Raw genomic sequence first — 113,850 nt, 5'->3', positions numbered from 1 at the left:
TTGCGTCGACGCTTCTGGCCGGCAGCCCTCCTACTCGTGGGCTTCTTGCTGCTGCTGTTCATCTACAAGGCGCGAATGTCGATCGCCGCAGCCAGCGGGGCGGTGTTGATCGGCGCGGCGCTCAGCCTAAGCCGTTGGCGATGGGCTGCGGTGTTGTCGCTGCTCCTTGCGGCCGCATTGGCGACGCCGAGCGCGCTCATGTACTTGGGCAGCGCGGATTTCGCTGCGCGGCTCGGAGGGTCCCTCACGGCCCGGCAGGCTGAAGCTAAGGCGGCGATCGATTTCCTCAACGCCGAACCCTGGCGATGGGTGACGGGCGTGGGCAACCTCACGCGCGTTGGCGACATCGGAATGGCCGAAATCCTTCAGACGACCTACTTCTTCGTCGTCGACCTCGGCTGGCTGGGCGTCATATTTGAGTTTGGCCTCGTCGGCGCCCTCATGATCGCCGCCCTCTGCATCGTAGTTCTGAGGCTCTGCGCACTGTTGCAGGCTTCCGAGCACGCCTTTGACCGCGCGCTGCTCGACTATGTCGTCTACATCCTACTGACGTCCTGGATCTATCCCGTCGTTTATGCGCCGGGCGAACTCACCGTCTGCGGCGCTATGGCAATGTACCTCATCGCCCTGCGAAGCCAGACGGCCACCGAAGCGACGCCAGCCGCGCCGCAGCGTCGCGAGCGCTGAGGCTGCCACGCCATCCGACGCGGCGGCCTGGAGGCCGAAAGGCGCCGGAACCTCAGGCGGTCTTGAGGCCCGCGCGCCGAAGCTGCGCCAGGCGTCGAACCGCCAAGTCCCGGTCGAACGTGAGGGCAAGCTGAGCAAACACTAGCAGTAGGAACCCGACGCCGAGCCAGGCTTGCGGCGCGCCCAAAGCAAGCAGGGCGCCGGCGAGCGCCCCGAACATCAGCGACCCGCCACAAACCATGGCGACGATCGTCGAGACCCTGAACCCTGCGTCCAGCAAGAGGTGGTGGAGATGATCGCGATCGCCGCGAAAGGGGTTGGCTCCGTTTGCGGCCCGCCGGAGCATGACCACCACGCTGTCCGCCAGCGCAGGTGCGAGGCAGAAGGGCACGAGGAGGAGGCTCACGGGATGGGCGGGACTGTGCGTCAGATTGAGCGCCGCCCAAGCCAGCAGCAGGCCAAGGAACTCGCTCCCGGAGTTGCCGAGGTACACCTGCGCCTGCTTCATCCAAGGCGAGCGGAGGTTCCACATCAGGAAGCCGGACACGGCGCCAAGCGGCGGCCCCAGCACAAGGACGAGCGCGGCATTCCCCTTCGCGGCGGCTGCGATCATGAACATCAGCAGCGCCCCGGCGCCGAGGCCGCCTGCCAGACCGTCAACCCCATCGGTCATGTTGACGGCGTTGATCAGCGCCACCACGCCGAGCAGGGTTAGAGGGAAGGCGAACGGTCCAAGGGGGGTGTCGGGGAGGTTGAAGATGGGTCCGACGCTCGTCACGGTCAGTTGATCGCCGACAATCATCAGGGCTGCAGCCACGGCTTGGACGGGGAATCGCAGCTTCCACGACAGGTCGAGCTTGTCGTCCAACATGCCTGCGGCGAGCAACAAGGCTGCGCCCATCGTCAGCCCTAGCGCCGATTGGCCGAGCGCCAGCGAGACAGAAGCCGCCGCCGCCGCGATCGCGAGGCCGCCGACAACCGGCACCGGCCGTCCATGTCGCTTGCGGGCTCCGTCGGGCCGGTCCACCAATCCGAGCACCCGCGCGGCAGGTATGAAGGCAATCATCAACAGAATGGTGAAAATAAAGGCGGGCGTTACGGATGTTGCTGTTCCGAGCAGTGTCACCCGTTCCGTGATCATACGCCCACTCCCCCTAGACCTCAGCGCTATGGCCAAGCCTGGATATGGCGTCTCGTAGTGAATGGTTGCTTCCGAGGCAACTACAGTTCGATGCCTTGACGCTCAAAATGAGTAAGGCGAAGCCGTGCAGCCAGAACCGGCTCCTGCGCTCAGGGGATACGTAGGTCAGAAGTCGCCTCAGAGAGAGAGGCGTCGCTGCCTGCGCTCTACGCCTGCGGTCTTGCCGACCCGATCGGCGCGGTATCTGCCAGTCTGCGCGGGAGGCCGAGCTCGCCTCAAGGTCCGGCATTGCGATGAACGACCCCGAGAGGTTGACCGGCGCCCTTGGGGCGACGTCAGCGCCGCACTCAGCAAGCGCGGGCAGGGGCGTAGGACGCCGTCAGCCCCGCCGGCGCATCGTCGCAGGATCACAGAAGCGGCGTCGCTGCGGATTGGGGGCCTCTTGGAGAGGCGCGCGCCATCCGGACTATAGTAGGCGCGCAAGACCGTACGTCGGCTGCGGCGCCACGGACCTGAGGGTGACGCCAGCGCGCTGGTACGGGCGTCAGCCGACGTCGCGCACTCTTTCGACCTCGTCAGCCGAGCCAAGCACGACAGCTGTCCGCGCATGCAGGCTCGGCGGGACACGCTCCAGCAGCGGCCGCACCCCGTCGGTGGCCCGACCTCCGGCGCGCTCCACAAGCAGCGCCATCGGGTGGGCTTCATAGAGCATGCGTAGCTTCCCTGGCCGATCCGGCTCTCGGGCGTCCCAGGGGTACAAGAAGACGCCGCCACGCATCAGGATGCGATGGACATCAGCCACCATCGACCCCACCCATCGCATGTTGAAGTCCTTCCCGCGGGGGCCGTCGCGGCCAGCGAGGCAGTCCTCGATGTAACTGATGACAGGGGCTCGCCAATGCCGCCGATTGGAGAGGTTGATGGCGAACTCCTTCGTGCCGACGGGAACCGCAAGCGCCGGATGCGTGAGAACCCAGGCGCCGTCCTCATCGAGGCTGAACGCCATCACCCGTGCGTCGAAGCTCATGACAAGCATCGACTGCGGGCCGTAGACCGCATACCCTGCGGCCAGCTGCGCCCGCCCGTCTCCGAGGAAATCTTCTGGATGCGCCGGCCGGCCGTCTGGCGCTGGCCGCAGCGAAAAGATGGTGCCGACGGAGACGTTGACGTCGACATTGCTTGAGCCGTCGAGAGGATCAAATGCGACGAGACAACCGCCCGTGCGGTCGGTGCAGACGGCGTCCGCCTGCTCCTCCGAGGCGAGCGCCGCGACAGCCGAGCATTCCATCAGACGGGCGGTGAGAAGCTCATCAGTTAAGACGTCTAGCGCCTTCTGGTCCTCCTGTTGCACGTTGACGACGCCCGCGGCTCCCAACTGGCCCGCCACTGCCGCGCTGCGCACAAGGCGGCTGATCTCCGCGCAGGCATCGGCGAGAACGGCCAACACGTCACGCACGGCGGGATGGTCGACCTGGTCCTGCAGGATCGCTTCTAGCCGGATCGGCATGATTTTCTCCCATCAGATGGCCTCGCCGGCTGGTGGAGCGGCGCCTTGCGCGGTGTAGGAACGGCCCCGGCCAACCGGCGAGCCTCTTTGCCGCACGCGCGCGTCGCTGTATCGGGCAGTCTCACCTCTCTGTTCAAGCTATTCTCGCGTCCATGAACCCTGCTTCAAGCGATCTTGTCATTGCGCGTCTTCGGGAGGCCTTCGGGCGGCAGTTCGACGACGCCGGCGTCGCGCTGATCGAGGCCAATCTGCGAGCCATACTGGGGGAGCTCAACGCGGATGACGCCGGACTTCTTGAGATGATCGCCTACGATTTTGCGCGCGCCGCCGAGCGGTTGCCGCCCGGCGCCACGCCTTCGGAAATCGCCCGCCTGGCGGATGAGATCGCCACTCGTCGCGATTGACCCTCGCCCGCTTCGAGACGCGGCCACGCTGGTTCTCGTTCAAAGCCCTCGTTATGCATTAGGTCCAGACACGGAAGGATCGGCGGGATGAAGACGGTCATTCTGGCCGGTGGCCTTGGCAGCCGGATCTCGGAAGAAAGCCATCTCAAACCGAAACCGATGATCGAGATCGGCGGCCGGCCGATCTTGTGGCACATCATGAAGCTCTACTCGGCGGCCGGTTTCAACGACTTCGTCGTGTGCCTTGGCTACAAGGGCTATGTGATCAAAGAGTACTTCGCCAACTACGTGCTCCACAGCGCCGACCTGACGGTCGACCTCGACAGAGGATCGATCGAGTACCACGCGACCAACCACGAGCCGTGGCGGGTCACCCTGGTGGAGACGGGCGCGGAGACCATGACCGGCGGACGCCTGAAGCGGGTGGCGAAATATCTCGATCCCGGCGAGCCGTTCTTCTTCACCTACGGCGACGGCGTGTCCGATGTGGACCCGCGCGCCCTGGCCGATTTCCACCGCAGCCATGGCAAGGCGGCCACCATCACGGCGGTCGCGCCGCCTGGCCGATACGGGGCGCTCGAACTGTCCGAGGGCCGGGTCCAGCGGTTCACCGAGAAGCCGCCGGGCGACAACGGGCTCATCAACGGCGGCTTCTTCGTGCTGCAGCCGGAGGTGATCGATCGTATCGACGGGGACGCCACCTCCTGGGAGGCGGCGCCCCTCGAAGGCCTCGCGAGAGACGGCGAACTGATGGCCTACCGGCACGATGGCTTCTGGGCGGCGATGGACACCCTGCGCGACAAGAACCACCTCGAGGCCCTCTGGGCGTCTGGGGAGGCGCCGTGGCGGCGGTGAATTCCGACTTCTGGGCCGGCAAGCGGGTCCTGCTCACCGGCCATACCGGCTTCAAGGGCGCCTGGGCTTCGATCTGGCTGGCCCGGATGGGCGCTCAGGTCACGGGTCTCGCCCTGCCGCCGGACCAATCCCCCAGCCTGTTCCAATTGGCCGGCGTCCACGAACTGATCGAGTCGCGCTTCGTCGACCTGAGGAACCCTCACGCGGTGTCGGCGGCGGTCAGCGGCCGCACCTTCGACCTCGTGCTCCACATGGCCGCCCAGGCCATCGTGCGCACCTCGATCGAGGATCCGGTCGGCGCGTTCTCGGCCAATGTGATGGGCACGGCTCACCTGCTGCAGGCGCTGCGGGATCAGCCCGAGCTGAAGGCCGTCCTGGTGGTCACCTCGGACAAGGTCTACGCCAATGCAGAGACCGGACGCGCCTTCCAGGAAGCGGACCCGCTGGGCGGCAAGGACCCCTATTCGGCGTCCAAGGCGGCGACGGAGATCGTGGTCCAGAGCTTCGCCCGGACCTACTTCGACGCCTGGGGCGTGCCTGTGGGCACTGCCCGCGGCGGCAACGTCATCGGCGGCGGCGACTACTCTCGCGACCGCCTGACGGCCGACATCGTTCGGGCGGCCCAGGCGGGCGAGGCCGTCGTGCTGCGCCACCCTGAGGCCACGCGACCCTGGCAGCACGTGCTCGATTGCCTGGCGGGATACTTCCGACACCTCGAGTCCCTGGCCAGCGATCCCGAGACCCCGCGTGCGCTCAACTTCGGCCCGCGTCCCGGCGGCCCGTCGGTGAGCGTGGGCGAACTCGCGACGCTCGGCGTCGAGGCGCTGGGCGGGCAGCCGTGGCGGCACGAACGGGACCCGAACTCGATCGAGGCGAAGTCGCTGGCCATCGACGCCACCCTGGCGCGCGAGGCGCTTGGCTTCGAAAGCCGGCTGGAGGCGCCAGAGGCGGTGACGCTCACCATGGAGTGGTACCGGCGCCAGGGCGAAGGGATCGCCGCCCGCGCCTTGTGCGAGGAGCAGATCGCGGCCTACGAAGGCCGGCCGTCATCTGAGCGCGATCTCGTGTTGGCTGTCGACTAGCTCAGGCGAAGTGCTGCGGCTATGCTGAGCGGCATGAAGGAGATCGTTGATGTTCCAGGCGCCTCAGGGGCGCTCTATCGGTTCCGCCGGGCGGAATTGCCGGCTCTTCCGGCAATCGCAGGCAATCTCGTTGTTGTGAGGCGGCGAAGGAGCGGCATCGAACTCTTGGCCTGTTCGCCGGCTCCGAGCCTTGCGGACGCTTGCGACCTTGTCAGGTCGACGTTAGCAGCCCACAGAGGCGCTGCGGTCTACGTCCGTCTCAACGTTGCAAGAGCCGTCCGCGAAGCTGAGCATGCGGACATCATCGCCGCAGCCGCCAGCCTTCCCAAAGGAGGCGATCCCTCAGCCACCGTTGCGGATGCTGCCATGGCGCAGGCGGACCTGTCGTCCGAGGCGGGCGTCTAAAGACCCACCGCGCACGGCGCGTTGGCTCCCCGGAACGCAGGGGCTGGTGCACACATCTAGAAGGCTTTCCAACGGCCGACGCGGGCGGCAGGCGGCAGGAGGGGACGGTACCCACGGCGTCGACGCCGCTCGTGCGTTGCGGCTGCGGAGCGTTTCTCGGTCCTTGACGCGTTGCCGAAGCGGGGAGCGCGTTGCGTGAGTTCGACGCCAACAGCGTCAACGCGCGCGTCCAGCTGGAGACGGCTGGCGGCTTTCGGCGTCGCGGCAGTCGAGCGCGCCCGTCCACAGCGGCCATTTCGCGCGGGGATGCAGCAGCGCTAGAGATCACACGTTGAAGCGCCGCAGGCCGCTCCCATCGCACCTCAGTAGTCAACGGCCCGCCACCGACCGGTCTGCTGACCTGCTTAACCCTGTCCAGTGGTCCGAGCTGTCGGCGAGAGCGCGAAAGCCTTAGACGGTTGCAGAGCTAACTCCAGGCAGTTTCGCCCCGCTGGCTCCTCGCTAAAGTCCTTCGGCGGCGCACCATCAAATGATCATTGAACGGGCGCCTTACGCTCACGCCGCGGCTCTTCCGTTCAATAGCGCGGGTAACCAAGTCGCTCGTGCAAGTCATTCAGTCCAAGGCGAATGAAGCGTCGTCTCACCTCATCGCTCCACCACGGGGAGATGCAGGTGGTCTCGCCGGAATAGGTTTTTGTGACCCGTCCAATCACTCCGCGCAGGCGTGCGTGCGCCGCCTCTGCGCTGAGACCACACGCGTGGCCAAGAAGCGCGCTGACCGCTGCGATGCTTGGCGCCAGCGGAGCCGCCAAAAGGTCTTCGAAGGGAACAACCGCGTGAACATCCTCGATCCACGTGCACATCGGCGCATATTCCTGTTCAAATAGCCGCTCTCCCTCGTCCTCGAGGAAAGCCAGCGCCTGCGCAGGAGAGGCAGCCATGCTGCGCCACGCGGCGTCTGCCGCCCCTCGCTCTGTCGCGACGAGAAAGCGCAGGTGCGACAGAGTAGCGTGGGCGAGGTCGCGCTTGAGGAAGAGGCGGGTGAGTTCTTGCAGCGCCTGTCGGCCCCAAGGCTCGGGTTTGATGTGGCCAACCGCAAACTGTCCAGGACCAACTAGGCCCGCAGAGGTGCAGACCGGTAGGTAGCACTCGCGCCCTTCTCCGCGTCGTTTCGCGGCTAGCGACAGTCCTCGATAGTCCGACAACGTGAAGTTCGACAGGTGCAGCTCGGTGTCCACCCATCCAAGAGATTCAAGCCAGGCGGCCATGAGATAGGTGCCCGCCTTGGGAATCGACACAACCATCACCGGGCCGCCCCGTCCGCGCTCACGCGCCCCTCGGAGTATGCCTTCGGCATCTGGATAGAGTTGCAGGCTCCCGCCGCCGAGGGGCAATGAGAGTCGTGATTGCGTTGCCGCGGAGGCGTGATCAGGCGGAATGGAATCAGTGGGCACTAAGCTGATGTTGCGCGTTGCGACGCAACCTAGCAATGCTGCCGGATTGGGCTATCCGGGCGTGCAACTCGCGTCGCCTGTGATCACGGAGTGAACCGCCTCGATGACGGCAGGAGCCCTGTTTGGCGCGGCGCAGATCGACTGCGAACTCTCAGCCGGCTCAAGAAGCCTTCGGGCCGGCCCCGGCCGGTCGATCGCCGATCCCGCGGCTTCCATCATAGCAGGCTTGTCAGCAACTCGCCCATAAACCACCCAATCGTGGTGACCACGATGATGGTCATGACATCGAGGATGATGTGCCCTGTTTCGTAAGCGGTGCTTTTCCACCGTAGGTCGACGGCTTGACGGTCAGGCGGCGGCCTGAGCGGCCTTCCAGTTCCAGGGCGTGAGGTCGTCGAGGCGGCTGTTGAGGTGGCCGTTCACCAGTCGGGTGAGGACGTCCTCGAGATAGGCCGCGGGGTTCACGCCGTGGAGTTTGCAGCACTCGATGAGGGTGGCCAGGATCGCCCAGTGCTCCGCGCCTTCGTCGGATCCGGCGAAGAGCGCATTTTTCCGGTTGAGAGCGATGGGGCGCATCGTGCGTTCGACCGGATTGGTGTCGAGCTCGATGCGGCCGTCGTCGAGGAAGAGGGTCAGGCCGTCCCAGTGCGTCTGGATGTAGCGGATCGCCTCGGCGGTCTGTGAGCGCCCTGGCAGCCGCGTCAGCTGCTCCTCGAGCCAGGATTTCAGCGCCGCGATGAGCGGCGCGCTCCGCTGCCGCCGCACCTGTCGCCGCGCTTCGGCGGATTGGCCGCGGATCTCGGCTTCGACGGCGTAGAGCTGGCCGATACGGGCCAGGAGTTCGCCGGCGACCGGTGCAGATCCGCCCTTGGTCAGGTCGAAGGCTTTACGGCGGGCGTGCGACCAGCAGTGCGCCAGGGCCACGTCGTTGCGACGCGTCGCCAGGGTCTTGTAGGCGGTGTAGCCGTCGGTCTGCAGCACCCCGGAGAAGTCCTTCAGGAGCGTGATCGCGTGATCGGCGCCGCGGCCCGGGGCGTAGGTGTAGACGACGGCTGGAGGATCGGTTCCGGCCCAGCCGCGATCGTCCCGGGCGATTGCCCAGAAGTAACCGCTCTTGGTGCGTCCACGTCCTGGATCGAGCACCGGCGCCTTGGTCTCGTCGACGAAGAGTCGGGGAGGCGCTCAGCAAGGTCTGGCGCATGTGCGCCCAGATCGGCTTCAGCTCGGCCGCCGCGTAGCCGGTCCAGAAGGCCAGAGTGGAGCGGTCGAGGCTGATCCCCTGGCGGGCGAAGCCCTGCGCTTGGCGGTAAAGCGGGACATGGTCGGCGTACTTGTCGACCACCACCTGCGTCACCAGCCGCTCGGTCGGCAGGCCGCCTTCGATCAGCCGTGCAGGCGCCGGGGCCTGGACGATCGGCCCCTCGCAGGATCGGCAGGCGTATTTCGGCCGGCGGGTGACGATCACCTGGTACTGCGCCGGGACGACGTCGAGCCGCTTGGAGACGTCCTCGCCGATCACGTGCAGCTCTCCGCCGCAGCACGAGCAAGCCCGCGTCTCCGGCTCGATGGTCACGTCGATCTGCGGCAGATGATCGGGCAGCGAGGGCCGGCGGTCCCGGCGCTGGCGCGTGCGATGCGCCTTCAGCTCCGGATCGGACCGCTCTTCTTCCTGTTCGATTTCGGCCAGGCCTTGGACCAGGTCCTCGAAGGCCAGCTGCAGCTGATCCTTGTCCAGCTGCTCCGAGCGCTTGCCGAACTGCAGCCGGCGGAGCTTGGCGATAATGAGCGCGTAGCGCTCATTCTGCGCCTCGAGCTGGGCGACCTGCGCTAAGAGTTGAGCGTGCTCGTTCTCGACGGCGGCAAGCTGGGCCTGCCCGGCCCGGATCTGCTCGATCTCGGCCTCCGCGGCCGCCGCCCGAGCCCGCGCCGCCAGGATCATGGCGCGTAGCGTCTCCACATCGTCGGGAAGATCGGCGGCGCCCAAATCCATAGGCGGAGTGAAGCACAAGATCGGCGGTTTGAGGCGCCCCCGCGGAGCGGCTGATTCAATCCGCCGCAGCTAGCGGATCGCCTTTGGCGCCGCCCGTCTGGGCGGGTGAATCCGCGTCCAATCGAGCCCGTCGAGCAGCGCCGCCAGCTGCGACGAAGACAGGCGCATCACCCCGTCGCTGATCGGCGGCCATTTGAACGCCCCCTCGTCGAGCGCCTTCCACAGCATCACCAGGCCCGAGCCGTCCCAGGCGATGATCTTCACCCGGTCCGCGCGCTTGGCCCGGAACACCAGGACCACGCCGGCGGCGAACGGATCCTGACCCAAGCTCTCCTTGGCGAGGGCCGCCAGGCTCTCAGCCCCGCGGCGGAAATCCACCGGTTTCGTCGCCACCAGCACCCGGGCCCCGGATCCGATGCCGATCAACGTCCGCCCGCCCGCAACGCCATCACGATCGCGGCCGCCATCTGCCGATCCGCGTCGGGCCAAATCCGCACCGACGCGCCGCCCAGCTGGAGCTCGATCAAGCCCGCGGTGGGCGCACGCGGCGCCTCATCGGCGCCCGCCACTTCAATCTGCGCGAACGTCATGCCCGCGCTCGCCTCCCGGGCTTCTCGCCGCCAGTTGAACAACTGAGACTTCGACACGCCATGCCGGGCGGCCGCTTCGCCCACCGTCGTGGCGTAGCTGTCCTCGACAACCTGCGCCTTCTGCTCAGCGCTCCATCGCCGCCGACGCGCTGTCCCCGTGAAGACCTCGATCCGATGCGCCGGAGGCATCATCAGCACATCATCACCCGACATCATCAGCTCTCTTAAGCCCGCGGCCGCGACCGATGGGCCAAGCTCAGGGATCAATCCGTCGAGGGAAAGGTGGGGAAGAAGCCGCGCTTACCCTGTTTCGTCGCTCATGCTCAGAATCTCAGTCAAATGACCAAAATCAAGGTGCGTACGCGAACAAGTCGCACAATGATCATCGAAATGACGCGCGCGTGCAACCGGGCGGGCCCCGAGGTTTCACTTCAGAGTCTTCATACGTCCGTGGACCGACGCGTTGACGGCGTCCAAGGGCAGCAGCCCCCGATGCGCTGGGTGGCGAGCGCGCGCGCGTCGGCGCAGGCCACCCGCCGTTCGGGACGGCCTGAGCCAGGTTGGCACGGAGATGTGCTGGATTGGATCCGACGCCTGCAGAGCGAGCGACCTGAAGAGCGACTCACGCAGGCCCGATTAGCCCACTGGTTATGCGACCTGTGGCATCAGCGGCCATTCGAAGGGGGGGCCTGTTGAGCCGCCCGATTTCATGTACCTGATCAAGACGCTGCTTCCGCGGTGGAAAAAGCTGGGGCGGCTTGACCTGCGTGCGAGCGAAGGCGATGTCGCAGCAAACACAAATCCACCCAGTGAGGTCTCGTCTTGACCTTACTGCTGTCTGGATGTCTGCCACTGCAGAGGCAAGCATTGTGAATGCTGGGCCAACCACCACGCCGCCGCAGGCTATACGATCTCAGAGTGGCCGACGCAGCGTTGGGGACCGCGCCGGCCAGGTCGGGCGGGATGGCTGGGTGTCGCCCGACGGCGCGCTATGCCTAAACTTTGCCTGAGACGCCACCGTCTAGCGGTTGCGCATCTCTACCGAGGCGAGCTACCACGTTGTCGGCGCGCGTCAACGACGCCGTTGATTGCTCTGCCTCATCGTCATTCTCAGCGGCGACTCGCGAGCCAGCTGGTGAGATATTCGTGTGTCCTGCGCGCGAGGCCTGCCGGCCCGAAGAAGTAGAATTCGCTTCCCCAAAGCGTGCGCCGCTCTCGCCAGCTGATCGCGCCTGTGTCTTCAGACATCAACACAGCCCGAACCTTGGCGCTGTGCGCCCTAGGTACGAAGGATACGTAGGTCGCCATCGACATGGCCGCCGATACTCCTGCTCCTCGTCGGGACTGAAAGGCGATTCCCGGGGCTCGGCTAGGTGTTCAGTCGAGGCCGAGTGGATGGAATCTTGCCCAAAGCGACCTGGCTCCTCAACCTTTCCCTTGCGAATGGCTTCGGGCGTCAGGCTCAGCGGGGCCTTCACCCGCTTGGCGAGGTTGTGGACGTCCCCGAAGGCGGCGAGGTGATCCTCAAGCTGTCGCGGGTTTTGGCGGTGTTCGACGCCCAGTCGTGGCACGCTCGGTCGACAGGATGGCGCGTCTCAGACGGACGTCGGGCCGTCTGCCCACACGTGACTGCGCCGAACCCGCTCCAGAATTCGGATTGAACGCCACTCAGCCAAAGGCCGGGCGACCCGGAATAAGCTTAGGGCCAAGATGCCACGCAGCTAGGCTACGTGGGTGCTGGATCCCCCCATGAAGTTCCCATGCGCACCTTGCGCTTCACCAGTACTTCCAATTGGCGGCCAGCTGCCGCGCACTCGGCACGTAACCCACGCGACGGTAGAGCTCTGCAAGATTGCCGAAACGGCGTCGGATTGTCGCTGGCGATGGAACGCTTACTGACCTGTCAATTAGCTTCATGGTCAAGTATCCTTCCTGCGCCAAGAGACGACTGATAAGATCGAGGATCTGGTCATCCGTGTAGAGCCCGCGTCCATAAGGCTGCGTTTGTGGGTCAAGGCGGCTGTTCAGTCTGCGGAGCCGGGGTTCCGCTTGCACCCCTAGGCGCTGCTTCAACCCTTGCATGCCATTGAAACGTCTGCGGTAGGTGTGCGAGGCCCATCGACCGTGGCGCTCCAGGAGGCGCCCGGTGAGTGCGCCGTGATCGGCCGCAATGCGTCGGGCATCGGCAAGCAGAGCCTCGTCGGAAATGTCCCTGGGATTGTTGCGAGCTCGCTTCCTTTGGGCGGCGGCGAAGACGCGCTGCGACACGATCGCCGGCGCAGCGTTTCGCGCTACCGTCCATAACGAATTCTTGCCGCCGACCACTTCTCACCGCGGCTGTTGACAATGCCTTCGGAGTTCAATCTCCTCGCAATGGCTGCATCGCCAGTCTTCGAGCGCGAGTACATAGCAAAAACGCGCTGAACGGTTCGAACCTCGTGCTCGGGTCCGAGCACCAGATGAGTATGGACGCCTTGGCGCTTCTTCCAAACCAGGGGGTCTCCGCCCTGCGAAGGCAGCCCTTTCGCGTCCAGTACCTCGCGTCGGTACCCGAACGGTGGGGATCCTCCCGGCCACAGGCCTCGAGCCTGTATGCTGCGGCGAGCGAGCGTAACTTTCAGGGAGAGGTCGCGGCTGTACTCAGCGGCCATCGCTCGCTTTATCTGCTTCATAAGCGTCGCGGCGGGGCTGCCGTCGTTCTCGAACGGCTCCGCGCAATAGCGAACATTCACCCCGGCCTCTGCGCACATGAACTCGTAATGTGCCGCCTGATCCGGGTTCTGGAAGCGCCCCCCACCGACTGACGTCATAAACGAGTATCGTCGTGAACTCTGCGTCGCCGGACACGACATCCGCCAGCAACGCTTGTAAACCCGGCCGGTTACGGACGTTGAGCCCGCTGACGCCTTCGTCACTGTACGTCCTGACAATCTTCAGTCCATGTTTTGAAGCGTATGATGCGTTTGTCGCACGCTGAAAACTTAGCGAGAGATCCTGGCGCTCTGTCGACATACGAAGATACTGCGCAGCTTGCTGGCGTGGATGGGGATCTTGCGCCATCATACTAGTGACCCCTTGGTCAGCGGAACCAGCTTAGCACCGAGCAGCTTGCAAGCACGATCTCCGTTCTTCTCCATAACACGTGCGAATGCCGCCGCGCCTTAGCAATGACGTCTGTTATCCGCTCCCGATGCGCGGCAGAGCGGCATCTTATTGTCATCGCGACTTGGCGGCAGAGCGCTCTTCGATCCTGACCGCAGAGACGAATCCGACCTCCGGAGCCGTCAAAGCGGCAGTGGCTTCAGAAGCTCCATAGGGTCAACGTCGAAGTAGGCGGCAAACCGCTCGACCACGGAAAGTGTTGGATTGCGTTGACCCCGCTCGAGCTGACCCACGTAAGTGGGGGCAAGGCCAACCGCGTCCGCCAAAACCTCCTGCGTGATGCCGCGCGACTGCCGCATCCGGCGAAGGTTCTGTGCCAAGGATTGCGCCAGCCGCATATGATGAACCGGCTGCAAGCCTTGACAAAAGACCAGTCACGATAGTGACTATTGGCGCTATCGCGCCCGGATGTCGCGGCGTCGGACGCGATACGTCGTCTGCAGCACACTTCGATGCGCTCTCGCTGAGCGAAGATCCACGACGCGTGGCGCGATGCGGCAAGGCTGGAAGGGCTCAGCCAGAGCCATGGAGGTGAGTAGATGAGGATTGGCCACTCTTCCGGCGACCTTGCTAGGTGGCCGCCGTGCAAGCATCTTTTGGTGCATGCGTATCGCCCAACCTTGAGCATTTCGTTCGCGCCTTAAGGTTTGCGAAACGCGGTTTCGCGGCTCAGTCGCCGCAACATCTCTAAAGTTTTCATGCTAGCACCGCCGATGTTGTCAGCACGGGGTCATGGGAGCTGGCTGGTCGAGGAGCACTGTGACATGTCCACAAACCCCCTAGCCGGCGCCAGTAAGGCCCTCGGCGGTCAGGCGCGCTGGGCTCGATGGACCCGCCGGTGCGTGCCGCCGAGCGTCCACATGGCCGAAGCTTGGCAAGCGCACGGCTGCCCATGGGTTTGAGCGCCGCTCATGGGGAACTGCCTGCTAGCCCGGAAGGAGATGACGCTCCGGCCGTGCGTTCCTCCAGCCTTTTGCCTGCGGCCCAATATCTGCGCATGTCGACCGAGCATCAACGTTACTCGATGCAGAACCAAGTTGCTGCGATTGCGGCCTACGCTCAAGCACGGGGCTTTCAGATCGTGGGAACGTATCAGGACCCGGGTCGAAGCGGCCTCACGCTCTCAGGTCGTCCAGGGTTGCAGCGACTACTGGCCGATGTCGTAGCGCCTGACCGCCCGTTCGAGGCGATCCTAGTGCTCGACGTGAGCCGCTGGGGGCGCTTCCAGGACGCAGATCAGGCGGCGCATTATGAGTTCATCTGCCGAGCTGCTGGGGTTGCAGTTCATTACTGCGCCGAGCCATTCGATAATGACGGCGCCTTGTCCTCCATGATCATCAAACACCTCAAGCGGCTTATGGCCGCCGAATATAGCCGCGAACTATCTAGTAGGGTTGTCCGAGCGCAACTCCAGCAGGCTCAGCTCGGCTTCAAGCAGGGCGGAGGTCGCGCTTACGGCGTCCGACGCGTCCTCGTCGACGAGACTGGCAAGGTTAGGCTGGAACTCGAAGACGGCCAACGGAAGGCGATGGCGCGAGAGCGGGTGGTGCTTGTGCGGGGTCCTCCGCACGAGGTTCGGACGATCCAGCGGATTTTCCATCTCTACGTTCGTGAACGTCGGACAATCGGTGCCATCGCCGAGCTCCTGAACAGTGAAGCAATCCCATCTAACCAAGGTCAACCCTGGACCTACTGGCGAGTCCGCTGCGTTCTTGCCTCTGAGTTCGCCCTTGGCAACTACGTGTTCAACCGCGCCAGCCGACGCCTTCAGGGACGACAGGTGCAGAACCCGCCTGCCAGCTGGGTGCGAGTGCGGGTGATGCCGCCGATCGTAAGCGAATCACTTTTTGCGGCCGCTGCGGCGCGGATGGCGGCGGGTCGACCGCAGTTGTTCTCCGATGGCGAGATGCTGAAGCGCCTGGCGCGGCTATACAAGCAACACGGTTACCTCTCGACCGCCCTGATCGACGCTTGTTCCTACACGCCCGCTGCGGTGACCTATCGTCTCCGATTTGGCAGCCTGAGCGGCGCATACGACAAACTCGGTTTCGTGCGCAGCATACGCTGGCGTGCGACGGGTCTAAAACCGGCAACCGACGAAGAGATGTTGGAGATCCTGAGATCGCTACACCGGCGTCACGGAAAGGTGACGAGTGGTGTGATCAAGGGAGACCCGACCAGCCCGTCGGTCGAAACTTTCCAGGATCGCTTTGGCTCTTTGACCAGGGCGTACCATCAAGCTGGGATTCCAACGCGGCGGGCTCCAAAGCCGCGGGTTCAAGTGCCCGGGGCTCCGGGAGGAGAAGGGGAGCGCCAGAAATGAGCTTCCACCATTCGTCGTGTCGATGACTCCAAAGCCCGCGACTGCGGCCCTGTGGCAGCTGACTCATAATCCGCAAACGTCGCCGAAACCCTTGCACCTTCGGCCGCAAACTCTGCGAACGAGATTCGCAGCAGGTTTGGAGTCACGGCTGCTGCAGTACTGCCGTTGGCGCTCTTGAGGACATAGCCGGGGTCGCCAGCCTCAAGCTTAACGTCTCGCAGTCCGGTAGGCCGATCGTCCGACGCATCACGTGTGCGTGGCCGAGCGGCGCTTCCGGTGCGCCACGATGGTCGTCGCGCCACCGGCACGAATTCATGGCGCGCCTTTTTGGGGTCGCGGCTGGCGGCGCGGTGCTGCGACCGTGGCTGCGGTGTCGGCGTAGACGTGTTGGCCGGAGGAGGGGCCGGCGCGCGCCGGAGGCGAGCCAATACAACGTTCGCGCGTTTTCGCCTCGGAGGCGTGCGATGCGTGGCGCTTGGAAAGCCTGGTTGGTCTGCCTCTCCTGCTCCCTTGTCGGCGTCACCGGACTGGTGCTGGCGGTGGAGGCCTTCGTTACCGGAGACGTGGAGCGGCTCGGCATCGTGCGCGCACCCGGAGCCGCGCTCATCCCCTACTGGATCTTCGTGCTCGGGGGCGCCCTCGTCGCCCTGGTCCTTTCAATCGCCGGCGTCGTCGGCCTTTGGAACCTGCTCCTGCCGGTGTCGCGCGATCCCAGGCTTAACGACGACAACAGAGGGACGCGCTCGTCAGACAGTCAGACGAGCAGTTGCGCGAAGGACTAGCGTTGTGCCCCAGGGTGTGTCGCGAAGCGAAGTCGCGGCCGCGAGCGGACCTTCTAAAGGTCCGCTACCGACACGTGACCTCTCCGCCACGGTCGGAAGGGCGTTTGAAGTGGAGGCTCGGCGCGTCCGCTCATTGGGCCGGTGCCGCAGTTGGGCGTGCATGTTCCAAGAGCAAAGCGAGGAACGCGTCCTGGTGTGTCTCCGTGAAATGGGTTGCCGCTGCCTGGCACGCGGCGGCGAACACCTTCTTCGGCGCTGTCACGCTTCTCCTGAGAGTCGCCCTTAAGCAGGCGGCAGGTAGGCGTTGTCGCGCCGCTCGGCGGGCGTCAGCTGCTTCCACCGCTCTAGCTCCAGCTGGCGCAGCTCCCAGTCGGGGATCGTGGGGATCAGCAGTGCGCCGCCGTTCGGCATCCGGTAGGTGTCCACCCTCAGGCCGCCACGTGTTTGGCGGCTATGCAGAAGTTCGGCCTGTGACATGGCTCGCTCGTGTTTGGATAGCCGATTAACCGCCTGACGGACCGGCCGTTCCGTGGGCTGTCAATTGAGACCGCCGTCCAACGACTATACGTGGGACCTTCCCCGGTGTGGGAACAGACCCGTTGCGGCCAAAGAGGGGTCGCCTAGGCGACAGACAGGTTTCGCCCATGTGGTCTTAGTCCCGAAGGCGAGGGCGATCATCATGCAGTTCGGGGCCAACGGCCTGCTTCGGGTGTTGGCCATCGGCGAGGCTGCGCCGCTGCTCGCCCGCGCGGAGCCGGTGCGGCTGCAAACTGGGCAGGCGCTGCTGCAGCCGGGGGAACGTCCCAGCCATGTGATCTTCCCGTTGGTTGGCCTGGTCGCCCAGACGGTCGCGTCGGCGGAGGGGCGTGTCGCCGGCGTTTCGCTGATAGGCGCCGAGGGCGGCGTGGGCATCGTCGAGGCCGCCGGACGCGCGCCGGTGTTCAGCACCTTCCGGGTGCAGGCGCCCGGCGCGGGCCTTCGCCTGGCGGCCGAGCTCCTCGTCGAAGCCCTTGAGGTCGAGGCCCGCGCGCGCGCCGCGTTCCAGCGCTACGCCGCGATCCGAAGCGCCGAACACGAGAACTGGATTGCCTGCGCCGCCTTCGCCTCGGCCGAGGCGCGGTTGGCCATGCTCCTGCTGTTGGCCCGCGAGCGGGGCGGCGACGGGCGGGTCGTGCCGCTCACGCAGGAGTTCTTGGCGGAGATGCTGGGCATGCAGCGGACGACGGTCACTCAGGCGGCGAGCCAGTTTGCGTCCCGTGGGGTGATCAGGACCCTACGGGGCCGGGTCGAACTCCTGGATGTCGACGCGCTGAGAGAGGCGGCGGCCGTCTGCCTGCGGGACCTCGAGGCGTTCCGCCGCAAGCTTGAGGCGCTTCCGATCTGAGGCTGGGGCCACGCTCAGGCGGCAGCGCAGGCCTCCTGCAGGCGGCGAGGATGAATCGGCTTGGGAATCACCTTGGCGGCCGGTCGGCCGCGCACCATGTCGGGGTTGGCGGTGACGAAGACCGCCGGGATTTCGCCGAGCTCGCGATGGATGGCGTCCACGGCTTCCACCCCGGTCCCGCCGATGATCCTGATGTCGGCTGTGATCAGCGCAGGCCGCCGCGCCCGCGCGGCCGCCAGCGCCGCCGGCGGGCTGTCGGCCCAGTCGAACGAACTGTAGCCGATCTCGCGCAGCAAGTGCTCGATCTCAAGTGCGATTAGCGCCTCGTCCTCGATGATCAGCGCGTGCGCGGGATTTGCTGCCGACCCCATGAACACCCTCTAGCCGCTCCGACTGTCCGGGATCGGAGCACTCCTCCTGATGCTAGGCTTCGCTTAGGGCGTCAACGGTCGCCGCGCCTTCGCGAGGCGCGCCGATCGGTCGCGGTTTCTGACCCGGAGCGCCGGCCTCTGTCTCGCACACCTGAACCCGCAAGCTCAGCTCAGCGGGGCTTCGCCTCGATCATGTCGCGGATGCGCGTCGCTATGGCTTCGATGGCGAAAGGCTTGGTGATCATCTGCATCCCGGGCTCCAGGAAGCCGTTCGCGATGGTCGCGTTCTCGGCATAGCCGGTCATGAACAGCACCTTCAGTTCCGGCCGAAGTTCGCGGGCCGCGTCTGCGAGCTGTCGGCCGTTCAGGCCCGGTAGGCCCACGTCCGTGACCAGCAGGTCGATCCGCATGTCCGACTGGACGAGCTTAAGCCCGGCGGGGCCGTCCGCGGCTTCCACCGCGCGGTAGCCGAGCTCCTCCAGCACATCGACGATCAGGTCGCGCACCGCGGTCTCGTCTTCAACGACGAGGACGACCTCGCCGTGCTCGGAACGGTGTTCTTCCCGTAGACCTCCGACTTCCAGGTCCGCTTCCTCGCCTTCGCCGTAGTAGCGGGGCAGGTAGAGCTTCACGGTCGTGCCCTTCTCGAGCTCGGAATAGATCTTCACATAGCCTTCGGACTGACGGGCGAAGCCATAGATCATCGAAAGGCCAAGGCCGGTGCCCTGACCGATCGGCTTGGTGGTGAAGAACGGCTCGAAGGCCTTGGCGACAACATCGGCGGGCATCCCCGCGCCGGTGTCGGTCACGCAGATGCAGACATACTGCCCCGGCCGCACCTCCCGGCTGCGGGCCGCGTAGGCGTTGTCCAGGTGGGCGTTGCAGGTCTCGATGGTGATCGTCCCGCCCGTCGGCATGGCGTCCCGGCCATTGATGGCCAGGTTGAGGATGGCGTTCTCCAGTTGGTGGGGATCGCACTTGGTCAGCCACAGGCCGCCGGCGGTCACGATGTCCAGCCGAACGGTTTCGCCGAGAGAGCGCCGCAGCAGCTCCTCCATGCCGGTGACGAGCCTGTTGGCGTTGACCGGCTGGGGGTCCAGCGGCTGCCGGCGCGAGAAGGCCAGCAGCCGGTGCGTCAGGGCTGCGGCGCGGTTCGCCGACGACATGGCCGATGTCGCATAGCGCTCCACCTTGTCGAGCTGACCCTGGCTGATCCGCCGCTGCAGCATGTCGAGCGAGCCGATGACGCCGGTGAGCAGATTGTTGAAGTCATGGGCGATGCCGCCGGTGAGCTGGCCGACGGCTTCCATCTTCTGGGCCTGCCGCAGTTGGTCCTGGGCTGCGTCGAGTTCCGCCTGCTTTTCCTTGTCGGCCGTCACGTCCCGGCCGCTGGCGTAGATGAGATCGCCTTCCGGCGCCGCCACCCATGAGATCCAGCGGTACGAGCCGTCCCAGTGACGGTAGCGGTTCTCGTAGACCGGCAGATCCTCCGCGGAGGCAGTCGCCAGGGCGTCCTCGCTCGACGGGTGGTCGTCGGGATGGATGAAGTCGAGATAGCTTCGGCCGACCAGATCCTCGGAGCGCCAGCCGAGGATGGCGTTCCATGCGGGGTTCACGGCGCGGAACACGCCGTCGATGCCGACCACCAGGAGCAGGTCACGGGAGTTGTTCCAGGTCCGGTCGCGCTCGGCGATGGCCTGCTCGACCCTCGCCTCCAGGGTCTGGTTGAGGTCCCGCAGGCGCGCCTCGGCCTCGCGGCGCTCCGTGATGTCCGTGTGGACGCCGACCCACTCCTGCACGAGGCCTTCATCGCTGAGAAGCGGCACCGCTCGGATCGAGAAGGTGCGGTAGGCCCCGTCGGCGCAGCGGACGCGATGCTCGAAGACGAATGTGCGTCGCTCCTGGACGGCGGCGTTCCATGCCGTGACGGTGGGCTCGGCGTCCTCAGGGTGCACCGCCTTGGCCCAGCCGTAGCCCTGGTAGTCTTCGAGACTCTGCCCCGTGAGCGCCGCCCAGGCCGGCTGCTCGCCCTCCATCTGCCCCAGGGCGTTGTTGGTCCAGAGCACGCCCTGCACGGCGTCGATCGCCGCGCGGAAGCGGGCGTTGCTCCGGCGGACCTGTTCCTCCGCCTCCCGGCGCTCCTGGATGTCGATCACCGAGCCCACATAGCCTAGGAACTCGCGGTTCTCGCCGAAGCGGGGCGACGCGGCATCGATCGCCCAGTGGTAGGTCCCGTCCGCGCGGCGGAGACGATATTCGATCCGGAACGGCGCCTGTGCGGCGTTGGCCGAAACGAAGGCCTGTTCGGCCAGCGCCCTGTCGTCAGGATGTGTGGCGTCGAGCCAGCCGAAGCCTTCAGCCTCCGCCTGCGTCTGGCCGGTGAATTCGTACCAGCCCCGGTTCAGGTAGGTGCAGTAGCCGTTCGGATCGGTCACCCACATCATGACCGGCGCATGGTCGGCCATGTTGCGGAAGCGGGCTTCGCTCTCCCCGAGCGCCAGCTGATCCGTGGCCCGTTCGGTCATGTCGCGCGAGACCGACAGCAGGAAGTGCGGGTTGCCGTCGGCGTCCGGCACGGCCGAGACCTGGACATCCCACCATTTGGGCGTCCCCTTGGCGGTCGGGCAGAAGCCGTAGAAGCGGCCCAGGCGGCCCGCACGCGCCTCGGCGACCGCCCGACGCACCTCCGGCCGCAGGTCGTTCGGCCAGAGTTCGGCCCAAGGCTGGCCGACCAACCTGCCGAAGTCCTCGATCTGCATGAGGCAGAGGCCGGGACCGTTCATGGCGGTCAGGCGACCTTCCAGGTCCAAGGTCTTCACGCAATCGGCGCTGCTTTCGAACAGAGCCCTGGCGAACACCTCGCTCGCCCGCAAACGCTCGTTGATCTCGTGGCGCGCGGTCTCGTCGCGAAGGATCTTCAGGAAGCCGGAGGAGCCGTCCCGCAGGGGCATCATCAGGCCGTTCGCCCAGAAGCGTGACCCGTCCTTCCGGACGTGCCAGCGCCGGTCTTCGGCGCGGCCCAGATCGCCCGCCATCAGCATTTCGGCCTGTGGCGCGCCGCGTTCCCGGTCCTCGGGGGGTGAAGATGTCCGCCCCGTCGCGCCCAACCATCTCCGCCGACGACCAGCCCAGGAGGTTCTCCGCGCCCGGATTCCAGCTGGTGACGACGCCGTCCACATCGAGCGTGAGAATGGCGAAGTCCGTCGCGCTCTCGACAATGGTGCGGTGGAGAAGCTCGCTGCCCTTCAGGCGCGCGATCTCAGCCTGCAGCGCGGCGATGCGCTCAGCTTCGCCGCCGCCGGGCGGCGCGCTTCCGTTACTTCCTTCAGCCAAGCTGAGCCCCTCAGGTGTCGAGCTATATAGCGATGCAACTACGGCAACGCCGAACCCTTTCCTTAGGGTCGGACCCGTTCGCCAAGAAGGGGATTTCGCCGGCGACACTTGTGTCGCCTGCGCCGGGCTCCTAAGTCGGCGCCCCGCTGTGGACGCGCAATGTTCGACGACCTGGAAACTGACGCGCTGACCGAACTCGTCAACATCGCCGTGAGCGGCGCCGCAACGCGGTTGGGCGGGATGGTCGGTAGTTTGGTCGAGCTGAGCGTTCCGGCGATCTCGGTCGCGAGCAGCGCTGAGGCCCGCGAGACGCTGGTCCGGCTCGGATTGCACGAGCTCGTCGCTGTGCGCCAAGTGTTCGATGGCGCCGTCGCGGGCGAAACCCTGCTTGTCTTCCCGGACGCCTCACTGCCCGGCCTCCTACGGGCCGTCATCGGTGAGGACGTAAGCGCCGACGCGCGCGAAGCGCTCGCTGACGACGCCTTGAAGGAAATCGGCAACGTTGTGTTGATGGGGTTCCTGAGCACCATCGGCAACATGCTGCGGCGCGACTTCGACGTCGGGCTGCCGCAAACCGTGGAGGGGGCGCCGTCCGACCTCTTTGCTGCGGCTGATGGCGCGGTGCTGTTGATCTACATGAACTTCAGCATCGCAGGCGTCCACGTGCGCGGCTACTTCGCCATGGTCCTGGGGCTATCCAGTCTTGCGGCCCTCAGGTTGGTGGTCCGCGAGTTCCTTGTGCGGACGGGGGGCAGTAGCGCCGCCAGCCTGAAAGGCAGGTGTAATCGACCAAGCGCTGCGCAGGGCAGGCGAGGCGCCAGGCTAATGGGCGCGGTGAGTTGGCGGTCCGAGGTCGTTCAGAGCCGCCGCGTAGCCGTCACACCGTCGGAACAGGGACGAAAGCCCTATGTCGGGCCTCACCTTGACAGCCTCTTGCAGGTCCTCTCAGAACGCGCCGTGCATCGCCGGCGGCTCCTTACACTCACGAGGCATCAGACCCTGGCCGGCGTGACCCTGCTGGTCGGGGTCTTGGCGACGCTGTTGGTCGCCGGCCAGCTCTGGCAGGCGGGCCGAGCGAAGGACGACGCCCGTTTCGAGGCCGAGGTCGATCTCGCCATCGCCCGGCTGGCGGATCGGATCGAGACCCACATCGCGCTGCTTCGCGGCGGGGTCGGCCTTTTCGCCGGCAGCGACGAGGTGACGGCGCGGGACTTTGCCGATTACGCCGCGCAGCTGGGCCTCGGCAGCCGGTATGCGGGCGTCCTGGGGATCGGCTATTCGGAAGTCGCGACCGGTGAGGCCGAGCGGCGCGCGCTGGAGCGCCAGATGCGTGGCGAGGGGCTTACCGATTTCAAGGTGTGGCCGGCGGGGCCTCGCCCCATCTACCACAGCATCGTCTTCTTGAGCCCGCTCAACGATCGCAATCGCGCCGCGCTCGGCTATGACATGTTCACCGAGCCCACGCGCCGCGCGGCCATGGCGAAGGCCCGCGACAGCGGTCAGGCGGCAGCCTCCGGGCGGGTCCTGCTGGTGCAGGAGATCGAAGCCCGGAAGCAACCCGGCTTCCTGATCTACCTGCCGGTCTATGCCGAAGGCGTGGTCCCGGCCTCGCCATCGGAGCGCGCCCGGCGCCTGCGCGGTTTCGTCTATAGCCCCCTTCGAACGCACGATCTGCTGGGCGCCGTCTTCCCGTCGACCGCAGACCGCCTGGTCGACGTGGCGATCTACGACGGTGTCGTCCGGCAAGCCGATCTGCTCTACGCCACGGCCCTCGAGCCTGGCCGCGCCACGCGGCAAACCGTGCGCTCGCTCGACGTCGGCGGGCGGACCTGGGCGGTCGTGGTGCAGGCCCGGCCGGGCTTCGCCAGCAGTTCGGCTGCGCCCTGGGCCGCCGGCGCGGGCCTCCTGTTGACGCTGGTCCTCGCCGGCGCGTCCTTTGCCCAGGGGCGCTCGGCGGCCTCGCTGGAGCAGGCCCGCGAAGACCTTCAGGCGCTCGCCGGCAGCCTGGAGACCCGGGTCGAGGACCGCACGCGAGAGCTCGCGGGGGCGAACGCGGTTCTGCAGCAGGAGATGCGCCGTCGCGAAAGCGCGGAGGCGCAGGTGCGGCAGATGCAGAAGATCGAGGCCATCGGCCAGCTGACCGGCGGCATCGCTCACGACTTCAACAACATGCTGGCGGTGATCGTCGGCAGCCTGGATATGGCGCGCCGAAGGCTTACCGGAGACGAAGACGCCCGCATCGTCCAGTGTCTCGCCAATGCGTCGGAAGGCGCCAGCCGCGCGGCGATGCTGACGGCGCGCCTCCTGGCGTTCTCGCGCCAGCAGCCGCTCAGTCCCATGCCGATCGACGCCAACAAGCTGGTCAGCGGCATGTCCGAGCTGCTGCGCCGCTCGCTGGGCGAGCAGGTCCGGGTCGAGACGGTGCTGGCGGGCGGCCTTTGGCGCACCTACGCCGACGCCGGCGAACTGGAGAACGCCATCCTCAACCTGGCGGTGAACGCCCGCGACGCCATGCCGGACGGCGGGCGGCTGACCATCGAGACGCTGAACACCCATCTCGACGAGGCCTATGCGGCGGCGCATTCGGAGGTGAGCGCGGGTCAGTATGTGACGATCTGCCTGACCGACACGGGCACGGGCATGACGCCGGAGGTGGCGGAGCGGGCCTTCGATCCGTTCTACACGACCAAGGGGGTGGGCAAGGGGACCGGGCTGGGCCTGAGCCAGGTCTACGGCTTCGTGAAACAGTCCGGCGGCCACGTGAAGATCTACTCAGAGCCGGGAGAAGGCACTACGATCAAGGTCTACCTGCCGCGCTGGTTCGGGCCGGACGCCAAGATGGAGGCGCAGGCCGAACGGAGCGAGCTGCCGCTGGGACGGCCGGAAGAGATCATCCTCGTGGTGGAGGACGAAGCCCAGGTGCGGCATCTGTCCGTCGATGTGCTGCGGGAGCTTGGCTACACGGTCGTGCAGGCGTCCGATGGCGCCCAGGCGCTGGAGCAGCTGGCGATACAGCCGCGCGTGGACCTGCTCTTCACCGACATCGTCATGCCCGACATGAACGGCCGGCGCCTGGCCGAGCAAGCGTTGGCCGCCCGCCCGACGCTGAAGGTGCTCTACACCACGGGCTATACCCGCAACGCCGTCGTCCACAACGGCATGCTGGACCTCGACGTCGCCTTCCTGTCCAAGCCGTTCACGGTGGAGCAGCTGGCGCGCAAGGTGCGCCAGGTGCTCGATGGCCAGGGGGCGAACCGCACCGTCTGAAGCGGGCGTTTCAGTCGTCTTCGACGATGACTTCCGCCTGGTCGCCGTTGCGGCGGATCGCGGCGGCCATGCCATGGGCCAGATGCAGGGCCTGCTCCTTGACGAGGAACGGGCCCATCGTCGCCCCGTCCTGCACGATCCAACCGCCTATTGAATTCCTGACCCGCAGCACGATTGTCATCTCCGGTTCCTGGCTCCGCGTGTCTCTGGTCATCGGCACGAATTCCCAATCGTCACAGCGCGGCAGCGCCATGGCGGTTCAAACCTCGCAGACGTTTGATCCCGGTCGCCGGCACGCTTTCGTGCCGAACGCCCTTGCCGTTCGTCTTGACCGCCCCGCGACATTCGGGGAAAGCTGCGCCGCGACGCGGGGGTGTCACGCGGGGTCGCCCGGACCATGGGCAACTGGTCCGGGCGATGGCATCCGGGCCGCAGGGGCGGAGACCGGCCGCCGCTGACGGCTATCGTCGGTTCGGGAACGCCTTCGGTTCGAGATCCACGTCGAGCCCTGTCTCGGCGCGATCCGCTGCTTCCAGGAGGGCGGTGGCGCTCAGCCTGGCGGCGGTCGGCGTGAGTGCGCCGTGCACGTTGCCGGGTCCGAGGAACACGACGTCGCCCTCGACGACGGTTATCTGCAGCGGGACCTGGTACGCAGTGCGGGACATCGCGGGCGGCTTGCTGAATGATAGCGTTCAACCCGGGACGGCCGGTGGGCGTTCCGCCTCAGTCTGCGGCTCCGTCCTAGCGGGTGAGATCGGCGGCGTCGTCAGTCTTGATGAGGAGACAGGCCCAGCCTGAGCGCGGCGCGCCGGGAATGCCTGGTCAGCTTAGCGACGCAGGTGCGGATCCTTCGCTGGGCGCGGAGCTACGCCTTGGCTCTGCGGTGAATGCGAACTAGTGTCCCGCGCGCCCCGATCTTCCAGACCCGCAAGGCAATGTCGAACCCTCCTGACGTCTTCAGTCTTGGCGGCGAGCTTGGCGCCCTGATCCGCGACTACGACTGGGCCGCGACCCCGCTTGGACCGCCGGCGGCCTGGTCGCAGAGCCTGAAGACCACGGTCGGTATCATGCTGACGTCGCGCCAGCCGATCTGGATCGGCTGGGGGCCGGAACTGACCTACCTCTACAACGACGCCTACAAGTCCATCATCGGCGGCAAGCACCCGCACGCGCTCGGCCAGCCCACGGCCGTGGTCTGGCGCGAGATCTGGGACGACATCGGCCCGATGCTGGCGACCGCCACACGCGGCGAGGAGGGCACCTACGCCGAGAGCCAGCTGCTGATCATGGAGCGCAACGGCTACCGGGAGGAGACCTACTACACCTTCTCCTACAGCCCGATCCTCGACGACGATGGGCGGCCGGGCGGCATCATCTGCGCCAACACGGACGATACGCGGCGGGTGATCGGCGAACGGCAGCTGGCGCTTTTGCGGGAGCTGGCCAGCCGCGCCGCCGAGGCGCGCGACGTCCAGTCGGTCTGCGAGGTGAGCGCCGCAGCGCTCTCGACCAACGCCTGCGACCTGCCGTTCGCCGCCATCTACCTGCTGGAGGGCGACGGCGGGCTTCGCCTCGCCTGCGCCAGCGGCATCGAAGCGGGCCATCCGGCGGCGCCTTTGGCGGTCGAGGACCCCGCGACCGCGCCCTGGCCTTTCGAGGCGGCGCTGCGCAGCCAGACTTGTGTGGTCGTCTCGGACCTGAGCGGGCTGGGGGAGCTGCCGACCGGCGCCTGGGCGCAAGCGCCAACCCAAGCCTCGGTCTTCCCCATTCCCGGGACGGGCGAGGCCGGGCCCGCCGGCCTGCTGGTTGTCGGGCTGAACCCGTTCCGGCTTTTCGACGCCGGCTATCGGGACTTCCTCGAGCTGGTGGCCGGGCAGATCTCGGCGGCGATCGCCAACGCCCAGGCCTATGTCGAAGAGCGCCGCCGCGCCGAAGCCCTGGCCGAGATCGACCGGGCGAAGACGCAGTTCTTCTCGAATGTCAGCCACGAGTTCCGCACCCCGCTCACGCTCATGCTGGGGCCGCTGGAGGATGCGCTGGGCGATGAGCACGCCCCGGTCAGCGGCGCGCAGCATGAGCGACTGAAGACGGCGCATCGCAACAGCCTGCGGCTGCTGAAGCTCGTCAATTCGCTCCTCGATTTCTCGCGCATCGAAGCCGGCCGGGCCCAGGCCCGGTTCCAGCCCGTGGCGCTCGACGTCGCCACGGCGGACCTTGCATCCACGTTCCGCTCGGCCTTTGAGCGGGCCGGGCTGGGCTACCGCATCGAGTGCGAGCCCCTTCCACAAGAGGTCTATGTGGATCGGGACATGTGGGAAAAGATTGTCCTCAATCTGCTCTCCAATGCCTTCAAGTTCACCTTCGAAGGCGAGGTCCTCGTCCGTCTCCGCTCCGGAAGCGATGGCAAGGCCGCCGAGCTGGTCGTGCAGGACAGCGGCGTGGGCGTGCCCGCCGAAGAACTGCCGCGCCTGTTCGACCGGTTCCATCGTGTGGAGGGCCAGAAGAGCCGCTCCTTCGAGGGGTCAGGGATCGGTCTGGCCCTCGTGCAGGAGCTGGTCCGGCAGCACGGCGGCGCCATCACGGTCGAGAGCACGCCGGGCCAGGGCACTGCGTTCATGATCCGCGTTCCGTTCGGGAGCGACCATCTGCCTGCGAGCCACGTCGCCAGGGGTGAGGCCGACGATGGCGCGAAGTCCCGGGCCGAGGCCTACGTCGAGGAAGCGCTTCGCTGGCTGCCCGAGGAGGCCGAAGGGGCGCTGCCCGCCGCGGAACTGGACGCCGAAGAGGCGCCGCCGGTGGCTACGTCGCGGCCCTATGTGCTGGTCGCCGACGACAACGCCGATATGCGCGGCTATGTGCGCCGCCTGCTCAGCAGGAGCTGCATGGTCGAGACGGCGCCGGACGGGAACGCCGCGCTGCAGGCGATCCGGCGTCGTAAGCCCGATCTCCTGCTCTCCGACGTGATGATGCCGGGCCTGGACGGCTTCGGTCTCCTGCAGGAAATCCGGGACGACCCGGCGCTGCGCGATCTGCCGGTGATCCTGCTCTCGGCGCGCGCCGGCGAGGAAGCGCAGGTCGAGGGCCTTGCGGCCGGCGCCGACGACTACATGACGAAGCCCTTCTCGGCGCGTGAGCTTACGGCGCGCGTGCAGGCGAACCTGGAACTGGCCCGGGTCCGCCGCGAGGCGATGGAGACGTTGCGGGAGAGCGAGCTGCGCTTCCGCAACATGGCCGACCATGCGCCGGTGATGATGTGGGTGACCGACTCTACGGGGTATTGCATCTATCTGAACCGCGTCTGGTACGAGTACACCGGCCAGGTGGAAGCGGAAGCTCTCGGGTTTGGTTGGCTCGACGCCACCCACCCCGACGACAAGGCGATGGCCAACGAGGCCTTCCTTGCCGCCAACGCGAAGGCGGAAGCCTTCCGTCTCGAATACCGGTTGCGGCGCGCCGATGGCGAATATCGCTGGGCGATCGATGCGGCCGCGCCGCGGTTTGGGGCCGATGGCGAGTTCCTGGGCTATGTGGGCTCGGTGATCGACATCACCGACCGGCGGCAAGCCGAGGAGGTGCTGCGCCGGGCGAACGAGAACCTCGAGCATCTCGTGGCCGAGGCGGTCGCCCGCCGGGTGGAGGCGGAGGCCCAGCTTCGGCAGGCGCAGAAGATGGATGCGATCGGCCAGCTGACCGGCGGCGTCGCGCACGACTTCAACAACCTGTTGCAAGTCATCGGCGGCAATCTGCAGCTGCTCATCAAGGACGTGGCGGGCAAGCCCCGCGCGGAGACGCGCATCGAGAATGCGCTGGCCGGAGTCTCGCGCGGCGCCAAGCTCGCCTCGCAGCTGCTGGCCTTCAGCCGCCGCCAACCTCTGGAGCCGAAGGTCATCAATATCGGGCGGTTCGTTCGTGGCCTGGACGACATGCTCCGCCGCGCGCTCGGCGAAGAAGTCGAGGTGGAGACCACCATCTCGGGCGGTCTGTGGAACACCTTCGCCGACCCCACGCAGGTCGAGAACGCGCTTCTCAACCTGGCGATCAATGGCCGGGACGCCATGGACGGCCATGGCAAGCTGACGATCGAGGCGAGCAACGCCTTCCTGGATGACGCCTATGCCCGCGCGCATGCGGACGTGGACGCCGGCCAATACGTCCTGCTGGCGGTGACGGACACCGGCTGCGGCATGTCGCCGGACTTGGTGGACAAGGTCTTCGAGCCCTTCTTCTCGACCAAGCCGGAAGGCAAGGGGGACCGGGCTTGGCCTCAGCCAGGTCTATGGCTTCGCCAAACAGTCCGGCGGCCATGTGAAGATCTACAGCGAGGTGGGGCAGGGGACCACGGTCAAGCTCTACCTGCCCCGGTCGCAGGAAGCCGAGGACGTGGTCCTGGAGCGCGAGGCGCTGCCGGCGACGGGGGGAGGAGACCGTCCTCGTGGTGGAGGACGACGACGACGTTCGTGCGACCGCCGTGGAATTGCTGTCGGAGCTCGGGTACCGCGTGCTCAAGGCCTCCGACGCCACGGCGGCGCTGGCGATCATCGACAGCGGCCTGCCCGTCGACCTGCTGTTCACCGACGTCGTCATGCCCGGGCCGCTGCGCAGTCCGGAACTGGCGCGCAAGGCCCGTGAGCGCCTGCCGAACATCGCGGTGCTGTTCACCTCGGGCTATACCGAAAACGCCATCGTCCACGGCGGGCGTCTGGATGAAGGCGTCAACCTGATCAGCAAACCCTATTCGCGCGAGGCGCTCGCCCGGAAGATCCGCCATGTTCTGGCCGCTGAGCGGCAACGCGGCGCGGGTGCCTGGCCGGTCGCGCCGCCTGCGCCTGCGCCGCAACAGGAGACTCCCTCGGAAGGCTTCACCATCCTCTTCGTGGAAGATGACGATCTCATCCGGCTGACCACGGCCGAGATGCTGAAGGACCTGGGACATATCGTCGTGGAAGCGAGCGGCGCCGATGAAGCGCTCGTCGCGCTTCAGACCTGCGTCTTCGATGTGCTGATCACCGACCTGGAGCTTCCTGGCGTCTCGGGGGAGGCCCTCGTCAACCAGGCGCGTCAGCAGCAACCCGGCCTCGGCGTCATCTTCGCCACCGGCTCAGACTTCGTGCCGCCGGACGGCCTGGCCGACGCCATCGTGCTCAGGAAGCCCTACGACGTGGGCGATCTCGCCGCCACCCTTCGCGGCTTGAGGCGGCCGACGTCCAGGGCTGTCGAGAAGGACGCCTGACGGCGGATGGCGCTTGGGCCGATCGGCCGCGCGGGGCTTGCGGGCAGGGAAGGAGTGGCCCTTGCGGTTTCGAGAGGCGCTCAGCCTGCGGCGATGAGCCGATCGGCGAGGGCTCGCGCAAGCACGGCAGGCGCCGTCGGCTTGGCGAAGACCGAGGCCTCGGGGTAGCGGGCCTGAAGGTCCGGCGACAGGCCTGCGCCGGTGTGGATGAGCCAGGCGACGCCGCGACGAAGCAGCACCTCGATCACCGGGCCGACGTCGCCATCGGGCAGATTGACATCGAGGACGGCGCCGGAGAGGCCGCCGCGGCCGGCGATTTCGAGCGCATCGCGGACGCTCATGGCGAGCTCGACATCGGCGCCGGCATCTTCGAGGCCATCGGCGATGTCGAAGGCGATGAACGGCTCATCTTCCACGACCAGGATGCGGATCCCGCTCAGGTCGGCCGGGCCCGAGGCCCGCCGGGCCGCAGGCGCACTTTCCTGTTTCGACGCGTACCCCACTAGCCTCGCACCCGATCGATTGGCACTGCGAGGAAGATTTGCACGCCATCCGCTAACCAGTCGTAACGGATGGCGCCGCCGAGCTGTCGCTCGATGGAGACCTGGGCGAGCTGGCTCCCGAAGCCGCTCTTTTCGGGCGGTCCATCGAGGCGGGGACCGCCCGTTTCGCGCCAGGCCACCCGCAGCTCGCCGCCAACGATCTCCCAGGCGATCGAAAGCCGGCCTTCCTTTGCCGAGAGGGCGCCGTACTTGGCCGCATTGGTGGCAAGCTCGTGCAGGACGAGCGCCAGGCTGGTGGCGGCCGTCGGCGTCAGCGTGAGGGCAGGCCCGCTCAAGGACAGACGATGTCGGTCACCATCGCCAAGGTGCGGCGCGAGCAAGGCTTCGGTGAGTTCGAGGAGATCGGCTTCCGTGGCGGGGCCGAAATCCATGGTGATGGCGGAGCGGATGAGCTCGTGCGCCTGGGCCAGCGCAGTCAGGCGGCCCTTCAGAGCGGTCGCCATGTCGCGCGCCGTCGTCGAGTTCTTGGCGGTCATGGTCACCATGCCGGCGACCACGGCGAACAGGTTCTTGACCCGATGGTTCAGCTCGCGGAGCAGGAGCTGGCGCGCGTCCTCCGCCTTCTTGCGTTCGGTCAGGTCGAGCATCGCGCCGATGAAGCGAACCGCGCGCCCAACCTCATCGCGCACGAGGTGCCCCCGATCCAGGATAGCCGCATAGCTGCCATCGGCGCGGCGGAACCGGTACTCGTCGGTCCAGGTGTCGGCATGGCCCTCGATGACGGCGTGGATGGAACGGTCCACCCGGGCGCGATCCTCCGGATGGATGTGGTCGACCCACCAGCGGCCGGTTGGCGCCACCTGCTCAGGCGCGTAGCCGAAGAGCGCCGTCAGGGCCTCGCTCCAGACGACGTGATCGGCGCGAAGGTCCCAATCCCAGATCGCATCGTTGGTGGCGCGGGCGGCCAGACGGTAGCGCTCCTCGGCGTCGTGCAGCGCCTGGGTCCGCGCCTTCTCCTCGGAGATGTTGCGCGCTTCGATGACCGTGCCGACGGGCTCGCCGGCCTCGTCGAGCATGGGGCTGGCGGTGAACGCCACCGGGTAGAGCGACCCGTCGGGCGCGACGAACAGCTCTTCGCCGGACATCTGGGCTTGCGCCGGGAAGGCCCGGTCGATCGGGCACTCCTCGAGGGGATAGGGCGAGCCATCCGGCTTCTTGTGATGGATCACGTCGTGCAGGGGACGGCCCTGCATCTGTTCATACGTATAACCGGTCAGCTTCGCGGCGGCGGCATTGGCGTAGACGCAATGCTGTCGCTCATCCATCAGGAACACCGCCTCGCGCGTGTTGTTCAAGATGGCGTCCAGGCGTCGGGTCGTCTCGCGAAGCCGCTCTTCCGTGTTCCGTCGTTCTTCGATGTCGAGGAGGACGCCCGGGAACCTGAGCGCGCGGCCTTCGGCGTCAAGGTCCACGCGGCCATTGGCTTCCACCCAGCGGTAGGCGCCCTCGGCGTGCCTCACCCTATATTCGCAGCGGTAGGCTCCGCCACGGGCGATGGCCTCGTCGATGGCCTGGGCGACGCGGGCGCGGTCGTCCTCGTGGATGGATTCCATCACGGCATCGAGCGGCAGTCCGAGGCGGCAGTGCTCGGGATCGAGGCTGAAGGACCGCGCGAAGCGCTCATCGGCCGTGAAGTGGTCCGCGAGCACGTGCCAGACCCAGGTGCCCACGATCGCGCCGGCATCGAGGGCGAGTTGCACGCGCTCCGCCTCGTCTCGGGCGCGCTCTTCCAGGGCGCGCCTGGCCGAGATGTCTCGGTAGAAGATCGCCAGCCCGTCGCCCGAAGGATAGGCCCGCACCTCCACCCAGGCTTCGTGGCCCTCCTCCCATCGGTGATGGATCTCGGCGGAGACCGGCACGCGTTCGGCCATGGCGCGCTTGTAGAGCCGGCCCTGCGTGGTGTCCTCGGTGCCGGGCCAGGCCTCCCAATGGGACTTGCCGGTCACCGCTTCGCGCGGGCGGCGCTCCATGCGCAGTCCCTCGGCGTTGATCTCGACGACGCGGAAGTCGGCATCGAGGAGGACAAAGGCCTCACCCATGCCTTCGAGCACCCCGCGCAGGCGTGCTTCGCTGTCGCTCAGAGCGCGCTTGGCGAGCACTTGGCCGGTGATCTCCTGACAGGGACAGAAGAAGCCTGCGACCTCACCGCCATGGTCCCGGACCGGGGTATAGGAGAACGCGAAGTGGGTCTCCTCCGCAAATCCGCGGCGGTGCATCAAGAGCTGGATGTCGTCCATGTGCACCGGCTCGCCGCCGTAGGCCTGGGCGACGATGGGGGGTGAGGTCGGCGCGGATCTCGGACCACACGTCCAGGAAGTCCCGGCCAAGCGCGTCCGGGTGTTTCGAGGCCAGGATGTGGGCGTAGGCGGTGTTGTAGAGCAGCGTGCGGTCCGGTCCCCAGGCGATGAACATCGGCTGGTTGGATCCCATCATGACGCCCACCAGCGTCTTGAGCGCCTGCGGCCATGACGCAAGCGGTCCAAGTGGGGTTGACGACCAGTCGTGGTCTCGAATGCGGGCCGCCATCTCGCCGCCGGCGAGGAGGAAGCTCGGCAGATCTGCGGGGCCGAGGCCTGGGGCGCGGTCGACGAGCTGGGTCAAGTCGGTCCTATGGTCTTAGGGAAAGCCTGGCGCTTATCCCATTGATCAGCAGGGCTTAGCCCCGCCCTAGACCAGCGACAAGGCCGCTCTCGCCCTCCACGTCTGGGCGGGGCGCCATATGATCGACGCCCTGCCGTTCCGCGGCGATGTCGCGTCGCACGCTCCGTCTGAGGGCAAGGGTTGGTCGGAGCGCAAACGCCTAGTCCTGACCCTCCTGCGCGGAGGCATCGGAGACATCTCCACCTGACGTCGCCCTAATCTGGCCGCGGCGGCTTTGCGCGGAACGCCGCTTCATATGGCACGTTTCGACGGCAGACCGCATGAAGCCCCGATCGGGCGGTCGGGTGGCCGGCTCCGCTGTTCCTGAAGGCTCCCAGCCTGCCCGGTTCGGGGTCGGCCGCTTTTCCCCGCGTGCGCGTGTGTGTTTACGGGCGGCGGAGGCGTCGAGTGTCGTCCCGCCACCCGCGCCACCCGGTCGCAAAGGAGCCAGCGCCGAGTCGGCCTAGTATCCAGGCTGGGACGAGACGCATGACGACAACAAACGGCCAATTCGCATTGGTGACATCGGCGGGATACCTGCTCGACCAGGTGAGGGTCGGCCGGGGCGGCTTCGACTTCGTGGACGCGTTGATCATCGTCGCGGTCGCCCAGGCCAATGTCGAACCGATCCTGCGCACCCGGCTCTGCAGAGAGCCTACGCCACCTACGAGGCGCCCCCGCCGGACCACCTCCGCCGGCCGATCAGCATCAGTGCGTTGGCCCAGTCGCTCGCCTTGTCCTTCGAGACCGTGAGACGCCGTGTCTCACGGTTGGCGCTGCTGGGCGTCCTGCGGAGCCGGTCGGACGGGATCTGGACCTCTGCGGCCCTGGTCGACAACCCGGCACACCGGCGCAATGTCGAAGCCGCCTATGCACGTCTGCGGGACCTCTACACGCGGCTCTCATCTCTGGAGGAACTGGCTGATCTGCCGATGTCGGAACCATGGAGCGGCGCGCCTCCGCTGCGGGCGGCGGCGCGGATCTCCGGCGAGTATCTGCTTCGCCTCGTCGATCGGCTGACGGCCTTGCTGCACGATCCCACCGACGCCGCCGTCTGGCTCGAGATCGTGCGCTCCAGCACCACTCTGGCGCCGGAGGATGTGGCCGGGCCCCCCGCGCTCGTCCGGCGGCCTGTGGCACGCACGCTCATCGCCAGGCAGCTCGGTCTGCCGTCAGAGACCGTCCGCCGCCGGATCGCCCGCCTCTCGGCCCTGGGCGCTTGCGAGCGGTCGGGCGCGGGGCTCGTCGTGCCAAACGAGGTGCTTCAACGTGCCGATTTCGCCGCCGTGATCGACCGAAACCTGACGGACCTGCGGCGCATGTTCATAGGGTTGGCCCAGCTGGGCGCGCTGCCGGCGCCTGCAGGGGTGGCGGCCATCGCCGCCTGACGTCCGAAAATCGGGAGCCCCCCGGCCGGGGGGCCGATCTCTCCATTCGGCAGGAGGCGTTGACGCTGACGAGTCCGGTCAGGGCCCGCCGAGCAGATTGCCATCGGCGTCCCGACTGCCGCCGCGGATGTCATCCTCGATCTGCGCGAGGTGACGCCGATGCTCGATCTGCGTCGATGCGAACATCCGCAGAAGCTCGCGGGCCTGCGCCAGCCTGTTGGCCACCCGGTTCGAGGGGCTGAAGCGCCGCTCGGGCCGGGCTTTGGGCAAGGATCAGGCGTCCGGCGTCTCCTCGCCGGCCTGCATCGCCGCGGCCAGGTCGCGCCATCCGCTGGCGAGTTCGAGGTATCTTTGGCGGTACAACGGTATCCGGACCTTCGAGGCCAGATGCTCGTACTCGGCGGCCTTCTGCAGGCACGCCTTCAGGGTGTGGCGGGGACGGTCTGTCGTCATGGCGCGGACGTCCTTATGTCACCTCCCGGCCGAAGAAAGTCGACTCCACGACAGTGCAGGCGTTTTCGGCGCTCCGTGTGTGTGTGTGGCGGGAAGGGGCGCCGGGTGAAGCCAGGCCGGGCGCGGCCTCACATGCGCGAACCTGAGCCGGCCGGCGCCCTTGCGGGAGGGCGACCGGTCCGGCAAAATCCAGTCGATGCAAAGGGCTCGCCCTGGCCCGCGAGGGTTTGGCATCATCGCCAAGGCGAAATCAGCCGCATTGGCTTCCGGGTTGGTGGGCCGAGCGAAAGGTCGCTCGGCCCGTTCCGGAACCCGGGGTTGGGGACCCGCGCCGCCGGTGCAAGCCCATGGAGCTGCTTGCAATAGGCCCCATGGCCGAAGGGCGTTCTCTTGGAACGGCCTGCGATACGCACGATGACCGAAGAACGTTAACAATCTCCACGTGAGCCGAAGCTTACGGCGCGAGGGTTTGACATCGGGCAGCCCCGTTCGCCGTCCGTCGTCAGCCTGACGATGGAGAGTTGGATGGCGACAGGGCGTGCCGCACCCCAAAGGGGGCGGCCTTGGCTGGACGTGGTGTGCGGAGCCGCCGTCAGGCTTCGACGTCGGCCGCCGCCCGCTCTTCGATCGGCGCGACGAGGACGGGCAGGCGCACGGCGAAGGTGCTGCCTTGATCGGGCGCGCTGTGCTTCAACTGGACCGTGCCGCCGTGGAGTTCCACGAGTTCCTTGACGAGGGCGAGGCCGATGCCGAGGCCTTCCTGCGCGCGCTCCGTCGGGCTCTTCACCTGGGCGAAGAGCTCGAAGATCTCCGCCTGCATGGGCTCAGGAATGCCGATGCCATTGTCGGAGACTTCGATCTCGGCGACGCCCTCGGCCACCCGGACGCAGAGGGCGACGTGGCCGCCGGCCGGGGTGTACTTGGCGGCGTTGTTCAGCAGGTTGCTGACCACCTGGGCAAGGCGCGTCGCGTCGCCGTGCAGCCAGGTGGGCGTATCGAGCCTCTCGACGGCGAGCGCATGGCCGGCCGCCTCGATCTGCGGGCGGCTGGCCTCCACGGCGAAGTCGAGGATGGCCTGCAGCGCCACGGGCTCGCGCTTCAGCGCAAGCTTGCCCTGGTCGATCCGGGAGATGTCCAGGAGGTCGTCGACGAGGCGGGTCAGGTGCGCCACCTGGCGCTCCATCTGGGCGTGGATCTCGGCGGCCGCCTCCGGGTCCTTGCGCCGCTTCAGGAAGTGCAGCCCGGCGGACAGCGCCATGATGGGATTGCGCAGCTCGTGGCCGAGCACAGCCAGGAACTCGTTCTTGTGACGGTCCACCGTCCTCAGCCGCTCGGCATAGGCCCCGAGCGCGTCCCGATGGGCGATGATCTGGGCGCCGCTGCTGGTGGAGGTCGAAGAAGACGTTCGCCTTGCTGCGCAGCACGTCGGCCTCGACCGGCTTTTGGATGAAGTCGACGGCGCCGGCCTCATAACCGCGGAAGCGGCGCTGGCCATCGGCGCTGCCGGCCGTGACGAAGATGATCGGGATGTGCCGCGAGCGCTCGGCGCCGCGCATGAGCTCGGCCAGCTGGAAGCCATCGATGCCCGGCATCTGCACGTCGACCAGGGCAAGCGCGACGTCGTGGGTGAGCAGCATCTCCAGCGCCGCTTCGCCGGAGCGCGCCTTCAGGCAGGCCAGCCCCTCCCGTCGCAGCAGCGCCTCAAGCGCCAGCAGGTTCTCGTCCAGGTCGTCGACGAGCAGGACGTTGATCGGCTGCTCCGTGGCGCTCATGGCGTTCCCAGGTCCGAGAGATGGGCGGCGATGGCGTCCAGGCTCATGACCGCGGCGCCCGGCGCCGCATCGCACGCGGCCGCCGGCATCACCGAGGCCGTGGCGGTCTCGGGATCCTCCACGATCGCCGTGCCGCCGGCCCTGGCGACCGCCAGAAGGCCTCGGGCGCCGTCCTGGTTTGCGCCCGTGAGCACGATGGCCACGAGGCCGGGACCGAGCGCGTCGGCGGCGCTTTCAAACAGCACGTCGATGGAAGGGCGCGAGTGGTGCACGAGTTCGTCCGACGACAGGGAGAGCGAACCGTCCGCCTCCACAAGAAGGTGATAGTCCGAAGGCGCGAAATACACCACGCCTGGACGCGCCGGCTCCTTGTCTTCGGCTTCCTTGACCTCGAGGCGGCAACGGTCGGCGAGCAGGGGCACGAGCGCATTCTCCCGATCGGGCGGCACATGCACCACGACCAGGACGGGGACGGGGAGCGTGTGCGGGAGCGCGGGGAGGATCTGCAGCAGGGCCTGCACCGCCCCCGCCGAGCCGCCGATCGCCACGGCCCGGGGCCGGTCGGCGCTCATGGCTCGCGCCTGCGGTAGATCTTCTCGTCGCGCACGAACTCGGCGAAGGCTTCGGCATGGCTGGAGAAGCGGAGGCTTTCCTTGGCGCCCAGGCCCAGGAAGCCCTGCCGCGCAAGGGAGTCCCGGAAGAGGCCCAGCACCCGATCCTGCAGGGGGCGGTCGAAGTAGATGAGGACGTTACGGCAGGAGATCAGGTGCATCTCGGCAAAGACGGCGTCGGTCGCCAGGCTGTGGTCCGAGAAGACGACCTGGCTGCGGAGCGTCTTGTCGAAGATCGCGCGGCCGTAGTCGGCGACATAGTAGTCGGAGAGCGATGTCTTCGCGCCCGACTTCTGATGGTTCTCAGTGAACTTGCGCATCCGGTCGAGCGGGTAGACGCCGGCTTCGGCCGCGCGCAGCGCCTCGGGGTTGATGTCGGTGGCGTAGAACAGTGTCCGCTCATGCAGGCCTTCCTCACGGAAGAGCACGGCCAGCGAATAGAGCTCCTCGCCGTGGCTGCAACCCGCCACCCAGACCTTCAGCGAGGGATAGGTGCGAAGGTGCGGCAGCACCTTCTCGCGCAGCGCGCGGAAGTAGGACGGGTCTCGGAACATCTCGCTCACCTGGACGGTGAGGTAGCCGAGCAGCGCCGCGAGGGTGGCCGGATCGTGCAGCAGGCTGGCCTGCAGGGCTGAGACGCTCGCGAAGCCCAGGTTCTGGCGCGCCTGGGTGATCCGGCGCTTGATCGAGGCCCGGGCGTAGTTGCGGAAGTCATAGTGGTAGCGCCCAAAGAGCGCCTCCAGCAGCAGCTGGATCTCCAGGTCCTCGACGCTGTCGGTCATCGGCGGCAGCTCATCGCGGCATCCACACCCGGACCAGTGAGAGGAGCTTGTCCACGTCTATGGGCTTGGCCATGTAGTCGTTTGCGCCCGCCGCCAGGCAGCGCGCCTGGTCGTCCGGCATCGCCTTGGCGGTGAGCATCACGATGGGCAGATCGCGGAAACGCGGATCGCGCCGGATCTCCTGGGTGGCGGCAAGGCCGTCCTTCACCGGCATCATCACGTCCATCAGCACGAGGTCCACCGCGCGGGCGGGATCGGCCTCGGCCTGCTGCAGCGCATCGATCGCCTCCTGGCCGTTGCGCGCGATCTGCACGACCGCGCCGCGGGGCTCGAGGATCCCCGTCAGCGAGAAGACGTTGCGCACGTCGTCCTCGACGATGAGGATTCGGCGGCCTTCCAGCACCGCGTCGCGGCTGCGGGCCTTGCGGATCATCTTCTGCTGCTCGGGCGGCAGCTCGGCGACGACCTGGTGGAGGAACAGCGACACTTCGTCGAGCAGGCGTTCGGGCGACTTCGCGCCCTTGATGATGATCGAGCTGGAATAGCGGCGCAGCCGCTGTTCTTCATCGGGCGTCAGGTCGTGGCCGGTGTAAACGATCACGGGCGGGAAGGCGTGCTCCCCCGCGCTGAGGGTTTCCAGGAGGGCGTAGCCGGAGGCGTCGGGCAGGGTGAGATCGAGCACCATGCAGTCGAAGGTCTCGCCGCTCAGCTGGGCGAGGCAATCGGCGGCTGTGCCGACGCCCACCGTCTCAACGTCGTTGGACGAGAGCAGCGCACGCACGGCATCTCGCTGCACGGGATCGTCCTCCACGACCAGCACGCGTCGCACGCCGCGGGTCAGTTTCGATTCCAGGCCCCGCAGCACGTCGGCGAGCTGCTCGCGGCGGACCGGCTTCACGAGATAGCCGACCGCGCCCAGGGCGAGCGCCGTCTGCGTGTGATCGGCGGCCGAGACGACGTGGATCGGGATGTGCCGGGTCTGGTCGTCCTGCTTGAGGCGATCGAGGACGGTGAGACCCGACTGGTCCGGCAGGCCGACGTCGAGCACGATGGCGTTCGGCCGGTGCTCCTGCGCCAGGGTCAAGGCCTGCTGCGCGGTGTTCGCGACGATGCATTGGAAGCCCAGCTCCCGCGACAGGTCCCGCACGATGGTTGCGAAGGCGGGATCGTCCTCGATCACCAGCAGCAGCCGCCGTGCGGCGGTGAGCGCGTCGCGGTCGTCTTCGAGGTCGGCCGTGACGGGCTTCCGCACCATCGGCGGCGCGGGCGCAGGCTCCGGGGCGTCGGCCGGCGCCGGCGTCGGTGCAGCCCCCCGACCGCGGCGGCGTCATGGACGAGCGGCAGGGTCAAGGTGAAGGTGCTGCCGGCGCCGGGTTCGCTCTGAAGGCGGATCTCGCCGCCGAGCAGGCGGGTCAGTTCCCGGGAAATGGAGAGGCCGAGCCCCGTGCCGCCGTACCTGCGGCTGATCGTGCCGTCGGCCTGTCGGAAGGCTTCGAAGATGCTCGCCTGCTGTTCCGCCGAGATGCCGATGCCGGTGTCGGAGACGGCGAATGCCACGCGCCCGGGGCCGGACGGGGCCACGGTCAACTTCACCTGTCCCGCTTCGGTGAACTTGAAGGCGTTGGAGAGCAGGTTCTTGAGGATCTGCTCCAGCCTCTGACGGTCGGTCTCGAGGGCGGGCGGGACGCCCTCGCCGATCTCGATCTCGAAACCTAGGCCGCGCGTCTCGGCCACCGGCGCGAACACCTGCTTCAGGTCCGCGGCCAGACGGCGCAGCGGGACGTTCTCCGGCTGGATGCGCAGATGGCCGGCCTCGATCTTCGAGAGGTCGAGGATGTCGTTGATCAGCAGGAGGAGGTCGTTGCCCGAAGACTCGATCGTCCGGGCGTATTCCACCTGGGTGTCCGACAGGTTGCCGTCGGCGTTGTCCCCCAGGAGCTTGGAGAGGATGAGCAGCGAGTTGAGCGGGGTGCGCAGCTCGTGGCTCATGTTGGCCAGGAAGTCCGACTTGTAGCGGCTCGCCTGCTCAAGCTCTCCGGCCTTCTGCTTGAGGTCGGCGGCCACCCGCTCCAGGTGGCCGCGCTGCGTGTCCAGGGTCTGGGCCTGCTCCTCGAGCTGGCTGTTGGTCTGTTCGAGTTCGACCTGCTGCTGTTCCAGCCGGACCTGGGACTCCTTCAGCGCCCGGCCCTGTTCCTCGAGCTCCTCATTGGAGACGCGGAGCTCCTCGCTCTGCACCTGCAGCTCCTCGGCCTGGCGCTGCGTCTCTTCGAGTGCGTTCTGGAGCTCGTTGCGGTACTTCGCCGAGCGCAGCGCCACTCCCATGGCGGGCGCCGATTGGTCGAGGAGTTGCCGCGTCAACGGGTTCACCTCGCGCAGGAAACCCAGTTCGATCACGCCGTTGACCACGCCATCGGCCAGGGTCGGCAGGATGATCAGGTGGCGCGGCTTGTCCCGCCCGAAGGCTGAGCCCAGCGTGAGGTAGCCGTCGGGGATGTCCGCAAGGATCACGGAGCGTGCGTCGGCGGCCACTTGCCCCAGGAGGCCTTCCCTGGCCTTGAAGGCGAGGGGCACGTCGGCGTCGGCGGGCACGCCCAGCGTCGCGGTTCGCACGAAGCCGCCGGCGTCGCCCTTGAACAGCGCGCCGGCCTGGAACCCGAGGTAGCGGCTCAGGAACGCGAGGATGCCGTCGGAAAGCTCCTCGACCGACTTGTCGCCCATCATCGCGTCCGCCAGTCCCACCTGGCCGGATTGCAGCCACTCCTGGCGCGCCCGGGCCTGGACGTTGCGGCGGACGAGCAGGGCGACAGCCACCGCGAGCCCCGCGCCGACGAGGGCGGAGACGATCCCGCTGATCACCGCGGCGGCCGACGCCGCCTCCATGTCCGCCAGCCGCAAGCGACGCAGGCGCTTCTCCTCGGCGCGCATGACCTCCACGCGACTGCGGATCGCATCCATCTCGGCCTTGCCCCGGTCCGAGGTCACGATCGCGAGCGCCTGGGCGGGGCCTTCCGTACGGCGCGCTTGGATGGCTTCTCGGAGTTCCTTGAGCTTGGCGTTCACGTGCAGGCGCAGCTGCGCGACGTTCGTCTGCTGGGTGGGGTTATCGCGCGTGAGCCCGGCCAGCGCTTCCACGCGCGAAGCCACTTCGGCGGTGGCGCTCTGGTAGGGGGCCAGGTACGGCTCCTCGCCGGTGAGCAGGTAGCCGCGCTGTCCCGTCTCCGCGTCCTGCAGCGTTAACAGGACCGCGTCGAGGGCCACGATGACGTCGTGGGTCTGCGTGATCATCCTGTTGTTCGCGCGGAGCGTCTGGATGTTGGCGTAGGCGAGGGCGCCGCTGACGACAAAGAAGATGAGGGCGGCCGCAAGGCCCAGCCCGGTCCAGATGTCGGCGGCCGAGCGATGAGCTTGCGCCGGGCGGGAGCGGGGCTGCGGCATGACGATCCTGTCGAGCGGGAGGAGGCGATCTGCCTAGCGGCTGTGCCGTCCGGGGATCAAGCGTCTAGCTGGCGATCCACCAGACACGGCGCTTCGGAATCCCTGACCGAGGACCGGCCGCCTCGACCGCAAACATCAGCGCCCTCGAACAGCCCGGCGCAGCGAAAGGCCTCGTCATGGTTCTGCCGGCGTCGGTCGGGCGGCTGGTGTGGTCCCGCGCTTGGAGGCGTTTCGTCACGGCTCTGACGGACGAACCGGCGCACTGGAGGCGAAGACGATCGGCGCGTTGACCTGCGGTCGGATCGCGCGTCGCTGCCCCTCGCGGCCCAAAAAAATGGCCCATCGGCGGCGTCGACGTCCGATGGGCCAGCTTCCGACGCTGCGGCCCGAACTCCCGCAGTAGCTCTTCAACCGCCGGGACTTGGAGCAGGTTCCATCCGCTCGCCCCGGCCGATCAGGTCCTCGTCCGGGCGCCCTGATCGCTGCCGCGCAGCGCCACATGCCGCGCGCGCCGCACAGCGATCCGCCGACCGATCTTCCTTGCGCCTTCCGAGCGCGGCGGGCTGGGACCGGCACGCGTCATCCAGCGCGGGTCAGGCGCCGCCGGTCCAGTTCACACCTCTCCGGACTACGGCTTAACCTTTGTGGCGGACGACGGAGAACCGCTTCAGCTACACAGGCGCGGAGCGAGGAGCGCGCCGGTGAAGATTGAGAACGCACCGGTCGAACCTTCCGCGCCGGCGCGCGACGCTCACTATCGGGTCGGGGAGGTCATCGCGGTATCCCATGCAGCCGGCCCTCGTCTCTGGCGGCTCGCGTTCGGATGGGCGGCGCAGGCGGTTACCTTATCCGATGGGCGCCGCCAGATCCTGCGCCTCTACGTGCCGGGCGATCTTTGCGAAGCGCCGCACATCGACGACGCGGGGCCGGGCGAGCTGTTGGCCCTGACACGGGTGCGCGCGTCGCCGTTGGGCGACGCCACCGCGCTCGACGGCAGGATCGGCGTTGACACTGGCCTGGCCGCTCTCCTGCGCCAGTCGGCCCGGGAGGATCGCCGGTGGGCGGGCGCTCAGATCCTGCGGCTGGGCCGCCTTACGGCGATCGAGCGCATGGGCCATCTGCTGCTCGACCTGTATGAGAGGGCGGGAGGGGGCGGCCTGACGTCTGGGGCCACGATCCTACTGCCCTTGACCCAGGCGATGCTGTCCGACGTCCTCGGCCTCAGCGTGTTGCACACCGAACGTGTCCTGCAGCAGTTGCGGCGCGACGGGTTGATCGTCCTGCGGCTCGGCCACGTGACCCTGCTCGACCCTGAGCGCTTGGCCGCCACGTCCCATTTCACGTCTGCGCCGCGGCGCCCCGCGGCCTAGAGGGGCGACCCCCGGGGCGACGCGAACGCGCCGCAGAGCGGCCCCGCGCCATCTCCGGAACGGCGCGGGGTCGGAGCCTCGGATGCGCTCGCCGCAGACCGCAGGCTCGCCTCGGACGCTAGGCGATCCGAGAGCTTCGGACATCGGCGTAAAACTACGCGGCGCTCAGCCCCGAGGCCGTCACGATGCCGATCCAGAGCGGGGTTTTGGGCCTTGGAGGGGCGCCGTGAGTAGAGCGTCAGGCTCCAGGCTTGCAGCCGCTGGGCGACCGGGGACGATGGCGGCGATGGAGCGGGGCGCGAACTCGACCTTCACGCTCGAGCCAAACGAGAAGGTTTCGCCATCGAGGATCGCCGGGATCGGCTCGTCCGAGTGAAGCTCAACGGCGCGCCCCCGGCTGCACCGCACGGCGTCATCCTCGCGCCAGCTCCGCAGGACCGCGGTCAGCGCCAGCCGCATCGCATCCAAAGGGCCGCCGGCGTCGATGGCCGCCACCTCGAACACCTCTTCCTCGTCGGACAGCGCCGCCGAGTTCAGCGGACACAGGAGCGAAACCGCCTCGACGGCCCCGTGATCGCGCCCGTCGACTTGGCAGCGGACCTTCTCAGAGAACGCCTGCGACAGGGCTTCCACGCTGCGGCGAGCGGCCTCGGAGATGTCTCCCTCGCGAACGGCCTCGCGCGCCTCCGCCCACAAGGATGGCGCGCCGAGGATCGCTGCGATGAAGAAGCGATCGTCTCCGATCTTGCCGCCATGGACGAGCTGCAAACGTGGTGCGGCAAGGGTCGCGCGCAGAGCCTCCTGCCAGCTGGCGTCGCCATAGAGCGCGCGGGGCAGCATGTTCATGGTGCCGCCGGGCAAGGGGATCAGGAGCGCCTGGCGATTGGCGCAAGCCTCGGCCGCTGCGCGGATCGTGCCATCTCCTCCGAGGACAACGAGCAGGTCGACCTCGCCGCTGTGGACAGCCGCCAGGGCGGCCTGGATTTCCTCGCCGCCGCCGCACCAGGTGTGCGAAGCCTGCAATCCGGCCTGGGCGAGAATGTCCTCCAGTTCCTGGCGTGACTCGGCCCGGCAGCTCCCGCTGGCGGTGTTCAGAAGGAGGCCGATGGTGCGCGATCGCAGGTCGAGGTCCTGTGGGGCCTCCGCGGGGGGCCTGCTCACGCCATCGGCCCGAGGCTCGTGTTGTCGAGAGTGGGCGTCTCGGGCGTGGGAAGTCCGGTGGCTTTGTACTCGGCCATCAGTTCGGTTTTACGGGACGCCATGGCTTCCCCAAGGGCGTCCATATCCAGGCCGGCGGCGCGGGCCTGCGCGAACATCCCCTCCGAACGCTTCTCCTCTTCCTCGACGTGGTGCTCGATCATCTCAGAGAGCACCTTCACCTTGGCGTCGTAGAATTCGTCGTCCGGCCCGCCGGCTTCGATCTCGGCGATGAGCACCTTGGCGCTGTCGTGCTCGACATAGGCCTCCCCAAGCAGGTCCTCTTCAATCTTGCCCTTGCAGGCGGGATAGAAGATGTCCTCTTCAATCTTGGTGTGGACGGTGAGCTCAAGGCAGATCTGCTCAGCGAGCTTGCGCTTCTTGCCATCGCCCTTGGCCCCTTCGAACTCGGCGAACAGCTCCTCCACCTTGCGGTGATCCGCCTTCAGAAGCGCGATCGCATCGGGTTTGTCTGATTTGGCCATTTTGCCCTCCATCCAGTCTGCGAAGGAACGGGCGCCTGACCGCGGCGTTCCCGGTGCGATCGCGGGACCTGGCGACGCGCCGATCCTGCTCCCCAAACATGAATTCCCAGGCCGCCAGGAGGCGGAGCCGATGCCGGTCGAAAACTGCGATGTCCTCATTGTCGGCGCAGGCCCCGCGGGTCTGACAGCGGCCGTATATCTCGCGCGGTACAGGCGAAAGGTTCTGGTCGTTCACGACGGCGCCAGCCGCGCAGCGCGCATCCCGCTCACGCACAATGTTCCGGGGTTTCCTGGCGGGATTGCCGGTCCCGATCTCCTGCGGCAGATGCGGGAGCAGGCCGAACTCTATGGCGCCGTGCTCCGGCAAGATGAAATTCAGACGCTCGCTCACGACGAGGAGGAGGGTTTCGCCGCACAAGGGGCCCACAGCCGCTACCGGGCGGCCTCGGTCATCCTTGCGACGGGGGTACGGCTGAACCAGATCGATCTGCCGGAGGCGGACCACGAAGACGCGATCTGTTCCGCCTGTCTTCGCTACTGCCCGATTTGCGATGGCTACGAAGCGACGGGAAAGCGCGTGGCCGTATTGGGAAGCAGCACGCATGGCGCCCGCGAAGCCCTATTCCTGCGCCACTACTCCAAGCATCTCACTCTATTGACCCGCGAGGGCTGCGAACTCTCTGACGCTCAGCGCCGGGAACTGGCTACGGCCGGCGTCGAGGTGCTCGATGCGCCGGTGGCCGCCTTCCGACCCGGACCGCAGGCCATGGAGGTGGAGCTGAGCGATGGGCGCCGGCTCACCTTCGACGTGCTCTATCCCGCCCTGGGCGCCAGCCCGAGGTCGGAGCTCGCAGCTCAGCTCGGCCTGACTTTGTCCGAGGGCGGCTGCATCCCCACCGATGCCTGCCAGCGTCTCCCCATTCCCGGGCTGTTCGCAGCCGGCGATGTGGTCGAGGCCCTCGACCAGATCAGCGTCGCGATTGGTCATGGCGCCATCGCGGCGACGCAGGCGCACAACTTCCTCCGAGAGCGGGAGGGCCGAGTGCTCCAGGCTGAGTGAGCGGAGCCTAGCGCAGCGATTGGAATTCGGCCGTCACTGGCGGAGGTTCAGGCACGTCGCCGAAACCGCACCCCGCCCTTGCGGGTTGCTGCGGGAACGGGCCGAGCCGGGAGTAGCGGGCGAGGTGGAATGGCGTTGGATCGCATCGCGGAGTACGATCGCCGAGCCGAGGAGGCGGAAGAGCAGGCGCGTCGCTTGCCCGACGCGGATCAGCGCCGAGCATTCGAGAAGGTTGCTGCGGGATGGCGTGTGCTCTCTGAACAGGCACGAAGTGACCTGAAGCGCGGCGCGTAATGGCTGTCGCCCAGGCGACAGACAACCCCTTGATCTGTGCAATGGTGGGCTTATGCCCGATTACCGGCTGTACTTCCTGGGGCGCGATGGCCACATCCAACAGGCCGCGGATATTGAAGCCGCGTCCGACGAGGCCGCGCTTGAAGTGGCGCAGCAGATGGCGGACGGTCGCCCGATGGAGCTCTGGCAGCGCGCCTTCCGCCTTGCCGTGATCCCTGGGTGGTCGGAAGCCGAGAAGAGCGAACCGACAGGCGCGCTGGCTGCGCCAACGCGTTCCCACTGAGCCGCCGCCGGCTTTCGCCTTGCGCGGCTTGCGCCAGCGGCGTTAGATCGCAGGCGATGCAAGGGGTGCGCCCTGGCTCGCAGGAGCTTGGCATCGTCCAACGCGGACTTCAGTCGCATTGGTCTCCGGGTTTTGGTTGGGCCGGGTGAAGGAACTGCCCGGCCCGTTCCGGCGTCAAGGTGGGAGGCGGCTCCGTGGCGGCGCAGGCTTCAAGATCCGCATTCCTCGGCTGGAAGTACTGGGCCGGCCTTTTCGTGGCCTGCTGCGGCTATGTTCTGGTGGCCTGGATCGTCCACGAGACCTTCGGCGGACGCGAGGTGTCAGCGGAGCGGCGCCGACTCTGCGATCAGGCGGTCGGCTGGGTGCTCACCGCCACCGACCCGGTAACGCTGGAGCGGGGCAAGTACCTGATCAAGGAACTGGACTGCGACATCGCCGCTCGCGCTGCGCCATAGGCGCCGCCGCGCCATCGCGCAGAACACCGATGTTCGCCCGCCGGCGAAGAATGATAACAACTTCGCCGTGAGCTCCGCAGATTCGCCCGCGAGGTCCTGATGTCCGATGGCGCCGCGTCCGCAGCCCGTCCGGCCGCGTTCAAGATGCCGATCCAGGGGGCATGCTCGAGGCCCTGGGCATCAACATGTACACGACGCTGGGCAAGTGCCTGGTCGAGTTCGTGGCCAACGCCTACGACAGCGAAGCCCACAACGTCACGATCACCATCCCCCACGAAGACATCGAAGCGGCGCGAACGAAGGTGCGTCAGGCGGCCAAGGCCGAGGTCGCAGCCGGGCTGCGCGACCGCTTCACCGTCCTTCTCGACACGCTGCCCAACGACCTGAAGGTGGTCATCGAGGACGATGGCCATGGAATGAGCTGGAAGGACGTCGAGAGCAAGTTCCTGCCGCTCAACCGCAAGCGGCGCGAGGGCGCCGACGGGACCGAGTCCAACATCAAGTCGGAGACTGGCAAGCGGTTCGTGATGGGCCGGAAGGGCCTGGGCAAGCTCGCGGGCTTCGGCGCGGCCGAGAACGTCGAGGTCCGGACAAAACGCCAAGGCGAGACCTTCGCGACCATCATCACCTTGCAGGACTCGAAGCTCAAGGGCGCGGCCAACGTCACCGACGTCGACATCCCTGCGACCTACGAAGAAGGACTGGACCCGAAAGAGCAGGGGACCCGCATCACGCTCTCCGGCCTGAAATCCGACGCCGTCAAGGAGCGGCTCGAGACGCTGGAGGAGACCATCCGGGAAGCCTTCCAGGCGCTGCGGCCGGAGGACTTCCTGGTCACGCTGAACGAGACCCCGCTGGTCCCGCAGCCGCCGGAGTACGAGTTCATCTATCCGGCGGGCGGTCTGGACGAGCGCGGCTACGCCTCGAGCATCCTGACCATCGAAGACATCGGCGACGTACCCTTGAAGTACTTCGTCGGCTTCCGGCCGCGAGGACAGCATCTGCCGGCGCGCAAGCGCGGCGCGCGGATCTACTGCAACAACCGTCTGGCCGCTGGTCCGTCGTTGTTCAAACTCCCGACCGGCATGCACAACTTCCACGCCACCGACTACTTGGAGTGCGTCGTCGAAGCCGACGAGTTCGATCGCGCGGGGATCGATCTGATCAACACGAACCGGACCCAGCTTCGCGAAGACAACGAGGCGGTCCGCGCGCTGCTGGAGCATGTGTCGCAGCTGATGAAGGCGGCCATCGCCTCGCACTCGCTCTTCCGGGACAAGCAGACGAGCGAGAAGCTCAAGACCGATCCGACGGCGCAGGTGCTGAGCCGGATCATTGACACGCTGCCGCGCAAGACCCGCAAGCCGGCCGGCAAGCTGCTGCACGCCCTCGCGAACGAACATGGCGTTGACAGCCCAGCGTTCCAGGAGCTGGCGCCGGCCTTCATCAACTCGGTCAACGCTACCGAGGTGCTGGTCAAGCTCATCGAAGCGCGTACCCGTCCGGAAACGATCGAGAAGGTGGCCGAGCACCTGCGCGAGCTGAGCGAGATCGAGCGGATTGATGTGCTGAAGCTCTATCGCGGCCGTCGCGACGGATCGCGGCGCTCCAAAAGCTCTGGCAGAAGGGCGAGGACGAGTGGCGCAAGAGGGGTCTTGAGCGCGAGCTGCACGACCTGCTGGAAGCGAACCCGTGGCTGATCCGGCCGGAGTTCTCCAACTACCTGACTAGCGACGAGGACCTGAACAAGGTGGTGAGCCGGATCGCTAAGCGGTTCGAGCTCGATAACTTCGCCAGGGTGACGGACGGCGACAAGGACGACGCCCGCCGGCCGGACCTGACCTTCATCATGTCCGACCCGACGTTCTCAGGGCCTTATGTGATCAACGTCGTGGAGCTGAAGAGCCCGAGCTTGCCGCTCTCGGCCGAACACCTTGAGCAGCTCGACGAGTACATCTTCCAGATCAACGAGTGGTGCGAAGCCGAGCTCAGCCACAAGGTCAACGTCCGCGGCTTCCTGATCGGCGCGATGCCGGATCAAGCGACCACGGCTACCGGGCAGAAGCGGTTGCTGAAGGAGTTCCGCGAGCAGGGCGCGAACGCCACGATCCGGATCATGAGCATCCAGGAGTTGCTGAAGGACGCTTGGCAGGTGCACATCGAGGCCATCAAGGTCCTGGAGAGCGCGACCGATGAGGAAGAGGATGAGGAAGAGGACGACGGTGACGAGGCCGCAGGGTTAGATAGCGGGGACGGCCCTGGCGCGCCGGCCGCCGCCGAGGCCGCGAACGAGGATGCACAAGCCGACCCGCAAGCCGCCGAGGGCTAGTGCAGGGCCGCCGCCACCTGGCGGGCGACGGCGGCGGCCAGCGGCACCGGCACGCCGTTCCCGATCTGCCGGGCGACCGGATAGCCCCGGCCGCTCATCTGCCAGCTGTCCGGGATGCCCTGAAGCCGCGCGCCTTCCCGGAGCGAGAGGGTGCGGTTCAGCGTCGGGTGCAGATAGCGGCCCTTGGATGGGTTCTGGAAGGTGCAGCGCAGCGTGTTGGCCGGCGCGTTCGGATCCATGCGTCCCCAGACGTCGGTCGCCTGACAGCCCATCTTGATCCATGAGGGCGGACAAAGGTCGGGCGCGAGGCGTATGATGTCACGCTTGTCGCCGCACGGCGGCACGAGCGCGATACGCTCGGCCGCGACCCCGCGAGGCTCAGGCCAGACGTGCAAGGCGTCGTCGCCGGCGTCGAGGCCTGCGAGGTCGCTGATGGCCTGGCCCGCGGTCTTGCCGGGGCCGGTTTCAGCTGGCCGGCCGATGACGCCCACCTTGCTCGCCACCGTGAACGCGCGACGCCGAAGCTGCGGCGTGCCGAAGTCGTAGGCGTTCAATTCCCAGGTCTCGATGCCGTAGCCGAGGCGGCGCAACCTGCGGGTCAGAAGCGCCCATTGCGGCGAGCGCAGGAACGGCGGGACGTTCTCGATCACCACCACCTTGGCGTCGCTGTCCTTGGCCCAGCGGAGCACCTCGAGGCTGAGGTTGTTGCGGGCGTCAGTCGGGTCCATCCGGCCCAACGTCGAGAAGCCCTGGCAGGGCGGGCCTGCGATCAGCACGTCGGTCTCGACCGGCTTGTGCGCCGTGACCGAGCCCTGCACCACGTTCGGAGAGACGTTGCGGCTGTAGCTCTTGACCGCCTCGCGGTCGAGCTCCACCGCCTGCACGATCTCGAAGTCGGCGGCCGAGAAACCGGCGCTGAAAAGCCCGGCCCCGCAGAACAGGTCCGTCACGCGCATGAGCTTGGCCCGCTTTCCATGCGACCAAAATTATGCGATTATGCGGAACAATGCAAGCGAAGCGTGACTATTCCCTGGACGCCCTGACGCGCGATCTCAACGCGCTTCTGGCGCGGCCTGGGTACACGCAGGAAACCATCGCGCAACGTACCCGGCTGGACCAGCCCGTCGTCTCCCGCGCCAAGCACGGCACGCTCCGGCGCGTGACGCCGCGGATCGAACGGCTATGCGATTATGTGGATCGGGAGTTGCGAGGCGTCGCCATCCCGGATGGCGTGGCCAGGTCGGTGCAGGCCTTCCTGGTGGCCGGCGGGGACCCAGACCTGCTCGTGCGAAGCATCGACCTCCTGGCGATGGCGGTTCAGCCGACGCGGGGCACCCTGCCGAAGTGAGATGAACTCGTGGTTAAAGCGGGGGGGCGACGGGGAGGGGGAGGGTCAGCCCCGTGAGCGCTCTAGCGCCGCGCGTCCATCCTTGCGCAACTCGCCGCCGGGGCCGACGTGCCGGTAGAGAGTCTGGCGGCTGACCTCGAGCTCCCGACAGAGCGCCGCGACCTTGGTCTCCGGCTTGCCCATGGCGGCCTGCGCGAGCCGGACCTTGGCGGCGGTCATCTTCGGCTTGCGACCGCCTGAGCGGCCTCGCGCCCGGGCGGCCGCGATGCCAGCGCGTGTGCGCTCGGAGATCAGCTCCCGCTCGAACTCCGCCAAGGCGGCGAAGATCGCGAACACCAGCTTGCCGGGCGCCGTGGTGGTGTCGACGGCGGCGCCGTGGCCGGTGAGCACCCTTAGGCCAACATCCTTCGCCGCCAGGTCCTGCACGGTGTTGATCAGGTGGCGCAGGTTGCGCCCGAGCCGGTCGAGCTTCCAGACCACCAAGGTGTCGCCGGGGCGCAGCGCCTTCAAGCAGGCCTGCAGCCCGGGTCGGTCGTCGGCCCGGCCGGAGGCCAGGTCGTCATAGATGGCGCGGTCGTCGACGCCGGCGAGGCGCAGGGCGTCCTGCTGCAGGTTGAGGGTCTGTGTGCCGTCCGACTTCGAGACCCGCATGTAGCCGACCAGCATCCGCGTTCTCCGGGTGTCTCACAAACGATCGTCTTCGTGACACGTGACAGTTGGCCATGGCGGCGACCCCAGGCTGTCACTATAGAACGTATCGAAATCAGTGTCGCATCAGGTTGTGTTCGTGCGGATAGTGACAGTTGCCAGCGCCCGCGAGCTGTCAAAAGACAAGAACCCATTATCTCACAACAAAGTGATACTGGCGGCCCTGTATAAGTATTTGTTCTATCTAGAAACTACTGTTAATTGGGCAGGCGGTTCGCGACTTGCTTGCTAGCAGTTTGCCAGTTGCGAAGTTGACGGCTCGGAGTCCAGCTCATCGGCAGTCCACAGAAGGGCAAGCCGATGACCACGCATTTCCCGAACATCGAAGCCGACATTTCCCGCGCCGAAGATCCTCCGATCGGGCAGATCGAGGACCTCTCACCCGAACTCTTCGAAGCCGTCTCGCAGCTGCTCGACGAGGTAGTCGCGCAGCCGCCGTCCAGCGGAGGGGCCACGCCGGACGCGGACGCCGGCGACGAGCTGCCGATCCGCATCGACGTCGAGCCGATGGATTACATCGCAGACGCCAGCCGGCGGGGCTGGCTGATCACCGCCATTGATGAGCGCACCCGCCAGATCGTCGGCTTCTCCATGTTCTTCCCCGAGGAGCAGGCGCAAGGGGAGGGCGCGCCATGACCGCAGGCGACGAAGCCCGTGTGGCGCCCATCGACACGATCTCGCAGCAGCGCTTCGACGAGCTCGCTGGTCGGGCCCAGGCGATCCAGCACCTGGTGACGATGCCGGACCGCAGATCGGTCGACATTGACTTCGCCGCCGAAGTGGCAGGCGTCCACCGCGCGACAATCTACCGCGATCTGCGGCGGGTCAGCGGAGCAGGGGAGGTCACTGTGCGGGCGCTGGCTCAGCACAAGCGCGGCTTCCCGAAAGGACGCTCGCGTCTGCACCCGCGCGTCGAGATCATCATCCTGCAGCGCCTGCTGCACTACTATCTCACGCCGGCGAAGCCCTCGATGCTCGACACCGTCGGCAAGATCGCCGCCGACTGCGAAGCCGAAGGCCTTGCGCCACCCGCCCGGGCGGCGGTGATCCGCCGCCTGCACAAGCTGAAGCGAGCCAAGGTCGAAGCCCGTCGCAATGGGCGCAAGGCGGCGGAAGCTGCGACGCCCCGCCATGGCCGCTTCCTGGTGACCGAGCCCTGGGCGGTGTTCGAGATCGACCACACCCTGGCTGACGTGATCATTGTCGATAGCGAGCATCGCAAGCCCATCGGGCGCGCCTGGCTGACCCTGGTCTTCGACGTCGCCACCCGCATGATCGTCGGCTACTACGTCTCGCTCGAGCCGCCTTCGTTGCTGCGCGCGGCGATCGCCATCTCCCTTCGCCGTGGCCGACAAGGGTCCCTGGCTCAGCGCCCGCCGCTACGACTACCCCTGGCCGGGACGCGGCCTTCCGCGGCTGGTCCACAGCGACCGGGCGGCGGAGTTCCGCGCCGAGGCCTTCGTGCGGGGCCTGAAGAACCAGGGCGTGGAGACCTTCCTGAGGCCCGCCGGCCGCCCGCATTGGGGCGGCCACATCGAGCGGATGATCGGGACCATGATGGGCGCCTGCCGCATGCTGCCCGGCGCCACGCACTCAAGCCCGAGCGCCCGCGGCGACTACGACAGCGTGGGCTCGGCGAGGCTCACCCTGGCGGAGCTCGACGACTGGTTCGCCAAGCAGATCCTCGGCGTCTACCACAACACGGTCCACTCGGCGCTCGGCAAGACGCCGCTGCAGGCCTGGGAGGAAGCGACGGCCGGAAAGGCGCCGCGCATGCCCGACGACCCGGAAGCCTTCCGGCTGGACATGCTGCCGTCCTCGGTTCGGCAGGTCACCCGCCACGGCATTCGCCTGTTCGGGCAGGACTATGCCTGTGAGGAGCTGAAGCTCGCCTACGCCGAGCGCAAGGGGAAGGTAGAGGTCAAGTTCGACCCCCGCGACCTGTCCAAGGTCTGGGTGCGGCTGGAGCATAGCCGCTACGTGATCGCCCCTTACCGGTTCGCACACGAACCTGGGCGCGCGCCCACCTTGGCGCTCTACCGCGCGATGGCGCGCGCGACGCGTGGTGAACGCGGGCCTGCACAGGGGCTTCTGGCCCGGCGCGCCATGGCGGAGATCGAAGCCGAGCTCGCCGCCAGCGCCAAGACCTCGCAGCGCGCCCGGCGCATGCAGGAGCGGTTGGCCGACGCGCGCCGGGCCACCCAACCGCCCGCCGAGATCAACGACAGCTGGGGAGGAGCATTCTGATGTCCCAGACAGACACTTGCGGGGCTTTCGACCACCTCGACCCCAGCATCCGCCACCTCGCCACGGCCGATGATGCAGAACGCCTGCGGGCGATCGAATCGGACGCCTGGCTGCCCTATCCGCCCGGCGAGGCCGTTGTGGAGCGGCTTCTGGAGCTGGTGCGGATGCCCAAGCGGGTCCGTATGCCGTCGCTTCTGGTGTATGCGCCGCCGAACAGCGGCAAGACCCGGATCATCCGCCGTTTCCTCGACCTCTATCTGGAGGAGGAGGCGCGGCAGGAGATCGAGCCGGGCTCGGTTGTGGCCATCCAGGCGCCGCCAACCGTCGACGAAAAGCGGCTCTACCTGGAGATCCTGCGCGGCATGCAGGCGCCGATGCCGGACGTCACCGTCCCGCGTCTGCGCGCCATGGTGGTGCGCCACATGGAGGCCCGGACCGTGCGTCTGCTGATCATCGACGAGATGCAGCACATCCTCGATCAGCGGGCGTCTGCTCAGCAGGTCGTGCTGAACACCCTGAAGTACCTGTCGAACGAGCTGTCGATCGCCGTCGCGGGCTTTGGCAGCGGCGAGGCGAGGGCGCTGATCAAGGCCGACGAGCACCTCGCGCAACGCTTCGAGATCGTCGGCTTGCCTCGGTGGGCAAAGAAGGAGCGGTGGGTCGTCGAGCTCGTCCGGGAGCGCGTGGCGCACCTGCCGCTCCGCAAGCCAACCAAGGTCGACAAGGCGCTGATGAACACCCTCCATGTGCTCGCCGGCAACATGGGCGCGATGTTCGCGCTGCTGGAGAAGGCCGCGAAGGAGGCCATCCGGACAGGAACCGAATGCATCACGGTCGGCCTGCTCGAACAGATCGTGGCGCAGCGCGAGCAGGTGGAACATGGGCTTTGAGGCTCCCATCGCGCCGACCCTGGCCCTTCCGCGTGTCGAGCCGGTGCCCGGCGAGGCGCTGTCGTCCTGGCTGGTGCGGATTGCTCATCGGCAGCTGCTCTCCCTGCACGAGGTCGGCTGGGAGATCGGGGTCGAACTCCACGAGGGCGATCGCAACCCGGATCGCGCCGCGCTCGCCGGTATCACAGCCCGCACGGGCCGCAGTATCGCCGAGCTCGAGGCGATGGTGCACCCAGCGTTCCTCAAGTCGGCCGCGCCGGCGGGGCTGCCGGTCCCACTAGCCTGGGCTGTCTGTCGGTCCTGCCTGCAAGAAGACATGGCGATTGAGCGGCCGCCCCATGTGCGGGTGAACTGGACGCACCCTTTGGCGACCTGCTGTCCGACGCATCGGGAGCCCCTCGTCCCGCACGGCCAAGCCGGCGTGGACCTGGTCGGCGACCCGACGAATGAGGGCTGGACCCACGCTTCCGAACCCCTGGACCTGAATATCGCCCGCATGCAGCCGGAGGAGCTGCGTCTCGGCGAAGCAAGCGCAGCGCTGATCGAGTCACGCTCGCCCGCGGCGCAGGAGCTCCTCCGCGTCTGGACCCGCGAGGTGCTCGATGTGGTCGACGCCCTTTGCACCCAGATGAACATCTGCATGGGACGGGGGCCCTTGATGTCGGGCCTGGAAATGCGGTGGGGGCAGGTTTCCACGCGCGGCGGCTCAGCCGAACTGCGAACCGCAGCCGCCTACGAGATTTCCACCGCGGCTCGTCTCTCCCACGTTCGCGCGGCCATGAGGATCGTAGGTGCGCCCGGCTGTCCGCCCACACCAGATCCCGCGTTGGCCCAGTGGGTGGAGGAGTGCGCCCGGCTCAGCGTCCCGAAGGCGCGCCAACGCGCCCTCAAGTACGCTTCGCTGGATCCGCTCATCCTAGTCGCCTTGGCGCTGCCCGTGACGTCGTTCCACCTCATGGGCGCTCGGGCGGAGCATTGGTCGCCTCACGGCGAGGCCCGATGGCGGGCCGCCGCCACTGTCGCGGCGTTCTCCGGCTTCGCCTGAAGAATCTTCGCGTTGACAACCGACTGGACGGGGAGTCCGCCATGGGCGATTCTCTGATTTGCGAGTTGGAGGTCGATGGGATCGATGGAACACGAGGTCGGCCAGAGCGACGGGGCCCCGCAGTACGTCCACCGGACGAACCTCTCGATGCGTTTGCCCCGCTGGGCGCATAAGCGGATGAAGGGCGAGGCCAAACTCGCCGGCAAGACCGTGGCTGACCACTACGCCGCCGTCCTGGAGCGCTTCCTCGACGAGGAGGCTGACGGCTTTCGCAAGTACCTGCTGACCGGTCCGACGTCTTCGCCGTCCGTGACGCTTGCGCTGGCGCAGCCTGTCGTCGGCCGCGTCCGCGAACTGGCAGACGAACGCGACATGGTGATCAGCGACATCGTCTACACCGCGATCCTGATCCACATGGGCGAAGCGCACATTGCACGGGCAGCCTGACGACCTCCGGGCGAACGCCGACGCTGCGGGGTCTGGGCCCGGGGGACCCCGGGACGTCGCTTTGGTCGAAGTCCGCGTTGTGGGGTAGGGACGGGCGGCGACCTGGCGGCGAATGAACGGTGATATACATGTGCGTGCTGACCAGCCACGCGCGCCGCTCACCCCGAGCAGAAGAAGTGCATTGCAGAACGAATATCTCGAGCGTGCTGAAGAGGCAGAGCGGCTGGCGAAGTACGCACGCAATGAGGCAGAGCGGGCTGACTTCCTGAAGATCGCGGAGATTTGGCGCAACCTGGCAACCGAGAAGCCGCTCTCACCAGATCAGCGGGCTAAGCAGCGTCGGGACGAACGGGAGCCGAAGTAGGTTGCCTGGCTCTCAACCAAGCGAACTTCGGCCTCGGGTCGAAACTCGGACTGGCCATCCAGCCTGACAGCGGACCGTCAGGATCGAAGGCCTTCTTTAGTACCAGGTGCCCTTCTTCAGGCAGGCGCTGTACCGGATGCTCGCCGTGTTCGTGCAGCGCGCCGCGCCCAAACCGCAAAGCGCAGTCGCCTCGTGCCACATCTGCTTGCAGTAAGCTTCATTGGCGCCGCTCGCCGGGACAGGCGTGGACGGGCCGCCTGGCGATCGCGCCCCTAAGAGCGCCTGCATCTCGGGTGACGCGGCATAGTCGGCGGGCCGCTTGCCACTGTTGTCGGTGGCCGTCCGGCTCGCGCCCTTGGCGATCAGCAGCTTCGCGATATCGATCCGGTTGCGCTCGGCGGCCACGTGCAGGAGCGTGCCCCCGTCCGTGTCCTTGGAGTTGACGCCGACGCAGTCGTCGAGGAGCGCGGCGAGCTCCGCCGGCTGGTTATACCAAACAGCGTCCCGAGCTTGCAGGCGCGGCCGCGTCGCCGGCGTGCGGCCGTCATTGGCCGGGTTCGCATTCGCGGCCGCGCAGGCCCCGTTGCCCGCCTTCATGGGCGCCGCCGGGGGCCGTTTCGCGGGCGCCGCCGCAGCGCCGCCGAGGTAGGGCGCAAAGGGGTCCGCCGGGGGCGCCATCTTGGCCCGGATCGCCGCTCGGATGGCCGAATAGCCTTCCGCCACATCATAGGCCGTACGCCCGCGCGTGGTCTTCAGGTCGGTCCGCGCCGCCGCGGGCGAGCAGATAGCGGACCATGCGCTCATTGCCGTCCTCTGCGGCCACGTGGAGCGCTGTCCAGCCCTCCTCGTTCTGCATGTCGATATCTTGGCCGGCGTCGAGCATCCGCACGACCTCGGCTTCCTGGCCCATTTTGACCGCGTAGCGCCACGTGTCCCAGGAATCCGCGAGCGCCGCCAGCGGCAGCAGCCCCACAGCCGCGATTGCGGCCAAAGCCAATCGAATACGCACGCGCCACACCCCCCAAAGAACCGCGGTAGGATGCGACGCCCGTGCGTGCCCAGCAATAGGCCACGTCACAGGTGCGGCGTGGCGTCAGCCCGCACGACGGGGCAATTCCCGGTGTGATAGCGCAGGATCTTCACTCCTCGACGCAGCAGATCCAACCCGACTTCGACGTCCGACCCGTTACCGACGTCCTGACTGGAACGCTGGGAAGAGGGGGTAAAGCGAGGTGAGCTGGCAGCCCGTCGACTTGCTCGTCGCAGATTTGGAGCCAGGAAGCCGCCACCTGCGCCGCAAAAGAGGCGAGAACCGCCGAGCAGGCCCGGCGTCGCAGCTTATTGAGTCAGCGACACGTCGCCCTTAGGGCGCCCAATCCCGACGACCGCCTAATGTTTGTTATCGGAAATTGCGCAGGCCGGCCGCCTGCTGACAGTCGATCTGGCAACAGTATCGGCTCGTAGTCCATGGCTCCGTCGTGGACTTGGAATGACGACGACCTTCTTCGTCTCGACCCGATAGAAGATCAGGTATCCGCTCATTCTGCGCTACGAGGCGCGAGGGGTATCAACTCGCTCGGGTTGCACACAAGTCCTGAGGGGTCGTGTCCCCGCTGGTGTTGCAGCTGGGCGGTAGCGAAGCCGCTCGCGAAGCGCGCCTTCACAGGCGCCGTAGCGAGCGAGCGGTACAGCGGGTGGTCATCCGCGATCTTCGGCTAGGGTCGGTTTGCAGACACAAACCGCAAACCAAGAGACCGGAGATGACCGTCGACATGGTCGCCTTTCGCGTACCGATGGAGAAGAGCGCTGACGCCGATTTGCTGCGTGAGATGGTCGGCTTCGCCGCGCAGCGGCTGGTGGACCTGGAGGTTGGCCAGCTCACCGGCGCGGCGCATGGCGAGAAGAGCCCCGAGCGGCTGGCGCAGCGCAACGGCTACCGCGACCGTGATTGGGAGACCCGCGCCGGGACCGTCGAGCTGCGGATCCCGAAGCTTCGCAAGGGCAGCAACTTCCCTTTTTCCTGGAGCCGCGGCGGCTGGCGGAGAAGGCGCTGACCGCGGTGATCCAGCAGACGCATCCAGAGCGTCTCCACCCGCTCGGTCGACGACCTGGTCCGCTCGATGGGCATGAGCGGCATCTCCAAGAGCCAGGTCAGCCGGCGTTGCGAGGAAATCGACGAGCTGATGCAGGCCTGCCTGGAGCTGCCAATCGGGGGCGAGTGGCCCTCCTGCTGGATCGACGCCACCTACGTGAAGGTGCGGCCGGGCCGGCCGCGCGGGGTTGATGGCGGTCACGGTGGCGGTGGGCGTCAACACCGATGGCCGCCGCGGGGTGCTGGGCGTGGGCGTGGGCGTGAGCCCCTCGGAGGCGGAGACCTTCTGGACTGAGTTCCTTCCCAAGCTGGCGCGGCGCGGCCTGCGCGGCGTGAAGCTGGTGATCTCCGACCCGCACGAGGGCTTGAAGGCCGCCGCCGCCCGGGTGCTGAGCGCCACCCAACAGCGCTGCCGGGTCCACTTTGCCCGCAACGCCCTGGCTCATTCCGGCAAGAGCGGTCGGCGCGTGGTCTGATGGCCACCGCCTTCGTCCATGACGATCCCGCCACCGCCAAGGCACAGTGGCGCAAGGTCTCCGACCAGCTGCGGTCCAAGCTGCCGAAGCGGGCCGACTTGATGGACTGGGCCGAAGACGACGTGCTGGCCTACATGAGCTTCCCGAACGGAGCCGCCGTCACCCAGCTGGTTGGCGCCATCTTGCTCGAGCAGTCCGACGAATGGGCCGCGCTCCCGCTACATGACCCTGGAAAGCGTCGCCCCGCTCAGCGATGATGCCTCGTCAGCCTGCCCGCCGTGGCCGCCTGACAGGATCCGGCCCTGCTGGAGATCGCGGTGACCACACCGCTAAAGCTACACCACGGCTTGGGCACGATCTTGTCAGCGTCTAGGAGCACTCGGGATGTCGCCACACGGTCTAGCAACGCAGGCCGCTCCACCTGAGACGAACGGCGTGGCGATCCGGCTAGATTTATCATGTTGCAGTCGGCGCGGTTCTCCATGACGGACCATGACGTACAGAGCCGGCGGATCGGCGACGTCGTTTGTTATGCCGGCGATAATCTACGCTACCGATCCCGCTCGGGCTTCTGGCGGATCGAGCAGTTGCCCAACGCCGAAGGCGTAGCCCTGCTGGTCGAGACGTGGCCCGGCTACGGCGGTGTCCTCGGCGCACCCGTCGCAGTTCGCGCGCCGCTTGCAGATTTCCATCTCGTTGATATCTGAGCAACGCCAGTTGAGGGCTATACAGCCTACGCCCGGCGGGTGCTCTGTGATGTCGGGGAAGCATTGGAGCAGTCAGTGAAAACCCCGGCGAGTTCGACTTCAGAAGCACCCAACGTCGCAGTCACACCGATACTTCTTCGAACCGTGCTAGACTTCTTCCGCTTAGTCCAGGCGCAGTTTGAGGGCGATCTCGAAGCCTTCTACATCCTAGGCGTGCTGCTCGACGAAAGTATCCGTCTGCCGGAAACGTTGAACGCTCTGAACTTAAGCCAATTGAATCGCGCGTCTGGCGTGCCGTACGAGACCTTGCGCCGGAAAGTTGCGAAACTGCAGGCTGCAGGTTGGATCGTGCGCGATGGACGCAACTATTTCATCGCCCCGAAGGCAAGGCGACGGCTGATGGGCGCAGACTCGGCGCTGCTGCGGCTTGCGGTGGAAAGCCGCCGCGGCCTTGAGGAAGCCCTGACTGGCGCTTCGCGAGGCGCCGGCTAGAAAGGTCCGGACTGACCGCGTAAGACTGTGTCTGCATGGCCCAGATTTGGAAAGCGGAGCGCTGTGAGTTCGGGTGGCACGTGGTGCGCCAGGTCGCGCATGGCGTGAGCGCGCCCTATTCGCTGGTGGTTGGCGGTCTGGTTCAGACGCCCTTCTTCGAAACGCGGCACGAGGCCGAGCATTTCGCAGACCAGTTAGAAAAAGAGAACAAGAGTCGATGAAGAGCCCGCCTAGGGCCTCGGCGAGCGGCGCTTGGCGTGACTGAAGACCGAGAGCCGGCGCGTCTCTATACCATGACAGGCTGGCGCCTCGGACGCCGCCACAGCGTCGAATTGCCTGGCGTGGAGCAGGCCCTTCAAGAGGCTTGCGACGCGATCTTGGACGGAACTTGGGCGCCCGTTAGCCTGGTCGACAATACAGGCCGGATCATTTTAGACGGCGCTGAATTTCGGCGCGCGATCCAAGCACGCATGAACAATCCACGCCAGCGACGGGCGAGCACCTCAGATGATGGCGGTGAACGGATTGAACGTCTGTACATCGACTAAGATGACAGCGCTATCGGCGGTGTCAGTGCCGAAGCTGTCGACGAAGATCACGAAGTCATCGCCGACAATCGTCCCCACATAGATGAGCGCTGGCCTGGCCGTAAACGCCGTCTGGGCCGCGGCTTGAGCGGCGGCGAATGAGGCCTGTGGGGCGATGAACAGGTAGTTGAGCGGAGTCGCTGCGGCGAGGCCGCGGAAGTCGATCGTATCATCTTCGTCGAAGTCGCTGATACGATCCGGCGCAGTGATCGTGCTGTCGGTCGGGCCGAACAGGAAGAGATCGGCGCCGCTTCCGCCGCTTAAGGAATCAGCGCCGGCGCCACCCTCAAGGCTATCGGCGCCTGCCCCGCCGCTCAGCGTGTCCAGGCCCGCTTGACCGCGTAGGCTGTCAGCGCCGGCTTCTCCCAAGAGCACATCATTGCCGCGGCCACCGAGCAGAACGTCATTCCCGGCGCCGCCGCTGAGGCTGTCCTGCCCATCGTCACCCTGGAGCGTGTCAGCGCCAAGATCTCCGAACAGCATATCGTCCCCGAGGTCGCCGAGCAGGACGTCGTTGCCCTGCCCGCCATGCAAGCGATCGTCACCCTCGCCGCCATCGAGCGTGTCTTGACCCAAGTTCCCCATCAGCACGTCGGCTCCGTCGCCTCCGCTCAGCACGTCATCACCCTGACCGCCGTAGAGGGTGTCCTGACCCGCATCACCGCTCAGGGTGTCAGCGCCTAGGTTCCCATGCAGCATGTCGTTCGACGCGCCGCCGTCCAGCGAATCATCGCCACCGCCGCCATACGCAGCGACCGGCCGGAGATAAGCGACGCCGGCTGGAGCGAAGGTGTCGTTGAGGTCTCCACCGACGAAGAGGCGCGAGCCGTCCTGAAACACCAGTCGCCCAGCGGCTGAGGCTGCTGGCAGGCCGAAGAAGGCGCCGGCTTGCGGGAAGTCGAGGGTGCGGGCGCCCAATGTCAGGCGGTAGACGCCGAAGCCATCGGACTGCGGCAAGTACTGGACGCCAACCAATGCGGCTGAGCCAGTCGGGAAGACGAGTGTGTCGTAATCGATGATGTTGAACTTGCGCGCCTCTTCAGGCGTCATCGTTGAGAAATTATAGGTCGCCATCGCCCCCTCCGCCGTCGTCCTTGTGTAGCGATGCGCCACCGCCGCGTCATCAGCGAAACTGGGGCCGGACAGCCGGCAAGCGGCAGACGCTGCGGCGCGACGAATCGACACAGCCGCGCGATACGCACCTGCCTGCGAAGAGGGAGCCGTCGCCTTGTTCGGGGCGCCGGGGCACTTTCCGAGTCTCGGTTGGCCAGCAAGGGTAGGCGGTTCCCAATCGGCGACGTAAGAGCGGTCCGGGGTTGATCCGGCTCTAAAGACGCCGGGCTTGCTATGGGGGTTCGCCAGATGATGTCCGTCACCGTCCCGGGACTTGCGCCCGCGCCGACGAAACACGCCAAGCTCGTCCAGTGGGTCGGCGAGATCGCCGCGCTGACGAAGCCCGACCGCGTGGTGTGGTGCGACGGGTCGGATGCGGAATGGGATCGGCTGACGGCCGAACTCGTCGCTGCCGGCACGTTGAAGCCGCTGAACCCGGCCAAGCGGCCGAATTCGTTCTACGCCGCCTCCGATCCGCGCGACGTCGCCCGTGTCGAGAGCCGCACCTTCATCTGCTCGGAGAAGCCCGAGGACGCCGGCCCGACCAACAACTGGCTGGATCCGGGCGAGATGCGGGCCGACCTGAAGCAGCTGTTCGACGGCGTGATGCGCGGTCGGACCATGTACGTCGTGCCATTCTGCATGGGGCCGCTCGGATCCCAGATCAGCGCCATCGGCGTTGAGATCACAGACTCTGCCTATGTGGCCGTATCCATGCGCATCATGACGCGGATGGGCCAGGCCGCCCTCGACCAGCTCGGCGAGGACGGCTTCTTCGTGCCGGCGGTCCATTCGGTGGGCATGCCGCTGATCGACGGCGCCAAGGACGTCGCCTGGCCGTGCAACGAGATCAAGTACATCGTCCACTTCCCGGAGACGCGGGAGATCTGGTCGTACGGGTCGGGCTACGGCGGCAATGCCCTGCTGGGCAAGAAGTGCTTCGCCCTGCGGATCGCATCGGTCATGGCTCGCGACGAAGGGTGGTTCGCCGAGCACATGCTGATCCTGAAGCTGACCTCCCCCGAGGGCCAGGTCCGCTACATCGCCGCCGCCTTCCCCAGCGCGTGCGGCAAGACCAACATGGCCATGCTGCAGCCGACGCTCGAGGGCTGGAAGGCCGAGACGATTGGCGACGACATCTGCTGGATGCGCTTCGGCGAGGATGGTCGCCTCTACGCCATCAATCCGGAAGCCGGCTTCTTCGGCGTGGCGCCCGGCACCGGCGAGACCACCAACAAGAATGCGGTGGATGCGCTGCACTCCAACTGCATCTTCACCAACGTGGCCCTGACCGATGACGGCGACGTCTGGTGGGAAGGCTTGACCGACGAGGCGCCGGCGCACCTGACCGACTGGAAAGGCCGCTCCTGGACGCCCGACAGCGACGAGCCGGCGGCGCATCCGAATGCTCGCTTCACCGTGCCCGCCTCGCAGTGCCCGGTGGTGGCGCCGGAGTGGGAAGACCCGGCCGGCGTGCCGATCTCCGCCATCCTGTTCGGCGGCCGCCGCGCCCTCGGCGGTGCCGCTGGTGACCGAGGCCCGGGACTGGCGGCACGGGGTGTTCATGGCGTCCAACGTGGCGTCGGAAGGCACGGCGGCGGCTGAGAACAAGATCGGTGAGCTGCGGCGCGATCCCTTCGCGATGCTACCGTTCTGCGGCTACAACATGGGCGACTACTTCGCTCACTGGCTGGCGATGGGCGAGAAGGCCGACACCGCCAAGCTGCCGCGGATCTACTTCGTGAACTGGTTCCGCAAGGACGAGCGCGGCAAGTTCGTGTGGCCGGGCTTCGGCGACAACTCGCGTGTGCTGAAGTGGATCGTGGAGCGGCTGGAAGGCCGCGCGGATGCGGTGGACACGCCGATCGGCAAGGTGCCGACCAAGGACAGCCTGGACCTGTCCGGTGTCACGCTCACCGACGCCCAGCTCGACCTTCTGCTGACGGTCGACCTGAGCATCTGGGCCCAGGAAGCGGCGCTGATCCCCGAGTTCTACCAGAAGTTTGGCGAACACACGCCGAAGGGCCTCTGGGAAGAGTATGAGGCGTTGGTCAAACGCCTCCAGGGGACCAAGTCGCCGGAAGTGGTCGCCGCCGAATAGCGGCCCGCCCGCTCTCTAGGATTGCGAAGGCCGCGGCGTATCCGCGGCCCTGGTCCGCTCTCCGGGCTCGACCTATGGCGCGGCGCGATGTCCGATCGCTGCCGCGCCAGGGTGGCCCGGATCGTCAAGATCGGGCGGTTCAGAATTGATTGATCTGGCCACAACGGCACTTCACGACGGTGTCGCGGACATCGAAGTCATGGCCGCCGCCAAGCACCGGCGCTTCGCACGCCCCACACCGATAGGCCGCCGGCGCAGTGGGCGGGATGTTCGCATCTGCGAGAACAACGGTCCGGCGGCCGATAAAAAGCCCTGGCACAGTGCGCATTGGGATGTAAGTCATGTCTTCGCCCCCTCTGAAGCAAGGAAGCGCATAGCATATTTTGTGCAGCGCACAATTCGCACTCTGCATTCCTACAACATGCTCGAGGTCGTTGGCTGAATTCGAGGCAGCCGAAAGCTAAGCCATAGTCATGCGCATCACACCCTATGGAGATGCGCCATGTCCTCGAACCTCGTGAAAGTTCTCTTCGCCGCCGTCCGCCCCAGAGGCCAGCGGCGGCCGTTTCGGGGACGACGGTGTGGTGGTCCTCTACCGTGGCGAGGCGCGCTACTACCCCTCCCCTTCGCATCTGCTGGCCTCGTTCCTGCCGCGAGCATCAAGCCGGCGGCGCATCTTGCCTGACTGGCCCATCTTTGCAGGCCTGACACCCGCGTTGGTGTTTGGGTCTCTGGCGGCCGGCGCGCTCTCCGGCGCCCGCGGCGTTCGCGCTCGGTCTGTGAGCGCCAGCGCTTGACGTGGGCGGGGCAAGGTACGGACAGGGCTTTGCGTTGAGCTCGCCTGTCCGCAGGCGTGCTCGAACGGCGATATCAGTCGACCCGAATCGCGGATAGAGTCTGTCGAAGGGGAAGGATCAACATATGAAGCGTGTGCGTAAGGCCGTCCTGCCTGTGGCGGGTCTGGGAACGCGGGTGCTGCCGGGCGCGAAGACGACGCCGAAGAACCTGCTGAACGTCGTGGACCGGCCGATCCTGTCCTACATCGTCGAGGAGGCGCGCGCCGCCGGCATCGAACACTTCGTCTTCATCGTCGGTCGCGGCCAGGGCGCCATCGAGGACTATTTCGACGCCAATCCCGAGATCGAGCAGGCGCTGGAAGCCAAGGGCAAGACCGACATCCTGGCCGAGGTGCGGCGCGATATCCTGCAGCCCGGCCAGATGAGCTTCGTGCGCCAGATGGCTCCTCTGGGGCTGGGACACGCCGTCTGGTGCGCTCGCGACATCATCGGCGACGAGCCGTTCGCGGTGATGCTGCCCGACATGCTGATGGCGGCCACGCCGCCGGCCCTGGCCCAGGCGGTCGCCGCCTACGAGAAGACCGGCGGCAACATCGTGGTCGTCGAGCCGGCGCCCGAGGGCGAAGCCCACAAGTACGGCATCGTGGCGCTGGACGGCCAGGACGGCCGGCTGAACCGCATGACCGGCATGGTCGAGAAACCCGCGCCCGGGACCGAACCCTCCAACCTGTTCATTTCCGGCCGCTATATCCTGCAGCCCGAGATCTTCGAGATCCTGGAGACCCAGGAGCGCGGCGCCGGCGGCGAGATCCAACTGACCGACGGCATGGCCAACCTGATGAAGGTCCAGGACTTCCACGCCCTGGAATACGACGGAACGACCTACGACTGCGGCGACAAGATCGGGCTGCTGCGGGCCAACGTCGCCTTCGCCCTCCTGCGCCCTGAACTGAAGGACGCCGCCCGCAAGGCGATCGAGGAGCTCCTCTGAGGTGTGTATTGGCGCCTCGAAAAAAACGCTGCAATTTGACGCAACTGAAAGATGGCGCTGAGGGGCTTGCTCCCCATCGGTCCGCACGGCAGAGGTCGTCGCATGATCAAGCAGCTCGACCCCTTCCAACTGCTCGGGACCGTCGACGGCGGGCGGGCGGCGGTGACAAACGTCCTGCGCGGCCTCGTGGGCGATCAGGAGGGGGTGTCGCTGGAGGTGCGCATGGCGGCTGCGCGGGCTCTTGTAGACCTCAAGTTGGGTCATTCGGTGGAGCTCACGCTCAGTCGCTTCCGGCAAGATCTGCAGGGCTCCGCAGCGCCTGACAGCGGCCAGCTCGGCGGCTAGAGGCCACTCCCCGGGCTCACGCCTCTGAGCTGATCTCCGCGCGTCGTTGCGCCGGGCTGCGCGCGGCGCTGGACGCTCCGTCCAACCGTAGAAGCCCGCATCAGGCAGCAGCCGCTGACACCGGCGCCGCCCCCTTTTCTCACGCTTGCGGCGGATCTAGAGGGGTGCGCCGCCAAGGAAGACTGATCAAGAACGCGGCGAAGCGGCGCCCTCCGAGTTCGCATGGCTCATCAGGATGGACGACGACCCGCAGCGCATGCGATGGATGCGCCCCGCAGGAGCAGAACCGATGGACGCCACTCCTCACATTCTCCGAACCGGAAATCACGGCCTTGCGATGGAGTTTCGCCGGGCCGTTCAGGACCTTGAGGCCTCACTGCGACGGTTCGGCCTTGCGTGGGCCCTGGCGCGCCACGACATCGCCTCGCGCTACCGCGGTTCAATGCTTGGGCCGTTCTGGATTACGCTCTCTATGGGGGTCGTCGTCGCGGGGACGGGAACGCTCTACTCCCAGTTGTTTCGCCTCGACCCTGCGACGCTGCTGCCCTACGTGGCTGTGGGGCTTGTGACTTGGACGTTCCTGGCGTCTTCGATCAACGAAGGTTGTGAGAGCTTCACCTCGGCGGCCAGCATCCTGCGGCAGAGCTCCATGCCGTTCTTCGTTTTCGTTTGGCGAACCATCCTGCGCAATCTCCTCACGCTCGCGCATCACCTTCTGATCATCGCCGTTGTGCTGTTCTTCGCCGGCAAGGGGGTTGGAAACGTCGGGGTTTCGCTCCTTGGATTGTTGGCCCTGATCCTGATCGCCACCCCGGCCGGCATGATCGCCGCCGTTTTATCGGCACGGTTCCGCGACGTACCCCAGGTCATCCAGGCGGTCGTTCAGTTCATGATGTTCATGACGCCGATCTTCTGGATGTCGTCCCAGGTCGGCCGCCATCACTACTTCCTGACGTGGAACCCATTTTATTACATGATCGACGCCGTGCGATCGCCGCTGCTTGGAATGCCGCTCGACGGCCGGACGTGGGGCGTGCTGACGTTCTTGATCCTGGCGACGTGGGTGATTGCGATGGCGACTCTCACGCGCACCCGCCGGCGCATCGTGCACTACCTCTGAGGTCAAGATGTCCCATATCGCTGTCACGAACCTCGGAGTCCGGTTTCCGGTCTATGGCGCCGATTCGCGGTCGTTGAAGAAGCATATCGCCGCCACGACGCTGGGCGGCCGGCTGACCAGCCAGGGCCTAGGCGTACAGGTGGTCACCGCCCTGGACGATGTCTCCTTCATGCTGAGACCTGGAGACCGCCTGGGACTTGTCGGGCCCAACGGGTCTGGGAAGACCACACTCCTGCGGTGCCTCGCCGGGGCCTACGAACCCGATGACGGCGTAGTTGAAGTCCGCGGTCGTGTTGCGGCGCTCCTGGACCTTTCTCTCGGAATGGATGCTCAGGCGACCGGGTATGACAACATTATGCTGAGGGGCCTGCTGGCAGGCATGACGGCCAAAGAGATCGAAAGCAAGGCTGACGCTATCGCCGAGTTCTCCGGGCTTGGCGAATATCTCCGGCTGCCATTGAAAACCTTCAGCGCCGGCATGGTCGCCAGGCTCGCGTTCGCCGTCGTCACGGCCATGGAGCCGGACATACTTCTGCTCGACGAGTGGATCGCGGTGGGGGGACCAAGCGTTTCGGGATGCCGCCCACACGCGTCTTGAGGCCATGGTGGAAGGGGCCGGCGTTGTTGTGCTCGCTTCCCATGACCTCGATCTGATCGGCAGCTACTGCAACAAGGTCATGCGCCTGGAAGGTGGTCGCGCCTCGGATGTTCGACCGATTCAGGAGATGACGTCGCTGCTTGCCGCTTAGGGCGACGCGGCGCCGCAGGTTGCCGCCGGTTATTGGCCGAAGGCGACCGGTCTGCTAAACGCGCCGGCCGCCTAACGCACAGGAGCGCTGCGTGTCACGTTTCCTTTCCCGGCGAGTGCTTCTGGTGCTGGCCGGCCTGTTGCTGGTAAGTGCAGGCCTGGTCGTCGCCTACCTTCGCCAAGCGCACACAGCGACGCTGGCTGCGGCTGAAGCCGATAAGGCGGTCCTTCAGCCGGCGATGGCGCCGATACCTCAGCAGGCCTACGATTTGGCTCGGGGACCGCAGCTTTTTCAAGCGCTTACGCCTGAGGAAGCGCGTCGCAAGAACGCTGAGACACCGTTCTCCATCGAGCCGATCATCGCGGCGCGACCGTTCAAACTGCCGACAGACAGCGGGTTGAATCATGCGCGCGCTGTGACGTGTCTTACGCAGGCGGTGTACTACGAGGCTGCAAACGAGCCGCTGCAGGGGCGGCGGGCCGTGGCGCAGGTGGTCCTGAACCGGCTCCGCTCGCCGGAATATCCCAAGACGGTCTGTGGCGTGGTGTTCGAGGGGTCCGAACTCCCAACGGGCTGTCAGTTCACCTTCACCTGTGACGGCTCCATCGCGCGACCGCCGGAGCCGCGGCTCTGGAAGGAAGCCGAGGCCGTCGCCACGAGGGCGCTCGATGGGTTTGTCGAGCCTTCAGTGGGGCTCGCAACGCACTACCATACTGACTGGGTGGTGCCCTACTGGATGGGCTCTCTCGTCAAGCTGAAGCAGATTGGCGCGCACATTTTCTACCGGTGGCCGGGACGGGCAGGCGCTCCCCAGGGCTTTCAGGGGGTCTACGCCGGGGTCGAGCCGGCCGGAGAACTACTACGACCTCTCGAGCTCGCCGCCCTGGAGGCCTCGCCGCCGGCCGCCGTCGAGACCTCGCCTCAGGCCGAGCCCGTCCGGCCTGCGACTACCCCCGTGGGCGATGATCACGCAGCGGGCGGCGCCGGATCCCGCGCGGAGGCGGCGCCTCTCGTGCGGCCGCCGTCGGAAGCGCCGCCGCCCCCGGGCTTCGAAAAGGCCGACAGCTGGACGCCGCAGCCCGCTTGGCGCAGGTTCTGAGTCCGGCGAAGCGTGACAGCGGCGTCTGCGCGGCCTAGTCTTGTCCGGGGCAAGCAAGTTCGGCGGCAGCCGGCGGGTGGCTCATGACTCAAGAGCAGGCGCGACGACGCGCCGTGCAGGCTGCGAAGCGCTTCGGCTACGGTCCATCGTCTGAGGGTCTTTCAAAGGCGTTCGTTGAGGATCCGCAGGCGGCTTTGCTGAGCGAGCTAAGGCAGGGCCTGCAACCCCTGCCTGGGCGGCCGCTCGGATCGTCGCGCGAACTTTATCGCCAGAAGCGCGATTGGGAGCGTCTCCGGGAGGCGCGCGCGGCCGGCCGCCCCGTCCCGGCCGATCTTGCGGGACGAGAGGTGCTTCAGCCCGAAGCGCCGCAGCATCAGAACGAGCTCCGCGCCCGCGCCCGCGCCATCGCGGCCGCGGGGACCGGCATCAACGAACGCCTCGCGTGGTTTTGGAGCAATCATCTCTGTGTCTCCGCCATGAAGAATGGCTGGGTTTCTGTGCTCTCCGGCGCCTATGAACGTGAGGCGATCAGGCCCCACCTTGGGGGCCGCTTCGAAGAGATGGTGCTCGCCAGCGCCCGGCACCCGGCGATGCTGACCTACCTCGACAATCGCAGCTCGATTGGCCCGCAATCGCCAGAGGGACGAAAACGCGGCCGCGGATTGAACGAGAATTATGCGAGGGAGCTGCTTGAACTGCACACGCTAGGGGTGGACGGCGGTTACAGTCAGCGTGACGTGCTCATGCTGGCGCGCGCGCTAACGGGTTGGACCTACGACGAAGAAGGCGTCTTTCGGTTCGCCCTCGAGCGTCATGAACCAGGGGCCAAAATTATCCTCGGCCAAGTCATCGCAGCCGGCGGCGAGTCTGAAGGCGAAGCAGCCATCCGCGCCGCCTGCCGGCGCCCGGCGGCCGCACGCTTCATCGCAACCAAGATGGCGCGACACTTCGTGAACGATACCCCCCGACCCGAACTGATCGCCCACCTGGAAAGAGCGTTCCGCGACAGCGACGGCGATCTGTCAGTGCTGCATGAGGCGCTGCTCACCGCACCGGACAGCTGGCGGGAATTCGGCGCAAAGGTGCTAACGCCACAGGAATTCGTGTTCACAAGCACACGCGCGCTTGGCTTCGATCCCCATGGCGTAGATCTGACGCGGTGGCTGCGGGCGCTTGGCCAGGATGCCTGGAACAGCGCGGCGCCCGATGGCTATCCTGACACCCGCACAGCTTGGTTGACGCCCGCAGGGATACAGGCGCGGATCGACACCGCCTACCAGATTTCCGGCCATACCGACGTCCGAGTCCGCGATCCTCGCGCGCTCTGCGCCGCCGTGCTGGACGCCCTCGCCACGCCGCAAACGGTGGCGACCGTGCGGGGCGCCCCTACAGTACGCGACGGCCTTGTCCTGCTGCTTTCGGCTCCGGAGTTCCACCGACGATGAGTTCCGTTTCGAGGCGCACCCTGCTGACCAGCGGCCTTACCGCCGCAGCATGGGCCCTGGCGCCCCAGGCCTTGGCCGCTGCAGGCGCCCGTGATCGCAGACTGATCGTCGTTGTTCTACGTGGCGCAGCCGATGGCTTAGCCTTGGCCCCCCCGTGGGCGACCCAGCGTTCGCCGAGTTACGTCCAGAAGCCCTCGCCGACGCCGTCAAGGGGCGACGGCTCGACGGCCTCTTCGCCCTGCACCCCGATCTGTCGGTGCTCGGGGAGCTGTTTGCACGGCGTGAACTGATCGTCGTTCATGCTGCGGCGAGCCCCTATCGTGAACGGTCGCATTTCGACGGACAGCAGGTGCTGGAAAGTGGCGGCGCCCTGCCCCGCCAATTGGATACCGGCTGGCTCAATCGTGCCCTAACCGCAATCCCGACCGGACCGAGGCCAACGTCCGTTCGACCGATCGGGGTCGGGCGAACGGCGCCCTTGATCCTCACTGGCGCCGCCCCGGTGACCACCTGGGCGCCGCCGAGCCTCCAAGGCGCCGGGGCCGACATCTACGAGCAGCTGTCGAAGCTCTACGCCTCGACGGATCCCGAGTTCGCCGCTGCGCTCCACGGAGCCTCCGCGCTCCGTGGGGCTGCTGGAGGCTCGGCCAAAGGATTGACGCGGGCCGATCGCCTGATCGCAGAAGCCCAGCAGGTCGCCCGCCTGGCGGCGGGGCCCGAGGGACCGCGGGTGCTCGCCTTGACGATCGACGCCTGGGACACCCACGAGCAGGCGTTCGCCAAAATGGCCACGCCGGTCGCCGTTCTCGACGGTGTGGTCGGCGCGTTTCGGGACGCTCTCGGGCCCCTTTGGCGCGACACCTGTATCCTGGCGGTGACTGAGTTTGGCCGCACCGCGCGCCTCAACGGCACGCGGGGGACCGATCACGGCACGGCTTCGGTCGCCTTCGTCGCGGGCGGTGGGGTTTCGGGCGGGCGCGTGCTCGCCGACTGGCCCGGCGTCGCGGGGCCGCAGCTTCACGAGGGGAGGGATCTTCGCCCGACGCTCGATCTTCGCGGCCTCGCCAAGGGTCTCCTGATGGAAGCGTTTGACCTCCACCGGTCGCGGCTTGATCGCGATGTCTTCCCCGGCTCGGCCAGCGTCCCCGCTCTTGTCGGCCTCTTAGCCTAAGATCGGCTGTATTGCACCGGCGACGAATCCGCTCCATCACTAAGTCTCAACCAAAACGCAAATATGACGCATGGATCTGATCTGCTATGTTCATCCCGGCTGGCGCCCCCACATCCGGCCCGCACCGCGTGAGCGCGCCTGGATGGACGCCACGCCCGAGAACTTCGCCTATCGCTGCCTCCCGTTGGATATCGCCAACGCTCACGGTTGGGAGGTGCTGAGCCCCTGCACCTTCGAAGCGCGGTGGCTTGGCGGTCTCAGCGCCCAGGACATCGAGTTCCGCTTCCCTGACGGTCTGCCGCAAAGCCTGGCCCCAGTCTCGATCTTCGGCCAGGGTGTGATCACTTTCCACATCGACGGTCTTTTTCCGGACCGAAACGGGCTGGAATCTGTTCGTCATGGGGCCGCCCAATGCGCCGAAGGATGGCATCGGCGCCCTCGCCGGGGTGATCGAAACAGATTGGTCGCCCTTCACCTTCACCATGAACTGGAAGTTCACGCGGTCACAACATTGGGTGCGGTTCGAGGAGGGCGAGCCGATCTGCTTCTTCTTCCCGGTGGGGCGCAACACGCTGGAATCCATCACACCGCGATTTGCGGATATCGACTCCGATCCCGACCTGAAGGCCAAGTTTGCAGCTTGGGACGCGAGTCGAAGCGAATTCCACGCCCGCCGATCAGAGGGCCTGCCGACCGAAAAATGGCAGAAGCATTACTTCCGCGGCGTGACGCTCGATGGCTGTCCGGGCGTGCCGGATCATCGGACCAAGCTGCGCCTGGCCCCGTTCGAGCCGGCCATTGAACCGAACCGGTTCACGGGGAGCCTGCCAAGCCTCGCCAACGAGAACGCGCCCTCCGAGCCTGCGAGCGGTGCGGCGCACCTCGCGAGCATCCAACTGGCCAAGCGGGACTGGCTGCTGGATGTGATCGAATCGCATCGCCAACTCGGCGGCGATGGAATTGATAGATTGGAGGGACTGACGACGGACGAGTTCTTCGAACAGTTCTATAAGAGCCATCGTCCCGTGGTGCTGGGTGGCGAACTGGCTGACTGGCCGGCGCTGACCCTTTGGACGCCGGAGTACCTAGCTAACAAGGTGGGTTCGGCGCCAATCGAATACCAGGGCGGCCGAACGGAAGCGCCAGATTATGAAGTCCGCAAACATGATCATCGCCGGACAATGCCGTTCGATGACTTCGTGCGGATGATTACGGCTCCAGGCTCGGGGAACAGCGCCTATCTTACGGCCTATAATTTCAAGTCGAACCATAAAGCCCTAGCGCCGCTTAGAGCGGACGTACGGCCGCTGTCGAAATTCCTCGACCCCGAGTCGCCGGATGCGGCTGGTCAATGGTGGATCGGTCCCGCCGCCACCTTCACGCCGCTGCACCATGACCTCACGAACAATCTCGTGGCTCAGGTTAAAGGACGCAAGCAGGTTCTGCTGGCCCCTGCGGCAGATGTCGGCAAGCTTTACAATCATCTCCATATGTTCAGCGAGGTTCGCGATCTTCAGGACGCGCAGCTGAACCTAAATCTATACCCTCAGCTGAAGGATGCGCGGCTCTATGAAGTGCTCCTAGAGCCCGGAGACGCGCTCTTTATACCCATCGGTTGGTGGCATCAGGTCCGTGCGCTCGATTTCAGTGTAACCATTACTTACGTGAATTTCAGGTGGCGCAACGACTGGCACCTCAGCTATCCGCAAGAGCTTGAAGGCATCCACTTTCGATCAACTCGTGCCCGTTAGTTGACATTGCCGGGCGGCGCTCTACGCTGTGCTCGGGAGGATCGATCGTGCTGACAGGCTTGTTTGTAGCGGCTATCGCGAGCGCTTCAGCCGCCGTGGCGCCGCCAGCTGATGACTACGGCTATGTCGCCTGGTGTCGCGGGATGCTGGGCCAGTACATCGACCTACACTCGGCTGTGCTCCCCGAAGTCACGCGCATCGAAACCGCGTACCGGGCGCCTGGATCCAGCCTTGCAGCGGATTTGAAGGTCTACACGGACCTGCAGACGGCGGCCCGTCGGCACAGATTGAAGCTCGACCTTGCCCTTTGGGCTGCGGAAGCCACCGGCCAGGCAGACGCCTCGGCGCGGGCAGCCGCCATCGCGAGGGGTCGGGCGGCTTGGCCGACGTTGGAGGCGGTGGGCGCGCGCACGCTCGCGCAGGCTTGGATGAGTTGGACCTTGCCTGCCAAGTGCGACAAGATCGCAGACCGCCTCCAGGCGCGAGCGGCGACCTTCGCGCGAAGCGCGCCGCCACCGCGCGTGCAGGTCGCGGCAGCCGAGCAACCTCCGCCGGCGCGCGTCGCTTTCGACCCGATCTCGACGTCTCGGGAACGTAACCCAGTCTTAGACCCGAGTTTGGAGATGGGCGCGGGTCCGCCAGGATCGGCGCCTGTCGCGCAGCTTGCCAATGTTGTGGCGTCGAACTCTGGCGCCCTGGACGCGCGATGCCGGGCAGGAAACCAGAGCAGCTGCCGTGTTCTGGCCCGGGAGCGACGCAAGTCGGGCGGGTGAGTTCTGCAACCGCACCGCGAAAATACGGCGCCAGTCGCCCTTCCTTCGCAGACCCTCGCCCGCTAAGCTGCAGCGCGACAATGAGGAGCGTCAACGCGGGTGGAAGCAGGCCAGCAAGGCGAGGTGGACTGGAGGGTTCGGCTCTCCGAACGCGCCGCCTTGGCGACTCGGGCCGCTGCGATTGGGATTTGGGAATGGAACCTGCGGGGTTCGAATCACATCTGGGACGACCAGATGCGCGCGCTATACGGTTTCACCGCGGATCAACGGATAGATCTGCCGAGCATTCTCCGTTCCATCGACGACCGTGACCGGCAGCGTGTCACCGCCGAGCTTGAAGCGGCATCGCGAGGCGCGCCATTAGATACGGAGTTCCGGGTACGCACGCCCGAGGGTGCAACCCGCTGGCTTCGTACGATGGGCGAACTTGCCCAAGACGGCGGCGTCGATGGTCAGCGCATGATCGGTGCGACGTGGGATGTGACCGCAGGCCAGGTCATGGCCGATGCGCTGCACCAAGAGAAAGAGCAATTGCACGTCACCCTCGCTTCCATCGGCGATGCGGTGGTGGTGACCGATGTTCTGGGGCGGGTCCGCTTCATCAACGCTGCGGCGGAGACACTGCTCGCCCTTGATGCCCGCGCGGCGGTGGGGCGACCTCTAGACTCCGTCATGGACCTACGTTCCATCGTCGACGGATCGAGCCTTGACAATCTCGCCCTCACCTCAATCCGTCAGGCCGCCACGCGTTTAGAGCGGCTAGCTTGGCTCACCACGTCGATCGGCGCCACCTATGAGATCCAGGCGACAGTCTCCTCAATCCGGACGCGACACGGCGACATCATCGGCGCAGTGCTCGTTGTGCAGGATATCACTGAGGCCCGACGGCTCGAGCGCCAGCTGAGACACGCTGCGACCCATGATCCCCTCACCGGCTTGGCGAACCGAGCCTTGCTTCAGGAGGCGCTGGGCGAGGCCGTAGAAGCCGCTGTTCCGGGCGGCCCGCCGCACGTGCTCTGCTACCTCGACGTGGATCAGTTCAAATTGATCAACGACACGGCTGGGCATGAGGCTGGCGATCACTATCTCCGCCAAGTCAGTGGTCTCATAAAGACGCTTCTCCAACCGAATGATCTGCTCGCGCGCATCGGAGGCGACGAGTTCGCCCTGATCCTGCGGGGTCGGGACGCGAAAGACAGCATCGCCACGGCGGAATCGATTATCCAGACGGCGACGAATTTCCGGTTCGTCTGGAAGGACCGTGTCTTCCGCACAGGGCTCAGCGTCGGCATGTGCCAGATCGACGGCGCCTTCTCTCCTGGCGAAGTGCTAAGCCACGCGGACATGGCTTGTTATGAGGCTAAACTCGCCGGTCGGGGACGCGTCGCCATGTTCGAGCCAGGCGACAAGGGCATGGCTGAACGTCGCCGGGAAATGGCTGTCGTCGCCGGCATGCGCGACGTCCTCAGCGAGAACCGGCTGATCCTGTTCGCCCAGCCAATCGTGGCCGCTAACGATGGCGACGAGGAGCGCCGCTACGAGCTCCTTGTCCGGATGATCGATACCAGCGGAGACCTCGTCGCCCCGGGCGCCTTTATCCCAGCGGCCGAGAAATTCGACCTCATGGCTGAGATCGATCGGTGGGTTCTGGAGGAGGCGATCGGACGGTTGGGACCTAAGATCGCTCGATTGAAGTCGCTGCGGATCTCAATCAACCTGTCGGCTAATTCGCTGAACAATCCCGGAACTTTGGTCCAATTGATCGAGCTGCTCGACCGTTCACCCATCCACACCTCATCGCTCACGTTCGAGATCACCGAGACGGCGGCCCTGAATAATATTGCCACGGCAGGCGGGGTGATGGAGCGCCTCCGCGCCTTGGGGTGCAGCATTGCCTTGGACGATTTCGGCAGCGGCCTAAGCTCCTTCGCTTACCTAAAGCACTTCGCGGTCGATAGCGTGAAGATCGATGGAAGCTTTATCCGCAACATCGCCCGCGATGAGACGGACCGCGCTATCGTTGAATCTATGAACGCCCTAGCGCATCGACTCGGCGCATCCACGGTGGCTGAGTTCGTTGAGGACGAGGCGACCATGGAGGTTGTTCGCTCGATCGGCGTCGACTTCCTCCAGGGGTACGCCTTCGGTCGACCGGCGCCTTTCGAGAAGATCCTTGAGGACTTGGCGGCGGAACTCGCGTCCGGCTAAGCCGCTGAACGTGACGCGACCGTCTCGGTGACAGGCTGCTCGAGTCGTCAGCTGGGTCGTTCTTAAGTCAACCGCGCGCATGGTTCAGGGCCGTCCAGCGCCGAATCCGATCCCATTGGTCGCGACGAGGTCGTACGCCGACCGCCTCGCATGCGCCTTCTAAGTTAATCGGAAATCGCGAGCGTAAGCCTGCCCGGCGACTTCAAACTCGGCCTTACGGCGTCTGGCCGATGTCGCCGCGCGAGCCTAGAGGCAGGCGCGCAAGCAAGACTTGCGCGTAACGCAACGATCGCTTGTCATCGATGTCGAGTTGAGCTTCTATGCAAGTCAGACGTACTTATTCATGTTCGGTCTGCCCGGCAGTAAGGATTGATGTCATGGCTACTCGCACACGCACTTTCGTCGCGCTGACCGGCGCGTCCGTCCTTACACTGGCGCTTGGCGGCTGCGGCTCGAGCGGACACAGCTTCAGCCTGACGCCGGTTCCAGACTCGCCGCCAACTTCCCCTACGTCCCCGACTTCGCCTACGTCGCCCACCTCGCCAACTTCCCCTACGTCGCCGACGTCCCCGACTTCGCCTACGTCGCCCACCTCGCCGACTTCACCCACGTCGCCGACGTCTCCGACTTCGCCCACCTCACCCACGTCCCCGACGTCCCCGACTTCGCCTACGTCGCCGACTTCGCCCACCTCACCCACGTCGCCGACGTCGCCCACCTCACCCACGTCGCCGACGTCGCCCACCTCGCCGACGTCGCCCACCTCGCCCACGTCGCCCACCTCACCCACGTCGCCCACGTCGCCCACCTCACCCACGTCGCCCACGTCGCCCACCTCACCCACGTCGCCGACGTCTCCGACTTCGCCGACGTCTCCGACTTCGCCGACGTCGCCCACCTCGCCGACTTCACCCACGTCGCCGACGTCTCCGACGTCGCCCACCTCACCCACGTCGCCGCCCACCTCTGGATCGCTTCTGGAAGGTCTGGCGAAGGTGGTGGTCGTCAATGAGACTCTGCTGGGCTCGAAGGACGGCGGAGCCAGCCAGCTCATCGGCGCAGCGGTGATCGCGGATGAGCAAGCCAAAGGCCAGCTCGCCACCGCCAATGTCGCGGCTAACGGCCAGCTTCTAAACGTTCAGGCGCCGGGGGCCGGCGCGCCTGCGAGCCAAGCGGTGCAGAACCTCACCGCCAAGGCCGGCGAGGCGCTTGGCGATACGGTCCAGCAAGTCGCTGCCGGGCCCGTAGGCCAAGTGCTCGACGACGCCAACGGCAAGCTCGGCGAGGCGACCAGTCAACTGCTCGGCGGCTCGCAGCTGCTGAATGTAAAGGTTGCTGGCGTCCAAGTCATCGGCTCCGGATCCGACGCCTCGGTTGGAATCAGCGTCCTGTCGCCAGCCCCCGCCGCCGGCGCCACGGCCTCGGCTGATGTGCTCGCCGGCGGTCAGGTGCTGAACCTGCAAGCGGTGCATGGCGCCGGCTCGACCCTCGCCCAAGGCGGCGCAGTGGGCGACTTGGCCGGCAACCTGCTGGGCGGCGTCAGCGGTGCTGCGGCTCCGCTCGGCGGCGTGGTCCAGACAATCAATGGCGTCGTCGGCGGCGTCACGGGCGGCTTGCCGGGCCTCCCTGGCGGCGGCGGCTCCGATCCCACTGGCGGTCTTGTCGGCGGGGTCGTGGGTGCGGTCACCGGCGTCGTCGGCGGCGTCACCGGCGGCTTGCCGGGCCTCCCTGGCGGCGGCGGCTCCGATCCCACTGGCGGTCTTGTCAGCGGGGTCGTGGGTGCGGTCACCGGCGTCGTCGGCGGCGTCACCGGCGGCTTGCCGGGCCTCCCTGGCGGCGGTGGCTCCGATCCCACTGGCGGTCTTGTCGGCGGGGTCGTGGGTGCGGTCACCGGCGTCGTCGGCGGCGTCACCGGCGGCTTGCCGGGGCTCCCTGGCGGCGGTGGCTCCGATCCCACTGGCGGTCTTGTCGGCGGGGTCGTAGGTGCGGTCACCGGCGTCGTCGGCGGCGTCACCGGCGGCGGATCCTCCGCCGGACTCCTGGGCGGACTGCTCGCCCCCAAATAGGCCGTACGCCTTAAGGTTTGACTCGCCTGTCGGCGGGGAGGTTTCCTTCACGCCGACAGGTTCGCCTCGGGGGTTCGGATGGGGTTGCGTTTCGTGTGTGTGGCGGCCGTGGCGGCCGTTTTACTGCCGCCGGTCGGGAGCTCGGCCGCCCAATCGGGCTCGCCGAGTGTCTCACCTCCGGTGGGGGTGGGTGCGAGCCCCACCGGCTCGCTGATTCTCGATCAACAGCGCCCCGATCGCGGACCTTTGGCCCCTGGCACGCCACCGCCGACGATGCCGCCCGTCACCGAGGGCGCGGTCGCCGGCGCTGCTCGACCGCCGGCTCAAGTCATGATCCGCGCGATCACCCTGCGTGGCGCGAGCCTGCCGGAAGCGCAGTTGAAGGCCGCTTGGGCGCCATTCATCGGGCGCGCCCTTGATACCTCGACGCTACAGGCGCTGGCGAACGCCGTCACCGGCGTCTACGCAAGCTCGGACTTTGCGATCTACAAGGTCTTCATCCCCGTCCAAACGTTCGCGGGCGGCGAGGTGGTGATCGCTGTCACCGAAGGCTACATCGGACAGGTCGCGATTACCGGGGATGTCGAGACGCGTCACCTCCGGTTGCTGAAAAAGTACTCGGCCAAGCTCACTGAGGAGAAGCCGCTGCAGAAGCCGCGGCTGGAACGCTACCTCTCGCTGATCCGGGATATCCCCGGCATGGTCGTCGAGCCGAAGCTCACGGAGAGCCGTATCGAGGCGGCCTATCTGCTGACGCTGGACATCGAACGCAAGCGCGTCTCTCGGGAAATCACAATCAGCGACCGCGGTACGCCGCGGCTCGGCAGGACGCAGGCCCAAGCGGTGCTCGTCGTGAATAGCCTGTTGCAGCAGGGCGACCAGACGCGGATCACCGTTGCCGCGCCCGTCGAGATCGACCCATTCCAATACTATGCGATCTCCCACTCCGCGCCGATCGGGAGCGAGGGCCTGCGCGTGACCGCAAGCATCGGGCGTCTCCGCACACGACCGAAAGACAGTCCCATCACGGGGGAAGCGACCACGGCTGGCGTGGCCTTCACTTACCCACTGATCCGCTCATACGGTGAGAACCTATATCTGACCGCCGGCCTCGACGGACAGGACAGCGACAACGCCGTCTATGGCCAAACGTTCTCGAGTGACCACACACGGGCGGCTCGGCTCAGTCTGTCCTGGAGCAAGCAGTCGGCCCGTCAGGCCGATGCGATCAGCGCCACCGGGAGCTGGGGACTCGACATCCTCGGGGCAGATGCGGACGCCCGGTTGACCGACGACGATTTCAAGAAACTGAATCTCTACCTTGGCCGTGACCGCGCTCTTGGCGAAGAATGGGTTGCGAGGTGGCGGGGAACCGCTCAGCTGAGCGACGGCCGATTGCCCGCCGCCGAACAGCTGGCGCTCGGCGGCGAGCAGTTCGGCCGAGCCTTCGGCTCGGCGACGCTGACAGGCGATTACGGCGCGGCCGGCTCGTTTGAGCTGGGCTGGAGCTCTAAATCGCTGTGGCCGCGGTCGCTCGACGGCTCGGAGCTCTACGGCTTCGTGGACTGGGGCAAGGTCTGGATTCGTTCGCGCTTCGACGGCCTGCTTCCGGAGCAGGAGCATGATCTCGGGTCCGTTGGGGCCGGCGTGCGATTGAACTGGCGGCGGAAGGTTGTCTTCAATGTTGAGGGCGCGAAGGCGATCGAGACGCCGTATGGCGACGACGATCCGTGGAAACTTTTGTTCGGCTGGCGCTCGTTGTTCTAGCTCGGCCAACCCTACCAAGGAAAAGATGTCAGGATGCTCAAGCTTTGGGCTACGCTCGGTCTCGGGTTCGCCGGCTTGGCCGCCGCCTGCACGCCGCTGTCCTATGCGCCGGGATTTTCCGCGCTCCGCTCACCGCGGCCACGGCCAGCCGACACGCTCGCGGCTGTGGATCGCCAAGCCGCGCTGTCGCCGGGCTCGCGCGCCCTTTACCTGAAGTTGATCCAGGATCTTCGCCAACAGGGCAAATCGCGCGCCGCCTTGGCGCATCTGGACGCGTTCGAAAAACGGTTTCCGGGCGACCCCCGCGCACGACTGCTGCGCGCGCATTGCTTGGTGGATGTGGGCGAGCTGACGGCCGCTGAAGCGCTCTACCGCCGGCTGCTCCATGGATCCGAATCGTCAGACGCTTTCGCGGGTCTCGGGCGCATACGAGCTCTGAAGGACGACTGGCGCGGAGCTGTCCTCCAGCTGCACAAGGCCGTCACAGCCGACCCGACATCTGTTCGGCATCTCAATGACTACGGTTTCGCGCTGCTGAAGTCTGGGGACCCGAAAACGGCGGTGACGAAGCTGCGCCAAGCGGCGGAGCTGGCGCCTCACGACGCCCAGGTTCGCAACAATCTCGCTTTGGCGCTAGCCAGCGGAGGCGAAGCCGCGGCAGCAGCGGCCCTCGCCGCGACGATCGCGGACGGCGCAGAGCGCCGTGAGGTTGAGGCGGCCATCGCGGCTGCCGCGCGCGGCGTTCTGCCGGCCCCCCGTCAATCATACCGAACCGGACACCAAGCCAGAGGCCACGCCGTGACCGCCGCGACGAGCCATCTCACAGCGACCCAGCCCCAACGGCCTGCGATGGAAGCGGTTCGCGCCTTCTCACCGATCCCCGATGCGCCGCGCGGCGCGGGTGACGCCGAACGATATCTTCGTGGCATGCAACGTCTCGTCCGCGTCGTCCAGGAGCTTTCGCTGGTGCGCGACATGGACGGTCTGCAGAAGATTGTCCGCACTGCGGCGCGCGAACTGACCGGCGCGGACGGCGCGACTTTCGTGCTGCGCGAGGGAGATCAGTGCTTCTACGCCGACGAGGACGCGATTGAGCCGCTCTGGAAAGGGCTGCGCTTTCCGATGGAGATCTGCGTTAGCGGCTGGGTGATGCTCAACCGGCAGGCTGTGGTGATCGAGGACATCTACGCTGACCCCCGCGTGCCACACGACGCCTACCGGCCCACCTTCGTAAAGAGCCTCGCGACCGTGCCGATCCGCACCTCGGCGCCCATCGGCGCCATTGGAAATTTCTGGGCCCGCCGGCACCAGCCCCAGTCTCATGACCTGGCCTTGCTGCAGGCCCTGGCGGACACTACGGCGGTCGCCTTGGAGAACCTGGCTGTACACGCCGAACTCGAGCAACGGGTTCGCGATCGTACGGCGGAGCTCGAGGCTCGGAATGCCGAAGTGCGCCGCCTGTCGCTGACCGACGAACTCACCCAACTGTGGAACCGCCGAGGGCTGCTGGTCCTGGTGGAACAGGAACTCAAGGTCTTGCGTCGCAGCGGAGCGCGCGCCGCCCTCGTCTATCTCGACCTCGATGGTTTGAAGGCCGTGAACGATCAGCTGGGCCACGAGGTCGGCGACCAGATGATCTGCGAGTTTGCACGGGTCTTGGAAGCCGTTTTCCGAGACGGGGACGTGGTGGCGCGTCTTGGCGGAGACGAGTTCTGCGTCGTGACCCCTGGAGGCGGAGATGACCCGGCAGGCCTCTCGGCTCGGGTGCTCGCCGCGCTCGCCGCCCGCAACGCACATGGCGACCTGCCCTTCCCGCTTTCGGCGAGCGTCGGCTGCGTGACCATCGGCGAAGATGGCTGTTACGAGCTGGAGCCGCTTCTCTCGCGTGCCGATCAGCGGATGTATGCAGAAAAGCGGCGACGCAGGGACGCTCGTGATCCCGCCGCCTGACGTTCAGCCGAGCGGCAGACCCAGTTCGAGCCACACGGCGACGGCCGCGCCGTACGCCGCCGCCACGCCAAGGAAAGCGAGCAGGATCGCCAGTCGCGCCTGTGCAAACGCCTTACGATCCATAGCGCCCTGGGTATGGTTCATGACCCGCCTCCACCTGTCAGTCGGCGGGGGAGTAGACCGTGCACCTGGCGCGCCTCAATTAAGGGAATTTACAAGGGGCCGACGCGGAGCGTGAATACGGCTTGGCCCAGCGTTCGAGATCATCGTCCAGCGGTGGGTTAAGACTGCGCCCACGGGATCGGACCGCTGGCCTACAAGGCCTTCAACCGGGTTCAGCCGTCGTCGCAACGACCTCTACAGCCTCCGCCATCGCCCTCAAGCAGGCGTGCTCGATCGCCTGCGCAAGGCGCAGCCGCTCCTCGCACGTCATTAGGATCGCGGTGCGGTAACCGGACATGCTGGAAACCGACAACTTGATGGCGGCGCCGGCTCTCGGCTCGACATGAAGGCGGTGCGGCATGCCAGCAAGATCCCCGTCAACCTGTCCGACCCTGGCGATTCCCGTCGAGGGCCGCGCGCTCGATCAACAAGCGTCATCAACACTATGACCGGGCGCCAGCAGATCAGCAATGCGTTGGCGGAACGTTGTTCGCACGTCCAAGGCGCCGTTTTCCAAGCGTTGCCGAGACGCCAGGGTCTGTCGCACGCTGCTGCACATACCTCCGCCGCGGCTGGAGGATCAGAGCCTCCCAACGGCGTCCGGTCTGCAGCCTCTCACGGTCCTCTCGCATGCTACCCCCAGGCGAGCCACAGGGATTAGATCCTCCGCGTCAGCGAAGCGGCCGAACTGAGGGCAGGACACTCGAGGCCGCCGCGAGCGGAGCCGCAGTTCGGACGGAGCCAGCAGGCGATGGCGCCGGCGCCGCGGTCGGCGCCAGACCTTAACCGGATCAGGTCGGAGCCGATGTGTTTCTCGACGCCAGCCGTGTGACACCTGCGCTGCGACGGGCTGCGCGAAACACGACCGTGCCCGCTGGCGGGGACCGCCGTCCATCCGGATCAAGCGGCGCCATGTGACAACGCGCGCGCAGGCCAAGCGCCTCCGGCGATGTTATTGTCCGGCATGCAGAGCGCCTGGCGTCCGGATCCCTTCGAGTTCGGCTGGCGCATCGTTTGTGACGCGCCGCTCGGGTTGCGCATCGACTTCGGCATCATGGACGAGGGCGTACTTGTGACGCCCTTCTTCAGTGAGTGGCGCCAGGCCCACGACTACGCTCATCGGCTCAATGCGGCAGACAACGGCGAAGCCAAGCGTGCTTACCGATGATCGACGGGACGCCTCGGATTCCGATCAGCCTATCGGATCCTATCGCGCTCCTGCTGCGGGGCGCCTCGGCCAGATTGCGCTCAGCTCATGACCTCTTCTGGCTGTCGTCAGATCTCCGTTGCCCCTGTCGCTTGACAGCCGCCGGGCGTGTGAAGCCGGCGGCTCCTGCACTGCCTGAAGGAGATTCTGCCGCGCACTGGACACTGGGGGCGTCGAGAATGTCGTCGCAAGGATGTCGACTGACACCAGTGGACCTGCTCGGCTGCTACAAGGCTTCCGGAATAGCGAAACCCGGCTTCTAGCCCCTTGAGCCGGACTTCGCGCCGACTGGGGCGGGCAAGCCGTCGCCGCGGCGCGGCGAGTGAGCCGCGTCCTCGCCAGAGCAGGCCCCTGCCTCGACTCGCTTAAGGCCCTGCGTCGCTACTACGATCCTACTGGCCCTCGGACGCATTCGGCGTTTGTCGCCAGGCCCGTCCGCTCTACGGAACAGCCGTCCCGATCCTGGTCCCGGCGGAGCGGGCGTCCTTCAGGTTCGTCGGCACCCGCAAGCCGCGTCGACCGACAATGCCTCGGCACGGCCAGATCTTCCAGCGTTTGATGTCGCCGGACGCGACATCCACTTCTACAGCATCAAATTACAACCCTCGAGCGATGGTTCTTTCACCGCTCAACTTTTGTGCTTGCACTTGTCGCGCGAGCAATTGCGCGAGCATGCTGGATGGTTGTTCTTCAGGATGAACGCGGTCTAGTCACTCATGATTTGCTCGACAACGGATTAATGCAGGCTTAACCATCCAGCCGCTGCAAGAAACGAAGAGCGGGAGTGGCATGCCACCGCGCCGGATAAAACGTTCGACATTTGGCTACCTCGTCCTCCTCGCCGGAGCCGGCGTGGCGGCGGCGCTCTATCATCCCAGCGCCCGAACGGCCGAGATCGACGCGCCACTGGCGATGCCGAAGTTTCGCAATATGGAGCTCGCCGCAGCGGAATGGGCGGTCAAGCGTCATCTTCAGCAGTGGGACAACATCAGCTTCCAGCAGGCCCGGGTCGGTCGGCAGGAAGGTCGGGTCAGCGTCTGCGGCCTGTTCTCGGTGGAAGCCGGCGCACCGACCCGCTTCGTCGTCACTGACGGGCGCGTCGCCACCGATCAGGATCAGGATCCCGCGTTCGAAGCGGCTTGGGCGGCCGCTTGCGGCTAGCGGCGGCGCACGGCCGCACGCCCCTCCGTCGGGGGTCTTGCCGCGGGGCCTTCGCGCGCAGCAACCTCAGCTAGCGCCAGCAATGCTGCCGAGTAGTAGTCCTCGGCTCGGACAGGCGGCGGCATACGCCCGGTCAGCGTCAAGGCTGCGACGGCGTCAGCGCCAGCAGAGGCGGGATAGTTGGCGACGCCGCCGGTCCGCACGTCGATCCAGGCTGGGGCGCGCTGACCACCCACGCGGGTCTGACGCCACCAACGCTTTACTCCATCCAACGCCCGATCGTTGCATCGGCCGGACCAGCACAGATAAAGCGGCGTGCGGATCGCATCGAACCCAAAGCGCGGCGGCTTGGTGGGCTCGGTCCAGAGCACGCCGGCGTTATCGACGCGCACCCAGTCCGGCGGCAAGTTGAAGGCGCCGAAGCGTGCATCGCGGACAAGTTTGAGGCTCTCGTCCCGGACTTGCGGCCATGCTGACCGAGGCTCGCTCGCCGCGAAGGCGTCAAAGGCAGGGAACACCAGGTAGGATGGATTGAAGGTGACCGAGTCCGTATGCACAAAGCCTTGCAGGCCCGGCGAGATCACCAGTCTGGCGCCTTGGCGCACCACGAGCTTGTTCAAGATGGCGCGTCGAATCTCCGCCCCAGCGGCGCTGTAGCCAGGCGACGCCCACTTGGCGCCGGCGCGTTGCAGGGCCCAGGCGATCATGATGTCGCCGTCCGTGGCGTTGTTCGGGTCGTTGACCGGGGTGGCCGACCGCGGATCGTAGCGCCAGGAAAAAGTCGCGTGTCGCTGCGGGCAAGGTTCCGATCGGTCCAGCTCCACACGCGATCGAAGGTCACGCGATCGCCGTGCGCCACTGCGAGCAGCATGGTGAAGCCCTGGCCCTCGGAATGGCTGATGCCGCCGTTGCCGGTATCGATCACGCGGCCGTCGGCCTGCACGAAACGCGCCTTGAAGTCGGCATAGGCCGTCGGCTGGGCGGCGCAGGCGGTGGCGCCGAACTGGACACTAAAGGCCGTGACTAGTGCAAGGACGAGCCTGCTAAAGGCCATAGGCGAACTCGAAGCCCTCAAGATCAGACCCGTCGCGGCGTCGAGCCGCCATCTCGGCGCGCCCTCCTTGGGTCTGCAGCCAGACGGTGTACAGCCCCTCCAGGATCGCGCTGAAAGCCTTGCGCCACGCATCGGCCTCCGAGAGATCCAGGAATTGCCCTGGATAGCAGTTGTGATGGATCGCAATGGCGGCGTCTTCGACCGTGAGGCGCATGACGCCCCAGTCCATCTCCGCCAATCGGGTGTTGATCGCCGCTTCCAGCGCCTCAAGCGTCTCGACGACGGGCAGCTGCAGGTCGCGGCTCAACCGGATCCCGATCTGGCGGAAAAAGCCCAGCGCTTCCTCCTCGGAGAAATTGTCGAACAGCTCGCCGGCCAAGGCCATGAGCGTCGCGCGCCATTGCGCGCTGAACTGACGGGCCCCGTAGTATCTCAGTTCGGCGTCACCCATCTTGGACGCCGGCTGCGCCTGCCCGAGAGTTCTCAACATCAACCCTAACCTTAGTTCGCAAAGATCTGCTTCAGATAGAGGCGGACCCGGAATTCCTTGTAACGCCCGAAGGTGTCGGCGCTGAGTTCGCCGCCGGCCCGAGTGGTGGGCAGGAGGTTGTACTCGCCGTTCAGCAAGCCTGCGATGCCCACTCCCGTCTTGTCGTTGCCCGCGTAGCGGCTGGCGATGCTGGCGTCGATGGAGCCATAGCTCGCCAGCGCCGCCTGGGCCGCTGAGCTCGTGGGGAATATCGGCGCGCTGTCTTCGCTGTACGACTGCAGGCCGACCGTGAGTCCGGCGCTCCAGCGCCAAGTCTCGCGTTCCTGAGCATAACTGATCGGTAGAGACATGGCCACGAACTGCTGTGGGCTGAAATAACCACCATGACCGAAGCTAAAGAAGCGTAGATTTTTGTCGTAGGCCTGCATGTTGACGTTAACGCCGATCTGCAGGCGATCGCCATCTTCATCGATGGGCCGATAGTAAACGCCGCCGTTCAACTCGTAGCCGGTGTTGTCCGCCACCGCCTCACCGCGCAGCCGCTTGTAGATGGCGTCGAAATAGGCGCCACCGGAGCTGAAACTTAGGGATCCTCCTAGCGACCCGCTCTGGCGCATGACGCCGCCCCACGAAACCCCCGTCTGCCGATCCGTTTCGCCAGCATAGGAGAGCAGACTGTCGGTGACCGGTCGCTGCTCCGCGGTCGCGCGGATCTGCGCCTCCCCAATGTTGAGCCGGCCGGTCACGCCCGCGCTCAGCCGCGTATCACCAAACCCGATCGGAGTGGTGCCGAGGTCGATGGACAGGGGATCGCTCTCGTAGAACAGGCTGAACGCGGCCCCCGCCTCGTGACGGCTTTCCTCCAGCGGCAGCGTCGGTATCCGGCCCTGGGAAATCGTCTCAGCCACCACCAGCGGCGTGGTGCCGATCCGCGCGGCCGTAGCCTCGTCGGGCGCGCCGGCGCCGACGATGATAGGACTGACCGCGACCCCAAGACGTCCTATGCCGAACGGCGACACCGACGCGGCGGCGCGCATGCCCGCTTCGAACAGCTCGCTGGTGCCTTGCTCGCCCGTTCGGGCTCGGAATGTCGTGGAGCCCTCCACCTGAGGCGCCGTCTCTGTCCGCAGCGCGGCGATCTCACGTGCGATCCGGGTCGGCAGCGGCAGACTGGCCGCCGCCGCGGGCGGGGCCGAGGCCGCGAGACCTGGGATCGGCGCCGCGCCGTATGAAGACGGCGCGGCCCCAGCGTAGCTCGGCTGCGCCTGCGGCAGGGCGAAGCTTGGGGGCGACGCGCCGTACGGCGCGCTGTTGGCCGGGATCGTGGACGAACCGTAGGCCGGGGCGCCTTGGGACTGCAGGCCCGGCAGGTATTGAGGCTGCGGCCCAGGCAGGTATTGCGGTTGCGGATACTGCGGCTGAGCGTACTGCGCCTGTGGGGCTAAGACGTAAGGAGCCTGGGGATAGGGCGCACCAGACCCATAGGCCTGTGGCGCCCCGTAGGACGGCGGCGCTTGATAAGGCGCACCCTGAACGGCCGGCGTGCCCTGCCCGGTCGCCGACCAGGCCAGGGCTGGCCCGCTGACGTCCGGCGCGGCAAGGTTTGCGACAGGAAATGACGCGGCGACCGGAGCCCTTGGCGCAAAGGGATTGGGTCCGAGCACGCCGGCGCCAGGGGCGGTCAGCGCGCCGCCGCCCAGCCCGGGAGCGCGGCCGCCACGCAGGAGGGTCTCGGCCCTCTCGAACGCCCTAAGCGCCGAACGGTCGCGCCCGCGCGCCTGCTCGAGCAAGCCGATCTGGTAATAGAGCTCAGCGTCGTTCGGGCGCAGGGTCGCAGCTCGCCGCAGCAGTCGTTCGGCGCGGCCATGGTCGCCCGCCGCCTGCGCCGCCTGCGCCGCGCCTCGAATGACATCGGGGTCGTTGGGCGAGAGCACGAGCAGGGCGTCGTAGGCCTGGGCCGCCTGCTCCGGCAATCCGCCGCTCTGGTAGAGGCGTGCGAGGGCGCCCAGGAGGCCAACGTCGCGCGGCGCAAGCGCGAAGCCCTGCGAGAGGGCGTCGAAGGCTGCAGCGTAGTCCCCCGACAGCCGCAGCCGGTCCGCTCTGCGCGCCGTGTAAAGCGCAGCAAGGGTCCGATAGTCCGCCTGATCAGCAGGCGAGGCGGTCTGCTGAGCCGCCGCCTGCAGCAGGCCCAGCGCCGGACCGTCCTGTCCGGTCTGGGCCAGGACGGCCAGGAAACCTGAGGCTTCTGTCGGCCGAAACCGGACCGGCGGCTGCCCGGCGGCTTCCAGGGCGAGCGCGCCGGCTTGGTAGACATCACCAAGATCGAGCAGGGTCTCGGCGATCTGACTGCGCACCGCGAATGGCGGGTCGTTGCGACTGAGGAAATCCCGCAGATAGGCGACGCCTTGCGGCGCTTGCCCCTGCTGGCCGGCGAGCCGGGCTTGTTGGATGATGCGGCGGGCCTCCACCCGGCCGGCGAGTTCGCGCACCTCCGGAGTCCGATTGGCGTCCGGGATCCGCTGCAACAGCGTGGCGGCCTCGTCCGGGTTGCCGCGCGCCTCCGAGAGCAAGGCCGCAGCCTGCAGGCTGTCGGAATCGCTTGCGTTGTACAGCGGCGTGGCGACCTGGGCGGCCTGGGCGGTCTGACCGCGCTCCAAGAGGAAGCGGGCATACTCAAGTCGGGTCCAGGGGTCGCTGGGGTTGGCGCGAAGCGCCGAAGCCAACGCCGCGCCAGCTCCGAAGGTGTCGCCACGCCGCTGCAGGTCCAGCGCCCGCCGTCGCTCAATGTCTGCACGGACGCCCGCCGCACGGTTGTCCGGAAGATCGCGCAGTGTCCGGTTGGCCTCGTCATAGCGTCCGGACGCGGCCAGCGCTTGGGCGAGACCCGTGACCACTTCGGTCCGGCCCGGGGCCACCAGCAAGGCCTGCCGGTAGACGGGCTCGGCCTCGGAGGGCCGTCCCAGCGCGGCGAGCGACTGGGCCAAGAGGATCTGGGCCTCGACCCGGCTCGGGTGCTCTCCGTTCGCCAGCGGCTCGCCCAAACGCACCGCCTCATCGTAGCGGCCCGCAGCATAGGCGGCGCGGACCTCGTTGAGACGCGCGAAGAACTCCGCCGCTCGAAGCGCCGTTCCCCAGCGCTCGGCGCCCCCCGCCGCCGCGAGCGGCGCGGGCAAGCAGGTCTCGCGCTTCTGCGAACCGCTCCTGCCGCAGCCGCACGACCCCCAGCCCTCCCGCGGCTTCGAGGTCCGACGCCCGCTGCCTCAGCGCAAGGTTGAACTGGCGCTCGGCGCTGGCAAGATCGCCGGCGTCCAGCGCCCGGAACCCCGCGGCGCGGGCTTCGCCGCTGGGGTCTGGCGGCGTAGCCGCGACCTGGGCAGATTGCGGCGGCCGTGCCGACGGGGCCGTCGCCGGCGCCGCCTGCGGGGCTGCGCCGAGGACAGGCGCGGGCGCTGTCGCCGCCTTCAGCCGCCGCTCAAGTTGCGCCACCCGGGTATCGCTGGCGCCGGCGACCTGGCGCAATCGCTGAAGCCATGTCTCGGCCTGACCGGCGTCACCGTCCTCCAGCGCGTATTCGGCCAGGCGTTGGAGGACTACGGGGTTGTTCGGGCTGTCCCGCAGCGCCCGCTGCAGCGCCTGCGCGGCCAGGTCCTTGCGGCCTCTTTGCCGCTGCGTCGCGGCTTGTCGCAGGAGCGCATCGGTGCCAGACGCCGCCGCCTTTGGAGCAGCGCTCTTAACCGGAGGCGCCGCGCCTTGAGGCGTTATCGGCTGCGTGACCTGGCCGTCCGTCGGCAGCCGCGGCGTCACCTGGGCGAAGGCCGAGGTTGTCGCCAGGAGGCTCGCCGCCAAAGTCATGGCCCCAACCGGTTTCATCCCTCACCTCCTGCGTCGCGCAGTCGCGTCCGCTCAAGCGCTGACATCACCGCCCAGATGGCCAAGCCGACGACCGCGGCGGCGGCCAACAAGCCAAGGGCGATGAACAGCGGATTGCGGCTCGCCCACCACATGACACCCACATGCCAGGGCAGCTTCCCTGACCAGAATCCCGGCGCCACCCGGAAACTGGTGAAGCTCGTTCCCGTCGCCACCGCCAGATCGCCCTGCATCGCCGCGTTCGCGGCGGGTTTCTCAAGCGCGTAGACGATCTCCGCCCGTCGCTGAGGGTTCGCTGACAGCACCGCCACGACGACCCGCTCGGGATCGAACGGCGAGCGCCAGCTCACCACGCCTGCGAAATCACTGACCGTGACGAGGGCGGCGTCGGCGGCGGCTGGGTCCGGTCGATCGACGTTCGAGCCGAAGCGGGCGAACATCCGGCCGAGGAGCGAGGTCGAGGCGACCCTCAAGCGTCCACCGTCGCCCCGCACGGGAGATTCCCGGAAGAGCGCCGAATCCGTCAAAGCAAGCGGACCGATCACGAGCAAGTCCCGGCCAGTCAGATTGCTTGCCTGGCCGACGCGAGCGACATTCAGCGCGATAGCGGGCGCGCCCGTTGCGTCGCCGAATCTCCCCGCGAGGGCGAGCAGCGCTTCGACATCGGCGGGCTGGACCGAGTCCGGCAGCAACGCCAGGGTTTCGCTGAGATCCGCCACCCGGGTGAACGGGAAGCCGGCGCCGGCGAAGAAGGCGAGGTCGGGCAGTCGTGAGAAATGATGGGCGTGGGACAGGTCGAGCTTTGAATTGGCGTCGATGCCTGTGCGCACGCCGGTGGGGATTTCGCCCTGGCATGCGCCCTTCTTGGTTACATGCAGATCGTAGAAGAACTGCAGCTGGTTCTGCCCGAAGATGTTGTAGCCAGGGATATCAATCGCCGCCTTTTGCTGGATCACCGAGGCGCCCACCAAGTCGCGCGCGCGTTCGACAGCGCCATCAGGGCGCAGCGTAATCGAGCGGATGTACTTGTCGTTGGTGAGCACATCGAGGCGCGACATGTTGTAATCGAGCCAAGGACCGGCGGGATACCTGTAGCTGAAGCTCAGCTTGGCGCCGGTCTGCGGCCAGAAGAATAGGTCTGGGGCGGTCCGGAACTCCGCCGTCAGCAAGCCGGGACGAAGCCCATAGCCTTCGAGATTGGCGGGGCTGACCAACTCGCCCAAACGCACCGGACGACGAGTGTCCACCCAGCGCGGGGCGTCGTAAGGTCGCCGCTTGGCGAACGGCAGCGGCGAAACCAGGGCGGACTGACCGGACAGGGACTTGGGCGCCGCGGCGAGCACCCGAGCCGCCGAGAGCACATCCGCATCGCTGGGGCCGCTGACCACTAACAACGTCGCGTAGGGATTGTTGGGATTGCGGACCAGGCTGACGGAAGGCCCGCTGACCGGCGGCGCCGTCCAGCCGCCGACCTGCGCGCCCGCGCGCGCCACCACAACCCCGTCGCCCGGCGGCAAGGCGCCATAGCTGACCGGGAAGCGGAAGCCGCGGAAGCTGGCGTTCATCCCGAAGTAGGACGACACAGCCGCCGCCGAGGCCAACAGTTCGTTGGAGGGTGGTCCCGCGAAGATGAAAGGCAGGCGCAGCGGCTGCGGATCGCTTTCGTCGAACATGGGCGCTGGAAGCCGCGAAAGAGTATCCCCGACCGACAGCTTCTGCAGGGTCAGGATGAGGCGCGTCCGCGTATTGCTGATATTCGCCCAGAGCGTGGAATGCAGCGGATCTTCACATCCGCGCGTGTAGTGCCCCACAAAACGGAAACCTAGCCGATTCTCGTTGGTGAAAAGACCAGGATCGATCGGCAAAGTCACAGTCACGCCCCCTGCCCCCGCAGAGGCTAGGGGAATCGTGCCGACGATCTCGTCGTTCATCAGCACGCTGAGGTGGCTGAGGTCCGAAAGCAGCTGCGGGGAATAGGCGAAATTCATCACCAGCTGCGCTTGCGTGACGACCTCATCTTGCCGGAGCGAGAACGGCACCCCCGCCTCCCCCAGGGTGCTGATCAGGCGCAGCGGGCGGCTTTGGGCGAGGTCCTCGAGGGTCAGCGATACGGTCCGTGCGCCACGCCCGGAGACCTGCGTGGGTTGCCCCGCCTGCGGCGCAGCCGGGGCTCCGGGCGTGGCCGCGGGCGCGGTCTGGGCCTTGGCCGGCGATCCTGCTAGGGGCGCGGCCAGCAGCAGCGCGGCTGCTGCGGCGGGCCGCAGAAGCCGCGAGAGCCAGCTGCGCGGCTTCTGCGGCCCGCGCTCCAGCCGCCACCAGAACAGCACCGAGAGGCTTGCACGGCACAAATCCAGGAAAGACTGCCAGGCCGACCAGGTGGCGAGGTCGTCGGGAGCGGGCCAGGCGTCGGCGCGGCCCATCACGACGCGAACCAGCTCACGACGCGCCTCAAGCGACATGTCGGTGAACTGCAAGCGCAACCGGCCTCCATTGATCCCAAGCGTTTGCACGGGGAAGCCGAACCTACGCTCAGCCGCCTCCACCTCGACATGCGTCACAATGCGCCCCTCCGTCAAAGCCTCGGGCGAGGCGTTTACGGCCATGCCCCCCATGGAGATGTTGGCCGTCGTCGCGGCCGCGATGTGACCGTCTTCGAAGTAGAGCCGGACGGGCAGTTCGGCATCGAGATGGGCGCGGGTGCGCACCTGCCGGGTCTCACGGCCCACCGCCAGGCAGGTGAGGAGAATCAACAAACTGAAGACGCTCCAAGCGACGTTAAGTAGGATTGTCTCCGGAGCGGCGTCAAAGACCTTCGGGAAGGCCATCTTCACCAAGCCGACTGTGATCCCCAGGGTCAGCAGACCCACGGTGATGAGGTGGGGCATGAGCACCTTGTAGTCGAAGTAGCCTTCTTCCAGCAGGCCGCCCTTGTCCGTGACGTTGAACTTCCCGCGCTTCGGATCGATGAGCGGCAGGATGGCGGGCCCGACGAGGTGGAACGAGATCAGCGCCTCATAGACCTCGCCCCAGAACGCCCGACGATAACGACCCTGGACGCGTTCATTGACCAGCACGGCGAACAGCAGGTGAGGTCCGGCGAAGGCCAGGATGGTGAGCGCACTGGCCGCGATGATGTTCTGCCCAAGCAGCAGATAGGCTAAGGGCGAGGTCAGGAAGACGATGCGCGGCAGCGGAAACTGGAAATGCAGCATCGCATTGAGGTAGCAGAGCCGCTGACCGAAGCTCAGACCGCGCCCGAACAGCGGATTGTCGATGCGGAAGATCTGGGTCATTCCCCGCGCCCAGCGCGCCCGCTGGCCGACATGCAGCGCCAGACGCTCCGTCGCCAAGCCGGCCGACAGACGGGCGTTAAGATAGGCGGTGTTCCAGCCCATGCGTTGAAGCTTGAGCGCGGTATGCGCGTCCTCGGTCACAGTCTCGCCCGCGAAGCCGTTGGTCGCAGCGAGCGCGCGGCGGCGGATGATCGCGCACGAGCCGCAAAAGAAGGCGGCGTTCCAGAAGTCATTGCCCTTCTGGACGATGCCATAGAAGAGATCCCCTTCGCCGGGGATGTCCTTCACCGCTACGACGTTCCGCTGAACGGGGTCAGGGGAATAGAAGAAGTGCGGGGTCTGCAGCAGGGCGAGCTTCGGATCGGCCTGGAACCAGCCGACCGTGAATTGCAGAAAGGCGCGGGTGGCGACGTGGTCGGCGTCGAAGACGCAGATCAGTTCCCCGTCGGTCCGCTTCATCGCTGCGTTCAGATTGCCGGCCTTGGCGTGGAGGTTGTCGCCGCGCGTGAGATAGCCACACCCCACCGCCTTCGCGAACGCCTCGAACTCTGGGCGTCGTCCGTCGTCAAGGATGTAGACCCTGTAGCGGTCGGGCGGATAATCCTGGTCCATCGCCGCGAACACTGTGTCCTGAACGATGTCGAGGCTCTCGTTGTAGGTCGGCACATAGATGTCGACCGTGGGCCAGGTCTCCGGCGGCCCGACGAGTTCCCGGATGTTGCGCTCCAGCGGCCAAACGCATTGGACGTAACCCAGCACGAGGATCAACCAAGCATAGAGCTCGGCGAGGAAGAGGCCGATGCCAAGCCCCATCGAAAGCGGGTTGTCGAAGTGGAGGGTCTGGGTGAGCCGCCACCAGATGTATCGGGTGGACAGCACCGTTGAGATCACGACCAGCAGCAGGGTCATGCGGCGTGAGGCGCTGCGCTGGGCGAGCACCGCGGCCGCCGCGAACACAGCCAGGCCAAAGATGAGTTGCGCTTCGCGGTCCAGCGGAACCAGGATGGCGAGCAGGATGAGCGTCGCCGAAGCGACCAGCAAGATCGCCTGGACGGGCTTCGAGGCCAGCAACGGCCGCATCCAGGTTTGCGCCTGGTGAATCATCCCCCCCGGCATGTTCACGCCTCCTGACTGACGCGCAATCGGGCCTCGAGGCGCGACGCAATGTCGCGGATGTCCCGGGCGGCGAGGCTCTCCGGCGCCGCCTCGACGACGGTCTTGCCATGCGCAGCCGCCTCGGCGAGCGCCTCATCGTAGTGAACAGCGCCTACAAACCGTCCCCCGTGATGGCCGGCGATGAACTCCGAGATGTCACGGCTCAACCGTCGGCGGGGGTCGACCTGGTTGAGGATCGCCAGGGTTTCAGGGGCGCCAGCGTGCGCCGGCGTCAGCAGCAGCCCGTCGCGAAATCCCGGAACCAGAGACATGGACCCGGCGTCGGCCAGGAGCACCACCAGATTGATGTCGGCGAGACCTTCGAGACGCGCCTGCAATCGGCCTTCGCCCGGCGCGGTGTCTGCGATCAGGATGTCGTCGTCGCTGTCGAGCAGTTCGCTGAGCAACTCGGCGAGCGGCTGCTCAAGGAGAGCTTCCTTCATGTGCAGTCGCTCAGCGGCCGTTGAGTCCCCGTAAGGCGCCACGCGAACGCCGCTCTCGCCGACCTGAAGAGTTTCGCGCCAGGAGCGGCCAATGGCGACGCATCGCGCGATGCCCAGAGTGGCCGGCCCATCCGGAAGCAGATGAAACCGCAATGCGTTCTGAGAATCAAAGTCGACGGCGGTCACCTGCCGCCCAAGCCGCTGCAGCGAGACTGCGAGGTTCGCCGCCAGCGTCGTCTTCCCAACGCCCCCCTTGGGTGACGCGACGGCGATCAAAGGCATCTAGGGGGCCTTGCGACCCAGGCGTGCGAAGATGTCCGCCAAGGCCTTGCCTGACGCGGCTGCGCCGGCCGGGCCTGCGCCTTGAGATACGGGCGCATAGCGTTGCAGCAGCAGACCTCCCGACGGCTGTGGAGACGCCGGAGACTGTGGAGAAGACGCCAACGCCCCATCGCCAGCCCCTTGACCGCTGCGCTGGAGGCGCAGCGGTCGCGGCGCAGAAGCGGCCATCGCAGGCTCCGCCGCGGGCGCCGGGGCTCGACCGCTGAGCGCGAACGCGGTCTGCGGCGGCGACGCGGCCAAAGACGGCGGCGCTTGGCGGCGCAGCGTCGGTCGCGTCGCCGCCTCCGCGACGCCTTCAATTTCGGCGGCGGGCTTGGTCCGCTCCGCTAGAGCCGGGCCTCCCTGGGGCTGCGGCGGCTCGGCCGGCTCCTGGCCTGACGCAGTCGTCACCTGGGTCGCCTGCCGCACCAACGGGCCGTCCTGACCCGCGGCCTGAGCGCGCGCGATCCGCTCCAGCACGGGCCACGCCGGGGTCTCCGGGGCCGCTTCGGGCTGGAACTGTCGATAGGCGACATTCGCCCGCATTTTTCCGATCAGCGCGTTGACGTCGCTCACAGCGAAGGCCTCTTCTCCCGCTCGGCGTGAATATATCGGTCATTGGGTAAACACAATGGAAAGGCCGATTTCACGCGGTGGTGAGCAATCTTGTCGCTGATGGCGTCAGAGTATGCGCAAGTCAGGCGCGGATAGACTACCGAAGCGCGAACAATGGCAACTTTGACTTGCAGGAGCGGCGGCTGGAAGAGGTCGCTGCTGCACGTGGCGCTCAACAACCCTCAGACTCTGTGGCGCCGACCTCGGCCATTAGATGACGGTCGCGCCCGAGCCGCTTCGCCCGCAGAAGCGCCCGGTCGGCGCGCGCCAACGTGGCCTGGAAATCGGCGTCCTCGGCGCCGCGCAACGCCACGCCGATGCTGATGGTCAAACGATCTGGACCGGCTGGCCCGAAGTGCAACGCCCGCACGGCGGCAATCAATCGCCCTGCGATGAGGTCTGCGGCGACCTCGTCGGTTTCCGGCAAGATCATGCCAAATTCCTCGCCTCCAATTCGTCCTAACACGTCCGTGGCGCGCTTGCCGCCGGACAAGGTTGCAGCCAGCGCGCGAAGCACCTCGTCCCCGACGGCGTGGCCGAAGCGATCGTTGATCGACTTGAAGTGATCGGCGTCGCAGGCGAGCACCGCAAGGGGACGATCATAGCGTGCAGACAAGCTCCAGAGCAGCGCGCCGCGCTCATGGAAGCTTCGCCGGTTCGGCACGCCCGTCAGATCATCAATGGACGCGAGTTCTGTGAGCTTACGTTGGCTGGCGCGCAGTTCCTGCTCCAGTCGCTCCGCATTGGCGGCGAACATGCCCGTCGCCAACAAGACTGAACCAAAGGTGGCCAGGATGGCGCTCACCGCCATACCGGCATCCTCGCCGATCGGCCCCGGTCCGTCTGGCAGGAGCGCCAGCGCGATCCGGATGACGTCGCCTGCTAGGACGAAGAGGCACACCCCGGTCAGGAGACCGAGGGCCGCCGAACGACCCCGCGCCAATCGCGTCAGGAGAAGCGCCAGCATGGCGATCAGGGCAGGCGTCATGGCAAAGGAAGACAGCAGAATCCGCTGATCCAGGTCTGCGCCCAGCGCGAGGCCGATGGCGAAACCGGCGACGCCTAATCCGCCAAGTCCGAAGCTGAAGACGCGCCACTCGCGCAGGCGGGATGTTCCGAGGAAGCGGACCAGGCCGTCGAGCTGCAGCGGGGCGACGAACATCGACAGACCATTGGAGATCAGCAGATTGATTGAGCTCGGCGCGCCGTCGCCGCGCTGTGAAAAGAGCGCGAAGGCCCCAGCGGTAAGGACGAACGAAAGGGTCCAGCTCCGGAAGCCGGGATAGGTCCGACGGGTGCTGCTGACAAACAGCATGCTGACCGCGACCCCGAACTGTACCAGCGCGCAGGCGAAAAAGGCCGTTCGCACATCCAGGTCCGAGATCGCCGTCATTCCCTGCCCTCGACGATGATGATCGCGTCACCGCCAGGAAACACTAAGCGCAATCGGTCAGGGCGCCCAAGGCGCGGGCGGCTCAGCGCGGCACAGGGGCGCGTCGCTGCGGGGCTGGCGCCAAACCTTCGCGGTATCCCGACGCCTCCCGTCCAAAAGCCCACTCGACCCGCCAGCCAGGCGCATCCGCGACATGCACCCGTGCGGGGCAGCGCCGCTCACGCCAAGTCTTCTGAGCCAGCTTGCGAGCATGCTCCACCGCTTCGTATCGGCTCGAGAGATAACCCAGGACCGGCGCCGCCTCTCCGGCGCGCACCGCCCAGCCCATGGCATGATGTTCCACGTAATAGTCCTGCATCGACCGCCCATTCCTGAGACGCCGGCGCGGACGATGTCGCGCGGGCTCCTCAGTCTGGCGCCAGAGTCTTCCCGAGCGGTAAACAGGCATCTCGCTGCGCAGGCTCGTCAGAATGGCGGCGCCGAATATCGCGGCGAGCAGCCCAGGCCTGCGGCGTCGGTAGACATTGCGCCGTTGAACGGGGCGTGGTCCGGGGAGCGGCGAATTACACCCAGACACCCGGGGCGCGCCCCCTCGCCTGATCGTCAACCGTCAAGGCCCACCCGAGAGAGCGGCGCCTTAGGCCGGCGCCAACAGGTCTATAACCGCGTCGGAGACGCCCGCCTCGAAGAAGAAGCCTCGCAGCGCGGCGCGGGCGGCGGGCCGCATCCGCGCGCTCGCGCGCGCTTCGTCCGCCAACGTCCGGACAGTGGCTGCGGCGGCCGCCAGGATCTGATGATCGACCTCAGCCGGCAGGGGGCGGCGCAGCAGGACTTCGAGGCATTCGAGTTGTTGCAGCAGATCGGGTTTCGCGGCAGCCATGGCCACAAGGATTAGATAGAAAAATCTAAACGACTGGCAAACCTGATGCGAACAGCCGTTAACCGTTGCGAAACCGCTTCGCCGGACGCTGCAGGCGGGGATCTGTAGGGGGAGGTTCAAGTTGAGCGATGAACCGCATGCGGCGAATGCGGTGCGCCCAATCGTCTATTCGTTCGGCCGTACTCTGACCCTTGAGGACTTGCCAAAGCCCGGTCAGCGTTGGATCCCGAGACGCAAGGCGATCGCCGTAGCCGCCGTCTGGCGCGGGCTTATCACGGCTGAAGCGCTGTGCGCCCGGTACGACATCTCTCTTGAGGAGTTTCTGGGCTGGCAGAAGCTTGTCGCCCGCCACGGGCTTGGCGGCCTAAAGGTGACGCGAATTCCACAGTACCGAGCGGATACGCGACCGCCCCTCGACCCTACAGAAACACCCACGCCCGCCGAGGGGGTGACGCGCGGCGTCGCGTGCGGCGATGACGTCTATTGCGCGGACGCCGCGACGCCGCTGGTGGACGCGCCTCGGACGCTTGCACTCGGATCGCCGCCGCGATCAGTTTGAGGTTTGGCGCGCGGAACAACTGCTGCCGCTGCTCTCGAGCGTGGCCAATCTGCTCCGAGACGCCGGCCACGGCGCAGAGGTGGGGCAGATCGTCGCAGCGGGCGGCCGTGGCGTGAGATTCGAACTGCGGCACAAGCGGAGCGCCCGATCGGCGAGCGCCGCCTTCATCGAATTTAGCGCCGCCGCCGCGCCCCGGCTGGTCGCTGTGCGACGATCGCTCCGGACTGGCGGCGGACCTGCTATCGCCGCGTCGGAAGCCTTATGGACAAGCCCTCAGAGCGACGTCGGCGCAGTGATCATTGGCTTTGTCGCGGAGGCGTTCCGCGAAGCTCATCGCGGTAAGAGGGGTTAGGGCCCGCCGACGACCCGCATCAGTTTCGGGCCTGGGAGGGCGGCTCGTAAGCGGCGAGCGCCTGCTCGGCATGGCGCTCGAATTCCGATGCGGGTTGCAGAAAGCACCGTCCGACGGTCTCGGCCACAAGATCAAGCATCACCGCGGCCAGACCGCTCGCCTGAACGGTCGGGGGCGCTGAGTCATAGACGCTGCGAACCTGCGCCTGCAGGCCTTCGCAAACTTGCTGGGCCGCGTTGGCCGCGGCCGCAAAGCCCCCCGGACCTTGGCCACGCTCGGCGTAGTGCAGGGCGATCAGGGCCTTGAGCGCAACCTCGAGGCCCTGCACCTGAGCACTGAGGCGCAGCAGTTCGTTCTTGGCCATCTGGCACCTCCGCAGAGGCCTTGTGTGAGACGAAGGGCGCGAGTCGGCAAGACCTGCGGCGCCTCCGTCTAAGGCCGTTTCGACGTTGGCGGCATCCCGGACGCGGAGCGAACCTCCAAGGCCGCAAGCTGAGCGACCAAGGCTAAAACCGTGCGGCGCAGGCGGGGATCTGAGATTTGGGTGAAGGCCTCGCAGAGGACGCGCTCTTCTTCGGTCGCCGGTTCGTAGACCGATACAGCTTCGAGACCGCCGCCGGGCAGGTCAAGGAGCTCGCCCACCGAGCAATCAAGCGCGCCGGCGATCGCAAGCAGCCGCACGACGGAGAGACGTTGGCTGCCGCTTTCGTACTTCTGGATTTGCTGGAAGGTGACGCCGACGCGCTCCCCAAGCCGCCGCTGGCTGAGACGCAGCGCGCGGCGCCGCACGCGAATCCGGGCGCCGATGCGAACCTCGATCGGATCGCGAGATCGAATCTTCTCGGATGCCACCCGTCCGCCCCTTAGCTTCGCCCATCGCCCATGCTGGCTTAGGCAGATCCGCGGCGTTCGCCAATGCGCCCATTGCGCGCTGCGCCTGTCGCGGCTCAGGCGGAAGCGCCGCAGCGATGCCCTCGGCGGGCTATGTAGAGATCTTGAGATCGATGAGCTCGATGCGGCCCATACCGATCGGAGTGCCGATCTCAACCCGCGACATGACCCAGTAACCCGGCCCCGGGGCGCGGGCGAAGGTCGCGTGGATGTCGCTCTTAGAGCGCCTCTGACCAGATCGGTCGCCGCCGAACCCGCTTATAGGTGTGAAGATCAGTTGACAGCGCACGGGCGAAGAGAGCCGCATACTAGCTTGCGCTGGCGATAAGGTCCCGGCCCCGGCCGGCCGGAACACGACGTCATAGCGTTGCTTGCCATCATAAAAGCTGAGCCGTCCGGCGCAGGGGCTGGTCGCGGCGTCGCGCAAGGCGATTCGCACGAGCTGCGCCATCGGGTCGGCCGCTTCGGGGTGGGCTGGCGCCGGATATCGCTGCGATCGGCGTTTCCCCGCCTGGCTCATCGAGAAGTCGATCGGACGGATCTGGCTCCCCGCCCGGCTCCCTCGAGCCTGGGCCAGAAGGCTATAGCTCTTCACGAGGTTGACGACTCCTGCGCTCGAGACCCGCGCGCCCGCCCGGTACTGGTTTGGCGAGATGGAGAATTCGCTCTGGACCTCAAGCATCTTGACGAGCAGCCGGCCCTCGTAAGCTTGCGCAAGACGAACTTGCTGGGGCGCAGGCGGCTGGCCTATGTGGCGCCGGACCTGTGCGCTCGCGGCGCTGGCGACACCGTAGGCGGCGAGCGCCATGGCGATGGCCGCCGCATAAGACCACCGCAGGCTCCGTCTCGACGCTAGCTCCACCCGAAACCCCCGTCTCGCGGCCCTCCCCGCTGAGACAGGATGGCGACGCTCGCCGTCATTTTGCAATTCGGGCCTGCGCGCGAGCGCTCCATCCCCGTCGGCCTGCGACTTGCGGTGGCGGAAGCACCCCGATAGCGTGTGTTTAGCCGGGCGCCTCATACACCCCCTTCGGTCCCGGCGCGCGCAAACGGCCGACGCAGCTTGTCTGCGTCGGCCACCTCGCCGCAGCTTGGCTTGCATTCCCGAGGGGCGGCGGACGCATCTGGCTTGTAGGGCGGCGCCGAGGTCGCTCACGCTTCATGACGGAAGCGGGGGAGTTCCATGATTAAGTCCTGTGACGCGCCAAGATCTTCGGGACGCGTCAAGGCTGGCGCGCGCGCAGCTGGCCTGCGGGAGGTGGCGGAACGGCTGCGCTGCGATCGGGCCGAGTTTCTTCGCCAGTACGAACGTCTCACCGCTCAGCCGGCCAGAGGGCCTAAGGATGAGCTCGGCCGCCTCACCCACCTGCTCTTGCTGTCCCTCCAACAGAGAGAGGACCTCGCATTCTGGCTGGCGCGGGAAGTACAAGATGCGGCGCCGCGGCCGCCGATTGTCGGCGATCTGTTCGACGACAAGACGCAAGGCTGACGGCGCCGGTTCCTGACCCATGCGGAACTGACGCTTTTCCAGGCGCCGCCATCGGTCGCAACCCCACGGCGGCGTTGGCCTTGTCCCTGGCCCAGGCGGGCGCCAATCTCATGCCAACAGCCGGGGGGCAAGATGATGTTGAATGGCGAGTTGGTGCCGACACCCGATCAAGCGATGCCGTTTAAGGTGGTCGTGCGGCGCGGCGAGGCGGTTTTGCGCGAGCGGCCTGTCGAAAGTCTCGACGAGGGACATCGGCAGCTGGAGCGGCTGATTACGGCGTTGCGGGAACCCTGACGTCCCAAGCTGAGCCAGTCTAAGCCCGTGCCGTGGACGAGCCGCAGTCGCCGTAGCCATGGAGTCGTCGCAACTCTGCGGCGGTCGGGGCTCGTGGCACACTGGCCGGGATCAAGTTGATTCGAGTGACCTGATGGACCGTTCACACGCGCCGCCATTCGATCACGGGGCCGCCCTTCGCGTTCCGCCGCCAGACGATCAGGTGAACTGGCGTACGCTCTTGCTCTGGTTGGGCGACGCCGCCGACGCTGTCGCCGCTTATGGCGGCGTTCAGGTGCAGACCGCTCGCGGTCGGGTGCTGGCGCGCAGTGGCGATTGGATTGTGCTGTCGCAATCGGGCGAGCTACACGTCGCCAAGCACCATCCGGGCGGCCCGCCGCTCAGTTGACGCCGTCCGCATCGGGCGCTTGGCGCAGCAGCGCCTCGAAATACGCGATTGTCTTGATCAGGCCCTCGCGCAGCTCTGTGCTGGGCCGCCACCCTAAGACGTGCTCGGCGAGCCCGATGTCTGGCTGTCGCTGTCGCGGGTCGTCCGGCGGCAGCGGCTGATAGGCGAGTTGCGAGGCGCTGCCGGTGAGTTCGAGCACCAGCTCGGCCAAGCTGCGCATGCTGAACTCTGCGGGGTTCCCGAGGTTCATGGGTCCGGTGACGGATTCGGCCGACTCCATCAACCGCACCAGACCGTCGACCAGGTCGTCGACGTAGCAGAAGGAGCGGGTCTGGAGGCCATCGCCATAGAGGGTGATCGGCTCGCCCCGGAGCGCCTGAACGATGAAGTTCGACACCACTCGCCCGTCCGAGGGATGCATATTCGGGCCATAGGTGTTGAAGATCCGCGCCACCTTGATCCGCAGCTGGTGCTGGCGATGATAGTCAAAGAACAGCGTCTCCGCGCAGCGCTTGCCTTCATCGTAGCAGGCGCGAACCCCGATCGGATTGACGTTGCCCCAATAGTCCTCACGCTGCGGGTGCACCGCAGGGTCGCCGTACACTTCAGATGTGGAAGCCTGAAGAATCTTGGCCCGCACACGCTTGGCGAGACCGAGCATGTTGATCGCCCCATGGACGCTGACCTTGGTGGTCTGCACCGGGTCGAACTGATAATGCACCGGGCTCGCCGGACAGGCGAGATTGTAGATTTCGTCGACCTCGACATAGAGCGGGAACGTCACGTCGTGGCGTAGAGCCTCGAACCTGCGGTTCTCCAGCAAGCGGGCGATGTTGGCGCGCTGACCGGTAAAGTAGTTGTCAACGCAGAGCACTTCGGCTCCCGAGGCGAGCAGCCGTGCACACAGGTGCGAGCCAATGAAGCCTGCGCCGCCCGTCACGAGAACCCGTTTCGCGCCCGTCACCCGTCGTCCCCTTTACCTGCTTCGCCCAGGCCTAGCCCGCGCAGCCGGCGTTGCGCAAGGCGCGCGGCTGCAATGGACCCGGTTTACGGCGGTCGTTGACCCCAGTCGCTTGGCTAGGCCATGTTGCCCCGCCGACCCGAGCCTCGTCGGCTTAGATGCAAGGGCGTTTCGTGACCGTATCGGCGATGTCGCGCCTTCGCTGTCCGCGATGCGCGGCGCAGCTGGTCGATGCGGGACGCTGCGCAGACTGTGGCCCGTTCCTCGAGGTCAACGGTCAGCCCGTGCTGATCGATTTTTCCCGCTCCATTCTCGACCCGGACAGCGTCGCTGCCTCGGACGGGGCCTCGCCCATCGCCCGTCCCCTCTGGGCGCCGGCGTCTCAAGCGCATGCTGCAAGGTGAGAACAAGGTGGCGGCGCGGGTCGCGGCCGACCTTGTGCGGCGGGTCGGGCCGGCGGGCCAGGTGTTGGTCATCGGAGGCGGCGAGATCGGATCTGGCGCAGCCGCCCTCTACACGGGTTGTCAGGTGCTCGGAACCGACATCTATGCCTCACCGCACACTCAAGTGCTCGCTGACGCCCATGACCTACCGTTTCTTGACGCCACCTTCGACGCCGTATGGATACAGGCGGTTCTGGAACATGTCCTCGACCCGCCACGGGTCGTGTCCGAGATCCACCGGGTCTTAAAACCCGAGGGGCTGGTCTTCGCCGATACGCCTTTCCTGCAACACGTGCATGAGGGCGCCTATGACTTCACGCGGTACACGCTGAGCGGCCACCGTTGGCTGTTTCGCCATTTCGTCTGCCTCGATGCTGGCGCCACGAGCGGCGCCGGCGCCGCCCTGCTCTGGGCGCTGCGCGGCTTCGCCGCGGCGCACATCGGCAGTCGCAACGTCGCGCGGGCTCTCACCCTACCCTTTATCTGGCTCCCGTGGTTGGACGGCCGCAGCCAACGGCATGAGGATGTCGCCGCAGGCGTCTTCTTCTACGGCCGTCGGAGCGACGTGGCCGTGGAGCCGCGTGACATGGTTGGCTTCTACCAGAACCGCAGTCGCAGTCCGAAGGGCTGACCCGCGCGTTCGGCGAGGCTCAAGAGGAGACCCTGCACAGGGGACGGTGCGCCACGACCGATCGCGGCGAACAGGCCGGCGGCCTCTGGGCCGAGAAAGGTGCGCGGCGCTGCAAGCCAGAGCAGCGGCAGGACGGTCGCGGCCGCGAGCCCGATCAGACCGAGTTGCAGCCAAGCGGACTGCAATCCCGCGCTCGCCATGGACAGCGGGACGAGAATAAGGGCCAGCGCCGCTGAAGTTGCCAGGGCGGGGCCATGGAGGCTCAGCAGCCGACGCCAGCGTGTCTGCAGCAACTGCGCCGCCGTCCGGCTGGTCAACAGGTATTGCGCCAGCTGGGCGCAACCGACGCCAAGGGCGACAAGCCGCAAATCGCCCGCCGCCGCCCCGCCGGCCGCCGCCAGGACAACGCCGGCGGCATAGATAAAATAGATAAAGATGAGCGTCCGCCGCCGCCCGCTGATCATCAGCGGAACGCTGAGTTGCCGGCCAACGCACCGGAACACCAGAAAACCAAACAGCACCTGGGCCACAGCTGCGGCGGACGCCCATCCCGGCCCAAGAGCGAGGCGAACCAGGGGATCAGACATGCAAACCAAGACCACCGAGAGAGGCGCCAAGACCGCAAGCATGGCCGCCATTCCGCCTTCGAAAGCGGCGCGGTAACGTGGCAGGTCGTCCTGCATGGCGGAAAGCGTCGGGAAGAGGACGCGCTGGGCGGCGGTCGCCACCACCTCGACCGGGATCATCATCAGCTTGAAGGCGCGGCTGTATAGGCCGAGCGAAACAACCCCCATCATCTTGCCCACCAGCAGATTATCGGCGTTCATAGCGACGTAGTTCAACCACCCGACGAGGGTTTGAGCCGCGCCAAACGTGAAGAGGTCGTTGAAGGCCTGCCGCTCCCAGCCGAGGCGAGCGCTGTCTGGCGCGAGAGCGAGCCGCATGCCTGCCGTCAGAAGTTGCTGTACGGCCATTCCGAGCAGCAACGACCATGCGCCGAAACCCATGACCGCGAGACCGATGCTCAACACGACGGGTCCAAAGACGGCGCCCGGCAGCTCGCTGAGCGCGAGAGCGCGAAAAGCGTGTCGCCGACTGAGCAGCGCCTGAGCCACCGCGCTCGCGGCGTTGACAGGCGCAAGGGCCGCCACCACCCAGAGCATGGGGGCGAGCTCTGGAGCACCGAAGGCTACGGCCAAGGGGTGCGCAGCGAGGACGAGCAGCAGGGCGGCAACGACGCCCAGCCCCAGGACCAGGGTGAACGCCACCTTCACATGGGCGGGGCGGACATCGCGCCGTCCGGATTAGGGCTGCGCTCATCGAAGCTTCTGAGAACAGCTTCGACAGGTTCAGAAAGACCGTGGCGAGCGCCACCACCCCAAAGGCCGCCGGCGTCAGCAGCCGCGCCAGAACTATGAGCGCGATAAACGACAGACCGTATTGGGCCAGGCTGGCGAAGGCCAGCCAGGCCACGCCGCGCGCCGCGCCCGCAACGCGCCCGTTCGGTGCGCTATCCGGACTGGGCGTCGCCACTCAGAGATCGTAGCCGAAAAGGGCTGCGGCGTCTGCGGTCCGCGCGCGGATTACCCGCCGGTCTCCATCGCTGAGCCGGCCGATCGCCGCAACGTTGACGGCGGGGTCGAGAAACTCCTCCAGCTGATCGAGAGACAGTCGCGTGTATGCTCGGCCCACATCGATATCGCCAAGCCGCTCGGCGCCGTAACCCTTGGCCTTGAGCCGGAAGCGCCCGTCGTGCGGCCAGGGCAGGCTTAGCACTTCGTAGAGCCGGCGGGTGAACGCCGCCGGATCGGCGATGAGGTCTTCGAACCGGAACACCGGCGCGCCATGCTGCCTCGCCGCGCGATGCATCAGGCGCAGCACGTCGTCGCACCAGGCGGCCGCAGCGGCGGCGGAAAGGCCGCTTCGCATCAGGCCCTCAGCTTGTGCGAGCGGATTTCGGCAAAGCACGAGCGGCTGCATCGGGCCTTGCGCCTTCGCGACCGCGGGCAAAAACAGGAGATGGTAGTCCATAAGCTTGACCACGGGCCCTCGCGCGTCGGGCTTTGCGGCCAGTTGATCAGGTTCAAGGGACGTGGCGGCGCGCCGGGCAAATGTTCGGGCGATAGCGGTGTTGAGCAGACGAAGCGGGATGCTGTTCGCCGGCAGCCTTCCAGAGCGGTGCAGGGCGCGCACGAGCCGTGGCAGCCGCTGGCTGGCGAACGCGGCCTGATGCCACTCCTTGCCCATCATCAGCGCCGCCGGCGAGGCGCCGATCAGGTTCCAAACGACGCTTGAACCGCCCCGGCCGAAGCAGCACAGCACGATCGGATTGCGAGCCGCTCCCCCCACATCGCCTGAGTTGCTCACGGCCGGTCTCGGGCAAAGGTGAGGATCCGCCCCGGCGAGAGGTCGATCAACAGGTTAAAGCCCTCTGACAGCAGGTTGCGGCAGACGTTGGACACGCCCTTATCGCCGATGACATGCGGATGCGTCTCCAGGCAAACGGCGCGGACCCGCTCCGGCAGCGGCTCCTTGAATAGCTCCCCTTCGTAGCCCTCCACGTCGGCGAAGACCACCGTGGGCTGCAGCCGCTCCAGCAGGCCGGCGAGACCTAGAAACGGCACCTCGATCGCAGCGGCGCCGCGGCCGCGATCTACAGCCGATGAGGAAAGGAAATTGTCATCGAAATGGAAGACGCCGCGCCCGTCGTTCAGGCCGACGGCGGCGTTCAGCACCTCGTGCTGCAAGCCATTGGCCTTGGCGACGACGGCGATGGAAGCCATCAGCGCGGGGTTGGCCTCGACCACATGCAGGTTGCGGCTGTCCGCCAGCCGGTTGGCGATGATCGCCGAGACCACCCCGCAGCCGCCGCCGAGTTCAAGCACCACGTCCTCGGGTCGTAGAAGCGCCACGAGGGCGCGGATCTCATCGGCCTCGTAGACGCCGCGGTAGATGCGGCGGCGCGTTCGGGCCAGTTCCGGTGTCGCCCCCAACGGGATCCGCACGCCGTGATAGAGGAAGTATGGGGGGACGGGTCGCCACCCGCCAGCCGTAGACCGCGTGGGCCGCCAGGCTCTTCAGCATCTCGCGCACGAACATGCGGTCAGCCTAGCTGCGCGCGGCCGACGCCGGAACTGACTTCTGAGGCCCCCGCCGCGACCCTGGCCACACGGCGCAAGTCTTGCTATCTAAGCAACATCAGGTGTCTTTCAGATCATCCCGCGGTCGATTGTCTCAGGTGCAGGACCATTATCTCATCCTCGGCGTTCGACGGAACGCGACCACCGCTGAAATCAAGTCCGCGCACCGTCGCCTGCTCCGGCGATTGCATCCTGACATCGCCGGTGACCGCCCCGAGGCTATTGAGGCGACGGCCGCAATCAATGTGGCCTACGAGACACTTCGCGACCCCTGCCAGCGGGCGCTTTACGATCAAGCGTTAGACATGCACGACGCGGCGCAGCGCCAACGGACCGGCCCGCGATGGACCCATCATCGGGTGATTGCCACGGCGGCGGGCTGCACCTTGGTCGCCTCAGTCGCCGGCGCGATGAGCGTGGCGCTCTGGAGCCCCAGAACGCCGGTTCGGCTGGACGCCGCACCGGTCCTTACGACGACGAGGGCGCCGCCAGCGGCCACTGTGCTGCGAGACCTGCCGGAAACCTTCCATGGCTTGTGGGCTAAGGATGCTGTAGGTTGTGAGCGACCTGAGCAGACCGTGTTGATCACCGCGCGCCACTTGGCCGATGCTCACGGCGTTAAGGACGTCGTCTTCCTGGACGCCGCCGAGCCGGGGCGTGTCGAAGGTTTCCTGGCCGGCCGCAGCGCGGGTGGAGGCGCGGCGCGGTTTTCGCTGACGCTTTCGCCGGACAATGGACGGCTGACCGATAGCTCAGGCGCTGCTTGGCGCCGCTGCCTGCCATCCTTGGACTTTGCGAAGACGCATGCCCGGCCCGACGAGCGGTCGCGGGTCCACGCCGCGGGGCGTCACATCTATGTCGCCGGACCGGCTGCGGCGGTCCCCACCACCAAGGCGGTTGCGCCAGGCACACTTGGGCGCGTGGCGTCGGTTGAGCTCGCGCAGTTGCGTCGACCCTCCCTTGGTGGGGGGGAACAGTGATCTGTCGCTACCGGGAGGCGCTGCCCCTTCCCAAGGGTCCCGGGGAACCGTAGAGGCTGGCCCCTTGGAGCTCACAGTCGACGGCGCGCCCGGCGGCGATGAGATTGCCGCCTTGTCCGCCCGTTGCGAATCCGGCCGGCAAGGCGCCTGCCGCCTCCTATCCCGCGCCCGCCTGCTCGCAGAGCGCCGCGGCTCCTAGTTCCGGAGACCGATTAGGCTCGGACGAGGCCGAGCATCGACAGAGCCGGAATCAGCGCCTCGGCCGCCGCGTTATGCATGGCCTGGCTCGGATAGTAGTGATTCACGCGGCCAAGGGTCTGGGTGTCCAGCGCGCCGCCCCCGAAGATGACCGGCAGCACTTCGCCTGAGAAGGCGCTCCGCGTGGGTTCCTGAGCCTGCGGCGCGACAACTTCCACGTAGGCGCCGTAGCTCGGCGCCACGGCATCGACCATGGCGCGATTCACAAGCTGCGGGAAATCGCCAAGCAACCCCTGAGGCGAGGCCAGGGCGTCCTCATACTCAGGCGAGCGGCTGGCGAACCAGAGCAGGGCTGTTGGGCCGGTGGCGATCTCCGCGATGGCCTTCATATCGGCGATCCACTGCGCGCGGCTCTCCGCGGCGCGGGCCTGACGCTCTTCAATCGGGCGCTCCAGCACGATCCGCTGCCAGGCGCGATCGCAATCAATGAGGCTCTCCCCCTGGTCGTCGCGGAAGCGAACCAAGGCGCGGCCTTCAACGCTGCTGAATGCGGCGTTATCCGACATCCTTGCGGCCATGACCTGAACGACAACGGCGCGAGCGTTGCGGATCCAAGCTTCCACCTGACCGCCGCGCCGGAAGAAGGCCGGTCCTGCGCCGCCACGACCAAGGTTCAGGGCCTCTATCCCCAGGGCCTCCGCCGCTTGCCGTGCGAACGGTCGATCGACGAAGGCGCCTAATGTCTGCGACGCGCCCACGAAGGCGATGTAGTCGCCCTGCTCCAAGCGCCTGGGCCGAGGCCCCCGGAACAGGAAGTCGACGCGCGGGTCTGCCTGATGATCGTAGTCAATTAGGTAGTAGTGACGGTCTTGATAGTCGCCGTGGCGGCTCTTCGCATGTCCAGACCGAATTAGCTCCGCCCGCTCGGCGAGCGCCGCCTTAGCCGCCGCCGCGGCGGCGGCGGCCTCGGCGACCGCGGTCTCGCCGGAGAGTAGCGTGACCGGGCGCCCCGAAGCCAAGTAGCCCGCGCGCAGCGCCTCGCTGCCTGCATCGGCCAGCTTGACGTACTGGCTGGCGGGCGCGCCGTGGAGTGGTTGGCCCAAAAACTCGGCGACACGGCGACAAACAGTCTGCGGATCCCGCGCGAGATCATCGTAGTCCACATACACCAGAGGCAGGCCGACCAAACGGGCGGCGAGCTCGCGCTCCTGGCGTTCCGCCTGCGCCATCATTTGGCCGATCGCCTCGTAATCCGCGCCCAGGTCGGCTGGCGGCTGCTGGGCCGCCCTCGCGTCGGTCGCGTGCCAGACCCCGGTGGTCCGCGCACGATGCGTTGAGATGGCCTGATCGAGCTTGTCGCGCCGGTAGAGATAGATCAGACGCACATCCGCGGCGACGACCGCCAGGAAGCTCCGCTCAGGCGGCGTCAACAGCGGCTCGATGTCGGTGATGAAGTGCGAGATCAGCTTGGTGCCGAACACTCCATCTCGGGTTTCGGCGAGGATTAGGTTGCGGACGAAGCGGGGGAAGTCGAACAGGCCTTCCGGCCGGGACTTCAGCAGCTTTATCAACCACCCTCGAACATGCTCGATTGCGTGTCCGAGGCCGACAGAGGCGAGCAGGTCGCCCAGGTAGGTCGATCCCGCTCGCGGCGCGTTGACGATGGCATAGATGAGCGGCTTGGCGGCGATGACTGCGTCGCGTCGCGGCGGCGAACCCGAGCCCTTGCTGGCCACTATGGGCAGGACATCGGCGACGAGAGTGGCGACCTCCACCGTCGACAGAATGGCGTCAGGGAAGCCGCTGTCTCGCAACCGCTCCAGCAGCGTCAGTCGAGCTCGCTCTTCGTCGCCGGCGGAGACAACCACGATGCGCTGGATATCAAGGTCCGCGGCAAGGTGCAGATGCGCATGGCGCAGATGCACGAGTCGCTCCGCCGAAAGGCCGCGCCGCGCCAGATGACGGGTGAGGACCTCGTGGCATGCGTCATCGGCCGCGAAACGCGTGTCCGCCGGGCGCCTCGGCGACGAGCACGGATAGCTCGCCGGCCTCCGCGTCGGCCAGCAGCTCGTCGAGCCAGACGGCTTCGGACATTCGGACGTCCCCACAACTCACGCGTTTGTCCTAGGCTGAGAAGGCCGCGCGTGGCAACAGCGGGTCCGCCCGCTCGTGCTCCGCGGTCGTCAGGTCCGGCGGGGGATGCAGAGGATGTCCCCCCACCTCGTAGCGCACCTCGGCTTCATAATAGTCATACGCCGGCGCGCCGTCTCCCGCCCTGACAAGATGGTGGGTCTCTCCAAGCATCTCGAACCACGGTTTGTACCGGGGGTAATGGGTCTCCCACATCTCGAACAGGAGAACGGGCCGGTGCTCTCGGATAATGCGGGTCGCGCCTGCGAAGACGGCGGGCTCCCAACCCTCGACGTCGATCTTGATGAAGTCGGGTCGAACCCCGCGGCTCTCGACATAGGCGTCGAGGGTCAACGTCTCCACCTGGACGGTCTCGACCAAACCCTTGTCATGCAGCTCATCCACGCGCAGCAGGGAACTCTGCTGTGCATTCAGACCCTCACGCAGATCAATGTGGAATTCGGCGCGGCCCGCGCGATCTGATAGGGCGAGGGTCTCTACGAGCAGATTTGGAGGGGCGCGATGACGCAAATCCTCGGCCAAACGCGGGATCGGTTCAAAGCCCACCACCTGACGACAGATGCTGGCCATCGTCAGGGCGTAGCCGCCCCAGTTTGCGCCGACATCGAACGCGATCATGTCCGGGGTGAGATGGTAGCGTATGACGTCCAGGATCCGGTCCACAGGCGCTCCTCAAGACTGCCGCGTAGAACTCGCAAGGCCCGCCGCCAAAGGCAAGCCGGGAGGCTCGCGAAGCTGAGCTGTGACATCCCGTCGCTTGCGCCAGGGCCCGCCGCGGGCGAAGACGGTCCGGGGGGCCCGCGGCGAGTCGCGGGAGTCGAGGCGGCGGCTTCGGGGATCGCCCGCTATAGCGACCCGAACTTTCTTTTGGCGACTCATAAGGTGCGCTGCTGTCCATGCTGAGCTGCGGCGAACACCCGATCGAAACCGCGCCGCGAACCGGAGAAGTGGTCTGGGTGGGCTGGCGTGGGGCGCCGCATCGCCTGCGCGCTCTGTTTGGGGGCGAGGGTTGGGTTGCGCTCCTGCCCGACCCGGCCAACCGCTTCCAAGTCAACGCCCAGCCGATGGCTGACACCCCAGATGTCTGGTTTCCCGATCTGATATAGACCTGAGGCGATCGGACGGGGCCCCGCTCTTCAGAGCCGGACCCGGCAGATTAACGGCGCATAGTCAGCACCAAGCGCCGGTCCCGGGCGACACCCGCCGGAGCGCACCCCAGCCCCTGCCATCTGGTCGATCGGCGTTCCCAGCCAAGCGCTCGCCGCAACCCCCATCGGACCGTGCGTCGCAGGCGGCCACAGGGTCGGCCCGAGCGATCCCACCCCAGCGGCTTGCAAGGTGTCTGCGTAGATTGGCGACCACGGCGTCACATACCAGCTCCCGGTGACCAGCCGCGCACGCCCCCCTGGCCCGCCGCCCATTGGCCGGCAAGTGCGAGATAGGCGTTACGCGCGGTCCAGTCCTTTGGCGCATACGGCTTGGCCGGGTTGAGCACGACCAGCTGCAGGGGCCCGTGGAGCGTCTCAACCTCCGCGCTGAGCGCGGTTCTGCCTGGCGTCGGACGATAGACCGTCGCCGTACGGATGGGGGCGCGGCTCAACACATCTTGGCGAACATCGCCTTCAATAAGGCGGCTGGCGCGATAGGGATAGGCGTCCACCAATTCCGGAAGGCGTTTGCGCCAGTCGTCAGAAAGCTCGACAAGGGCGATGACTTCGGGGCCGGATTTGCGCGCCCAGTCCGCGAAAGGATCAAACGCGGCGTCGGAGCGCGCCGCGTTGAAGGTGGCGACCTCCAACGGTGCGCTTGCGGCAGGGAGCGCGACAGCCCGCGGCGAGGCCTTGGCCGGCAGCCAGAGCGCCGCGCCGTTCAAGACGCTCGCCACGGCCGCCAGGGCAGCCGGGGTCCATCTTCGCGTCATCACGCCCAGGAGCATTAGCGCCACCGCCGCGACCACGATGAAGTTGCGCCCCATCGCAGCAAGGTCGGCGAGCCAGAATTGCCGGGAGAAAGGCTGAGACGCGGCGAGGAGCAGCAGAACGACGGCCGCACCGCCGAAACACCAGGCGAGCGCGTCGCGCCGGCGGCGGGGCGGTCGCCCATGGCGGTCCCGCTCGGGACCTCCGCGCGTTCTCTGCCGCCGTCTACGCGGCGTTGTAGTAGTCCGCATAGCTCCGGTAGTAGTAGCCGCTGTCCCCGTAGCCATAAGCCGCCTGCGCTTTGAGATTCACCTGGGTCAAGGCCACCCCGATCACGCGCGCGCCCACAGACTGCAGGCCATCGAGCGCCAGCCGTGCGGCGCGCGCCGGCGTCTTCTGCCACCGGACCAGGAAAATGACGCCATCGGCTTGCTTGGCGATCACACGGGTGTCGGCGACAGCCAGCACCGGGGGACAGTCCAGAATGACCTGCTGGTATTGACTGCGCAGCTTGGCCAGCAGGTCGGCGAATGCCTGGGTGTTGAAGACTTCCCGCGGTGTGAACTTCGCGCCGACGACCGGCAGCACATGAGCCCCCGACGGCTGGTCGACAAAGACGGCGTCCTCAAGCGGCGACTGGCCGGAAAGCACCTCGAGAAGCCCGACCGTGGGCCGTTCCTTCAGGATCAGCTCCAGGCCGCGCCGGCGCACGTCGCAATCCACGACAATCGTGCTCTGCCCGGCGAGCGCAGAGGAGCGGGCCAGACAGAGGGAGGTCGTGGACTTGCCTTCGGCCGGCAGGCTGGACGTCAGCGCCAGCACGCGCACCGGTCGGTCAAGATCGGCCCGCTGAAGGCTGGTGCGCAACGTCCGAAAGCTCTCCGCGAAGGCCGAAAGAGGCTTGTCGATTAGAAACTCCGGCGGCGGCTGCGAGCTCTCGGTGCGGGTCGTTGGGACAGAGCCAATGGCGGGCGTGGCGAGCATGCGCTCGACATCTTCAGATGTCCGCACCTCCCCCAGACCACATCTCGAGACCCACAACGCTTGCGGTGGCCAACAGAAGTCCCAGCACCAAGCCGACACCGATGTTCAGCGCCTTGCGCGGCGAACTGGGGCTGAGGGGGAGCTGCGCCGGCGCGACGATCTGGGCGTCGGATTCTAGGGGCGCCTTGCTGCGAGCTGGTTTCCTGGAGACGTTGCAGGAACGACTGGTAGAGGGTTCCGGAGGCGGTGGCGCTGCGCTGCAATTGGTTCAGCCCCACCTCCGCCGACTTGCTCGTGGCCAGCTCGCCGCGAGCAGAACCGAGATCGGCGCGCAGAGCCCCGACCCGTTGCTGGGCGGCGTTAACATCGGCCTGCAAGCTATTGATAATGCGCTGCACTTCGCCCTGGATGCTGCTCCTCAGCTGGCTCTGCGTGTCGCGAGACTTCAGCACTTCGGGGTGTTGCGGTCCATAGCGCTGCAGAAGCTCGTTCT

101 protein-coding genes and 11 pseudogenes (2 of these 112 running past the window's edge) are annotated in these 113,850 nt (G+C 66.8%); 54 read left to right on the top strand and 58 right to left on the bottom strand.

Translation table 11 applies throughout. The features are described from left to right. Positions 1-687, top strand: partial view of a hypothetical protein gene (locus tag LRS10_RS22475; RefSeq protein WP_257839393.1) — the 3' portion only. The gene continues 600 nt to the left of window position 1, outside the view; the window shows 687 of its 1,287 coding nt (coding positions 601-1,287); the start codon falls outside the window, past its left edge; it ends in the stop codon at positions 685-687. Positions 688-739: 52 nt separating this feature from the next. On the opposite strand, the gene LRS10_RS22470 is transcribed toward LRS10_RS22475, so the two are convergent. Both LRS10_RS22470 and LRS10_RS22465 read right to left on the bottom strand, forming a co-directional pair. Next, positions 740-1,828, bottom strand: coding sequence for a glycosyltransferase family 4 protein (locus tag LRS10_RS22470; RefSeq protein ID WP_257839392.1), 1,089 nt, complete (start codon positions 1,826-1,828; stop codon positions 740-742). Between the two features lie 544 nt (positions 1,829-2,372). After that, a complete protein-coding gene (locus LRS10_RS22465) occupies positions 2,373-3,335 on the bottom strand; it encodes a class 1 fructose-bisphosphatase (RefSeq protein WP_257839391.1) in 963 nt (320 codons plus the stop codon). 32 nt (positions 3,336-3,367) lie between these two features. On the opposite strand from LRS10_RS22465, the gene LRS10_RS22460 reads away from it, so the two are divergent. The 3 genes from LRS10_RS22460 to rfbG all read left to right on the top strand — a co-directional run bounded on the left by LRS10_RS22460 (position 3,368) and on the right by rfbG (position 5,676). Next, positions 3,368-3,739 (top strand): hypothetical protein, encoded by a 372-nt coding sequence (locus tag LRS10_RS22460; RefSeq protein WP_257839390.1) that lies wholly within the window; start codon positions 3,368-3,370, stop codon positions 3,737-3,739. 87 nt (positions 3,740-3,826) lie between these two features. Further along, on the top strand, positions 3,827-4,594 hold the full coding sequence (gene rfbF, locus LRS10_RS22455) for a glucose-1-phosphate cytidylyltransferase (RefSeq protein WP_257839389.1): 768 nt from the start codon (positions 3,827-3,829) through the stop codon (positions 4,592-4,594). Next, the gene (rfbG, locus tag LRS10_RS22450) at positions 4,582-5,676 is read left to right on the top strand and encodes a CDP-glucose 4,6-dehydratase (protein ID WP_257839388.1); all 1,095 of its coding nucleotides are present in this window, start codon (positions 4,582-4,584) and stop codon (positions 5,674-5,676) included. Before rfbF ends, rfbG begins: the two co-directional genes overlap by 13 nt. A 980-nt stretch (positions 5,677-6,656) precedes the next feature. On the opposite strand, the gene LRS10_RS22445 is transcribed toward rfbG, so the two are convergent. The 7 genes and pseudogenes from LRS10_RS22445 to LRS10_RS22425 form a co-directional block, all read right to left on the bottom strand. Continuing rightward, positions 6,657-7,385, bottom strand: a complete 729-nt coding sequence (locus LRS10_RS22445; protein ID WP_257839387.1) for a hypothetical protein — start codon at positions 7,383-7,385, stop codon at positions 6,657-6,659. A gap of 498 nt (positions 7,386-7,883) precedes the next feature. Then, positions 7,884-9,525: pseudogene (locus tag LRS10_RS22440) on the bottom strand (IS66 family transposase). Between the two features lie 69 nt (positions 9,526-9,594). Continuing rightward, positions 9,595-9,951 carry an IS66 family insertion sequence element accessory protein TnpB gene (gene tnpB, locus LRS10_RS22435; RefSeq protein WP_257838484.1) on the bottom strand — a complete coding sequence of 119 codons (357 nt, stop codon included), beginning with the start codon at positions 9,949-9,951 and terminating at the stop codon, positions 9,595-9,597. After that, positions 9,948-10,328, bottom strand: a complete 381-nt coding sequence (locus LRS10_RS22430; protein WP_257838485.1) for a transposase — start codon at positions 10,326-10,328, stop codon at positions 9,948-9,950. The genes tnpB and LRS10_RS22430 overlap by 4 nt, the downstream gene beginning before the upstream one ends. Positions 10,329-12,406: 2,078 nt before the next feature. Beyond that, positions 12,407-12,766: a recombinase family protein gene (locus LRS10_RS25465; RefSeq protein WP_374571272.1), complete on the bottom strand. Its 360-nt coding sequence runs from the start codon at positions 12,764-12,766 to the stop codon at positions 12,407-12,409. Further along, entirely contained in the window at positions 12,756-13,175 is a 420-nt protein-coding gene (locus LRS10_RS25460; RefSeq protein WP_374571269.1) for a recombinase family protein, read from the bottom strand. The genes LRS10_RS25465 and LRS10_RS25460 overlap by 11 nt, the downstream gene beginning before the upstream one ends. Before the next feature lie 224 nt (positions 13,176-13,399). Then, positions 13,400-13,615: a helix-turn-helix domain-containing protein gene (locus tag LRS10_RS22425; protein ID WP_257839386.1), complete on the bottom strand. Its 216-nt coding sequence runs from the start codon at positions 13,613-13,615 to the stop codon at positions 13,400-13,402. Positions 13,616-14,232: 617 nt separating this feature from the next. Between LRS10_RS22425 and LRS10_RS22420 the strand changes: the two genes are divergently transcribed. Further along, positions 14,233-15,600: a recombinase family protein gene (locus LRS10_RS22420; RefSeq protein WP_257839385.1), complete on the top strand. Its 1,368-nt coding sequence runs from the start codon at positions 14,233-14,235 to the stop codon at positions 15,598-15,600. Between the two features lie 464 nt (positions 15,601-16,064). Continuing rightward, positions 16,065-16,382, top strand: a complete 318-nt coding sequence (locus LRS10_RS22415; protein WP_257839384.1) for a hypothetical protein — start codon at positions 16,065-16,067, stop codon at positions 16,380-16,382. A 282-nt stretch (positions 16,383-16,664) separates the two neighbouring features. Here LRS10_RS22415 and LRS10_RS22410 read toward each other — a convergent pair whose 3' ends face one another. After that, positions 16,665-16,808: a hypothetical protein gene (locus LRS10_RS22410; RefSeq protein ID WP_257839383.1), complete on the bottom strand. Its 144-nt coding sequence runs from the start codon at positions 16,806-16,808 to the stop codon at positions 16,665-16,667. Positions 16,809-17,061: 253 nt separating this feature from the next. Here LRS10_RS22410 and LRS10_RS22405 point away from each other — a divergent pair, with 253 nt between their 5' ends. Further along, the gene (locus LRS10_RS22405) at positions 17,062-17,766 is read left to right on the top strand and encodes a Crp/Fnr family transcriptional regulator (protein ID WP_257839382.1); all 705 of its coding nucleotides are present in this window, start codon (positions 17,062-17,064) and stop codon (positions 17,764-17,766) included. 14 nt (positions 17,767-17,780) lie between these two features. Here the strand turns inward: LRS10_RS22405 and LRS10_RS22400 are convergent, their stop codons facing one another. From LRS10_RS22400 to LRS10_RS25455, 3 genes and pseudogenes are all read right to left on the bottom strand, one after another. Next, complete coding sequence (locus tag LRS10_RS22400) at positions 17,781-18,137, bottom strand: response regulator (RefSeq protein ID WP_257839381.1); 357 nt, start codon at positions 18,135-18,137, stop codon at positions 17,781-17,783. A gap of 170 nt (positions 18,138-18,307) precedes the next feature. Then, the gene (locus LRS10_RS22395; protein ID WP_257839380.1) at positions 18,308-21,172 is read right to left on the bottom strand and encodes a PAS domain-containing sensor histidine kinase; all 2,865 of its coding nucleotides are present in this window, start codon (positions 21,170-21,172) and stop codon (positions 18,308-18,310) included. Positions 21,173-21,203: 31 nt separating this feature from the next. Continuing rightward, a pseudogene (locus LRS10_RS25455) lies at positions 21,204-21,578 on the bottom strand (PAS domain S-box protein); the annotation flags it as partial. Between the two features lie 51 nt (positions 21,579-21,629). On the opposite strand from LRS10_RS25455, the gene LRS10_RS22390 reads away from it, so the two are divergent. Beyond that, positions 21,630-24,737, top strand: a complete 3,108-nt coding sequence (locus LRS10_RS22390; RefSeq protein WP_257839379.1) for a CHASE domain-containing protein — start codon at positions 21,630-21,632, stop codon at positions 24,735-24,737. A gap of 10 nt (positions 24,738-24,747) precedes the next feature. Here LRS10_RS22390 and LRS10_RS22385 read toward each other — a convergent pair whose 3' ends face one another. Further along, positions 24,748-24,990, bottom strand: a complete 243-nt coding sequence (locus tag LRS10_RS22385; RefSeq protein ID WP_257839378.1) for a hypothetical protein — start codon at positions 24,988-24,990, stop codon at positions 24,748-24,750. A gap of 208 nt (positions 24,991-25,198) precedes the next feature. Then, positions 25,199-25,402, bottom strand: coding sequence for a hypothetical protein (locus LRS10_RS22380; RefSeq protein WP_257839377.1), 204 nt, complete (start codon positions 25,400-25,402; stop codon positions 25,199-25,201). Positions 25,403-25,624: 222 nt separating this feature from the next. Between LRS10_RS22380 and LRS10_RS22375 the strand changes: the two are divergent. Together LRS10_RS22375 and LRS10_RS22370 are read left to right on the top strand one after the other, a co-directional pair. After that, positions 25,625-28,924: pseudogene (locus LRS10_RS22375) on the top strand (ATP-binding protein); the annotation flags it as partial. Between the two features lie 245 nt (positions 28,925-29,169). Next, positions 29,170-29,967: a response regulator gene (locus LRS10_RS22370; RefSeq protein WP_308238034.1), complete on the top strand. Its 798-nt coding sequence runs from the start codon at positions 29,170-29,172 to the stop codon at positions 29,965-29,967. Between the two features lie 80 nt (positions 29,968-30,047). On the opposite strand, the gene LRS10_RS22365 is transcribed toward LRS10_RS22370, so the two are convergent. Genes LRS10_RS22365 through LRS10_RS22355 form a run of 3 tightly spaced genes read right to left on the bottom strand, consistent with a single transcriptional unit; the run spans position 30,048 to position 33,131 of the window. Next, complete coding sequence (locus tag LRS10_RS22365) at positions 30,048-30,470, bottom strand: response regulator (RefSeq protein ID WP_257839375.1); 423 nt, start codon at positions 30,468-30,470, stop codon at positions 30,048-30,050. Then, positions 30,470-32,767: a PAS domain S-box protein gene (locus LRS10_RS22360; RefSeq protein ID WP_257839374.1), complete on the bottom strand. Its 2,298-nt coding sequence runs from the start codon at positions 32,765-32,767 to the stop codon at positions 30,470-30,472. Before LRS10_RS22360 ends, LRS10_RS22365 begins: the two co-directional genes overlap by 1 nt. Further along, positions 32,673-33,131, bottom strand: a complete 459-nt coding sequence (locus LRS10_RS22355) for a hypothetical protein (RefSeq protein ID WP_257839373.1) — start codon at positions 33,129-33,131, stop codon at positions 32,673-32,675. The genes LRS10_RS22360 and LRS10_RS22355 overlap by 95 nt, the downstream gene beginning before the upstream one ends. 788 nt (positions 33,132-33,919) lie before the next feature. On the opposite strand from LRS10_RS22355, the gene LRS10_RS22350 reads away from it, so the two are divergent. Beyond that, positions 33,920-34,558, top strand: a complete 639-nt coding sequence (locus tag LRS10_RS22350; protein WP_257839372.1) for a hypothetical protein — start codon at positions 33,920-33,922, stop codon at positions 34,556-34,558. A 78-nt stretch (positions 34,559-34,636) separates the two neighbouring features. On the opposite strand, the gene LRS10_RS22345 is transcribed toward LRS10_RS22350, so the two are convergent. The 8 genes and pseudogenes from LRS10_RS22345 to LRS10_RS22310 form a co-directional block, all read right to left on the bottom strand. Then, complete coding sequence (locus LRS10_RS22345; RefSeq protein WP_257839371.1) at positions 34,637-34,828, bottom strand: hypothetical protein; 192 nt, start codon at positions 34,826-34,828, stop codon at positions 34,637-34,639. 3 nt (positions 34,829-34,831) lie between these two features. Then, positions 34,832-35,011, bottom strand: a complete 180-nt coding sequence (locus tag LRS10_RS22340; protein ID WP_257839370.1) for a hypothetical protein — start codon at positions 35,009-35,011, stop codon at positions 34,832-34,834. A gap of 592 nt (positions 35,012-35,603) precedes the next feature. Then, the gene (locus LRS10_RS22335; protein ID WP_257839369.1) at positions 35,604-36,329 is read right to left on the bottom strand and encodes a sensor histidine kinase KdpD; all 726 of its coding nucleotides are present in this window, start codon (positions 36,327-36,329) and stop codon (positions 35,604-35,606) included. Positions 36,330-36,480: 151 nt separating this feature from the next. Beyond that, positions 36,481-36,783 (bottom strand): annotated as a pseudogene (locus tag LRS10_RS22330) (two-component system response regulator); the annotation flags it as partial. Then, the gene (locus tag LRS10_RS22325) at positions 36,780-37,355 is read right to left on the bottom strand and encodes a chemotaxis protein CheB (protein WP_257839368.1); all 576 of its coding nucleotides are present in this window, start codon (positions 37,353-37,355) and stop codon (positions 36,780-36,782) included. The pseudogene LRS10_RS22330 and the gene LRS10_RS22325, both read right to left, overlap by 4 nt. Beyond that, positions 37,352-38,176 carry a protein-glutamate O-methyltransferase CheR gene (locus LRS10_RS22320; protein ID WP_257839367.1) on the bottom strand — a complete coding sequence of 275 codons (825 nt, stop codon included), beginning with the start codon at positions 38,174-38,176 and terminating at the stop codon, positions 37,352-37,354. Before LRS10_RS22320 ends, LRS10_RS22325 begins: the two co-directional genes overlap by 4 nt. Before the next feature lie 10 nt (positions 38,177-38,186). Then, a complete protein-coding gene (locus LRS10_RS22315) occupies positions 38,187-39,431 on the bottom strand; it encodes a response regulator (RefSeq protein WP_257839366.1) in 1,245 nt (414 codons plus the stop codon). Continuing rightward, a complete protein-coding gene (locus LRS10_RS22310; RefSeq protein WP_257839365.1) occupies positions 39,353-41,611 on the bottom strand; it encodes a CHASE3 domain-containing protein in 2,259 nt (752 codons plus the stop codon). The genes LRS10_RS22315 and LRS10_RS22310 overlap by 79 nt, the downstream gene beginning before the upstream one ends. 701 nt (positions 41,612-42,312) lie before the next feature. On the opposite strand from LRS10_RS22310, the gene LRS10_RS22305 reads away from it, so the two are divergent. After that, a complete protein-coding gene (locus LRS10_RS22305; protein WP_257839364.1) occupies positions 42,313-42,981 on the top strand; it encodes a Crp/Fnr family transcriptional regulator in 669 nt (222 codons plus the stop codon). Between the two features lie 180 nt (positions 42,982-43,161). On the opposite strand, the gene LRS10_RS22300 is transcribed toward LRS10_RS22305, so the two are convergent. Together LRS10_RS22300 and LRS10_RS22295 are read right to left on the bottom strand one after the other, a co-directional pair. Further along, positions 43,162-44,142 (bottom strand): diacylglycerol kinase family protein, encoded by a 981-nt coding sequence (locus LRS10_RS22300; protein ID WP_257839363.1) that lies wholly within the window; start codon positions 44,140-44,142, stop codon positions 43,162-43,164. Further along, positions 44,139-44,663, bottom strand: coding sequence for a hemerythrin domain-containing protein (locus tag LRS10_RS22295; RefSeq protein WP_257839362.1), 525 nt, complete (start codon positions 44,661-44,663; stop codon positions 44,139-44,141). The genes LRS10_RS22300 and LRS10_RS22295 overlap by 4 nt, the downstream gene beginning before the upstream one ends. Positions 44,664-44,793: 130 nt before the next feature. On the opposite strand from LRS10_RS22295, the gene LRS10_RS22290 reads away from it, so the two are divergent. The 5 genes from LRS10_RS22290 (at position 44,794) to LRS10_RS22270 (ending at position 49,084) form a co-directional block, all read left to right on the top strand. Continuing rightward, positions 44,794-45,723 carry an NAD(P)/FAD-dependent oxidoreductase gene (locus tag LRS10_RS22290; RefSeq protein WP_257839361.1) on the top strand — a complete coding sequence of 310 codons (930 nt, stop codon included), beginning with the start codon at positions 44,794-44,796 and terminating at the stop codon, positions 45,721-45,723. A 346-nt stretch (positions 45,724-46,069) separates the two neighbouring features. Then, complete coding sequence (locus tag LRS10_RS22285) at positions 46,070-46,300, top strand: hypothetical protein (RefSeq protein ID WP_257839360.1); 231 nt, start codon at positions 46,070-46,072, stop codon at positions 46,298-46,300. A 194-nt stretch (positions 46,301-46,494) separates the two neighbouring features. Beyond that, on the top strand, positions 46,495-46,755 hold the full coding sequence (locus tag LRS10_RS22280; protein WP_257839359.1) for a hypothetical protein: 261 nt from the start codon (positions 46,495-46,497) through the stop codon (positions 46,753-46,755). 161 nt (positions 46,756-46,916) lie between these two features. After that, positions 46,917-48,455 carry an ATP-binding protein gene (locus tag LRS10_RS22275; RefSeq protein WP_257839358.1) on the top strand — a complete coding sequence of 513 codons (1,539 nt, stop codon included), beginning with the start codon at positions 46,917-46,919 and terminating at the stop codon, positions 48,453-48,455. Positions 48,456-48,508: 53 nt separating this feature from the next. After that, complete coding sequence (locus tag LRS10_RS22270; protein ID WP_257839357.1) at positions 48,509-49,084, top strand: hypothetical protein; 576 nt, start codon at positions 48,509-48,511, stop codon at positions 49,082-49,084. Here LRS10_RS22270 and LRS10_RS22265 read toward each other — a convergent pair. Then, positions 49,081-50,040, bottom strand: a complete 960-nt coding sequence (locus LRS10_RS22265; RefSeq protein WP_257839356.1) for a DNA cytosine methyltransferase — start codon at positions 50,038-50,040, stop codon at positions 49,081-49,083. The two genes, LRS10_RS22270 and LRS10_RS22265, sit on opposite strands and share 4 nt — an antisense overlap. 50 nt (positions 50,041-50,090) lie before the next feature. Here LRS10_RS22265 and LRS10_RS22260 point away from each other — a divergent pair, with 50 nt between their 5' ends. Further along, positions 50,091-50,432 carry a helix-turn-helix domain-containing protein gene (locus LRS10_RS22260; protein ID WP_257839355.1) on the top strand — a complete coding sequence of 114 codons (342 nt, stop codon included), beginning with the start codon at positions 50,091-50,093 and terminating at the stop codon, positions 50,430-50,432. A gap of 45 nt (positions 50,433-50,477) precedes the next feature. Here LRS10_RS22260 and LRS10_RS22255 read toward each other — a convergent pair whose 3' ends face one another. Further along, a complete protein-coding gene (locus tag LRS10_RS22255) occupies positions 50,478-51,098 on the bottom strand; it encodes a recombinase family protein (protein WP_257839354.1) in 621 nt (206 codons plus the stop codon). 342 nt (positions 51,099-51,440) lie between these two features. Between LRS10_RS22255 and LRS10_RS22250 the strand changes: the two genes are divergently transcribed. From LRS10_RS22250 to LRS10_RS22225, 6 genes are all read left to right on the top strand, one after another. After that, positions 51,441-51,776 carry a hypothetical protein gene (locus LRS10_RS22250; RefSeq protein WP_257839353.1) on the top strand — a complete coding sequence of 112 codons (336 nt, stop codon included), beginning with the start codon at positions 51,441-51,443 and terminating at the stop codon, positions 51,774-51,776. Positions 51,777-52,484: 708 nt separating this feature from the next. Further along, the gene (locus LRS10_RS22245; protein ID WP_257839352.1) at positions 52,485-53,387 is read left to right on the top strand and encodes a Mu transposase C-terminal domain-containing protein; all 903 of its coding nucleotides are present in this window, start codon (positions 52,485-52,487) and stop codon (positions 53,385-53,387) included. Beyond that, positions 53,387-54,277 (top strand): TniB family NTP-binding protein, encoded by an 891-nt coding sequence (locus tag LRS10_RS22240; protein WP_257839351.1) that lies wholly within the window; start codon positions 53,387-53,389, stop codon positions 54,275-54,277. Before LRS10_RS22245 ends, LRS10_RS22240 begins: the two co-directional genes overlap by 1 nt. Further along, positions 54,267-55,322 carry a TniQ family protein gene (locus tag LRS10_RS22235; protein WP_257839350.1) on the top strand — a complete coding sequence of 352 codons (1,056 nt, stop codon included), beginning with the start codon at positions 54,267-54,269 and terminating at the stop codon, positions 55,320-55,322. Before LRS10_RS22240 ends, LRS10_RS22235 begins: the two co-directional genes overlap by 11 nt. Before the next feature lie 84 nt (positions 55,323-55,406). Further along, the gene (locus tag LRS10_RS22230) at positions 55,407-55,769 is read left to right on the top strand and encodes a hypothetical protein (RefSeq protein ID WP_257839349.1); all 363 of its coding nucleotides are present in this window, start codon (positions 55,407-55,409) and stop codon (positions 55,767-55,769) included. A 181-nt stretch (positions 55,770-55,950) separates the two neighbouring features. Then, positions 55,951-56,133, top strand: coding sequence for a hypothetical protein (locus LRS10_RS22225; protein WP_257839348.1), 183 nt, complete (start codon positions 55,951-55,953; stop codon positions 56,131-56,133). 96 nt (positions 56,134-56,229) lie between these two features. On the opposite strand, the gene LRS10_RS22220 is transcribed toward LRS10_RS22225, so the two are convergent. After that, entirely contained in the window at positions 56,230-56,730 is a 501-nt protein-coding gene (locus tag LRS10_RS22220; protein WP_257839347.1) for an ankyrin repeat domain-containing protein, read from the bottom strand. Positions 56,731-56,857: 127 nt separating this feature from the next. After that, positions 56,858-57,106: an ankyrin repeat domain-containing protein gene (locus tag LRS10_RS22215; RefSeq protein WP_257839346.1), complete on the bottom strand. Its 249-nt coding sequence runs from the start codon at positions 57,104-57,106 to the stop codon at positions 56,858-56,860. A 787-nt stretch (positions 57,107-57,893) separates the two neighbouring features. Here LRS10_RS22215 and LRS10_RS22210 point away from each other — a divergent pair. The 6 genes and pseudogenes from LRS10_RS22210 to LRS10_RS22185 all read left to right on the top strand — a co-directional run bounded on the left by LRS10_RS22210 (position 57,894) and on the right by LRS10_RS22185 (position 60,121). Continuing rightward, a pseudogene (locus LRS10_RS22210) lies at positions 57,894-58,520 on the top strand (transposase). Further along, positions 58,417-58,701: a transposase gene (locus LRS10_RS22205; RefSeq protein ID WP_257839345.1), complete on the top strand. Its 285-nt coding sequence runs from the start codon at positions 58,417-58,419 to the stop codon at positions 58,699-58,701. Before LRS10_RS22210 ends, LRS10_RS22205 begins: the two are co-directional and overlap by 104 nt. A 140-nt stretch (positions 58,702-58,841) precedes the next feature. Then, positions 58,842-58,991, top strand: a pseudogene (locus LRS10_RS25450) (IS256 family transposase); the annotation flags it as partial. A 192-nt stretch (positions 58,992-59,183) separates the two neighbouring features. Continuing rightward, on the top strand, positions 59,184-59,408 hold the full coding sequence (locus LRS10_RS22195; protein WP_257839343.1) for a hypothetical protein: 225 nt from the start codon (positions 59,184-59,186) through the stop codon (positions 59,406-59,408). Between the two features lie 75 nt (positions 59,409-59,483). Next, positions 59,484-59,900: a hypothetical protein gene (locus tag LRS10_RS22190; protein ID WP_257839342.1), complete on the top strand. Its 417-nt coding sequence runs from the start codon at positions 59,484-59,486 to the stop codon at positions 59,898-59,900. Between the two features lie 35 nt (positions 59,901-59,935). Beyond that, positions 59,936-60,121 (top strand): hypothetical protein, encoded by a 186-nt coding sequence (locus LRS10_RS22185; protein ID WP_257839341.1) that lies wholly within the window; start codon positions 59,936-59,938, stop codon positions 60,119-60,121. Between the two features lie 282 nt (positions 60,122-60,403). Here LRS10_RS22185 and LRS10_RS22180 read toward each other — a convergent pair whose 3' ends face one another. Then, entirely contained in the window at positions 60,404-61,561 is a 1,158-nt protein-coding gene (locus LRS10_RS22180) for a calcium-binding protein (protein WP_257839340.1), read from the bottom strand. A 291-nt stretch (positions 61,562-61,852) separates the two neighbouring features. Between LRS10_RS22180 and LRS10_RS22175 the strand changes: the two are divergent. The 8 genes and pseudogenes from LRS10_RS22175 (at position 61,853) to LRS10_RS22135 (ending at position 70,247) form a co-directional block, all read left to right on the top strand. Further along, a pseudogene (locus LRS10_RS22175) lies at positions 61,853-63,701 on the top strand (phosphoenolpyruvate carboxykinase (GTP)). A 921-nt stretch (positions 63,702-64,622) separates the two neighbouring features. Next, positions 64,623-65,489 carry a UTP--glucose-1-phosphate uridylyltransferase gene (locus LRS10_RS22165; RefSeq protein WP_257839337.1) on the top strand — a complete coding sequence of 289 codons (867 nt, stop codon included), beginning with the start codon at positions 64,623-64,625 and terminating at the stop codon, positions 65,487-65,489. 102 nt (positions 65,490-65,591) lie between these two features. Then, a complete protein-coding gene (locus LRS10_RS22160; RefSeq protein WP_257839336.1) occupies positions 65,592-65,834 on the top strand; it encodes a hypothetical protein in 243 nt (80 codons plus the stop codon). Positions 65,835-66,069: 235 nt separating this feature from the next. Further along, positions 66,070-66,954 (top strand): ABC transporter permease, encoded by an 885-nt coding sequence (locus LRS10_RS22155; RefSeq protein ID WP_257839335.1) that lies wholly within the window; start codon positions 66,070-66,072, stop codon positions 66,952-66,954. A gap of 7 nt (positions 66,955-66,961) precedes the next feature. Further along, positions 66,962-67,552: an ABC transporter ATP-binding protein gene (locus tag LRS10_RS22150; protein WP_257839334.1), complete on the top strand. Its 591-nt coding sequence runs from the start codon at positions 66,962-66,964 to the stop codon at positions 67,550-67,552. A gap of 4 nt (positions 67,553-67,556) precedes the next feature. Then, the gene (locus LRS10_RS22145) at positions 67,557-67,703 is read left to right on the top strand and encodes a hypothetical protein (protein WP_257839333.1); all 147 of its coding nucleotides are present in this window, start codon (positions 67,557-67,559) and stop codon (positions 67,701-67,703) included. Between the two features lie 91 nt (positions 67,704-67,794). Beyond that, entirely contained in the window at positions 67,795-68,802 is a 1,008-nt protein-coding gene (locus LRS10_RS22140) for a cell wall hydrolase (RefSeq protein ID WP_257839332.1), read from the top strand. A gap of 83 nt (positions 68,803-68,885) precedes the next feature. Beyond that, on the top strand, positions 68,886-70,247 hold the full coding sequence (locus LRS10_RS22135) for a DUF1800 family protein (protein ID WP_257839331.1): 1,362 nt from the start codon (positions 68,886-68,888) through the stop codon (positions 70,245-70,247). Positions 70,248-70,425: 178 nt separating this feature from the next. Here the strand turns inward: LRS10_RS22135 and LRS10_RS22130 are convergent, their stop codons facing one another. After that, a complete protein-coding gene (locus LRS10_RS22130) occupies positions 70,426-70,548 on the bottom strand; it encodes a hypothetical protein (RefSeq protein WP_257839559.1) in 123 nt (40 codons plus the stop codon). Between LRS10_RS22130 and LRS10_RS22125 the strand changes: the two genes are divergently transcribed. From LRS10_RS22125 to LRS10_RS22105, 5 genes and pseudogenes are all read left to right on the top strand, one after another. Further along, entirely contained in the window at positions 70,504-71,418 is a 915-nt protein-coding gene (locus LRS10_RS22125; protein WP_257839552.1) for a DUF1501 domain-containing protein, read from the top strand. The two genes, LRS10_RS22130 and LRS10_RS22125, sit on opposite strands and share 45 nt — an antisense overlap. A gap of 70 nt (positions 71,419-71,488) precedes the next feature. Next, a pseudogene (locus tag LRS10_RS25445) lies at positions 71,489-71,764 on the top strand (DUF6065 family protein); the annotation flags it as partial. 52 nt (positions 71,765-71,816) lie between these two features. After that, entirely contained in the window at positions 71,817-73,169 is a 1,353-nt protein-coding gene (locus tag LRS10_RS22115) for a DUF6065 family protein (protein ID WP_374571229.1), read from the top strand. 47 nt (positions 73,170-73,216) lie between these two features. Beyond that, the gene (locus LRS10_RS22110) at positions 73,217-73,942 is read left to right on the top strand and encodes a hypothetical protein (protein ID WP_257839330.1); all 726 of its coding nucleotides are present in this window, start codon (positions 73,217-73,219) and stop codon (positions 73,940-73,942) included. A 99-nt stretch (positions 73,943-74,041) separates the two neighbouring features. Continuing rightward, positions 74,042-76,150, top strand: coding sequence for an EAL domain-containing protein (locus LRS10_RS22105; RefSeq protein WP_257839329.1), 2,109 nt, complete (start codon positions 74,042-74,044; stop codon positions 76,148-76,150). 337 nt (positions 76,151-76,487) lie between these two features. On the opposite strand, the gene LRS10_RS22100 is transcribed toward LRS10_RS22105, so the two are convergent. Next, the gene (locus LRS10_RS22100; RefSeq protein WP_257839328.1) at positions 76,488-77,159 is read right to left on the bottom strand and encodes a hypothetical protein; all 672 of its coding nucleotides are present in this window, start codon (positions 77,157-77,159) and stop codon (positions 76,488-76,490) included. Here LRS10_RS22100 and LRS10_RS22095 point away from each other — a divergent pair. The 3 genes from LRS10_RS22095 (at position 77,146) to LRS10_RS22085 (ending at position 81,933) form a co-directional block, all read left to right on the top strand. After that, the gene (locus LRS10_RS22095) at positions 77,146-78,216 is read left to right on the top strand and encodes a hypothetical protein (protein WP_257839327.1); all 1,071 of its coding nucleotides are present in this window, start codon (positions 77,146-77,148) and stop codon (positions 78,214-78,216) included. The two genes, LRS10_RS22100 and LRS10_RS22095, sit on opposite strands and share 14 nt — an antisense overlap. 330 nt (positions 78,217-78,546) lie before the next feature. Next, positions 78,547-79,983, top strand: coding sequence for a ShlB/FhaC/HecB family hemolysin secretion/activation protein (locus LRS10_RS22090; RefSeq protein WP_257839326.1), 1,437 nt, complete (start codon positions 78,547-78,549; stop codon positions 79,981-79,983). Between the two features lie 33 nt (positions 79,984-80,016). Continuing rightward, complete coding sequence (locus LRS10_RS22085) at positions 80,017-81,933, top strand: diguanylate cyclase domain-containing protein (protein ID WP_257839325.1); 1,917 nt, start codon at positions 80,017-80,019, stop codon at positions 81,931-81,933. A gap of 3 nt (positions 81,934-81,936) precedes the next feature. Here LRS10_RS22085 and LRS10_RS22080 read toward each other — a convergent pair whose 3' ends face one another. Further along, positions 81,937-82,077, bottom strand: coding sequence for a hypothetical protein (locus LRS10_RS22080; protein ID WP_257839324.1), 141 nt, complete (start codon positions 82,075-82,077; stop codon positions 81,937-81,939). Positions 82,078-82,258: 181 nt separating this feature from the next. Continuing rightward, positions 82,259-82,456 (bottom strand): hypothetical protein, encoded by a 198-nt coding sequence (locus tag LRS10_RS22075; protein WP_257839323.1) that lies wholly within the window; start codon positions 82,454-82,456, stop codon positions 82,259-82,261. A 594-nt stretch (positions 82,457-83,050) separates the two neighbouring features. Here LRS10_RS22075 and LRS10_RS22070 point away from each other — a divergent pair. Both LRS10_RS22070 and LRS10_RS22065 read left to right on the top strand, forming a co-directional pair. Next, positions 83,051-83,263 carry a hypothetical protein gene (locus LRS10_RS22070; RefSeq protein ID WP_257839322.1) on the top strand — a complete coding sequence of 71 codons (213 nt, stop codon included), beginning with the start codon at positions 83,051-83,053 and terminating at the stop codon, positions 83,261-83,263. An 828-nt stretch (positions 83,264-84,091) separates the two neighbouring features. Next, positions 84,092-84,463: a hypothetical protein gene (locus LRS10_RS22065; RefSeq protein ID WP_257839321.1), complete on the top strand. Its 372-nt coding sequence runs from the start codon at positions 84,092-84,094 to the stop codon at positions 84,461-84,463. Here LRS10_RS22065 and LRS10_RS22060 read toward each other — a convergent pair. The 8 genes and pseudogenes from LRS10_RS22060 to LRS10_RS22025 all read right to left on the bottom strand — a co-directional run bounded on the left by LRS10_RS22060 (position 84,460) and on the right by LRS10_RS22025 (position 97,983). Beyond that, positions 84,460-85,517: pseudogene (locus LRS10_RS22060) on the bottom strand (glycosyl hydrolase family 8). The gene LRS10_RS22065 and the pseudogene LRS10_RS22060 overlap by 4 nt on opposite strands. Next, complete coding sequence (gene bcsD / locus LRS10_RS22055) at positions 85,507-85,968, bottom strand: cellulose biosynthesis protein BcsD (RefSeq protein ID WP_257839320.1); 462 nt, start codon at positions 85,966-85,968, stop codon at positions 85,507-85,509. Before bcsD ends, LRS10_RS22060 begins: the two are co-directional and overlap by 11 nt. 50 nt (positions 85,969-86,018) lie before the next feature. After that, complete coding sequence (locus LRS10_RS22050) at positions 86,019-89,054, bottom strand: cellulose synthase subunit BcsC-related outer membrane protein (protein WP_257839550.1); 3,036 nt, start codon at positions 89,052-89,054, stop codon at positions 86,019-86,021. 4 nt (positions 89,055-89,058) lie between these two features. Then, the gene (locus LRS10_RS22045; RefSeq protein WP_257839319.1) at positions 89,059-89,877 is read right to left on the bottom strand and encodes a tetratricopeptide repeat protein; all 819 of its coding nucleotides are present in this window, start codon (positions 89,875-89,877) and stop codon (positions 89,059-89,061) included. Then, entirely contained in the window at positions 89,874-94,250 is a 4,377-nt protein-coding gene (gene bcsA / locus LRS10_RS22040; RefSeq protein WP_257839549.1) for a UDP-forming cellulose synthase catalytic subunit, read from the bottom strand. Before bcsA ends, LRS10_RS22045 begins: the two co-directional genes overlap by 4 nt. A 38-nt stretch (positions 94,251-94,288) precedes the next feature. Continuing rightward, positions 94,289-95,050 carry a cellulose biosynthesis protein BcsQ gene (gene bcsQ / locus LRS10_RS22035; protein WP_257839318.1) on the bottom strand — a complete coding sequence of 254 codons (762 nt, stop codon included), beginning with the start codon at positions 95,048-95,050 and terminating at the stop codon, positions 94,289-94,291. A gap of 826 nt (positions 95,051-95,876) precedes the next feature. Beyond that, a complete protein-coding gene (locus LRS10_RS22030; RefSeq protein WP_257839317.1) occupies positions 95,877-97,097 on the bottom strand; it encodes a diguanylate cyclase in 1,221 nt (406 codons plus the stop codon). A gap of 637 nt (positions 97,098-97,734) precedes the next feature. Then, positions 97,735-97,983, bottom strand: a complete 249-nt coding sequence (locus LRS10_RS22025) for a hypothetical protein (RefSeq protein WP_257839316.1) — start codon at positions 97,981-97,983, stop codon at positions 97,735-97,737. Positions 97,984-98,098: 115 nt separating this feature from the next. Between LRS10_RS22025 and LRS10_RS25440 the strand changes: the two genes are divergently transcribed. Next, positions 98,099-98,536 (top strand): DUF1153 domain-containing protein, encoded by a 438-nt coding sequence (locus LRS10_RS25440; protein WP_257839315.1) that lies wholly within the window; start codon positions 98,099-98,101, stop codon positions 98,534-98,536. A 371-nt stretch (positions 98,537-98,907) separates the two neighbouring features. Here LRS10_RS25440 and LRS10_RS22015 read toward each other — a convergent pair whose 3' ends face one another. From LRS10_RS22015 to LRS10_RS22005, 3 genes are all read right to left on the bottom strand, one after another. After that, the gene (locus LRS10_RS22015) at positions 98,908-99,252 is read right to left on the bottom strand and encodes a hypothetical protein (protein ID WP_257839314.1); all 345 of its coding nucleotides are present in this window, start codon (positions 99,250-99,252) and stop codon (positions 98,908-98,910) included. A gap of 68 nt (positions 99,253-99,320) precedes the next feature. Beyond that, positions 99,321-99,740: a helix-turn-helix domain-containing protein gene (locus LRS10_RS22010; RefSeq protein WP_257839313.1), complete on the bottom strand. Its 420-nt coding sequence runs from the start codon at positions 99,738-99,740 to the stop codon at positions 99,321-99,323. 130 nt (positions 99,741-99,870) lie between these two features. Then, positions 99,871-100,587 (bottom strand): hypothetical protein, encoded by a 717-nt coding sequence (locus LRS10_RS22005; RefSeq protein WP_257839312.1) that lies wholly within the window; start codon positions 100,585-100,587, stop codon positions 99,871-99,873. Between the two features lie 450 nt (positions 100,588-101,037). Here LRS10_RS22005 and LRS10_RS22000 point away from each other — a divergent pair, with 450 nt between their 5' ends. From LRS10_RS22000 to LRS10_RS21990, 3 genes are all read left to right on the top strand, one after another. Next, complete coding sequence (locus LRS10_RS22000) at positions 101,038-101,268, top strand: hypothetical protein (protein ID WP_257839311.1); 231 nt, start codon at positions 101,038-101,040, stop codon at positions 101,266-101,268. Between the two features lie 132 nt (positions 101,269-101,400). After that, the gene (locus LRS10_RS21995; protein WP_257839310.1) at positions 101,401-101,562 is read left to right on the top strand and encodes a hypothetical protein; all 162 of its coding nucleotides are present in this window, start codon (positions 101,401-101,403) and stop codon (positions 101,560-101,562) included. 133 nt (positions 101,563-101,695) lie between these two features. Continuing rightward, positions 101,696-101,950: a hypothetical protein gene (locus LRS10_RS21990; protein WP_257839309.1), complete on the top strand. Its 255-nt coding sequence runs from the start codon at positions 101,696-101,698 to the stop codon at positions 101,948-101,950. On the opposite strand, the gene LRS10_RS21985 is transcribed toward LRS10_RS21990, so the two are convergent. Next, complete coding sequence (locus LRS10_RS21985) at positions 101,943-102,914, bottom strand: UDP-glucuronic acid decarboxylase family protein (protein WP_257839308.1); 972 nt, start codon at positions 102,912-102,914, stop codon at positions 101,943-101,945. The two genes, LRS10_RS21990 and LRS10_RS21985, sit on opposite strands and share 8 nt — an antisense overlap. A gap of 408 nt (positions 102,915-103,322) precedes the next feature. Between LRS10_RS21985 and LRS10_RS21980 the strand changes: the two genes are divergently transcribed. After that, complete coding sequence (locus LRS10_RS21980; RefSeq protein WP_257839307.1) at positions 103,323-103,985, top strand: class I SAM-dependent methyltransferase; 663 nt, start codon at positions 103,323-103,325, stop codon at positions 103,983-103,985. On the opposite strand, the pseudogene LRS10_RS21975 reads toward LRS10_RS21980, so the two are convergent. The 4 genes and pseudogenes from LRS10_RS21975 to LRS10_RS21965 all read right to left on the bottom strand — a co-directional run. Beyond that, a pseudogene (locus tag LRS10_RS21975) lies at positions 103,952-105,265 on the bottom strand (oligosaccharide flippase family protein); the annotation flags it as partial. The gene LRS10_RS21980 and the pseudogene LRS10_RS21975 sit on opposite strands and share 34 nt — an antisense overlap. A gap of 25 nt (positions 105,266-105,290) precedes the next feature. Then, a pseudogene (locus tag LRS10_RS25435) lies at positions 105,291-105,458 on the bottom strand (oligosaccharide flippase family protein); the annotation flags it as partial. 60 nt (positions 105,459-105,518) lie between these two features. Continuing rightward, a complete protein-coding gene (locus tag LRS10_RS21970; protein ID WP_257839306.1) occupies positions 105,519-106,307 on the bottom strand; it encodes a sulfotransferase in 789 nt (262 codons plus the stop codon). 41 nt (positions 106,308-106,348) lie between these two features. Then, entirely contained in the window at positions 106,349-106,978 is a 630-nt protein-coding gene (locus tag LRS10_RS21965; RefSeq protein WP_257839305.1) for an FkbM family methyltransferase, read from the bottom strand. Positions 106,979-107,223: 245 nt separating this feature from the next. Here LRS10_RS21965 and LRS10_RS21960 point away from each other — a divergent pair, with 245 nt between their 5' ends. After that, positions 107,224-108,105, top strand: coding sequence for a J domain-containing protein (locus tag LRS10_RS21960; protein ID WP_257839304.1), 882 nt, complete (start codon positions 107,224-107,226; stop codon positions 108,103-108,105). A gap of 212 nt (positions 108,106-108,317) precedes the next feature. On the opposite strand, the gene LRS10_RS21955 is transcribed toward LRS10_RS21960, so the two are convergent. The 5 genes from LRS10_RS21955 to LRS10_RS21935 form a co-directional block, all read right to left on the bottom strand. Beyond that, positions 108,318-110,228 (bottom strand): DUF6473 family protein, encoded by a 1,911-nt coding sequence (locus LRS10_RS21955; protein WP_257839303.1) that lies wholly within the window; start codon positions 110,226-110,228, stop codon positions 108,318-108,320. A 199-nt stretch (positions 110,229-110,427) separates the two neighbouring features. After that, positions 110,428-111,117 (bottom strand): FkbM family methyltransferase, encoded by a 690-nt coding sequence (locus LRS10_RS21950; RefSeq protein ID WP_257839302.1) that lies wholly within the window; start codon positions 111,115-111,117, stop codon positions 110,428-110,430. A gap of 703 nt (positions 111,118-111,820) precedes the next feature. Continuing rightward, positions 111,821-112,429, bottom strand: a complete 609-nt coding sequence (locus LRS10_RS21945) for an endonuclease/exonuclease/phosphatase family protein (protein WP_257839301.1) — start codon at positions 112,427-112,429, stop codon at positions 111,821-111,823. Between the two features lie 169 nt (positions 112,430-112,598). Beyond that, positions 112,599-113,357, bottom strand: a complete 759-nt coding sequence (locus LRS10_RS21940; RefSeq protein ID WP_257839300.1) for a CpsD/CapB family tyrosine-protein kinase — start codon at positions 113,355-113,357, stop codon at positions 112,599-112,601. Continuing rightward, positions 113,282-113,850, bottom strand: the end of a protein-coding gene (locus LRS10_RS21935) for an outer membrane beta-barrel protein (protein ID WP_257839299.1). It continues 2,239 nt past the right edge of the window; only the last 569 of its 2,808 coding nucleotides appear in the window; its start codon lies off the right edge, out of view; it ends in the stop codon at positions 113,282-113,284. Before LRS10_RS21935 ends, LRS10_RS21940 begins: the two co-directional genes overlap by 76 nt.

The sequence above is a fragment of the Phenylobacterium sp. J426 genome (assembly GCF_024699945.1).
In the GTDB taxonomy this organism is placed as follows: domain Bacteria; phylum Pseudomonadota; class Alphaproteobacteria; order Caulobacterales; family Caulobacteraceae; genus Phenylobacterium.
This window is presented reverse-complemented; position numbering and strand designations above follow the sequence as displayed.

What these genes read in the sequence shown, in the direction of transcription:
- LRS10_RS22185 (WP_257839341.1), top strand. Translation starts at nt 59,936, where the DNA reads ATGGCCCAGATTTGGAAAGCGGAGCGCTGTGAGTTCGGGTGGCACGTG.
- LRS10_RS22080 (WP_257839324.1), bottom strand. Translation starts at nt 82,077, where the DNA reads ATGAACCATACCCAGGGCGCTATGGATCGTAAGGCGTTTGCACAGGCG.
- LRS10_RS22385 (WP_257839378.1), bottom strand. Translation starts at nt 24,990, where the DNA reads ATGGCGCTGCCGCGCTGTGACGATTGGGAATTCGTGCCGATGACCAGA.
- LRS10_RS22315 (WP_257839366.1), bottom strand. Translation starts at nt 39,431, where the DNA reads ATGGTGCGGAAGCCCGTCACGGCCGACCTCGAAGACGACCGCGACGCG.
- LRS10_RS22075 (WP_257839323.1), bottom strand. Translation starts at nt 82,456, where the DNA reads ATGCCGCACCGCCTTCATGTCGAGCCGAGAGCCGGCGCCGCCATCAAG.
- LRS10_RS22220 (WP_257839347.1), bottom strand. Translation starts at nt 56,730, where the DNA reads ATGAAGGCGGGCAACGGGGCCTGCGCGGCCGCGAATGCGAACCCGGCC.
- LRS10_RS22405 (WP_257839382.1), top strand. Translation starts at nt 17,062, where the DNA reads ATGCAGTTCGGGGCCAACGGCCTGCTTCGGGTGTTGGCCATCGGCGAG.
- LRS10_RS22265 (WP_257839356.1), bottom strand. Translation starts at nt 50,040, where the DNA reads ATGCGCGTGACGGACCTGTTCTGCGGGGCCGGGCTTTTCAGCGCCGGT.
- LRS10_RS22465 (WP_257839391.1), bottom strand. Translation starts at nt 3,335, where the DNA reads ATGCCGATCCGGCTAGAAGCGATCCTGCAGGACCAGGTCGACCATCCC.
- LRS10_RS22115 (WP_374571229.1), top strand. Translation starts at nt 71,817, where the DNA reads ATGGGGCCGCCCAATGCGCCGAAGGATGGCATCGGCGCCCTCGCCGGG.
- LRS10_RS22155 (WP_257839335.1), top strand. Translation starts at nt 66,070, where the DNA reads ATGGACGACGACCCGCAGCGCATGCGATGGATGCGCCCCGCAGGAGCA.
- LRS10_RS22310 (WP_257839365.1), bottom strand. Translation starts at nt 41,611, where the DNA reads ATGCCGCAGCCCCGCTCCCGCCCGGCGCAAGCTCATCGCTCGGCCGCC.
- LRS10_RS22240 (WP_257839351.1), top strand. Translation starts at nt 53,387, where the DNA reads ATGTCCCAGACAGACACTTGCGGGGCTTTCGACCACCTCGACCCCAGC.
- LRS10_RS22425 (WP_257839386.1), bottom strand. Translation starts at nt 13,615, where the DNA reads ATGCGGCTGGCGCAATCCTTGGCACAGAACCTTCGCCGGATGCGGCAG.
- LRS10_RS22180 (WP_257839340.1), bottom strand. Translation starts at nt 61,561, where the DNA reads ATGGCGACCTATAATTTCTCAACGATGACGCCTGAAGAGGCGCGCAAG.
- LRS10_RS22325 (WP_257839368.1), bottom strand. Translation starts at nt 37,355, where the DNA reads ATGAGCGCCGACCGGCCCCGGGCCGTGGCGATCGGCGGCTCGGCGGGG.
- LRS10_RS21945 (WP_257839301.1), bottom strand. Translation starts at nt 112,429, where the DNA reads ATGGGGCGCAACTTCATCGTGGTCGCGGCGGTGGCGCTAATGCTCCTG.
- LRS10_RS22235 (WP_257839350.1), top strand. Translation starts at nt 54,267, where the DNA reads ATGGGCTTTGAGGCTCCCATCGCGCCGACCCTGGCCCTTCCGCGTGTC.
- rfbF (WP_257839389.1), top strand. Translation starts at nt 3,827, where the DNA reads ATGAAGACGGTCATTCTGGCCGGTGGCCTTGGCAGCCGGATCTCGGAA.
- LRS10_RS22255 (WP_257839354.1), bottom strand. Translation starts at nt 51,098, where the DNA reads ATGCTGGTCGGCTACATGCGGGTCTCGAAGTCGGACGGCACACAGACC.
- LRS10_RS22045 (WP_257839319.1), bottom strand. Translation starts at nt 89,877, where the DNA reads ATGAAACCGGTTGGGGCCATGACTTTGGCGGCGAGCCTCCTGGCGACA.
- LRS10_RS22260 (WP_257839355.1), top strand. Translation starts at nt 50,091, where the DNA reads ATGCAAGCGAAGCGTGACTATTCCCTGGACGCCCTGACGCGCGATCTC.
- LRS10_RS22150 (WP_257839334.1), top strand. Translation starts at nt 66,962, where the DNA reads ATGTCCCATATCGCTGTCACGAACCTCGGAGTCCGGTTTCCGGTCTAT.
- LRS10_RS22340 (WP_257839370.1), bottom strand. Translation starts at nt 35,011, where the DNA reads ATGACGACAGACCGTCCCCGCCACACCCTGAAGGCGTGCCTGCAGAAG.
- LRS10_RS22360 (WP_257839374.1), bottom strand. Translation starts at nt 32,767, where the DNA reads ATGGACGACATCCAGCTCTTGATGCACCGCCGCGGATTTGCGGAGGAG.
- LRS10_RS22390 (WP_257839379.1), top strand. Translation starts at nt 21,630, where the DNA reads ATGTTCGACGACCTGGAAACTGACGCGCTGACCGAACTCGTCAACATC.
- LRS10_RS22320 (WP_257839367.1), bottom strand. Translation starts at nt 38,176, where the DNA reads ATGACCGACAGCGTCGAGGACCTGGAGATCCAGCTGCTGCTGGAGGCG.
- LRS10_RS22195 (WP_257839343.1), top strand. Translation starts at nt 59,184, where the DNA reads ATGACGGACCATGACGTACAGAGCCGGCGGATCGGCGACGTCGTTTGT.
- LRS10_RS22015 (WP_257839314.1), bottom strand. Translation starts at nt 99,252, where the DNA reads ATGGCCAAGAACGAACTGCTGCGCCTCAGTGCTCAGGTGCAGGGCCTC.
- bcsQ (WP_257839318.1), bottom strand. Translation starts at nt 95,050, where the DNA reads ATGCCTTTGATCGCCGTCGCGTCACCCAAGGGGGGCGTTGGGAAGACG.
- LRS10_RS22250 (WP_257839353.1), top strand. Translation starts at nt 51,441, where the DNA reads ATGACCACGCATTTCCCGAACATCGAAGCCGACATTTCCCGCGCCGAA.
- LRS10_RS22400 (WP_257839381.1), bottom strand. Translation starts at nt 18,137, where the DNA reads ATGGGGTCGGCAGCAAATCCCGCGCACGCGCTGATCATCGAGGACGAG.
- LRS10_RS21995 (WP_257839310.1), top strand. Translation starts at nt 101,401, where the DNA reads ATGATGTTGAATGGCGAGTTGGTGCCGACACCCGATCAAGCGATGCCG.
- LRS10_RS22470 (WP_257839392.1), bottom strand. Translation starts at nt 1,828, where the DNA reads ATGATCACGGAACGGGTGACACTGCTCGGAACAGCAACATCCGTAACG.
- LRS10_RS22085 (WP_257839325.1), top strand. Translation starts at nt 80,017, where the DNA reads ATGCTCAAGCTTTGGGCTACGCTCGGTCTCGGGTTCGCCGGCTTGGCC.
- LRS10_RS21990 (WP_257839309.1), top strand. Translation starts at nt 101,696, where the DNA reads ATGGACCGTTCACACGCGCCGCCATTCGATCACGGGGCCGCCCTTCGC.
- LRS10_RS22415 (WP_257839384.1), top strand. Translation starts at nt 16,065, where the DNA reads ATGCGTGGCGCTTGGAAAGCCTGGTTGGTCTGCCTCTCCTGCTCCCTT.
- LRS10_RS22285 (WP_257839360.1), top strand. Translation starts at nt 46,070, where the DNA reads ATGCCCGATTACCGGCTGTACTTCCTGGGGCGCGATGGCCACATCCAA.
- LRS10_RS22130 (WP_257839559.1), bottom strand. Translation starts at nt 70,548, where the DNA reads ATGAACGACGATCAGTTCACGCCGTGCAAACAGCTCCCCGAGCACCGA.
- LRS10_RS22005 (WP_257839312.1), bottom strand. Translation starts at nt 100,587, where the DNA reads ATGGCGCTCGCCGCCTACGGTGTCGCCAGCGCCGCGAGCGCACAGGTC.
- bcsA (WP_257839549.1), bottom strand. Translation starts at nt 94,250, where the DNA reads ATGCGGCCGTTGCTGGCCTCGAAGCCCGTCCAGGCGATCTTGCTGGTC.
- LRS10_RS22290 (WP_257839361.1), top strand. Translation starts at nt 44,794, where the DNA reads ATGCCGGTCGAAAACTGCGATGTCCTCATTGTCGGCGCAGGCCCCGCG.
- bcsD (WP_257839320.1), bottom strand. Translation starts at nt 85,968, where the DNA reads ATGGGTGACGCCGAACTGAGATACTACGGGGCCCGTCAGTTCAGCGCG.
- LRS10_RS21940 (WP_257839300.1), bottom strand. Translation starts at nt 113,357, where the DNA reads ATGCTCGCCACGCCCGCCATTGGCTCTGTCCCAACGACCCGCACCGAG.
- LRS10_RS22030 (WP_257839317.1), bottom strand. Translation starts at nt 97,097, where the DNA reads ATGACGGCGATCTCGGACCTGGATGTGCGAACGGCCTTTTTCGCCTGC.
- LRS10_RS22295 (WP_257839362.1), bottom strand. Translation starts at nt 44,663, where the DNA reads ATGGCCAAATCAGACAAACCCGATGCGATCGCGCTTCTGAAGGCGGAT.
- LRS10_RS22445 (WP_257839387.1), bottom strand. Translation starts at nt 7,385, where the DNA reads ATGGTTGTGTCGATTCCCAAGGCGGGCACCTATCTCATGGCCGCCTGG.
- LRS10_RS22065 (WP_257839321.1), top strand. Translation starts at nt 84,092, where the DNA reads ATGCCACCGCGCCGGATAAAACGTTCGACATTTGGCTACCTCGTCCTC.
- LRS10_RS22160 (WP_257839336.1), top strand. Translation starts at nt 65,592, where the DNA reads ATGATCAAGCAGCTCGACCCCTTCCAACTGCTCGGGACCGTCGACGGC.
- LRS10_RS25465 (WP_374571272.1), bottom strand. Translation starts at nt 12,766, where the DNA reads ATGGCCGCTGAGTACAGCCGCGACCTCTCCCTGAAAGTTACGCTCGCT.
- LRS10_RS22145 (WP_257839333.1), top strand. Translation starts at nt 67,557, where the DNA reads ATGGTGGAAGGGGCCGGCGTTGTTGTGCTCGCTTCCCATGACCTCGAT.
- LRS10_RS22430 (WP_257838485.1), bottom strand. Translation starts at nt 10,328, where the DNA reads ATGTCGGGTGATGATGTGCTGATGATGCCTCCGGCGCATCGGATCGAG.
- LRS10_RS22395 (WP_257839380.1), bottom strand. Translation starts at nt 21,172, where the DNA reads ATGGCGGGCGATCTGGGCCGCGCCGAAGACCGGCGCTGGCACGTCCGG.
- LRS10_RS22380 (WP_257839377.1), bottom strand. Translation starts at nt 25,402, where the DNA reads ATGTCCCGCACTGCGTACCAGGTCCCGCTGCAGATAACCGTCGTCGAG.
- LRS10_RS22230 (WP_257839349.1), top strand. Translation starts at nt 55,407, where the DNA reads ATGGAACACGAGGTCGGCCAGAGCGACGGGGCCCCGCAGTACGTCCAC.
- LRS10_RS22205 (WP_257839345.1), top strand. Translation starts at nt 58,417, where the DNA reads ATGGCGGTCACGGTGGCGGTGGGCGTCAACACCGATGGCCGCCGCGGG.
- LRS10_RS22165 (WP_257839337.1), top strand. Translation starts at nt 64,623, where the DNA reads ATGAAGCGTGTGCGTAAGGCCGTCCTGCCTGTGGCGGGTCTGGGAACG.
- LRS10_RS22135 (WP_257839331.1), top strand. Translation starts at nt 68,886, where the DNA reads ATGACTCAAGAGCAGGCGCGACGACGCGCCGTGCAGGCTGCGAAGCGC.
- LRS10_RS22275 (WP_257839358.1), top strand. Translation starts at nt 46,917, where the DNA reads ATGCTCGAGGCCCTGGGCATCAACATGTACACGACGCTGGGCAAGTGC.
- LRS10_RS25460 (WP_374571269.1), bottom strand. Translation starts at nt 13,175, where the DNA reads ATGGCGCAAGATCCCCATCCACGCCAGCAAGCTGCGCAGTATCTTCGT.
- LRS10_RS22090 (WP_257839326.1), top strand. Translation starts at nt 78,547, where the DNA reads ATGATCCGCGCGATCACCCTGCGTGGCGCGAGCCTGCCGGAAGCGCAG.